Annotated in this window: 106 protein-coding genes, 1 tRNA gene and 2 pseudogenes (1 of these 109 cut by a window edge); 53 read left to right on the forward strand and 56 right to left on the reverse strand. The window is 72.2% G+C overall.

The features are described 5' to 3' along the window. The first annotated feature begins 109 nt into the window (after positions 1-109). The 3 genes and pseudogenes from ACFYYJ_RS18795 to ACFYYJ_RS18805 form a co-directional block, all read left to right on the forward strand. Positions 110-1,225: an NAD(P)/FAD-dependent oxidoreductase gene (locus ACFYYJ_RS18795; protein WP_385130456.1), complete on the forward strand. Its 1,116-nt coding sequence runs from the start codon at positions 110-112 to the stop codon at positions 1,223-1,225. Positions 1,226-1,246: 21 nt separating this feature from the next. Next, positions 1,247-3,046: a carbamoyltransferase gene (locus ACFYYJ_RS18800; RefSeq protein ID WP_389133759.1), complete on the forward strand. Its 1,800-nt coding sequence runs from the start codon at positions 1,247-1,249 to the stop codon at positions 3,044-3,046. Between the two features lie 152 nt (positions 3,047-3,198). Continuing rightward, positions 3,199-3,828: pseudogene (locus ACFYYJ_RS18805) on the forward strand (histidine phosphatase family protein); the annotation flags it as partial. Positions 3,829-3,948: 120 nt separating this feature from the next. Here ACFYYJ_RS18805 and ACFYYJ_RS18810 read toward each other — a convergent pair. Then, positions 3,949-4,452, reverse strand: a complete 504-nt coding sequence (locus ACFYYJ_RS18810) for a nucleoside deaminase (RefSeq protein WP_384591494.1) — start codon at positions 4,450-4,452, stop codon at positions 3,949-3,951. An 818-nt stretch (positions 4,453-5,270) separates the two neighbouring features. Here ACFYYJ_RS18810 and serS point away from each other — a divergent pair. Together serS and ACFYYJ_RS18820 are read left to right on the forward strand one after the other, a co-directional pair. Then, positions 5,271-6,563, forward strand: coding sequence for a serine--tRNA ligase (serS, locus tag ACFYYJ_RS18815; protein ID WP_385365865.1), 1,293 nt, complete (start codon positions 5,271-5,273; stop codon positions 6,561-6,563). Between the two features lie 172 nt (positions 6,564-6,735). Further along, positions 6,736-6,808, forward strand: a tRNA-Arg gene (locus tag ACFYYJ_RS18820). A 56-nt stretch (positions 6,809-6,864) separates the two neighbouring features. Here the strand turns inward: ACFYYJ_RS18820 and ACFYYJ_RS18825 are convergent. The 5 genes from ACFYYJ_RS18825 to ACFYYJ_RS18845 form a co-directional block, all read right to left on the reverse strand. Further along, entirely contained in the window at positions 6,865-8,103 is a 1,239-nt protein-coding gene (locus ACFYYJ_RS18825; protein ID WP_389133762.1) for an ATP-binding protein, read from the reverse strand. Positions 8,104-8,256: 153 nt separating this feature from the next. Then, a complete protein-coding gene (locus ACFYYJ_RS18830; RefSeq protein WP_385365863.1) occupies positions 8,257-8,874 on the reverse strand; it encodes a sortase domain-bontaining protein in 618 nt (205 codons plus the stop codon). Positions 8,875-9,062: 188 nt separating this feature from the next. Beyond that, entirely contained in the window at positions 9,063-9,269 is a 207-nt protein-coding gene (locus ACFYYJ_RS18835; RefSeq protein WP_384745964.1) for a hypothetical protein, read from the reverse strand. A gap of 162 nt (positions 9,270-9,431) precedes the next feature. Continuing rightward, positions 9,432-11,282, reverse strand: a complete 1,851-nt coding sequence (locus ACFYYJ_RS18840) for an MFS transporter (protein ID WP_389133766.1) — start codon at positions 11,280-11,282, stop codon at positions 9,432-9,434. A 126-nt stretch (positions 11,283-11,408) separates the two neighbouring features. Then, positions 11,409-14,294: a hypothetical protein gene (locus ACFYYJ_RS18845; RefSeq protein ID WP_389133769.1), complete on the reverse strand. Its 2,886-nt coding sequence runs from the start codon at positions 14,292-14,294 to the stop codon at positions 11,409-11,411. Between the two features lie 321 nt (positions 14,295-14,615). Between ACFYYJ_RS18845 and ACFYYJ_RS18850 the strand changes: the two genes are divergently transcribed. The 3 genes from ACFYYJ_RS18850 (at position 14,616) to ACFYYJ_RS18860 (ending at position 16,919) form a co-directional block, all read left to right on the forward strand. Continuing rightward, positions 14,616-15,353: a GPP34 family phosphoprotein gene (locus ACFYYJ_RS18850; RefSeq protein ID WP_384585933.1), complete on the forward strand. Its 738-nt coding sequence runs from the start codon at positions 14,616-14,618 to the stop codon at positions 15,351-15,353. A gap of 259 nt (positions 15,354-15,612) precedes the next feature. Beyond that, positions 15,613-16,497, forward strand: coding sequence for a helix-turn-helix domain-containing protein (locus tag ACFYYJ_RS18855; protein WP_385134261.1), 885 nt, complete (start codon positions 15,613-15,615; stop codon positions 16,495-16,497). A gap of 209 nt (positions 16,498-16,706) precedes the next feature. Then, positions 16,707-16,919, forward strand: coding sequence for a DUF397 domain-containing protein (locus ACFYYJ_RS18860; RefSeq protein WP_384737058.1), 213 nt, complete (start codon positions 16,707-16,709; stop codon positions 16,917-16,919). Positions 16,920-17,057: 138 nt separating this feature from the next. Here ACFYYJ_RS18860 and ACFYYJ_RS18865 read toward each other — a convergent pair whose 3' ends face one another. Beyond that, entirely contained in the window at positions 17,058-17,906 is an 849-nt protein-coding gene (locus tag ACFYYJ_RS18865) for a hypothetical protein (protein WP_389133774.1), read from the reverse strand. A 124-nt stretch (positions 17,907-18,030) separates the two neighbouring features. Here ACFYYJ_RS18865 and ACFYYJ_RS18870 point away from each other — a divergent pair, with 124 nt between their 5' ends. Continuing rightward, positions 18,031-19,266: a PLP-dependent aminotransferase family protein gene (locus tag ACFYYJ_RS18870; RefSeq protein WP_389133777.1), complete on the forward strand. Its 1,236-nt coding sequence runs from the start codon at positions 18,031-18,033 to the stop codon at positions 19,264-19,266. A 26-nt stretch (positions 19,267-19,292) separates the two neighbouring features. Here the strand turns inward: ACFYYJ_RS18870 and ACFYYJ_RS18875 are convergent, their stop codons facing one another. After that, positions 19,293-19,859, reverse strand: coding sequence for a hypothetical protein (locus ACFYYJ_RS18875; protein WP_385366234.1), 567 nt, complete (start codon positions 19,857-19,859; stop codon positions 19,293-19,295). Between the two features lie 413 nt (positions 19,860-20,272). Between ACFYYJ_RS18875 and ACFYYJ_RS18880 the strand changes: the two genes are divergently transcribed. Further along, the gene (locus tag ACFYYJ_RS18880; RefSeq protein WP_385129746.1) at positions 20,273-21,055 is read left to right on the forward strand and encodes an SDR family oxidoreductase; all 783 of its coding nucleotides are present in this window, start codon (positions 20,273-20,275) and stop codon (positions 21,053-21,055) included. A gap of 40 nt (positions 21,056-21,095) precedes the next feature. Continuing rightward, positions 21,096-23,672, forward strand: coding sequence for a bifunctional FO biosynthesis protein CofGH (locus tag ACFYYJ_RS18885; protein WP_385366235.1), 2,577 nt, complete (start codon positions 21,096-21,098; stop codon positions 23,670-23,672). 73 nt (positions 23,673-23,745) lie between these two features. Here ACFYYJ_RS18885 and ACFYYJ_RS18890 read toward each other — a convergent pair whose 3' ends face one another. Next, positions 23,746-24,834 (reverse strand): tyrosine-protein phosphatase, encoded by a 1,089-nt coding sequence (locus tag ACFYYJ_RS18890; RefSeq protein WP_389133782.1) that lies wholly within the window; start codon positions 24,832-24,834, stop codon positions 23,746-23,748. Positions 24,835-25,471: 637 nt separating this feature from the next. Here ACFYYJ_RS18890 and ACFYYJ_RS18895 point away from each other — a divergent pair. The 5 genes from ACFYYJ_RS18895 (at position 25,472) to ACFYYJ_RS18915 (ending at position 28,795) form a co-directional block, all read left to right on the forward strand. Then, positions 25,472-26,596, forward strand: a complete 1,125-nt coding sequence (locus ACFYYJ_RS18895) for an ADP-ribosylglycohydrolase family protein (RefSeq protein WP_389134011.1) — start codon at positions 25,472-25,474, stop codon at positions 26,594-26,596. 70 nt (positions 26,597-26,666) lie between these two features. Further along, positions 26,667-27,527, forward strand: coding sequence for a TIGR03619 family F420-dependent LLM class oxidoreductase (locus ACFYYJ_RS18900; RefSeq protein WP_385362529.1), 861 nt, complete (start codon positions 26,667-26,669; stop codon positions 27,525-27,527). Positions 27,528-27,663: 136 nt separating this feature from the next. Beyond that, the gene (locus tag ACFYYJ_RS18905; protein ID WP_385362531.1) at positions 27,664-28,137 is read left to right on the forward strand and encodes a hypothetical protein; all 474 of its coding nucleotides are present in this window, start codon (positions 27,664-27,666) and stop codon (positions 28,135-28,137) included. A gap of 97 nt (positions 28,138-28,234) precedes the next feature. Further along, complete coding sequence (locus ACFYYJ_RS18910; protein ID WP_385362533.1) at positions 28,235-28,513, forward strand: type II toxin-antitoxin system Phd/YefM family antitoxin; 279 nt, start codon at positions 28,235-28,237, stop codon at positions 28,511-28,513. 3 nt (positions 28,514-28,516) lie between these two features. Next, positions 28,517-28,795 carry a type II toxin-antitoxin system RelE/ParE family toxin gene (locus ACFYYJ_RS18915; RefSeq protein WP_385362535.1) on the forward strand — a complete coding sequence of 93 codons (279 nt, stop codon included), beginning with the start codon at positions 28,517-28,519 and terminating at the stop codon, positions 28,793-28,795. Here the strand turns inward: ACFYYJ_RS18915 and ACFYYJ_RS18920 are convergent. After that, on the reverse strand, positions 28,743-29,270 hold the full coding sequence (locus ACFYYJ_RS18920) for an ATP-binding protein (RefSeq protein ID WP_385362537.1): 528 nt from the start codon (positions 29,268-29,270) through the stop codon (positions 28,743-28,745). The two genes, ACFYYJ_RS18915 and ACFYYJ_RS18920, sit on opposite strands and share 53 nt — an antisense overlap. 105 nt (positions 29,271-29,375) lie before the next feature. Here ACFYYJ_RS18920 and ACFYYJ_RS18925 point away from each other — a divergent pair, with 105 nt between their 5' ends. Together ACFYYJ_RS18925 and ACFYYJ_RS18930 are read left to right on the forward strand one after the other, a co-directional pair. Continuing rightward, positions 29,376-30,260: a Scr1 family TA system antitoxin-like transcriptional regulator gene (locus ACFYYJ_RS18925; RefSeq protein ID WP_389133787.1), complete on the forward strand. Its 885-nt coding sequence runs from the start codon at positions 29,376-29,378 to the stop codon at positions 30,258-30,260. Next, complete coding sequence (locus tag ACFYYJ_RS18930) at positions 30,257-30,448, forward strand: DUF397 domain-containing protein (RefSeq protein ID WP_389133790.1); 192 nt, start codon at positions 30,257-30,259, stop codon at positions 30,446-30,448. The genes ACFYYJ_RS18925 and ACFYYJ_RS18930 overlap by 4 nt, the downstream gene beginning before the upstream one ends. Before the next feature lie 300 nt (positions 30,449-30,748). Here ACFYYJ_RS18930 and ACFYYJ_RS18935 read toward each other — a convergent pair whose 3' ends face one another. From ACFYYJ_RS18935 to ACFYYJ_RS18945, 3 genes are read right to left on the reverse strand one after another with little or no spacing between them, the layout of a single operon-like run. Further along, on the reverse strand, positions 30,749-31,204 hold the full coding sequence (locus tag ACFYYJ_RS18935; RefSeq protein ID WP_389133793.1) for a hypothetical protein: 456 nt from the start codon (positions 31,202-31,204) through the stop codon (positions 30,749-30,751). Between the two features lie 48 nt (positions 31,205-31,252). After that, complete coding sequence (locus ACFYYJ_RS18940; protein ID WP_385129732.1) at positions 31,253-31,648, reverse strand: hypothetical protein; 396 nt, start codon at positions 31,646-31,648, stop codon at positions 31,253-31,255. Continuing rightward, the gene (locus tag ACFYYJ_RS18945; RefSeq protein WP_385362547.1) at positions 31,638-32,267 is read right to left on the reverse strand and encodes a TetR/AcrR family transcriptional regulator; all 630 of its coding nucleotides are present in this window, start codon (positions 32,265-32,267) and stop codon (positions 31,638-31,640) included. The genes ACFYYJ_RS18940 and ACFYYJ_RS18945 overlap by 11 nt, the downstream gene beginning before the upstream one ends. 60 nt (positions 32,268-32,327) lie before the next feature. Between ACFYYJ_RS18945 and ACFYYJ_RS18950 the strand changes: the two genes are divergently transcribed. The 3 genes from ACFYYJ_RS18950 (at position 32,328) to ACFYYJ_RS18960 (ending at position 34,806) form a co-directional block, all read left to right on the forward strand. Then, a complete protein-coding gene (locus tag ACFYYJ_RS18950) occupies positions 32,328-33,284 on the forward strand; it encodes a hypothetical protein (RefSeq protein ID WP_389133797.1) in 957 nt (318 codons plus the stop codon). Positions 33,285-33,326: 42 nt separating this feature from the next. Then, complete coding sequence (locus ACFYYJ_RS18955; RefSeq protein ID WP_389133800.1) at positions 33,327-33,890, forward strand: DinB family protein; 564 nt, start codon at positions 33,327-33,329, stop codon at positions 33,888-33,890. A 517-nt stretch (positions 33,891-34,407) separates the two neighbouring features. Then, entirely contained in the window at positions 34,408-34,806 is a 399-nt protein-coding gene (locus ACFYYJ_RS18960; RefSeq protein WP_385129724.1) for a VOC family protein, read from the forward strand. A 10-nt stretch (positions 34,807-34,816) separates the two neighbouring features. On the opposite strand, the gene ACFYYJ_RS18965 is transcribed toward ACFYYJ_RS18960, so the two are convergent. The 3 genes from ACFYYJ_RS18965 to ACFYYJ_RS18975 are packed head-to-tail and all read right to left on the reverse strand — an operon-like array spanning position 34,817 to position 37,447. After that, the gene (locus ACFYYJ_RS18965) at positions 34,817-35,620 is read right to left on the reverse strand and encodes a DUF4239 domain-containing protein (RefSeq protein ID WP_389133803.1); all 804 of its coding nucleotides are present in this window, start codon (positions 35,618-35,620) and stop codon (positions 34,817-34,819) included. A gap of 7 nt (positions 35,621-35,627) precedes the next feature. Next, positions 35,628-37,019: an FAD-binding oxidoreductase gene (locus tag ACFYYJ_RS18970; RefSeq protein WP_385129750.1), complete on the reverse strand. Its 1,392-nt coding sequence runs from the start codon at positions 37,017-37,019 to the stop codon at positions 35,628-35,630. 11 nt (positions 37,020-37,030) lie between these two features. Continuing rightward, complete coding sequence (locus ACFYYJ_RS18975; protein ID WP_389133807.1) at positions 37,031-37,447, reverse strand: winged helix-turn-helix transcriptional regulator; 417 nt, start codon at positions 37,445-37,447, stop codon at positions 37,031-37,033. 59 nt (positions 37,448-37,506) lie between these two features. On the opposite strand from ACFYYJ_RS18975, the gene ACFYYJ_RS18980 reads away from it, so the two are divergent. Then, complete coding sequence (locus tag ACFYYJ_RS18980; protein ID WP_389133810.1) at positions 37,507-38,133, forward strand: NAD(P)-dependent oxidoreductase; 627 nt, start codon at positions 37,507-37,509, stop codon at positions 38,131-38,133. Between the two features lie 31 nt (positions 38,134-38,164). On the opposite strand, the gene ACFYYJ_RS18985 is transcribed toward ACFYYJ_RS18980, so the two are convergent. Next, positions 38,165-38,443, reverse strand: coding sequence for a hypothetical protein (locus tag ACFYYJ_RS18985; protein ID WP_385129717.1), 279 nt, complete (start codon positions 38,441-38,443; stop codon positions 38,165-38,167). Positions 38,444-38,779: 336 nt separating this feature from the next. After that, a complete protein-coding gene (locus ACFYYJ_RS18990) occupies positions 38,780-40,345 on the reverse strand; it encodes an APC family permease (RefSeq protein WP_389133813.1) in 1,566 nt (521 codons plus the stop codon). A 310-nt stretch (positions 40,346-40,655) separates the two neighbouring features. On the opposite strand from ACFYYJ_RS18990, the gene ACFYYJ_RS18995 reads away from it, so the two are divergent. Next, positions 40,656-41,744: a DNA alkylation repair protein gene (locus tag ACFYYJ_RS18995; RefSeq protein WP_389133816.1), complete on the forward strand. Its 1,089-nt coding sequence runs from the start codon at positions 40,656-40,658 to the stop codon at positions 41,742-41,744. A gap of 54 nt (positions 41,745-41,798) precedes the next feature. Beyond that, the gene (locus ACFYYJ_RS19000; protein ID WP_389133819.1) at positions 41,799-43,580 is read left to right on the forward strand and encodes a hypothetical protein; all 1,782 of its coding nucleotides are present in this window, start codon (positions 41,799-41,801) and stop codon (positions 43,578-43,580) included. Positions 43,581-43,631: 51 nt separating this feature from the next. Here the strand turns inward: ACFYYJ_RS19000 and ACFYYJ_RS19005 are convergent, their stop codons facing one another. From ACFYYJ_RS19005 to ACFYYJ_RS19025, 5 genes and pseudogenes are all read right to left on the reverse strand, one after another. Then, the gene (locus tag ACFYYJ_RS19005) at positions 43,632-45,110 is read right to left on the reverse strand and encodes an aldehyde dehydrogenase family protein (protein ID WP_389133822.1); all 1,479 of its coding nucleotides are present in this window, start codon (positions 45,108-45,110) and stop codon (positions 43,632-43,634) included. After that, positions 45,107-46,852: pseudogene (locus ACFYYJ_RS19010) on the reverse strand (amidohydrolase family protein); the annotation flags it as partial. The gene ACFYYJ_RS19005 and the pseudogene ACFYYJ_RS19010, both read right to left, overlap by 4 nt. Before the next feature lie 363 nt (positions 46,853-47,215). Beyond that, entirely contained in the window at positions 47,216-48,337 is a 1,122-nt protein-coding gene (locus ACFYYJ_RS19015; protein WP_385129704.1) for an LLM class flavin-dependent oxidoreductase, read from the reverse strand. 126 nt (positions 48,338-48,463) lie between these two features. Continuing rightward, positions 48,464-49,249, reverse strand: coding sequence for an SDR family NAD(P)-dependent oxidoreductase (locus ACFYYJ_RS19020; RefSeq protein WP_389133826.1), 786 nt, complete (start codon positions 49,247-49,249; stop codon positions 48,464-48,466). 16 nt (positions 49,250-49,265) lie between these two features. After that, complete coding sequence (locus ACFYYJ_RS19025) at positions 49,266-50,213, reverse strand: LLM class F420-dependent oxidoreductase (RefSeq protein WP_385129700.1); 948 nt, start codon at positions 50,211-50,213, stop codon at positions 49,266-49,268. A gap of 189 nt (positions 50,214-50,402) precedes the next feature. Here ACFYYJ_RS19025 and ACFYYJ_RS19030 point away from each other — a divergent pair, with 189 nt between their 5' ends. The 3 genes from ACFYYJ_RS19030 to ACFYYJ_RS19040 are packed head-to-tail and all read left to right on the forward strand — an operon-like array spanning position 50,403 to position 51,732. Further along, on the forward strand, positions 50,403-51,074 hold the full coding sequence (locus ACFYYJ_RS19030; RefSeq protein ID WP_389133828.1) for a hypothetical protein: 672 nt from the start codon (positions 50,403-50,405) through the stop codon (positions 51,072-51,074). Next, positions 51,071-51,343, forward strand: coding sequence for a hypothetical protein (locus ACFYYJ_RS19035; RefSeq protein WP_384590368.1), 273 nt, complete (start codon positions 51,071-51,073; stop codon positions 51,341-51,343). Before ACFYYJ_RS19030 ends, ACFYYJ_RS19035 begins: the two co-directional genes overlap by 4 nt. Next, positions 51,340-51,732 carry a type II toxin-antitoxin system VapC family toxin gene (locus ACFYYJ_RS19040; RefSeq protein WP_389133830.1) on the forward strand — a complete coding sequence of 131 codons (393 nt, stop codon included), beginning with the start codon at positions 51,340-51,342 and terminating at the stop codon, positions 51,730-51,732. The genes ACFYYJ_RS19035 and ACFYYJ_RS19040 overlap by 4 nt, the downstream gene beginning before the upstream one ends. A gap of 12 nt (positions 51,733-51,744) precedes the next feature. Here the strand turns inward: ACFYYJ_RS19040 and ACFYYJ_RS19045 are convergent, their stop codons facing one another. Together ACFYYJ_RS19045 and ACFYYJ_RS19050 are read right to left on the reverse strand one after the other, a co-directional pair. Continuing rightward, positions 51,745-52,539 (reverse strand): hypothetical protein, encoded by a 795-nt coding sequence (locus tag ACFYYJ_RS19045; RefSeq protein ID WP_389133832.1) that lies wholly within the window; start codon positions 52,537-52,539, stop codon positions 51,745-51,747. A 15-nt stretch (positions 52,540-52,554) separates the two neighbouring features. Next, entirely contained in the window at positions 52,555-53,286 is a 732-nt protein-coding gene (locus ACFYYJ_RS19050; protein ID WP_389133834.1) for a sensor histidine kinase, read from the reverse strand. On the opposite strand from ACFYYJ_RS19050, the gene ACFYYJ_RS19055 reads away from it, so the two are divergent. Next, positions 53,185-53,631 carry an NUDIX hydrolase gene (locus ACFYYJ_RS19055; protein ID WP_385129689.1) on the forward strand — a complete coding sequence of 149 codons (447 nt, stop codon included), beginning with the start codon at positions 53,185-53,187 and terminating at the stop codon, positions 53,629-53,631. The genes ACFYYJ_RS19050 and ACFYYJ_RS19055 overlap by 102 nt on opposite strands. 13 nt (positions 53,632-53,644) lie before the next feature. On the opposite strand, the gene ACFYYJ_RS19060 is transcribed toward ACFYYJ_RS19055, so the two are convergent. Continuing rightward, complete coding sequence (locus ACFYYJ_RS19060; RefSeq protein WP_389133836.1) at positions 53,645-54,487, reverse strand: trypsin-like serine peptidase; 843 nt, start codon at positions 54,485-54,487, stop codon at positions 53,645-53,647. Positions 54,488-54,583: 96 nt separating this feature from the next. Next, the gene (locus ACFYYJ_RS19065; RefSeq protein ID WP_389133839.1) at positions 54,584-55,075 is read right to left on the reverse strand and encodes a GNAT family N-acetyltransferase; all 492 of its coding nucleotides are present in this window, start codon (positions 55,073-55,075) and stop codon (positions 54,584-54,586) included. Positions 55,076-55,645: 570 nt separating this feature from the next. Between ACFYYJ_RS19065 and ACFYYJ_RS19070 the strand changes: the two genes are divergently transcribed. Together ACFYYJ_RS19070 and ACFYYJ_RS19075 are read left to right on the forward strand one after the other, a co-directional pair. Then, positions 55,646-56,734, forward strand: coding sequence for an alpha/beta fold hydrolase (locus tag ACFYYJ_RS19070; protein WP_389133842.1), 1,089 nt, complete (start codon positions 55,646-55,648; stop codon positions 56,732-56,734). Positions 56,735-56,766: 32 nt separating this feature from the next. After that, positions 56,767-56,943, forward strand: coding sequence for a hypothetical protein (locus ACFYYJ_RS19075; RefSeq protein ID WP_389133845.1), 177 nt, complete (start codon positions 56,767-56,769; stop codon positions 56,941-56,943). A gap of 62 nt (positions 56,944-57,005) precedes the next feature. Here the strand turns inward: ACFYYJ_RS19075 and ACFYYJ_RS19080 are convergent, their stop codons facing one another. Next, entirely contained in the window at positions 57,006-58,226 is a 1,221-nt protein-coding gene (locus ACFYYJ_RS19080) for an amidohydrolase family protein (RefSeq protein ID WP_385129748.1), read from the reverse strand. A 131-nt stretch (positions 58,227-58,357) separates the two neighbouring features. Here ACFYYJ_RS19080 and ACFYYJ_RS19085 point away from each other — a divergent pair, with 131 nt between their 5' ends. The 4 genes from ACFYYJ_RS19085 to ACFYYJ_RS19100 all read left to right on the forward strand — a co-directional run bounded on the left by ACFYYJ_RS19085 (position 58,358) and on the right by ACFYYJ_RS19100 (position 63,449). After that, a complete protein-coding gene (locus ACFYYJ_RS19085) occupies positions 58,358-61,498 on the forward strand; it encodes a BTAD domain-containing putative transcriptional regulator (protein WP_389133848.1) in 3,141 nt (1,046 codons plus the stop codon). A gap of 200 nt (positions 61,499-61,698) precedes the next feature. Further along, positions 61,699-61,878 (forward strand): hypothetical protein, encoded by a 180-nt coding sequence (locus tag ACFYYJ_RS19090; RefSeq protein WP_385129678.1) that lies wholly within the window; start codon positions 61,699-61,701, stop codon positions 61,876-61,878. 193 nt (positions 61,879-62,071) lie between these two features. Next, the gene (locus ACFYYJ_RS19095; RefSeq protein WP_389133851.1) at positions 62,072-62,839 is read left to right on the forward strand and encodes a methyltransferase domain-containing protein; all 768 of its coding nucleotides are present in this window, start codon (positions 62,072-62,074) and stop codon (positions 62,837-62,839) included. A gap of 28 nt (positions 62,840-62,867) precedes the next feature. Next, positions 62,868-63,449 carry a Uma2 family endonuclease gene (locus tag ACFYYJ_RS19100; protein WP_389133854.1) on the forward strand — a complete coding sequence of 194 codons (582 nt, stop codon included), beginning with the start codon at positions 62,868-62,870 and terminating at the stop codon, positions 63,447-63,449. Between the two features lies 1 nt (position 63,450). Here ACFYYJ_RS19100 and ACFYYJ_RS19105 read toward each other — a convergent pair whose 3' ends face one another. Then, a complete protein-coding gene (locus ACFYYJ_RS19105; RefSeq protein ID WP_389134015.1) occupies positions 63,451-65,049 on the reverse strand; it encodes a FadD3 family acyl-CoA ligase in 1,599 nt (532 codons plus the stop codon). Between the two features lie 189 nt (positions 65,050-65,238). On the opposite strand from ACFYYJ_RS19105, the gene ACFYYJ_RS19110 reads away from it, so the two are divergent. From ACFYYJ_RS19110 to ACFYYJ_RS19120, 3 genes are read left to right on the forward strand one after another with little or no spacing between them, the layout of a single operon-like run. Beyond that, complete coding sequence (locus tag ACFYYJ_RS19110) at positions 65,239-66,390, forward strand: lipid-transfer protein (RefSeq protein WP_389133857.1); 1,152 nt, start codon at positions 65,239-65,241, stop codon at positions 66,388-66,390. 7 nt (positions 66,391-66,397) lie between these two features. Further along, positions 66,398-66,874, forward strand: coding sequence for a Zn-ribbon domain-containing OB-fold protein (locus ACFYYJ_RS19115; protein WP_389133858.1), 477 nt, complete (start codon positions 66,398-66,400; stop codon positions 66,872-66,874). Further along, positions 66,871-67,647 carry an enoyl-CoA hydratase/isomerase family protein gene (locus ACFYYJ_RS19120; protein ID WP_385363290.1) on the forward strand — a complete coding sequence of 259 codons (777 nt, stop codon included), beginning with the start codon at positions 66,871-66,873 and terminating at the stop codon, positions 67,645-67,647. The genes ACFYYJ_RS19115 and ACFYYJ_RS19120 overlap by 4 nt, the downstream gene beginning before the upstream one ends. 13 nt (positions 67,648-67,660) lie before the next feature. Here the strand turns inward: ACFYYJ_RS19120 and ACFYYJ_RS19125 are convergent, their stop codons facing one another. Further along, a complete protein-coding gene (locus tag ACFYYJ_RS19125; RefSeq protein WP_389133861.1) occupies positions 67,661-68,293 on the reverse strand; it encodes a hypothetical protein in 633 nt (210 codons plus the stop codon). A gap of 155 nt (positions 68,294-68,448) precedes the next feature. Here ACFYYJ_RS19125 and ACFYYJ_RS19130 point away from each other — a divergent pair, with 155 nt between their 5' ends. Beyond that, positions 68,449-68,772: a putative quinol monooxygenase gene (locus tag ACFYYJ_RS19130; RefSeq protein WP_385133221.1), complete on the forward strand. Its 324-nt coding sequence runs from the start codon at positions 68,449-68,451 to the stop codon at positions 68,770-68,772. Here the strand turns inward: ACFYYJ_RS19130 and ACFYYJ_RS19135 are convergent. Beyond that, on the reverse strand, positions 68,762-69,553 hold the full coding sequence (locus tag ACFYYJ_RS19135; protein WP_385363288.1) for an alpha/beta fold hydrolase: 792 nt from the start codon (positions 69,551-69,553) through the stop codon (positions 68,762-68,764). The genes ACFYYJ_RS19130 and ACFYYJ_RS19135 overlap by 11 nt on opposite strands. Before the next feature lie 170 nt (positions 69,554-69,723). Here ACFYYJ_RS19135 and ACFYYJ_RS19140 point away from each other — a divergent pair, with 170 nt between their 5' ends. Beyond that, positions 69,724-70,575, forward strand: a complete 852-nt coding sequence (locus tag ACFYYJ_RS19140) for a helix-turn-helix transcriptional regulator (RefSeq protein WP_385133226.1) — start codon at positions 69,724-69,726, stop codon at positions 70,573-70,575. A gap of 87 nt (positions 70,576-70,662) precedes the next feature. Here ACFYYJ_RS19140 and ACFYYJ_RS19145 read toward each other — a convergent pair whose 3' ends face one another. The 3 genes from ACFYYJ_RS19145 to ACFYYJ_RS19155 all read right to left on the reverse strand — a co-directional run bounded on the left by ACFYYJ_RS19145 (position 70,663) and on the right by ACFYYJ_RS19155 (position 74,639). After that, positions 70,663-71,160, reverse strand: a complete 498-nt coding sequence (locus tag ACFYYJ_RS19145) for a peptidylprolyl isomerase (RefSeq protein WP_385363286.1) — start codon at positions 71,158-71,160, stop codon at positions 70,663-70,665. Positions 71,161-71,216: 56 nt separating this feature from the next. Next, complete coding sequence (locus ACFYYJ_RS19150) at positions 71,217-73,655, reverse strand: PQQ-binding-like beta-propeller repeat protein (protein WP_389133867.1); 2,439 nt, start codon at positions 73,653-73,655, stop codon at positions 71,217-71,219. A gap of 183 nt (positions 73,656-73,838) precedes the next feature. Further along, a complete protein-coding gene (locus ACFYYJ_RS19155) occupies positions 73,839-74,639 on the reverse strand; it encodes a VOC family protein (protein ID WP_385363284.1) in 801 nt (266 codons plus the stop codon). Between the two features lie 292 nt (positions 74,640-74,931). Between ACFYYJ_RS19155 and ACFYYJ_RS19160 the strand changes: the two genes are divergently transcribed. Further along, positions 74,932-75,579, forward strand: coding sequence for a TetR family transcriptional regulator (locus ACFYYJ_RS19160; RefSeq protein ID WP_376660656.1), 648 nt, complete (start codon positions 74,932-74,934; stop codon positions 75,577-75,579). Between the two features lie 96 nt (positions 75,580-75,675). On the opposite strand, the gene ACFYYJ_RS19165 is transcribed toward ACFYYJ_RS19160, so the two are convergent. Next, positions 75,676-76,149: a nitroreductase family deazaflavin-dependent oxidoreductase gene (locus tag ACFYYJ_RS19165; protein ID WP_389134017.1), complete on the reverse strand. Its 474-nt coding sequence runs from the start codon at positions 76,147-76,149 to the stop codon at positions 75,676-75,678. 5 nt (positions 76,150-76,154) lie between these two features. Then, entirely contained in the window at positions 76,155-77,387 is a 1,233-nt protein-coding gene (locus tag ACFYYJ_RS19170) for an acyl-CoA dehydrogenase family protein (RefSeq protein ID WP_389133872.1), read from the reverse strand. A gap of 123 nt (positions 77,388-77,510) precedes the next feature. On the opposite strand from ACFYYJ_RS19170, the gene ACFYYJ_RS19175 reads away from it, so the two are divergent. From ACFYYJ_RS19175 to ACFYYJ_RS19185, 3 genes are all read left to right on the forward strand, one after another. Continuing rightward, positions 77,511-78,746, forward strand: a complete 1,236-nt coding sequence (locus ACFYYJ_RS19175) for an acetyl-CoA acetyltransferase (protein WP_389133875.1) — start codon at positions 77,511-77,513, stop codon at positions 78,744-78,746. Positions 78,747-80,155: 1,409 nt separating this feature from the next. Continuing rightward, positions 80,156-80,869, forward strand: a complete 714-nt coding sequence (locus tag ACFYYJ_RS19180) for a pyridoxal 5'-phosphate synthase (protein ID WP_389133877.1) — start codon at positions 80,156-80,158, stop codon at positions 80,867-80,869. A gap of 9 nt (positions 80,870-80,878) precedes the next feature. Next, the gene (locus ACFYYJ_RS19185; protein ID WP_389133880.1) at positions 80,879-81,394 is read left to right on the forward strand and encodes a hypothetical protein; all 516 of its coding nucleotides are present in this window, start codon (positions 80,879-80,881) and stop codon (positions 81,392-81,394) included. 31 nt (positions 81,395-81,425) lie between these two features. Here ACFYYJ_RS19185 and ACFYYJ_RS19190 read toward each other — a convergent pair whose 3' ends face one another. The 3 genes from ACFYYJ_RS19190 to ACFYYJ_RS19200 form a co-directional block, all read right to left on the reverse strand. Further along, on the reverse strand, positions 81,426-81,842 hold the full coding sequence (locus ACFYYJ_RS19190; protein ID WP_385363279.1) for a Zn-ribbon domain-containing OB-fold protein: 417 nt from the start codon (positions 81,840-81,842) through the stop codon (positions 81,426-81,428). Next, the gene (locus tag ACFYYJ_RS19195; RefSeq protein WP_389133883.1) at positions 81,839-82,291 is read right to left on the reverse strand and encodes a DoxX family protein; all 453 of its coding nucleotides are present in this window, start codon (positions 82,289-82,291) and stop codon (positions 81,839-81,841) included. The genes ACFYYJ_RS19190 and ACFYYJ_RS19195 overlap by 4 nt, the downstream gene beginning before the upstream one ends. 81 nt (positions 82,292-82,372) lie before the next feature. Beyond that, positions 82,373-82,840, reverse strand: a complete 468-nt coding sequence (locus tag ACFYYJ_RS19200) for a hypothetical protein (RefSeq protein ID WP_385128738.1) — start codon at positions 82,838-82,840, stop codon at positions 82,373-82,375. Between the two features lie 248 nt (positions 82,841-83,088). Here ACFYYJ_RS19200 and ACFYYJ_RS19205 point away from each other — a divergent pair, with 248 nt between their 5' ends. The 3 genes from ACFYYJ_RS19205 (at position 83,089) to ACFYYJ_RS19215 (ending at position 87,693) form a co-directional block, all read left to right on the forward strand. After that, positions 83,089-84,246 (forward strand): flavin-containing monooxygenase, encoded by a 1,158-nt coding sequence (locus ACFYYJ_RS19205; RefSeq protein WP_389133886.1) that lies wholly within the window; start codon positions 83,089-83,091, stop codon positions 84,244-84,246. Between the two features lie 188 nt (positions 84,247-84,434). Beyond that, positions 84,435-86,669: an acetate--CoA ligase family protein gene (locus ACFYYJ_RS19210; protein WP_385363276.1), complete on the forward strand. Its 2,235-nt coding sequence runs from the start codon at positions 84,435-84,437 to the stop codon at positions 86,667-86,669. Positions 86,670-86,886: 217 nt separating this feature from the next. Then, positions 86,887-87,693 carry an enoyl-CoA hydratase/isomerase family protein gene (locus ACFYYJ_RS19215; RefSeq protein WP_389133888.1) on the forward strand — a complete coding sequence of 269 codons (807 nt, stop codon included), beginning with the start codon at positions 86,887-86,889 and terminating at the stop codon, positions 87,691-87,693. 24 nt (positions 87,694-87,717) lie between these two features. Here the strand turns inward: ACFYYJ_RS19215 and ACFYYJ_RS19220 are convergent, their stop codons facing one another. Further along, complete coding sequence (locus ACFYYJ_RS19220) at positions 87,718-88,512, reverse strand: VOC family protein (RefSeq protein ID WP_385128733.1); 795 nt, start codon at positions 88,510-88,512, stop codon at positions 87,718-87,720. Positions 88,513-88,628: 116 nt separating this feature from the next. Beyond that, positions 88,629-88,883: a hypothetical protein gene (locus ACFYYJ_RS19225; RefSeq protein WP_389133891.1), complete on the reverse strand. Its 255-nt coding sequence runs from the start codon at positions 88,881-88,883 to the stop codon at positions 88,629-88,631. 32 nt (positions 88,884-88,915) lie between these two features. Here ACFYYJ_RS19225 and ACFYYJ_RS19230 point away from each other — a divergent pair, with 32 nt between their 5' ends. Both ACFYYJ_RS19230 and ACFYYJ_RS19235 read left to right on the forward strand, forming a co-directional pair. Beyond that, positions 88,916-89,542, forward strand: coding sequence for a flavin reductase family protein (locus ACFYYJ_RS19230; protein ID WP_385128731.1), 627 nt, complete (start codon positions 88,916-88,918; stop codon positions 89,540-89,542). Between the two features lie 141 nt (positions 89,543-89,683). Next, positions 89,684-90,616: a D-alanyl-D-alanine carboxypeptidase family protein gene (locus ACFYYJ_RS19235; protein ID WP_385128746.1), complete on the forward strand. Its 933-nt coding sequence runs from the start codon at positions 89,684-89,686 to the stop codon at positions 90,614-90,616. Between the two features lie 138 nt (positions 90,617-90,754). Here the strand turns inward: ACFYYJ_RS19235 and ACFYYJ_RS19240 are convergent, their stop codons facing one another. The 3 genes from ACFYYJ_RS19240 to ACFYYJ_RS19250 are packed head-to-tail and all read right to left on the reverse strand — an operon-like array spanning position 90,755 to position 93,961. Beyond that, a complete protein-coding gene (locus tag ACFYYJ_RS19240) occupies positions 90,755-91,822 on the reverse strand; it encodes a Zn-dependent alcohol dehydrogenase (RefSeq protein WP_385363645.1) in 1,068 nt (355 codons plus the stop codon). Then, on the reverse strand, positions 91,819-93,036 hold the full coding sequence (locus ACFYYJ_RS19245) for an acyl-CoA dehydrogenase family protein (protein ID WP_389133895.1): 1,218 nt from the start codon (positions 93,034-93,036) through the stop codon (positions 91,819-91,821). Before ACFYYJ_RS19245 ends, ACFYYJ_RS19240 begins: the two co-directional genes overlap by 4 nt. 13 nt (positions 93,037-93,049) lie before the next feature. After that, on the reverse strand, positions 93,050-93,961 hold the full coding sequence (locus tag ACFYYJ_RS19250; RefSeq protein ID WP_385128728.1) for an SDR family oxidoreductase: 912 nt from the start codon (positions 93,959-93,961) through the stop codon (positions 93,050-93,052). 154 nt (positions 93,962-94,115) lie between these two features. Here ACFYYJ_RS19250 and ACFYYJ_RS19255 point away from each other — a divergent pair, with 154 nt between their 5' ends. Further along, a complete protein-coding gene (locus ACFYYJ_RS19255; RefSeq protein ID WP_385128727.1) occupies positions 94,116-95,042 on the forward strand; it encodes a cyclase family protein in 927 nt (308 codons plus the stop codon). A 615-nt stretch (positions 95,043-95,657) separates the two neighbouring features. After that, complete coding sequence (locus ACFYYJ_RS19260; protein ID WP_385128726.1) at positions 95,658-96,368, forward strand: hypothetical protein; 711 nt, start codon at positions 95,658-95,660, stop codon at positions 96,366-96,368. Between the two features lie 128 nt (positions 96,369-96,496). Here the strand turns inward: ACFYYJ_RS19260 and ACFYYJ_RS19265 are convergent, their stop codons facing one another. The 7 genes from ACFYYJ_RS19265 to ACFYYJ_RS19295 all read right to left on the reverse strand — a co-directional run bounded on the left by ACFYYJ_RS19265 (position 96,497) and on the right by ACFYYJ_RS19295 (position 102,173). Further along, entirely contained in the window at positions 96,497-96,823 is a 327-nt protein-coding gene (locus tag ACFYYJ_RS19265; protein ID WP_389133898.1) for a hypothetical protein, read from the reverse strand. A 26-nt stretch (positions 96,824-96,849) separates the two neighbouring features. Next, positions 96,850-97,272: a hypothetical protein gene (locus ACFYYJ_RS19270; protein ID WP_389133899.1), complete on the reverse strand. Its 423-nt coding sequence runs from the start codon at positions 97,270-97,272 to the stop codon at positions 96,850-96,852. A gap of 72 nt (positions 97,273-97,344) precedes the next feature. Beyond that, positions 97,345-97,752, reverse strand: a complete 408-nt coding sequence (locus tag ACFYYJ_RS19275; protein WP_389133902.1) for a VOC family protein — start codon at positions 97,750-97,752, stop codon at positions 97,345-97,347. Positions 97,753-98,056: 304 nt separating this feature from the next. After that, positions 98,057-98,539 carry an ATP-binding protein gene (locus ACFYYJ_RS19280; protein WP_389133905.1) on the reverse strand — a complete coding sequence of 161 codons (483 nt, stop codon included), beginning with the start codon at positions 98,537-98,539 and terminating at the stop codon, positions 98,057-98,059. Between the two features lie 348 nt (positions 98,540-98,887). Then, positions 98,888-99,799, reverse strand: a complete 912-nt coding sequence (locus tag ACFYYJ_RS19285; RefSeq protein WP_385363653.1) for an acyl-CoA dehydrogenase family protein — start codon at positions 99,797-99,799, stop codon at positions 98,888-98,890. 5 nt (positions 99,800-99,804) lie between these two features. Continuing rightward, positions 99,805-100,959: an acyl-CoA dehydrogenase gene (locus tag ACFYYJ_RS19290; RefSeq protein WP_385363654.1), complete on the reverse strand. Its 1,155-nt coding sequence runs from the start codon at positions 100,957-100,959 to the stop codon at positions 99,805-99,807. Then, positions 100,959-102,173: an amidohydrolase family protein gene (locus tag ACFYYJ_RS19295; RefSeq protein ID WP_385128719.1), complete on the reverse strand. Its 1,215-nt coding sequence runs from the start codon at positions 102,171-102,173 to the stop codon at positions 100,959-100,961. The genes ACFYYJ_RS19290 and ACFYYJ_RS19295 overlap by 1 nt, the downstream gene beginning before the upstream one ends. 155 nt (positions 102,174-102,328) lie before the next feature. On the opposite strand from ACFYYJ_RS19295, the gene ACFYYJ_RS19300 reads away from it, so the two are divergent. Further along, the gene (locus tag ACFYYJ_RS19300) at positions 102,329-103,924 is read left to right on the forward strand and encodes a class I adenylate-forming enzyme family protein (protein ID WP_389133910.1); all 1,596 of its coding nucleotides are present in this window, start codon (positions 102,329-102,331) and stop codon (positions 103,922-103,924) included. A gap of 261 nt (positions 103,925-104,185) precedes the next feature. On the opposite strand, the gene ACFYYJ_RS19305 is transcribed toward ACFYYJ_RS19300, so the two are convergent. Continuing rightward, entirely contained in the window at positions 104,186-105,496 is a 1,311-nt protein-coding gene (locus ACFYYJ_RS19305) for a maleylpyruvate isomerase N-terminal domain-containing protein (protein WP_389133913.1), read from the reverse strand. Next, positions 105,493-106,074, reverse strand: coding sequence for a sigma-70 family RNA polymerase sigma factor (locus ACFYYJ_RS19310; protein WP_385128716.1), 582 nt, complete (start codon positions 106,072-106,074; stop codon positions 105,493-105,495). The genes ACFYYJ_RS19305 and ACFYYJ_RS19310 overlap by 4 nt, the downstream gene beginning before the upstream one ends. A 341-nt stretch (positions 106,075-106,415) precedes the next feature. Here ACFYYJ_RS19310 and ACFYYJ_RS19315 point away from each other — a divergent pair, with 341 nt between their 5' ends. Further along, positions 106,416-106,934, forward strand: a complete 519-nt coding sequence (locus ACFYYJ_RS19315) for an EF-hand domain-containing protein (protein ID WP_385363657.1) — start codon at positions 106,416-106,418, stop codon at positions 106,932-106,934. Positions 106,935-107,102: 168 nt separating this feature from the next. Here the strand turns inward: ACFYYJ_RS19315 and purU are convergent, their stop codons facing one another. Both purU and ACFYYJ_RS19325 read right to left on the reverse strand, forming a co-directional pair. Beyond that, positions 107,103-107,993, reverse strand: a complete 891-nt coding sequence (purU, locus tag ACFYYJ_RS19320; protein ID WP_385128714.1) for a formyltetrahydrofolate deformylase — start codon at positions 107,991-107,993, stop codon at positions 107,103-107,105. Positions 107,994-108,058: 65 nt separating this feature from the next. Beyond that, entirely contained in the window at positions 108,059-108,505 is a 447-nt protein-coding gene (locus ACFYYJ_RS19325) for a hypothetical protein (protein ID WP_385128745.1), read from the reverse strand. A gap of 196 nt (positions 108,506-108,701) precedes the next feature. On the opposite strand from ACFYYJ_RS19325, the gene ACFYYJ_RS19330 reads away from it, so the two are divergent. Beyond that, entirely contained in the window at positions 108,702-109,991 is a 1,290-nt protein-coding gene (locus tag ACFYYJ_RS19330; protein ID WP_389133916.1) for an ABC transporter substrate-binding protein, read from the forward strand. Between the two features lie 9 nt (positions 109,992-110,000). On the opposite strand, the gene ACFYYJ_RS19335 is transcribed toward ACFYYJ_RS19330, so the two are convergent. Then, on the reverse strand, positions 110,001-110,424 hold the 3' portion of the coding sequence (locus ACFYYJ_RS19335) for a hypothetical protein (protein WP_389133918.1). The gene runs 1,082 nt beyond the window's last position; 424 of the gene's 1,506 nt are visible here — the last part of the coding sequence; its start codon lies beyond the right edge, outside the window; it ends in the stop codon at positions 110,001-110,003.

Below are 110,424 nucleotides of genomic sequence, written 5' to 3' on the forward strand. Positions count from 1 at the left end.
AACTCGCCCTCTACATCAACCTCCTCGGCGCCTGGAACCTCCACCTCTTCCCCTGGGACGCCACCGACCACCTCCGCCAACAACACCCCGCCGAGCAGGAGCAGCCCGCATGACCGAGCTCCCCGAACACACCGAAACCCTCGTCATCGGCGGAGGCGTCATCGGCACGTCGATCGCGTACCACCTCGCCGAGGCCGGCGTCGGCACCGTCCTGCTGGAGCGCGGCGCCCTCGGATCGGGGGCTTCCGGCAACACCGCGGGCGTCGTCCGTACGTTCTTCCCCGGCAGCCCCCTCACCAGCCGGCTGGCCACCCGCAGCATGGAGGCGTACCACTCCTTCCACGAGCGGACCGGGACCGACCTCGGCCTGGAGCGCTTCGGCTTCCTGGTGCTGTTCACCGAGGAAGAGCAGGTGGAGGAGTTCCGGCGGGAGCAGGCCGCCCATCAGGCCGCGGGAGTGGACGTCGAGCTCGTGACGCCCTCCGAGGCCGCGCGGCTCAACCCGCTGGTCGACGAGCAGCGCATCGTGGCGGCCGCCTGGGCGCCCGAGGCGTACTCCATCGACCCCGGCGCGATCGTGCGCGGCTACGCCGCGGCCGCGCGGCGGGCCGGTGCCGTGCTGCACACGGAGACCTCCGTCACCGGCATCGACCCGGACGGGCGGGTCCACACGCCCGTCGGCAGCATCCGCGCCGACACCGTCATCTGCGCGGCCGGCCCCTGGGCGGACACGGTCGCCGCCATGGCGGGCGTCGACCTTCCGGTGATCACGTACCCCGTCGACATGCTCCTCGCCGCCCCGCCCGCCGATGGCCCGCGCACCCCGCTGCCGATGACCCTGCACCCGTCCAGCCTGCGGATCAGGACCCTGGGGGACCGGATCCTCGTCGGGATGGGCCGCCCCGGACCGGACGAGTCCCGGGAGGACTGGCGGCGACGGGTGGCGGGCGGGCTCGGCACCACCTATCCCGCCCTCGCCGGGCAGGACCTCGATCTCGGGTGGACCGGAGACCTCGACGTCAGCCCGGACGGGTTGCCCTTCATCGGGCGCGTCCCCTCCCGCCCCGGATTCGTCTACGCGGCGGGGTTCTCCGGCCAGGGGCTGTGCCAGGCGCCCGCGGCGGGCGAGATCGTCCGCGACCTCGTGCTCGGCAAGCGGCCCTGGATCGACACGGCCGGCCTCACCACCGACCGGCTGTCCGGTGGCACGGCCACGGCCGCGTAGCAAAGACTAAGGAACCTTCACATGATCGTCTTGGGCTGTAACGGATTCACCCGGGTGTCGGAGTTCTTCGCCGAGAACCTCGGCGCGGTCGGCATAAACAAGCACTACCTCATGGGCCACGACGCGGGCGCCTCGCTGCTGATCGACGGCGAACTGGTCGCCGCCGTGGAGGAGGAGCGCCTCAACAGGGACAAGAAGACCACCGACTTCCCGTTCAACTCGGTGAAGTGGTGCCTCGACCAGGCCGGAATCGAGTTCTCGGACATCGACCTGATCGCCATTCCGTGGGACTGGTCGGCGGGCGTCCAGGAGCGGCTCCTGGCCGACATCACGGCGGCGCCCATGGACCCCGGGGCCCAGGCGTACGTCCTGGACAGCATGCGCAGGCTGTTCGCCGAGATCGTCAGCCCCGAGGCGATGATCGCGGACTTCGCCGCGCGGACCGGCTTCACCCCCGACCCGGAGAAGGTGGTGTTCGTACCGCACCACGTCGCCCACGCGATGACCGGCTACTACCTGGCCGGCATGAAGGACTCCGCGTTCCTCGTCAGCGACGGCCGCGCCGAGCGGTACTCGACGCTGATGGGCGAGATCCGCGAAGGACGGATCCGGGTCTTCGAGGAGACGACGATCGGCGCGGAGCACTCGATCGGCATCCTGTTCAGCGCGATCACCCGCTTCCTGGGCTTCGTTCCCAACAATGACGAGTACAAGGTCATGGGCCTGGCCGGCTACGCCAAGCCCCCGGTCCCGAACCCGTTCGTCGAGAACCTGATCGAACTGCGCGAGGACGGGCGGTACACCTTCTCCACGCCGCTCGCGACGGAGGACCCGCACAGCCTGGACCCGCTGTTCGAGGAGTACTTCGGTCCCCGTCAGGACACCCTGGAGTACCAGGGCACGGTGGCCGCGGCGGCGCAGGAGATGCTGGAGGTCGTCACCCGCCACCAGGTCCGCGCGCTGGAGGCGAAGTCCGATCTGGACCGCCTGCTGTTCGAAGGCGGCGTGGCGCTGAACTGCCTCAACAACACCCCGCTGTTCGAGGGGTCGCGGTTCGCGGACATGGAGGTGAGCTTCGGCGCCAGCGACACCGGCATCACCATCGGCGCCGCGGTCCAGGCCTGGATCGGCCACCCGGACGGCGCGGGGAAGGTCGAGCCCATCGCGCCGGTCACCCCGTACCTCGGTCCGGAGTACGACGAGGCGACGATCGAGCGGACCCTCGCGGACTTCGCCGACCGCGTGGAGTGGACGCGGCTGAGCGACGACGAGATCGTCGACCAGGTGTCGAAGCTGCTCACCGAGAAGGTCGTCATCGGCTACTACGAGGGCCGGATCGAGCACGGGCCGCGGGCCCTGGGGCACCGCAGCATCCTTGCGAACCCGAGCTTCCCGGACATCAAGGACATCATCAACACCAAGGTCAAGCACCGCGAGCCGTTCCGCCCGTTCGCACCGCTCGTCCTGGAGTCGGACGCATCGCGGGTCTTCGACATGGGCCGCAAGACCCGGTCGCCGTACATGACCTTCGTCTTCCCGGTGCGTCCCGAATTCGTGGACCGGATCCCGGGTGCGGTCCACGTGGACGGCACCTCCAGGGTCCAGACGCTCACCGACGAGGGCACGCCGAGGCTGGCGGCGCTGCTGCGGCGGTTCACCGCCCTGACCGACGTCCCCTGCCTGATCAACACCTCGTTCAACGTGGCCGGCGAGCCGATCGTGTGCACCCCGGCCGACGCGCTGAACTGCTTCCTCGGCACGGAGATCGACTACGTCGTGCTCGGGAACCACCTCGTCAGGAAGACCGCCCCGTCGGCCTGACCCGTCTTGCCCACCCGTCGCCGGGGCGTCGTACGCGGACGTCCCGGCGACGGCATTCCGTCCGTACGCCACCACACCCGGGAGCAGCAGGCTTGAACGCGCTGAAGGAGCACGACGAACACGAGGGACCCGAGCCGGCCCCGGCCGGGCTCGCCGACCAGGGCACGCCCACCACGTTCCTGCTCGTACGGCACGGGGAGACGGCCCTGACGCCCGAGAAGCGGTTCTCCGGGAGCGGGGGCAGCGACCCGGAGCTGTCGGCGACCGGGCGTCGGCAGGCCGAGGCGACCGCGGCGCTGCTCGCCGCGCGCGGGGACGTGCAGGCGGTCGTGACCTCGCCGCTGCGGCGCTGCCGGGAGACCGCCGAGGCGGCCGCCGGTCACCTGGGGCTGGACGTACAGGTCGACGGGGAGCTGCGAGAGGCCGATTTCGGCGCCTGGGAGGGGCTGACCTTCCCCGAGGTCCGCGAGCGCCACCCGGAGGAGCTGGCGGCCTGGCTGAGGTCCCCTGAGGCCGTGCCGCCGGGCGGCGAGTCCCTGGAGGTGGTGGCCGAGCGGGTGGCGGCGGCGCGGGAGAAGCTGCTGGCGCGCCATGCGGGACGGACCGTACTGGTCGTGTCACACGTGGTTCCGGTGAGGCAGCTGATCCGGTTGGCGCTCGGCGCGCCGCCGGAGTCGCTGTTCCGGATGGAGATCGCGGCGGCGTCGGTGTCGACGGTCGCGTACTACCCGACCGGGAACGCCTCCGTACGGTCGTTCAACGACACGTCGCACCTGCGGTAGCGGGGCGGCGGCAGCGCGGGGGCAGGGCAGGAAACGGGGAAGCGCCCCGGCCACGGGGGCCGGGGCGCTTTCCTGCGGTCTGCGGCTCCTGCCGCGCGAAGGAGCCGCAGACCGGGGTGCTCAGTAGTCGATGCGGTCGGTCTTGGCCAGCCACGCGTCGAACGGCGCCGTGCGGTTCGGGAGGTCGAGGCGCTCGATCGACATAGGCCAGTCGCCGGAAGCCTTCACCTCGAGCAGGTCGTAGAACTTGCGGTCGTCGAAACCGGCCACCGCGGCGTCGTCACGGTCGGCGGCGAAGATGATCCGGTCCACGCGCGCCCACAGGGCGGAGGACAGGCACATCGGACACGGCTCGCACGAGGTGACCAGGACGCAGCCCTCGAGGGAGAAGGTGCCCAGCTTCTGGCAGGCGTTGCGGATCGCGGTGACCTCGCCGTGCGCCGTCGGGTCCAGGTTGGAGGTGACCTGGTTGTTACCGGGCGCGATGATCTCGCCGTCCTTGGCGATCAGGGCGCCGAAGGGGCCGCCGCCGTTGGCGACGCTCTCGGTGGCCAGGCGGATGGCCTCGTCGAGCCAGGCGATCTCTACGGCCTGGACGCTCGCCTCGGTGGTGTGCGCGGTCATGGTCACTCCTTTGGAGAGGGTGGGGGATTCCCCGGATGGTGTGCTGCTGTGCCCGTGCGGTGCTCCGCACCCGGGGCTGAAAGGGGGCTCTGCGGGCGCCGCCCAGAGGTCAGGTCTGCTGGTGGCCCCTGCGGGAGATCAGCGCGACGGGGCGCCGACCAGGTGCTCCGGTGCGGCCGGGAGAAGGATCGAGCCCGACCCGGTCGCGTAGCGGATGGCGTGGATCAGGCCATGCGACGTCGACGCGCCGACCAGACAGCGTCACACTCAAGGCCCTCCCCCTTCGTTCGGCCAGGAAACGGGAGGGACCGGAATCCTGGCTTGTATTTCGGTCGCCGCAGGGACGCCCCAGGAGCGATGGCGACCCGGAGTCGGCAGGCGCATTCCGCCTGCTTCGCGGCAACTCGTCACGAGTAGACAGGCAACCGAGTGGTGTCAGCTAGCGGTCGAAAACATGAAAAGTGCCCTGGCTGAGAACCGCTCTTCGTAGACTTCTACGAGAGGCTGCCCGCTCGTCCTGTCATCCCTGGTTCATGCTCCGGCAATGATGCTTCTCGGCCAGGCCGAAAATCCGGAAGCGGACGAGAACCGGCCATGTCGGGCGGAGCCCGCAGGACATCCATCGGCTCGCCCCGCAAACGGACGGCGAAGTCGGGGGCGCGCGCCGCCCCCGGTTACCGACCGGTCGGTACAGCGGGCTCGACGAGGGCCTCGTCACGCTCGCGCGAAGCGGATCGGGCCGGGAGGGGGCGGTCCGCCGGTTGCTACCGTCGACCCCACAGGCCCGTCCCGCTCGCAGGATCAGAAGGATCTTCCCCATGCATGATGCCCGCGCCCTGATCGACATGGGTGCCGAAGCGATTCGTCGGCTCGCTCGTCGCGGTTACACCCTGGACCTGTCCGGGCTGGAGTCCCTCCACTCCCGGCGCAACCAGAACGTCCGCGCGGCCGACGAGCTGCGGGCGGAGTCCAAGCGCGTGGCCGGCGAGGTCCAGCAGACGGCCAGGGCGGGCGGCGACATCACCGGGCTCAAGGAGCGCGCCCGCGAGCTGAAGGAAGAGATCCGCGAGATCGAGGCCGGCCGGGAACAGATCGACGCGCAGCTCCGCGAACTGCTCCTGAGCATCCCGAACCTGCCGGACGACGCGGCCCCCGACGGCGACTCGGAGGAGTTCGCCGTGGAGGTCCGGCGCATCGGCACGCCTCCCTCGTTCCCCTTCGAGCCGAAGGACCACGTCGATCTCGGCGAGGCCACCGGCATCCTCGACTTCGCCCGCGCGACGAAGCTCTCGGGCCCGCGGTTCGCGGTCTCCCGCGGCGCCGGAGCGGCCCTGGAACGGGCCCTCGCCACGCTCTTCCTCGACCTCCACACCCGCCGCCACGGGTACACCGAGTACGCGGTCCCCTACCTGGTCACCCGCAAGACCATGACCGGTACCGGCCAGCTCCCGAAGTTCGAGGAAGACCTCTTCAAGACCGGTGTCGCCGACCGCGACCTGTTCCTCATCCCGACGGCCGAGGTCCCGCTGACCAACCTCTACGCCGACGAGATCATCCCCCGGGCCGAACTGCCCCTGGGGCTGACCGCGCACACCCCGTGCTTCCGCTCGGAGGCGGGTTCGTACGGGCGGGACACCCGCGGCCTGATCCGCCAGCACCAGTTCGCCAAGGTCGAGATCGTCAAGATCGTCGAAGCGGAGACCGCGGACGCCGAGTTGGAGACCATGGTCGGCCACGCCGAGGCCTGCCTGGAGGCACTCGGCCTCGCCTACCGCGTGGTCAGGCTGGCCGCCGGCGACACCGGCTTCTCCGCCCGACTCACGTACGACATCGAGGTCTGGATCCCGAGCCAGAAGACCTACCGCGAGATCTCCTCGGTCTCGAACTTCGGTACCTTCCAGGCCCGCAGGGCCAACATCCGGACCCGGGGCGAGGACGGCAAGCCCAAGCTCGTCGCCACCCTCAACGGCTCCGGACTGCCCGTCGGCCGCACCCTGGCCGCGCTCCTGGAACAGGGCCAGCAGGAGGACGGCTCGATCGTCCTGCCCGAGTCGCTCTTCCCGTACCTCGGCTTCCGCCGCATCGCGGCGGACGGGACACCGCAGACCTAGATCGTCGGCCCGGCCGCGCGGCCGGCCGGGGCCCCCTCGGCGGCTGCGGCCGGCGCGAGTTAACCAAGACCGCATGCGGACGCCCATCCGCTACCCTGTTCCCTGGTCGGCCGTTGGCGTGGCTCTGTCGGACAGCACTGCTGCCGGTCGGGCTCCGCACCGCGTCCGACGCGCCTTCGTAGCTCAGGGGATAGAGCACGGCTCTCCTAAAGCCGGTGTCGCAGGTTCGAATCCTGCCGAGGGCACAACAGCGAGGACCCCCGGTCGTTCAGGCCGGGGGTCCTCGTCGTGTGGCGGGGGGTCAGCGCGCGGGCAGCGGGAGGGTGACGCGGGCCTCGGCGCCGGTCGGGCGCCGGTTGTGGAAGGTCAGGGTGGCGCCGAGGGTGCGGGCCTGGCCCGCGACGATGGTGAGGCCCAGGCCGTGGCCCTTGTTCATGCCCTCCGTACGGAACCGCTGCGGGCCGCAGGTCAGGAGGTAGGGCGGGTAGCCGGGGCCCTCGTCGGTCACGGTCAGCGTCGGGCCGTCCACCGTGAGGGTGACCGGGCCCTCGCCGTGCTTGTGGGCGTTCGCGATCAGGTTGCCCAGGATGCGGTCCAGGCGCCGGCGGTCCGTCTCCACCCGGAGGGAGGCGATCACCTTCAGGGTGGTGTCGGTACCGGAGGCACGGATCGTGCGCGCCGCGAGCTCGGCCAGGTCGTACGAGTCCAGATCCACCCGCTCGCGGCGGGTGTCCAGCCGGGATATCTCCAGCAGGTCCTCCGTCAGCGCCCGCATCGCCCGCACCCGGTCCCGTACGAGTTCGGCGGGGCGGCCCGGGGGCAGGAGCTCGGCGGCCGCGTTCAGGCCCGTCAGCGGGGTGCGCAGTTCGTGCGCCACGTCCGCGGTGAAGCGCTGTTCGGCTTCGAGCTTGCCCTGGAGGGTGGAGGCCATCGTGTCCAGGGCGCGGGAGACGGCCGCCACCTCGTCGCGGGAGCGCGGGACGTCGTCGACCCGCGCGTCCAGGTCGCCCGCGGTGATCCGGCGGGCCACCTGCGCCGTCTGGTGCAGGCGCCGCGTGATCCGGGTGACGACGAAGGCGCCGGCGAGGAGGGTGCCCGCGATGGCGAGCCCCGCGGAGCCGAGGATGGCGCGGTCCAGTTCGGCGATGGTGCGCTCGCTGCCGGTGAAGTCCACGGAGACGGCTATCGCGGTCTCGTTCTCGGCGGGCGCCGCGGCCCACATGGCGGACCGGCCGCGGTGTTCGCCGACCGCCGTGCCGCGTTTGCCGCCGACGGCCAGTGCGCGCAGTTCGGGGGGCAGGCCGACGGGGTCGATGCCCTCGCCGCGCGCCATGCGGCCGCCGGTCTCGTACTCCTTGACGATCCGTTCCAGCTTGCCCAGTGCCTTCTCGCGGGCCGTGGAGACCGTCTGGCGGGTCATGGCGCCGTGGACGAGCCCGCCGAGGAGCGCGGCGAGGACGCAGCACATGAGGGTGATGAAGACCGCGGCCTTCCAGGTGAGGGTCGAGGTCCAGGCGGGCAGGCGGGGGCGCGGGGTCATCGCGGGTGGGCTCCGGCTCCGACGGCTGGTTCGTGATCGTGGTCGTGATCGTCGTGATGGTGATCGTGGTCGTGACGTGATCGTTCCCGGTCGGTTCACCGTAATACGCGTGCCCCGGCGGCCGTGCGGCGGCCTCGGGGGTGGGATCACCGGTCAGGCGACCAGGTCCGCGTAGAAGATGACGTTGTTGGTGCGGTGGCCGTCCTCGATCCCGCCGCCGCAGGTCAGCAGGCGCAGCTCGGGGTGGTCGGTGGCGCCGTAGACCTTGTCGGTGGGGAAGTCCTTCTTGTTCACGTCCTCGATCTCGCGGATCTTGAACCTGGCCGTCCTGCCGTCCTCGCGCGGCACCTCGACGAGATCGCCGAGCCCGATCTTCGCGACGTCCTTCATCAGCGCCGGGCCGTGGCGGGTGTCGAAGTGGGCGACGAGCACCGAGACGCCCTCCTCGCCCGGCGTGACGCCCTGGGTCCACCAGCCGGGGTTGTCCGCGTCGGTGTCGGCGTTCGGTACGCCGAGCTCGCCGGTGGCCTCGTCCACCTTGAGGTCGACCATCTTCTCGGCGTCCACGCCGGCCGCGTCGATCCTCATCCCGGTCGGCTTGGACGGGGGAAGGGCGGGGGCGCCTCCGGGCACGGCGTCGGGCGCGGGGGCCGGGGCCGAGGTGCTGCCGACCCGGGGATCGGGCACGGGCTTCACACCACCTCCGCCGCAGGCGGCGAGACCGCCGGAGACGGCGACGACGAGGGCCGCGGTGAGGAAGGTGGCGCGCATGGTGGTTCCCCTCGGGTCGGTCGGCCTGTCCGTGCCGTACGCCGGTACGGCACGCCGACTGACGCTACGAGGGTCGTGTGTTCGTATGCGGTAGGGGATGTAACGGTTGCCCGGACACCTCCCCGCGAGGCGATTGCGAAAGCCCTCCCGGGCCGGACACCGGGCCGGAAGGGCCTCGCCACCTCGAGTCAGCTCAGGCCGCTGGTGCGTTCGCCGATGCGGTCGCCCTGCGGAGTGCCGGCTCGCTTGAGCGCGGCCTTCGTGTGCAGTCCGCCCTTGACCTTGCTCCGCACCGGCCCCTCGAAACCGTGGCCCTGCGGGCGCGGCGGCACCCGGTCCTGCGCCTGCGCCCTCGCGATGGCTGCCCGGACATCCTGCTTCTGCTCTTTGGTCATCCCGTCGTCAACTCCCTCGGGGGACACGGCATCCAATCGGACTATTGGGATCGTATGCAGATATAGGGATGAACGCACCCGGGCCGACGGGCCGACGTCAAAAAATCACGGATCGGAATCGCTCATCGCGATCGCTCATCGCGATCGCGGATCGGCCCGGCGTCACGGGCCCGGCGGCGCCGGCCGCGGCGGCGCCCCCAGCGACTGGTGGATCAGCTCCTCGGGGCAGGGCGTCCCCCGCGGCAGCTGGTACTTCGCCGCCACCTGGTACTGCCCGGGCGCCGGGGCCAGCAGCTCCGTCCACACGTCCCCGGCGGCGTCCGGAGCGGCCTTGAAGAGGCATCCGGCCGTGTTCGCGTACTCCTTCGGGAGCGTGCCCCCGCCGCCGCCCCCGGCCCCGTTGCGGGCCCGCGAGGCGAAGGTCTCCTCGGGCGGCGCCACCGGCTTGCCCGCCTCGTCCACCAGCCCCAGCCAGGGCGAGTGCGGGATCCGCACGAGCACCCGACCGGCCTGCTTCACGTCGATGACCAGCCGGTCCGCGCCCGCCCGCACCACGGTCGCCCGCCCGACCACCAGGTCGGTCGGCTCGTCGACCTCGAAGAGCTGCCAGTTCGCGTCGCCCCACACCTGCCGGAGGTACGGGAGCCCCCCGCGCAGCAGCTTCGCCTCGTCCTCGCCGCCCGAGTCGGGTTTGTCGGCCGGCAGCACCACGTAGTGCACGGCCCAGCGCTCCAGCCAGGCCCGGTAGGTGTCGGCGTTCAGCGTGTCGTCGTAGAAGAGCGGGTTCCGCTCCAGGTCGGCCTGCCGGTTCCAGCCGCGGGCGAGGTTCACGTACGAGGGGAAGGCGGAGGACTCCCTGTGGCTGCTGGCCGGCACCACCTCGACGCGGCCGCGCTCGGCGCCCGCCTTCTGCAGCTGGTCGACGAGCGGGGCCAGCTCCCGGTTCCAGGCGGCCACCGGGGTGGTGCGGACCACGTCCATGACGCTGTTGACGGTGATCCAGACGGTGAGCCCGGCGAAGGCCGCCACCAGCGCGTACCAGCGCCGCGAGCGCCTGACCTCGTACGGGAGGGCGGCGAGCAGCACGGCCCCGCCGAACAGCATCACCAGCCGGGTGACGTTCGAACCGACCTGGGAGTCGATCGCCCAGGTCAGGAACACCCCGAAGGCATAGACGGCCGCGGCGATCCGGACCGTCTTCCACCGCTTCGGCACGAGGAACACGATCGCCAGCCCGAACACGAACGGCAGCCACGCCGAGCCGAACTTCATCGGCTGCGTCCCGGAGAAGGGGAACAGCCACGCCGACAGCCCGACCACGGCCACCGGAGCCAGCCCCAGCGCGTACGCGCCCGGGCGGCGTCCGCTCAGGAACAGCGCGGCCGCGATCACCCCGAGGAACAGCCCGGCGACGGGACTGGCCGCCGTCGCCAGCCCGGCGAGCGGGGCGGCGACCGCGGCCTTGGCCCAGCGGCGTCGCGACCACTTGCGCGGCCAGCAGAAGACCGCGGCGACCGCGCCGAGCGCGAACATCACGCCGAGCCCGAAGGTGACGCGGCCGGACAGGGCGTTGCACAGCAGCCCGTACACCCCGGCCAGGGCGGGCCACAGCGGCTCGCGCACGGCGCCCCGGCAGCGGGTCAGCACCAACGCGAGCAGGCCGGCGGAGACGGTGCCCGCGATCATCATCGTGGTCCGGACACCGAGCATGTGCATGAGGTACGGCGAGACCACGCTGTACGAGACGGGGTGCATGCCCCCATACCAGGCGAGGTTGTACGCCGAGTCGGGATGCCGGCCGACGAACTCGGCCCAGGCGTCCTGCGCGGCCAGGTCGCCGCCGCTGTTGGCGAAGCTGTAGAACCAGGCGACGTGCAGCACCCCGGCGAGCACGGCGGCGAAGACCACCGGATGCCGCCGGGCCCAGCCGGCCGCGGGCGCCCGGGAAACGTCGCCGGCCGGCGGCGCGACCACCGCGCCCTCACGCCGGTCCTGCCGCTCAGCGGTGGTCACAGCCGTACTCCCCACAGGTGAATCCCCACTCGCGCACGCGCAAGGTGCGCACGCCCCCGGCCCGATAGACGGGATCCGGCGCCCCGGGGTTGCCCGGGACGCCGGATGACGCGCGCCTCCCGGCCGTCAGCCGAGGCGCGTCAGCTTGCTGCCGACGGTCGGCGCGACGAGGTCGCCCTTCAGTGCCACCGGCACCTTGACCTGGCTCGCGCCCTCGCCCACGGTCAGCACGCCGACCTCGGTGCCGGCCTTCGCCGTCTGCGGGATCGCGCCGCCGCCGTCCGACAGCTTCACCTTGACGGTCAGCGCGGCCCAGCCGACCGCCTGCACGTCGGCCGTGGCCACGACCGGCGTCTGGCCGCCGAGGCCGTCGTCGACGTAGCCCACGACGTCACCCTTCTTGACGACGACCGCGCCGTCGAGGGACTTCTGGGTGGCGACCAGCAGCTGCTTGCTCGCGGCGATGACGGTGTCGATGATCGGTGCCTTGTGCTGGCCGAGGACGGCTCCGACGATCAGCTGGTTGGTGTTGCCGACCTTCTTCTGCGCGGCGAAGAGCAGGTTTCCGCCGGCCTTCGTCGTCGTACCGGTCTTGATGCCGAGCGAGTCGTTGCCCGGAACCAGGCGGTTCCAGTTGTCCCACTTCTTGCCCGAGGGATCGATCCAGCTGGGCTTCCGGGTGATGTCGATCATGGCGTCCATCTCGACGATCTTCAGGCCCAGCTTCACCTGGTCCTCGGCGGTGCTGACCGTGGTCGCGTCCAGACCCGAAGGGTCCGTGTACGTCGTGTTGGTCATGCCGAGTTCCTTGGCGGTGTCGTTCATCTTCTTGACGAACGCCTCCTGGGTGCCGGAGTCCCAGCGCGCGAGCAGCCGCGCGATGTTGTTGGCCGACGGGATCATGAGGGCGGCGATCGCGTCGTACTCGGAGATCTTGTCGCCCTCCTTGACCGTGTTGAGGGTGGACTCGTTGTCGGACTTGTCCTTCTGGCCCTCGGCCTCGGCGGTCTTGTCGACGTCGATCATCGCGCCCTTCTCCCCCTTCTTGAAGGGGTGGTCGCGCATGATGATGTACGCCGTCATCGACTTGGTGACGCTGGCGATCGGCACGGGCTTCTGCTCGCCGGACTGCCCGAGCGTGCCGAGGCCGGCGGCGGCCATGTAGGCCTGGCCCTCGCTGGGCCAGGGCAGCTGCGGGGCGGCTCCGTCGAAGGTGAACGAGGACTTCGCCGTCATCACGAGCGTCGGCTTGGGCAGGGGGCGCACCAGCTGGACGACGGCGAGGATGACCGCCAGCAGGACGACGATCGGCGTGTAGATCTTGAGCCGCCGGACCGCGGTGCGCATCGGGCTCGGCGGCGGGGGCGGGTTGTTCGTGAGGTCCGCGAGCAGGTCGAGCGGCGGCCTGGGCGGCAGCGGCTGCTGGGTGGTCCGCTCGCTGTGGTCCGCGGGGGGCCTCGGAGCGGCCGGCGGCGTGGTGGCCGTCGGCTTCGAGGCCGGCTTCGGCGCCTGCCTCGACTCCTGCTTCGACTCCTGTCCGGCTTCGGCGTCATCGGTGCGCAGCGGTACGAACGTACTGTCCTTCGGCGCCGCGCCCCCCGGCTTCACCGCCCGGAAGGCAGCGGGCCGGTCGCCTGAGGCGGGCGTGGCGGGCGCGGCGGAACCGGGCCGGTCGCCTGAGGCGGGCGCGGCGGAACCGGGCTTCGGGACCCGGAACACGGCGGTGCGCTCGCTGTCGGCGGACTCGCCCGCGGCGGGCTTGGCGGGAGCCGGGGCCGCACCGGACGCGGGCTTCGCGGCGTCGCCGGCGGCCCCACCCGAGGCGGAACCGGAACCGGAACCCGAACCGGGTCGCACGGCGCGGAACACCGCGGTGCGCTCGCTGTCGGCGGACTCGCCCGCGGCGGGCTTCGCAGCATCGACCGGCGCCCCACCCGGAGCGGAACCGGAACCCGGCCGCACGGCGCGGAACACGGCGGTGCGCTCGCTGTCGGCGGAGGCGTCACCGGACACGGGCTTCGCGGCGGGCGCGGACTTGCCCGCGTCGGCGGCCCCGTCCTTCGCGCGAGCGGAACCGGAACCGGACGTCGAGCCCTCACCGGTGGCGGCAGCCGCACCGGACGCGGGCCTGTCCTTGTCGGCGGCAGCCGAAGTCGCGGACTTCGCCGGGCCGCTCGCGGCCTCGTCCGACCCGGAACCGGAACCGGGCCGCACGGCTCGGAACACGGCAGTGCGCTCACTGTCGGCGGAGGCGTCACCGGATGCGGGGCGGCTCGGGCCGGCAGCGGAGTCGGGCCGCTCGTCGGCAGCGGGCTTCGCGGCAGCGGGCTTCGCGGCAGCGGGCTTCGCGGACTTGCCCGTGTCGGCGGCCGCGTCCTTGGCGGGAGCGGAACCGGAACCGGACGTCGAGCCCTCACCGGCAGCCGCGCCGGACGCGGGCTCGCCCGTGTCGGCGGCAGCCGAAGTCCCGGACTTCGCCGGGCCGCTCACGGCCCCGCCCGAGGCGGAACCGGAACCAGAACCGGAACCGGGGCGCGCGACCCGGAAGACCGCGGTGCGCTCACCGCCGGCCGACTCGTCGTCCGCGGACGCGGAACTCGCCTTGCCCGCGGTCGCAGCCGCACCGGACCCGCGCTCGGCGCCGTCGGCCACGGGCTCGCCCGCGTCGGACGCGTCCCCGGACGCGGACTTCGCGCCATCGGCCGCGGCCTCGTCCCGCGCGGGTGCGGAACCCGGCTTGCCGGCGGACGCGGCCGCAGCCGCACCGGCCCCGCGCTCCGCGCCATCGGTCGCGGCGTCAGCCTCCGCGGACGCGGAACCCGACCGGCCGGCGGAGGCGGCCGCATCGGCGCCCGCATCGGCCTCGGCGGCCGCCGAATCGGCATCGGCATCCGCATCCGCCCCGGAGGGCCCGCCCTCGGACGAGGCGACCCATGCCGCCACCGCCTCCCGCAACGGATCCCGTTCTGCGTCGTCTCCACCGGAACCGGCGCCGCCGGAAGCGGCGTCCACCTTGGCAGGGTCGCCTGACCCGCCCTCAGGTTCCCTCGGCCGGAACACCGACAGCCTCGGGTCCCGCGCCTCGGAGGACTCCGCCACCCCCGGCGTTCCTTCATCTACCGACTTGTCGGGGGACTCGCCCGCCACCGTTCCTCCTCCATCGACGCCACGACCGGTTGTCCGAATGTCTAACAGTGTCCCGTCTCGGGGGCATCGCCCCCGTGCTAGACGAGAACGACATAGCTGCGGGTTCCCCCACAAAGCAGGCAGGCGCTCTCGACAGATGAATGTGAGAGGCGTCACCCTGTCACTCATCCACGCGGGGAGGCATGGATGGGCAGGAGCCGCAGAACAATTCCGGAGGAGCTTCTGCTGCTCGCCTTGGACCCGACCACGGGCACCACGGCGCAGCCGCAGTCGCTCGACCTCGGCCTGGCCGGGGCACAGCTAGTGGAGCTGGCTCTGGCAGGACGGATAGCCCCTGACGGGGATCGTATCGCCGTGGTGATGCCACGGCCGACAGGAGATCCGACTCTGGACTCCGCACTGGAACTGCTGCGCAGGCGCGGCAGCCCGGTACGGGCCGTCCACTGGATCGGCGGACCCCGCCTGGGGCTCCGCCAGATTTACCTCGCGCACCTGGAGCGCTGCGGCATGGTCCATGCCGTCGCGGGACAGATGTGCGGGGTGTTGCCGACGACTCGCTACCAGGCGACCGACACGGCCATCAGCCGGGAGATCCGTACCCGGCTCGACACGGCGATCCGCACCGGCGTACCACCGGACCCGCGGACCGCGGCGCTCGCCGCACTGGCCCACGCGGTCGGACTCGGCAAGCACCTGTACCCCGGCAACGAGGGTCGGTCGTCCAGGTCCCGACTGCGGGACCTGATCCGGCACGACCCGATGGGCGGCCTCGTGGCGCACGCCGTCATGGACGTCCAGAACGGTGTGGCCGCACAGCCGCGCCGCGACCGCGCACCGGCCCAGCCGGCTGCCCGGGCCACCGCGAGCGGTGTTCCGATGCAGCCGCGCCGGACGGGTGCGATGGCCCGCGCGGCCGCGCACTGATCGAGTCCGACCGTTCGGCCCGTTCGATCCGTTCGACCAGCACCACCCGCTCCACCCGCTCCACCCGCTCCACCGCAATGCCATCGGCGCGCGGGGTGGCGGTACCGGTTCGCCGGTGCCGCCACCCCGCGCGTCTGTTTTCCCTGCCGTTCGCCAGCGGCGCGAACCGCTTCGGTGGCAGTCTGCTCAACATCAGGCACGCAGAGAGACAACTGCCTCACGGCAGAAGAAGACAGAAGAAGGCGGAGGTGCCGTTCACGTGGCGTCCAATGTCAATCCCACCGTCCGACGCCGCCGACTGGGCATGGAGTTGCGCAAGCTCCGCGAGGACAAGGGCATGACGGCCGAGCAGGTCGCCGAGCGCCTGCTGGTCTCCCAGTCGAAGATCAGCCGGCTGGAGAACGGCCGTCGTTCCATCAGCCAGCGCGACGTCCGCGACCTGTGCGACGTGTACGAGGTCGAGGACCGTCGGCTCGTCGACTCCCTGATGCAGATGGCGAAGGACTCCCGCCAGCAGGGCTGGTGGCACGCCTTCGGCGACATCCCGTACAGCGTCTACATCGGCCTGGAGACGGACGCCGCCAGCCTGCGCACCTACGAACCCCAGATGGTTCCGGGCCTGCTCCAGACCCCCGAGTACGCCCAGGCCCTCATCCGCGGCGCGCTGCCCGAGACCGCGCCGCTCGACGTGGAGAAGCGCGTCCAGGTCCGGATGCACCGCCAGAAGCGGCTCTCGGAGACCGACAACAACAACCCGGACGTGGGACCGCTGCGCCTGTGGGCCGTCATCGACGAGGCGGCGCTCCGCAGGCACGTCGGGGACGCGCAGCTGATGATCCGGCAGCTGGAGTACTTGATAGAGCAGTCCGAGCAGCCGTACATCACGGTGCAGGTGATGCCGTTCACGATGGGCGCGCACCCGGGCATGAACGGCCAGTACGCGATTCTGGAATTCCCGGACGCGTCGGACTCGACCGTGGTCTACATCGAGGGCGTCACGAGCGATCTGTACCTGGAGAAGGCCAACGACGTTCAGAAGTACAGCGTGATGTACGAACACCTGCGCGCTCAGGCGCTCAACGTCGAACAGACGCGGCAGTTCATCGGCGAGATCATCGACCACTATGCGGGCAAGGGCAGGTAAAAGGGCCGGAAAGGGGGCAGGTCGCGAGTGGGGCCCGTACGGTACACCGTCACTCCCCGGCCGCAGAAGGCCTGAATGGAATATGCCACCCGGTCGGGTGAACGTCCCCTTCGCCCGTCGGAAGGTGCGGGTAGCGTCGATCACGTCGGCCGGAAAGCACGAATTCGGCCGACGCCCCACCGGCACTACTCGCTGAACCGGAGAGAAACATGGCTATTCGTCAGGGCGCCACGGAAAACTGGGTCAAGTCCTCCTACTCCGGCGGGAACGGCGCCTGCGTCGAGGTCAAGTCCCCCGTCGTGGAGGCCATCGCGGTCCGTGACTCGAAGGTGCAGGACGGTCCGTCCCTCACCTTCGCGCCCGGGTCCTGGACCTCCTTCGTCGCCGACGTCACCGAGGGCCGGATGGGCCGCCTCGCCTGAACGTCACGGCATGCGTCCCAACCGCCTCGATTCGACTGACATCGACCAGCAGCACCGGTACCACCCAGTGAGCCCTCTCGACCGGCACGCCGTCCTGGCCGAGGGGGCTCGGCCATGCCCGGCCGTACGGGATCCCGGCTACCTGAGCCGGTCGACGTACCGGTCCGTCCCCGGCACCGTCGGGATGAACGGCGCCACCAGCTCCACCCGGCCCAGCCCCGACCCGGCGACCTCCGCGTCCAGCCCCTGGAAACGGTCCCAGCAGGTCCGCGGGTCGGCCTCCAGGAACCAGAGGAGCGTCAGGCGGGTGTCGACCCCCTCCACCTGCTTGACGTAGGTCATCCGGTCGCCGGGCAGCGGGGTCGGCCGGAAGGCCGTCACCATCGCGGCCGGCGAGCCGTGCAGCCGCTTCGGCAGGGCGCTCGACCGCAGCCACTCCAGCAGTTCCGCCCGCTGCTCCGGTCCTTCGGCGTCGACGACCTGGAGCACGAGCCCGGCGTACGGGTGGTCCAGGGCGTGGAAGTCGCGGGGGCCGGCGGCGCCGTCGCGGTAGACGGTGGCCTGGTGGTCCTGGAAGGACGTGAAGACGTGCGTCCGGTCCTGGTAGACGCGGCCGTCGCGGTTGAGGCGCTTGTTGATGCCGACGGTCCACTTCATGTGCTCGTCGTAGCGGCCCTCGGTGACCCAGTACGTCGAGATGTAGCAGCCCGCCGTGACGGGTTGGGCGACGGCCGACTTCTCCGGGTAGCGCAGCTCCTGGAGGTCGCGGGTGGCCACCCAGCGGCGGCCGGCGTACATCCACGGCATGGCCATGGCGCCGGCGTAGTAGTGGTCGTCCTCGTACCAGCGGTTGTACGCGAACTCGTGGCCCGGGTGCGGTTCCACCATCGTGATCAGAGCGTGGCCGGGGTGGACGCCGTAGGGGCCGACCGCCGCTAGCTCGGCGTAGTCCTCGACGCGGGTGTCCTGTTGCCTGTCTGTCGTCATGGCACCGGTCTAGCTGATGCGACGTCAGATCGGGAGGGGTCGGACGGAGCCGGCCCCGGCCGTTCGCCGCACGGTCGTTCGCCATGCGATACATAGGTGTCGCCTACACATTTCTCTGGCTACGATGCCCGCACCCGACTCCCGAGGAGCCACCGTGCCTGCCGCCGCCGCCACTTCCGCCGTCGCGCCGCCCTCGTTCGCCGCCCGCGCCACCTCCGTGGAGGGCTCCCCCGTGCGCGAGATCCTCGCGCTCACCGAACGCCCCGGGGTGATCTCCTTCGCCGGCGGCCTCCCCGCGCCCGAGCTCTTCGACACCGAGGGCCTGCGGGCCGCCTACGACTCCGCGTTCGCGGCCTCGGCGCGGCGCGCGCTCCAGTACTCCACCACCGAAGGCGCCCCGGAGCTGCGCGAGGCCGTCGCCGCCCGCGCCACCGCGCGCGGCCTGGCCACCGGCGCGGACGACGTCCTGATCACCTCGGGATCCCAGCAGGCCCTCACTCTCATCACCGGGGCCCTGGTCGAGCCGGGGGACGTGGTGCTGGTCGAGAACCCCACCTACCTCGCGGCGCTCCAGTGCTTCCGGCTGGCGGGGGCGCGGGTGGTGCCCGTGCCGTGCGACGAGGAGGGGATCGTCCCGGACGCGCTGGCCGAGCTCGTCATACGGGAGCGTCCGAAGCTGCTCTACACGATCCCCACCTTCCAGAACCCGACCGGCCGCACCCTGCCGGCCGCCCGCCGGGCGGCGGTCGCGCGGACCGCGGCGCGGCTCGGGCTGTGGCTGGTGGAGGACGATCCGTACGGAGAGCTCCGCTACGAGGGCGCGGACGTCCCCTGGATCGCCGCGCACCCGGGGGCCGAGGACCGCACCGCGCTGCTCGGCAGCTTCTCCAAGGTGATGGCGCCGGGGCTGCGACTGGGCTGGCTGCGGGCGCCGGCGGCGCTGCGCCGGGCCGCCGTCGTCGCCAAGCAGGCCGCCGACCTGCACACCTCGACGGTGGACCAGCTGGCCGCGGCCCACTACCTCGCGGCGGCCGACCTGGACGCCCACGTGGGCCGGGTCCGCGCGGCGTACCGGTCCCGCCGCGACGCCCTGCTGGCGCACCTCGGCGCGGCCCTCCCGGCGGGCTCCACGTGGAACCGGCCCGAGGGCGGCATGTTCGTCTGGGCTCGGCTGCCCGAGGGCCACGACGCGACGACCCTGCTGAAGGCGGCCATCGCCCACGACGTCGCGTTCGTCCCGGGAGCCCCCTTCTTCACGGCCGCTCCGGACCCGCGCACCCTGCGCCTGTCCTTCACGACGCACACCCCGCAGGAGATCGCGGAGGGAGCGCGCCGCCTGGCGGCGGCGGCCCGCCCCTGACCGTCGGCCGTCCGGGACCGCCGAGGTCAGTGCTGGAGCGCGACCTTCAGCAGCACGATGAGGCTCCCCAGCAGGAGGTTGACCGCTCCGGCGACCACCATCAGCCCGCGCGTGGCCCCGGCGCGGCTGGCGGCCACCGCCGACCAGCCCACCTGGCCGGCCAGGGCCACGAAGAGCGCCAGCCAGGCCATCCCGTTGGGGCCCAGCCCGAACAGGGGGCTGATGGCCGCGGCGAGGGCCGGCGGGACGGCCGCCTCGATGATCGGGCGTTCCTTCCTGGCCATGCGGCGGATTACGGGCCAGCTCAGGTGGCTGACGATGCGGGCTCCGAAGAGGCGCGCGAAGACGTGCGCGGCCCAGAACACCACGCCCGTGAAGAGCAGCAGCACGACCAGGTGCAGCCGGGGGAACGTGCCGGGGATTCCGGCGCCGACCACGACGGAGGCGGCGAGCAGCGAGCCGTAGACCGCGCCGGAGTAGTCGCCGCGCCCCGCGCCCGCCTCGTCGGGGCGGGCGGAGGGCTCGGCGGCGCGGCCGCGGCCGTCGCGATGGGCCACTTCGGCGATCTCCGTTCCGCGGGGCAGCAGGGACATCGGCTAGGCCTCATTGTGGGCGCCCCCGCGGGTTCGGGCATCCCGAGCCCACCGGGTGCCTCCCACCGGGTGCCTCCCGGCGGGGGCCGGGGCCGAGGCCGGCTGCGGCCGAGTAACGGGCCCCGCGGGGCTTCCCCCACCCCGCCCCTTCCCGAACCGGGGCTCCGCCCCAGACCCCGCGCCTCAAACGCCGGCGAGGCTGGATTTTCAGCCCGTCCGGCGTTCGAGGACCGGGGTCCGGGGCGGAGCCCCGGGGAACGGCGGAAGGGCGGGTAGGGGACCCGCTCCGCGCAGCGGCACCCGGACCCGCGCCCGCACCCGGCCCCCGTATCCGCACCCCTTCACATCGCCGCACCACCCCCGTACCCTGACGCCCCGTCAGATCACCACCCTGCCCGCCCAGGAGGCACGGCATGCTGCTGCAAGGGAAGACCGTCATCGTCTCCGGCGTCGGGGCCGGGCTCGGGCACCAGGTGGCCGCCACCGTGGTGCGGGACGGGGGCAACGCCGTGCTCGGGGCGCGGACCGAGGCGAACCTCGCCAAGTCCGCCGCCGAGATCGACCCCGACGGCGTGCACACCGCCTACCGGACCACCGACATCTCCGACGAGGCCCAGTGCCAGGCCCTGGTCGCGCTCGCGCAGGAGCGGTTCGGCGGGGTCGACGCCGTCGTGCACGTCGCCGCGTGGGACTCGTACTTCGGCGGGATCGAGGACGCCGACTTCGGCACCTGGCAGCAGATCATCGACGTGAACCTGCTCGGCACGCTGCGCATGACGCGCGCCTGCCTGCCCGCCCTCAAGGAGCGCGGCGGCTCCGTGGTCATCATCGGCACGCAGTCCGCCGTCGCCGCGCCCAACGAGGTGCAACAGGCCGCCTACGCCGCCTCCAAGGGGGCTCTGACCTCGGCCATGTACTCCATGGCACGCGAGCTCGGCCCGCACCGGATCCGCGTCAACACCGTGCTGCCCGGCTGGATGTGGGGGCCGCCCGTCCAGGCCTTCGTCACCTTCTCCGCCCACACCGAGGGCGTGCCCGAAGCGGAGGTGCACAAGCGCCTCACCGACCGCATGGCACTGCCCGATCTGGCCACCGACGGGGACGTGGCCGACGCCGCCGCGTTCCTCGCCTCCGACCGGGCACGGGCGATAACCGGCCAGTCGCTGCTGGTCAATGCCGGTGAGCTGATGCGATGACGCGCTCTGCCCGCGCTCGAGCGGATCGTATGCTCACCGCATGACCACTCCGAGTGACGCTCCGACCGACAACGCGATGCGCCGTGCGCTCCGTCGGGCCCGCGACGGCGTCGCGCTCGACGCGACCGAGGCGGCCGTACTCCTCCAGGCGCGCGGCGAGGCCCTGAAGGACCTCGCCGCCTCCGCCGCACGCGTAAGGGACGCCGGGCTCGCCGCCGCCGGGCGGCCCGGTGTCATCACGTACTCCCGCAAGGTGTTCATCCCGCTGACCCGCCTGTGCCGCGACAAGTGCCACTACTGCACCTTCGTGACCGTGCCCGGGAAGCTCCGCAAGGCCGGGCACGGGATGTACCTCTCCCCCGACGAGGTCCTCGACATCGCCCGCCAGGGCGCGGCGATGGGCTGCAAGGAAGCGCTCTTCACCCTCGGCGACCGCCCGGAGGACCGCTGGCCCGAGGCCCGCGAGTGGCTCGACGCGCACGGCTACGACGACACGCTCGCCTACGTGCGCGCCATGGCGATCCGCGTCCTGGAGGAGACCGGGCTGCTCCCGCACCTCAACCCGGGCGTGCTGTCCTGGTCGGACCTGCAGCGGCTCAAGCCCGTCGCGCCCTCCATGGGCATGATGCTGGAGACCACCGCCACCCGCCTGTGGTCCGAGCCCGGCGGCCCCCACCACGGCTCCCCCGACAAGGACCCGGCCGTCCGGCTGCGGGTGCTCGAGGACGCGGGCCGTTCCAACGTGCCCTTCACCACCGGCGTCCTGATCGGGATCGGGGAGACGTACGAGGAGCGCGCCGACGCCTTCTTCGAGCTGCGCCGCATCCAGCGCAGCTACCACGGCGTCCAGGAGGTCATCGTCCAGAACTTCCGCGCCAAGCCGGACACCGCCATGCGCGGCATGCCGGACGCGGAACTGGAGGAGCTGGCCGCCGCGATCGCCGTGGCCCGGCACATCCTGGGCCCGAGCGCCCGCATCCAGGCCCCGCCGAACCTGGTGGACTCCGAGTACGCCCTGCTCATCGGCGCGGGCATCGACGACTGGGGCGGGGTCTCGCCGCTGACCCCCGACCACGTCAACCCCGAGCGCCCCTGGCCGCACATCGAGGAACTGGCGGAACGCACCGCGGCCGCCGGCTTCGAGCTGCGCGAACGCCTGACCATCTACCCGGAGTTCCTGAAGCGCGGCGAGCCCTGGCTGGACCCCCGGCTGCTGCCGCACGTACGGGCGCTGGCCGACGCGGAGACGGGCCTGGCGGACGAGACGGCGGCGGTCGAGGGCCGCCCCTGGCAGGAGCCGGACGAGGGCTTCTCCTCTTACGGCCGCACGGACCTGCACAGCGCCATCGACACCGAGGGCCGCACGGGCGACCGCCGCGAGGACTTCGACGAGGTGTACGGCGACTGGGAGGCGCTGCGGGAGATCGCGGCCCCCGGGATGGTGCCCGAGCGCATCGACACGGACGTACGGGCCGCGCTCGCGCAGGCCGCCGACGATCCGACGCGCCTCACCGACGAGCAGGCCCTGGCGCTGCTCCACGCGGACGGGCCGGCGCTGGACGCGCTGTGTCGGATCGCGGACGACCTGCGCAAGTCGGTGGTGGGCGAGGACGTCACCTACGTCGTCACGCGGAACATCAACTTCACCAATGTCTGCTACACCGGCTGCCGGTTCTGCGCGTTCGCGCAGCGCCGTACGGACGCGGACGCGTACACGCTCTCCCTGGAACAGGTCGCCGACCGCGCCGCCCAGGCCTGGGACGTGGGCGCGGTCGAGGTGTGCATGCAGGGCGGCATCCACCCGGACCTGCCGGGGACGGCGTACTTCGACATCGCGCGCGCGGTGAAGGAGCGGGTGCCGGGCATGCACGTGCACGCCTTCTCGCCGATGGAGGTCGTGAACGGGGCGACGCGGACGGGGATGTCCGTACGGGACTGGCTGACGGCCGCCAAGGAGGCCGGGCTGGACTCGATCCCGGGCACGGCGGCGGAGATCCTGGACGACGAGGTCCGCTGGGTCCTCACCAAGGGCAAGCTGCCGACGGCGGACTGGATCGACGTCGTCACCACCGCGCACGAGCTGGGCATCCGCTCGTCCTCCACGATGATGTACGGGCACGTGGACCAGCCCAGGCACTGGCTGGGCCACTTCCGCACCCTCGCCCGCATCCAACAACAGACGGGCGGCTTCACGGAGTTCGTCACCCTCCCCTTCATCCACACCAACGCGCCGGTGTACCTGGCGGGGATCGCCCGGCCGGGCCCGACGGTGCGCGACAACCGGGCGGTGACGGCGATGGCCCGGATCCTGCTCCACCCGCACATCACCAACATCCAGACGAGCTGGGTGAAGCTGGGTGCGGAGGGCGCGGCGGAGATGCTGCGGTCGGGGGCGAACGACCTGGGCGGGACCCTGATGGAGGAGACCATCTCCCGCATGGCGGGGTCGAGTTACGGATCGTACAAGTCGGTCCAGGACCTGATCGCGGTGGCGGAGGCGGCGGGCCGGCCCGCGAAGCCGCGTACGACGCTGTACGGGGAGGTCCCGCGGGAACGGCAGGAGGCGGCGCGCGCCTCGGACGGGCACCTGCCGGAGCTGCTGCCGGTGCTCGACTGACCGAGTGGGTCGCGCGGGAAGGGCCCGGCCGGGGATCACTCCGGCCGGGCCCTTCCCGCCACCACTCGTCGTCTCAGCCGACGAGGAGGTCCTTCTTGAGCTGCTTCAGCTCACGGGCGTCGATGCCCAGGCCGTCCTTCAGGTAGCGGTCGAAGGAGCCGTACTTCGCCTTGACCTCGTCGTAGCCGGAGTTCAGGTACTCGGGGCGGACGTCGAGCATCGGCTTGTAGACGGCGGCCTGCGGGGCGGGCAGGTGGGAGAGGATCGCGTCGTTGGCGGCCTTGCGGTAGTCGTTGCTGGCCAGGTAGTCGGCCATCACGGTCTCGCCGGGCACGCCGAGCGCGGTCAGCAGGGCGGCGTTCGCCCAGCCGGTCCGGTCCTTGCCGGCGGTGCAGTGGAACAGGACGGTACGGGCGTCGTCGTTCGCGATGCCCTCGAACACCTGGGTGTAGGCCTTCTTGCCGCCCTCGCCTCCGACCATGGCCTTCTCGGCGTCGACCATGGCCTTGACGGCCTCGTCGGGGGTCTTGGGCATGGTCTGGAAGGAGCCGGAGCCGGCGAAGACGTCGGCGACGACGTAGGTGGCACCGGCCGGGACCTTGTCGGCGTCCTTCGTGCGCTCGTCCTGCATGCGCAGGTCGAAGACGGTCTTGACGCGCAGGCGCTGGAGCTTGGCCAGGTCGTTCGCGGTCAGCTTGTTCAGGGCGTCGGAGCGGTAGACCTCGCCCATCTTGACCCACTGGCCGGTGGTGGTGCGGTAGCCGCCCGCGTCGCGGAAGTTGACGGCGCCTTCCAGCTTGACGAGGCGGTCGGCGAGGCGCAGGCCCTCTCCGCGCTCGGGGTCGAAGTCGAACCACTGGCGGTCGGCGGCGGGCAGCCCGGTGACGACGGCCTCGCCCTTGGCGCCGCCCTTGGCGACGACCTTGCCGTTCGCCTTGATCTGGACGCGACGGGTGCCGTTGGCACTCCACTTGACGGTGTACGAACCGTCGGCTCCGGCGGTGACCGAGGCCTCGGTGAACGGGATGGAGGACCGGTCGTCGTGGTCGTGCCGGCCGGACCAGGGGAGGTCCCAGCCGGTGGCGGAGGCGGTGGGGACCGCGACCAGGGAGGCGGTGAGGGCGGAGGCGACGACGGTCGCGGCGAGGAGGGCCTTCTTCATGCCGCCGAGACTGGGCGGCCGCGGGAAACCGCCGATGAACGAGACATGGCCGGGACCGGCCCAGCCCACGACGAGTGGCAAAACGTGCCATCGGCCAGGTCGCGGCCGGAAGTATTCGCTTTCCGGCCGTTCTCCCCGCACTTCCGCGCCGCTTGGCACACTCGTTCCGAATTCGATCGGGCGTGTCCACTACAGTGCGGGTTCGCATGCGCGGCGGGAGGCCATTGAGCCGGGGGTGGATGAAGTGATCGGTACGAGCGACACGACGAACAACGACCCCGGCCCGGACCCGGCCGCCCTCGGTCCGATCCCCCTCCCCCTGACCCCGGCGACCCCGCCGGGCGCCACACCGACCGGCTCCGCGGCAGCGGGTGGCACGCCCGCCGGCGGGAGCGTCCCGCCGACCGGCACCCCGCACGGCGCCGCCCCTGCGGCCACGGTCCTGGCCGCGCCGACCCCGCCCGGCGGCACACCCCCCGCCGCAGCCAACCCGCCCGGGGGCCTGCCCGCCCCCACCCCGGCACAGGCAGCGCCCACACCTCCCGCCGGCACGGCGACCGGCTCCGCGGCAGCGGGCGGGGCTCCGGCCGCCCGTACCGCCCCCCGGGCCACCGGCGGCCCAGCGGCGGCGACCGGGCTGTGGGGCCGGGCCGAGCAGCAGGACTTCCGCAGTCGGGTCCGCGGCACGCTCCTCGGGGCCGCCATCGGCGACGCCCTCGGCGCGCCCCTCGCCGCGCTCGCCCTCCCGGCCATCCGCGAGGAACACGGTCCGCACGGCCTGACCGAGCCCGCCCCCGCGCACGGCCGCCGCGGCGCCGTCACCGCCGCCACCCAGCTCACCCTCTTCACCGTGGACGGACTCGTGCGGGCCCACGTACGCCGCGACACCGGCGCCTGGCACCCGCCCACCGACGTCCACCGCGCCCACCGCCGCTGGTGGGCCACCCAGAACGAATGGGGCCCCGACGAGCGCCGCGAGGACAACGGCTGGCTCGCGCAGCAGGAGTGGCTCTACGTCCGCCGCGACCCCGACCGCGCCTCCCTCACCGGATTCGCCGACGACACCCTCGGCACCCTCGGACGACCCAAGAACCCCACCGCCCAGGACTCCGCGGCCGCCACCCGCTCGGCCCCGTTCGGCCTGCTCGTCGGATGGGAACCGGCCCTCGTCCTCCAGCTCGGCGTCGAGTGCGCCGCACAGAGCCACGGCCACCCCACCGCCTACCTCTCCGCCGGCGCCTTCGCCGTCATCGTGCACGGCCTGACCCGCGGGGACTCCCTCGACTCCGCCGTCCAGCGCGCCCTCGGCCTGCTCGGGGCCCGCCCCGGCCACCAGCCCGTCACCGACGCCCTCCAGCGCGCCCTGTCCGCCGTCACCCGCGCGGCGCCCGGCCCCGACACGATCGAGGCGCTCTCCCCCGGCGACGGCCGCACCGCCGACGAGGTCCTCGCGATCGCGGTCTACTGCGCCCTGGTCGCCGAGGACATCCCGCACGGCCTGCGCCTCGCCGTCAACCACGGCGGCGACTCCCCCGCCACCGGCGCCCTGACCGGGGCCCTCCTCGGCGCCCAGCACGGCGAGACCGCACTCCCGGCCGCCTGGCTCGCCGAGCTCGAAGGCCGCGCCACCGTCCTCGAACTCGCCGACGACTTCGCCCTGGAAATGACCCAGGGCCCGAGCCTCCACGGCCCCACCGCCGCCGGCGCCGACACCGCCGCCGGCGGGCCCTGGCTGTCCCGCTACCCCGCACACGTGATCTGACGCCCCCTCAACATTCGCGCGCCCAGCCCGTACCGTTACGTCGATTCCCACGTCTCGGAGGTGCCAGCACATGCGGATCGCCACGACCGTCTTCCTGACCGACCGCACCGTCTCGCCCGTACGCCTGGCCCGCGCCCTCGAAGAGCGCGGCTTCTCCGGGCTCTACCTCCCCGAGCACACGCACATCCCCGTCAGCCGCGTCAGCCCCGCCCCCATGGGCGGGGAGCTCCCGGAGATGTACGGCCGCACGCTCGACCCCTTCGTCGCCCTCGGCCAGGCATCCGCCGTCACCGAGCGGCTGCACCTCGGCACCGGCATCACCCTCGTCGCCCAACACGACCCGATCGACCTCGCGAAGCAGGTCGCCACCCTCGACCACCTCTCAGGCGGCCGCGTCACCCTCGGCATCGGCTACGGCTGGAACGTCGAGGAAGCCGCCGACCACGGCGTCGAGTGGCGCACCCGCCGCGAACTGGTCCGCGACCGGATGGCCCTCATGCGCGCCCTGTGGGCGCCGGAGCCGACCGCGTACGTGGGCGAGTACTCCTCCGTGCAGGCGAGCGAGGCCCACCCCAAGCCGGTCCAGCCGGCCCGCGAACTCGCCCCCGGCACGCCCCTCCACGGCCCCCGCACCATGATCGGCGGCGCGGCGGGCCCGAAGCTGTTCGCCGCCATCGCCGACCACGCCGACGGCTGGCTCCCGATCGGCGGCCGCGGCCTCACGGAGTCCCTCCCGGTTCTGCGCCAGGTCTGGGAGACGGCCGGCCGCGACCCGAAGTCCCTCCAGGTCGTCCCGTACGCCGTCCAGCCGACCCCGGGCAAGCTGAGCCACTACGCCGACCTGGGCATCGAGGAGGTCGTCCTCCAGCTGCCGTCGGCCGGGGAGGCGGAGATCCTGCGGGCACTGGACGACTTCGCGCAGTACCTCTGACCCTCCGCGCCCCCTGAGTCACGGCGGGCGGAACCGCCACGGCCCCGCGAGCGTGTCCCCGAGTGCCTCTGATCACTCCGGCCGCCGCCGCTTCGGCGCGTTCGGCCGCTCACATCGCCTCCCTGGGGGACTACCCGTGCACAGCCACCTGCGTATCACCGCCCTCGCCGCCACCGGACTCGCGGCCGCCCTGGCCCTGACCGCCTGCGGCAGCGACACCTCCCCGAAGGCGGACCAGAAGCCCGCCCCGGCCGCCTCGGCCCCCGCCCCGGCCGCCACCGCGAGCACGGGTGCGGGCTCGGGTGCGGGTGCGGGTGCGGGCAGCCTGGAGGGCGGCTGGATCTCCATGCAGAACCCGGGCAAGGGCGTGGTGCTCACGGTCAAGGGCCAGAGGGCGTTCGTGGTCGAGGCGGCCACCGGCGCCACGTGCGAGGGCACCACGGACGGGAAGTCCTTCGACCTGAAGTGCCCGGCCGGCGCGACCCGCTCGAAGGGCAAGGTCGACTCGGTGGACGCCACCACCCTGAAGGTCACCTGGGAGGGCGCCGGCGCGGACACCTTCCAGAAGAGCGAACCGGGCAAGCTCCCGTCGCTCCCGACGAAGAAGTAGCGGGCCGCCGTACCGGGCACGCGGCTCGGCCCGCACCGGCACCCTGGGGTCCGGTGTGGGCCAATGGACGTTCATGTACATCTGGTACATTGATTGCATGAGCGAGCCCGTGATCGAATCCATGGCAGAGGTACGCAGCCACCTCGCGGACGCCATAGACCGCGCACGCCGCGAGGGCGTCCCCACGATCATCACGCGCCGCGGCAAGCAAGAAGCCGTCGTGATCGACATCGACGAGTACCAGCGCCTTCGCCGCCTTGCCGATGAGGCCGAGGACTCATGGCTGAACAGCCTCGCCGACGAAGCCGAGAGCGAAGGCCTCGAAGGGTCCGTGTCGCTTGAGGAAATGGCTGCCATCCTCCGCGACCAGGCCTGACCAATGGGCTACGTCACCCGGTTCACCTCACACGCACAACGCGACCTCCTGAAGGTCCCCCGCCCCGATGCCCTGCGGATCCTGTATCGGCTCGCCGAACTCCAGAAGGCCCTCACGGCCGGGGACACCTCGGCCTTCGACATCAAGGCCCTCCAGGGGCACGCATCCCGCTGGCGCCTCCGCGTCGGCGACTACCGCGTGGTCTACACCGTCGAGGACGGTCGACTCATCATTTGGGTCCTGGCGGCAGGCCACCGCCGCGAGGTGTACCGAGACCGCTGAAGTCGATTTCACCGTCCGCCACCATCTGCCGCATCCGCGCCACGGCCGCGGCCCGGTGGCTCAGCTCCGCCCAGACCGTCTTGCCGATCAGCCGGTCCACGACCCCCCAGTCGACGGCCACCGCCTCGACGACCCGCAGGCCGTAGCCGGACTCCGCCAAGGAGGCGTGCGGCTGGACGGCCGGGCGGCGGTCCCGGCGGGCGTCGGAGACCTCGATGCGGAGGAGGCCGTCCAGCAAGGTCATCCGCAGCTCGAAGTCCCGGCCGGGCACCCGCCCGTGGGTCACCGCGTTGGCGGCGAGCTCGGCCACGAGGAGGCCCGCGTCGACGGAGAGCGCGGTGGACTCCGGGATGCCCCAGTCGTGCAGCTCGACGAGCGCGAGCTGCCGGGCGAGGCGGGCCCCGCGGGGGGTGCTGCTGAAACGCTGCGTGAACGTGCGTACGAGGGCCGGGGTGGGTCCGGCGGGTGCGGTCATGGGATGAACGTCCCGCGTGAGCAGTGCAGTTCCCAGCAACCCGACTACTACTTTTGAAGAGTAGTAGTCGACTCTCTGGACAGTGTCAGTCACGGTGCGTGAACCTTGCTGCGGGGAGGTGACGCTGTGACGACTGCGACGGCCGGCGACGAGAGCGGCGAGATCGGCGAGATCGGCGACGGGGAGGTCGAGCCCGACGACGACCTGAGGAACTTCGGCGAAACCATCAAGGCGTTCCGGAAGCGGGCCGGGCTCACTCAGGAACAACTCCACCCATTGGTCGGCTACTCGGTCCAGTACGTGGCCTCGGTGGAACAGGGCCGCCGCCAGCCGTCCAGAAGGTTCGTGGAGAAGGCGGAGGAGGTCCTGGACGCCTTCGGCGTCATCCGCATCGCGGCAAAGCGGCTGACGAGGCAGCGGGGGCTGGCCAAGTGGTTCAGGCGGTGGGCGGACCTGGAGGAGACGGCCCTTGCCCTCAATACGTACGAGTGCAGGTCGATTCCGGGGTTGTTGCAGACGGAGGCGTATGCGCGGGCCCAGATCCGCGACGTCCCACCACTGCCGACCGAGGAACAGGCGGAGGCGCGCATCATCTTCCGGCTGGCGAGGCAGGCCCTGCTCCTGAAGACCCCGTACGTGGCCTTCAGCTTCATCATCGAGCAGTCGGTGATCGAGCGGCAGACGGGTGGGGGTGAGGTGACGCGGGAGCTGATCGACCACCTGTTGGAGGTGGCGAAGCTGCCGAATGTGGATCTGCAGATCATGCCTACCGTGAGCCCGGAGCATGCGGGGACGGATAGGCCCTTCTGCCTCCTCGAAACCGAGGAGCACGAGTGGCTGGGTTACACCGAGGGCCCACAGATGGGCCAAGTCATCTCCGACCCGAAAGCGGTCAGCAATCTCCATCGGCAATATGCCAAACTTCGCATCCAGGCCCTCAACCCGGCGGACAGCGCGGGCCTGTTGATGCGAATGCGAGGATCCCTGTGAACAGCTCTCAGTTGCGGTGGTTCAAGAGCAGCTACAGCAGCAGCCAGGGCGACAACTGCGTCGAGGTCGCCGCCTGTACGGACGCCATCCACATCCGGGACTCCAAGGTGACGGCGGGACCCGAGCTGGCCGTCACCCCCACGGCCTGGAGCGAGTTCCTGGTCGGGGTCGCGAGCAATCGGCGGTAAGGGGCCGCCACCCCTGACCGGAAGCCAGAGAGGGTTGGGGATTTCCCGTCGGCCCCACTGTCCTTCCGCGTCGGGCCGGGAAGAACGGCAATGTCCGACCCGACTCCGGCCCAGCGGCCGCACTCCCCCACATGTCGACCACAAGAGCCTGAGCGGGAGGACGGGCGCCCCAAATCGCTACGCGCTCCTCTTCGACGGCGTCCACGGTCGCCTTGGCCTGGACATAGGCCGCCCACGATCGCTACACAGCTGACGTCGCCTGGCGTCGATCAGGCCGTCACGGGTTGCTGGAACAGTCGGTCAGAAGGAGAAGTACTTGGCCACTGCCCAGCCACGCTCCGCCGACCTGGCGTAGAACGTCCGCAGGTTCTCGTGATATCGGACCAGGCGGTCGCACAGGTCCTCGTCCGGGGCAGGAGTCTGGCGTTGACGCCAGTCCTCCCAGAGGTCGGGGAACGACACGCGTTCCAGATACGCCGCCGCGCGGACGACGTCCGGTGGATCGACGGCCACATGACCGGGGCCGCCGGCAGCGTCCGGTACCTGTCGGCCACCGAAGACGGGAAGCTCTCCGTCGCCGCGTGACCAATAGATCTCGTCCAGCTGGAAGAACCCCGTCTCCAACCAGACCGCCTCACCGGCCCTGACCCGCCGCCGCAGCTCGTCGAACTCCACGTCGAACAGGGCCTCGAAGCCTGCCGGGTCTCCGGGCAGCACGGAGGGGTCGAGCCCCTGGAAGTAGATCCACATGCTCATGGCGGGCACGGTAACCGGCACCACCGACACCGGCTCGGAGACGGGCACTCACCACAACTCGGCTTTCACCGACAGGAAGAGCTCGACGATCTCCTCGTGGGTCAGCGCGGGAGCCACGTGGCCCCGCCGCACCACCCGCTGCTCGAACTCCGGTGGAACGACGAGATCGTGGACACGAACCAGGTGGCAGGCCATGCTCGGCCACACCCACTCCCCGTCGGTCCGGAGGCTGAAGCCGCCCATGACCTCCCGGGACTCGTCGAACGGATCGCGCTCCACCCCAGGCGCGACGCTGAGCCACTCGCAGGCCGCCATGTACGCGGCCAGGGCCGCCCGGTCCGACCCGATCGGACCTCTCGGGAGATCGTCCGGCCGGACACCAGAGCCGATCTTGCACGGCACCGCGTCATAGAAGCCGAAGTACTTCACCCGGTCACCCCTCATCGCCCTTCACCTCAGGCAGCCGCCCCGAGAGGGTGTGCAAGCCGGAGCAGAGGAGGCTGAAGGCCTCAAGGGCCACCGAGGCGACGGCATCGCGGGCGGGTGCGGGCGGTTGGCCGGACATGACGCGTCGTCGGAGTTCGCGCAGAGCGGCGCGGTGCGTTCCGGCGATGGCTCCTGCGATGAGCAGGGGTGTACCGCCGGGCGCGTCCGAGGCCAGGGCGGTCGCCAGAGCGGCCTCGATGCGTTCACCGATCTCGCGTTCGCGGGCGCGCAGGGCCGGGCTGTCATCGATGACCTGCCAGAACGAGGGCGCTCCGAGCATGGGGTCGTCATGCCTCAGAGCGGAGAGCAGGTCGTCCCGGACGGCCTCGACGGGGCAGGTCCCCGGGGTTCGGTCGCGCACCAGGGCGGCGAGGTGGTTCTCGACCTCGGCCTGGCGGTCGAAGAACAGGTCTTCCTTCGCAGGGAAGTAGTTGAACACGGTGTTGGTGGACACACCCGCGTGCCGTGCCACCTCGGCGACCGTGACCTGGTCGAAGCCGCGCTCCAGGAACAACGGCAGGGCCGCGTCGGCGATGGCCGTGCGGGTCTGCTGCTTCTTGATCTCTCGAAGGCCCATGAGCGACATGGTAGTGTCACCACAAATTTGGTGTGACACCAAGATTTTTTGGGGGATCTCATGGCCATGGCGTTCGGCATCTATCCCGGCGGCATCCTGGGCGACGACCAAGGCATCATCCATCCGGTCCGACCGGACGATCCGGACCGCATCAACGAGGCCCTCGACGAACTCCAGGGCGAGGCGGACACGCTGGCGGTCCGCGCCTACCGCTCGTTCGCCTCCACCGTGACACCCCCGCCGCCGACGCCGGCCGATCCGCGGGCCTGCCTCCGGCGCGGGCGCACCCTGGACCTCGTACTGCAGTTCCGCGAGCCGTCCGGCGATCTCGACGGCTGGCCGGAGTTCGTCCGCGAGGCCGTCCGGACCGGCGGACCCGAGCTGACGTCCGTCCAGATCTGCGAGGAGCCCAACCTCGACCTCCCCGCGGTCGACGGCAGTACCCCCAACGTCCTGAACGCGCTCGTCCACGGCGTCATCGCCGCCAAGCAGGAGGCGCGCCATGTCGCAGTCGGCTTCAACGCCGTACCGAGCTTCGACCCGTCCGACACCTTCTGGTCCGACCTCGGCGCCCTGTCGGACGGGCGCTTCCCGGAGAGCCTGGACTACGTCGGCCTGGACTTCTTCCCGGACGTGTTCCGCCGCGTCCCCGCCGACCGGTTGGCAGACGCGGTCACCGCGGTACTGACGGCGTTCCGCCACACCTGCCTGCCGCAGGCCGGCATCCCGGACACCGTCCCGATCCGCGTGTGCGAGAACGGCTGGCCCACCGGCCCCGGCCGCCCCGAACGGCAACAGGCGACCACTCTGGAGACCGTCATCCGGACCGTCGCCGACCTCGCCTCCAAGCTCAACATCGACGGCTACTCACTCTTCGCCCTGCGGGACGCCGACAGCAGCGCCGAAGGGCTGTTCCACCACTTCGGTCTGCTGCGCGACGACTACACCCGCAAGCCGGCCTTCGCGACCTACCGGCAGCTGATCGGGGAACTGCGCGGCCGGCCGATTCGGAGGTGATATTCGGTGGTGAACGAAGTCCCTGCGCCCGACGATTCGATCATGGACTCACGCAAGCGCGACGACGAAGCAGTGGCGAATCGGTGGACGCCTTCCACCATCCATCGCGACATGTGGGTCGACCCCGCCGACGACCCGCGCGAGACGGTCGACGAGCGCGGTGCGCTGCTGGAGAGCCTGCGCCACTTCCGTCTCACCGTCGAGATGAAGTGCGCGGACCTGGATGCCGAACAGATGGCCCGGCGCTCGGTGCCCCCGTCCACGATGTCCCTGCTCGGGCTGGTGCGGCACATGGCCGAGGACGAACGGCACTTCCGCCGAATGGCGGGCGAGGACTCCCCCCGGATCTACCGCACCCCTGAAGACCGCGACGGCGACTGGAACGGGGCGGTCGCCGATCCGGCGGTCGTGGAGGACGCCTGGCGGCAGTGGCGGGCCGAGAGCGAGGTGACCGACCGTTTCATCGCCGGCTTCGCCGACCTCGGCACGCGGACCGGTGAGGCACCGCTGCGCGAGATCCTGGTGGCGCAGATCGGCGAATACGCGCGGCACTGTGGACACGCCGACCTGCTTCGCGAGCGGATCGACGGCCGAGTGGGCCAGTGACGCAAACACCGGACGACGTCAGCCGTGCGGCCATCATGGGCGGCCCATGTCCAGCCCAAAGCAACCGTCGACGCCGTCAAAGAGGAGCGCGTGGCGATCTGGGGCGAGACCAGCCCCGGACGGTCGTCGGCCGCCGAGACGCGAGGAGCGCGTAGCGATCTGACGCGCCCTTCCCCTCGCCGGGGCTCTTGTGGTCGGCCTTTGGGGGAGCGGGCCGCCGGCCCGGAGCCGGGTCGGACAACCCTGTCCCGCCCGGTCGTTGCCGTTCCTCCCGGCCCGTTCTTTTGGGGGTTTCCCGTTGGTCCTTGTCTTTCCGTGGCGGGTCGGTCTGTCAAGGGTCGCCGAAGGCGATCGCGCAGCGACGCGACCGCAGGGAGCGCCCTTGACAGGCCGGCCCGACGCGGAAGGACCATGGGACCGACGGGAAACCCCCAACCCTTTCCACCGCCGACCGACCGGGGCCCCGCCAAACCCAAACCCCCGCCCCCGCACACCCCCCACCCCGTAACCTGCTCGCATGATCAGTCCCAGCGCCCACATCCGCGTCGCCCGGCCCTCCCTCGATCTCAAGGCCGCCGAGAGGTTCTACGTCGACGGGCTCGGGCTCGACGTCCAGTGGCGGACCACCTCCACCGCGCCCGGGGAGCACGATCTGCTGATGGTCGGGCCCGTCGGAGGCGGCTGGCACTTCGAGTTGACCTACGACGCCGCCAACCCGACCACCCCCGCCCCCACCGTCGAGGACCTCTTCGTGGTCTACCTCGGCGAAGCCCCCGACGAGGCCCTCGTACAGCGACTCGTCGAGCACGGCGGCACCCGGGTCGCCTCGCACAATCCCTACTGGGACGAGTGGGGCGTCACCATCGAGGACCCGGACGGCTACCGCCTCGTGCTGTCCTCCCGTACCTGGGGGTAGCCCCGCGTCGTCACGAACCCGCCCCCGCCGTCCAGAACCGTGACAGCGCCGCCTCCTGGTACGGCTGCGGCGTCACGCTCAGGTCCCCCGCGAAGGGGCGGTCCAGGGCGACGACCAGCAACAGGCTGAAGCCGATCAGCCCGGCCACCGCCGCCACGAACAGCAGCTGCATCTTCAGGCTGCGCAGTCCGAACAGGAACGTGAGCGGGATGATCACCAACGCGCCCCCGTACACCAGCACTTGCAGCAGGACCGGCAGTGAGGTCTCGGCCATGGAGATGCGGGCCCGGCGCTGCGCGGCGACGTCGTTGACGCGGCTGACGGCCTCGGCGTAGAAGGTCTCGGCGCGGGGCCCGCTCGGCTCGTACGCCTGGAGGGCCGCGTACAGGTCACGGGTCTGGACGGCAGTGGCGTCGTAGCTCGGCCGCCCGTCGCGCATCAGCGGCCACTGGACCTCGACGACGGCGTGCGCATAGGCGCCCACGGCCTGGTTGATGCGCGCGCGGTCGGCGGCAGGGAAGGTGTCGGCGCTGCGTACGACCAGCGCCAGGTCGGTCGCCTCGGTGGCGACGATGTTCTCGGTGTTCTCCAGCTGCGTCCACAGGGTGACGACGACGAACGCGAGGATGATGCCGTAGATCGCGCCGAACATGCCGAGCGCGATCCCGACCATCTCGTTGTGGTCGCCGCCCGCGAGGTGCGGGAAGCGGCGGCGGGCGGCCAGGCTGCCGAGGACGGCGAGGCCGGTGATGCCGCCGACGATGAGCACCGCGATGACGAGCGTGCTGAGGTTGTTCAGCAACCATAGGATCATGCGCTGCTCAACGACCGGCGTCGCCCCCAGGCAGCAGGGTGTCCGGGTTCAGTAGCCGGTCCGGGTCGAATGCCGCCTTGACGGAGCGCATCACGGCGATGTCCGTGGCCGACCGGGTCAGGTGCAGGTAGCGCGACTTGGCGCGGCCGATGCCGTGTTCGGCGCTGATGCTGCCGCCCGCCTCCGCGACCCGGCGCAGCACGGCCTCCGTCACCGACTCCTCCTCGTCGGGGGCGACGTCGAGGAGGTTGACGTGGACGTTGCCCTCGGCGAGGTGCCCGAAGACGTACGGCCGGGCCCGGCCGGCCAACAGCCCGGGCAGGTCCGCGACGAACCGCGGCAGGTCGGCGAGCGGGACGGTGACGTCGAGCTTGAGGGGGATCCCCTCGGCGTTGACCGACTCGGTGTGCCGCTCGCGGTAGGCGGCGAGGCGGCGGCGGTCGGAGGCCTGCCGCCCGACGGCCACATCGCGTACCTCCGCCTCCACTTCCGCCTCCTCCAGCAGCGCGGCGAGTTCCCCGGCCGGATCGTGCCGGGCCGCGCATTCCACCAGCAGGTAGACGGGGTACGCGGTGCGGAAGGGCGCCGGAAGGCCGCCGTGCTTCAGGACCAGGGCCAGGCCGTCGGCGGTGAAGAACTCGGCCAGTTCGAGGGATTCGAGCCGCCGCAGGGCGCTCAGGACACCGACGGCGGCCGCGAGCGAGTCGAGGGCGAGCAGGGCGGTGACCCGCTCGGGCAGCTCGGGGACCAGGCGCAGCCGTGCCCGGGTGATGACGGCCAGGGTGCCCTCGCTGCCGACGAGGAGGCCCGTCAGGTCGTAGCCGGTGTTGTCCTTGGGCAGCCCGGCGAGCCGGTCGAGGACGCTGCCGTCGGCGAGTACGGCTTCGATCCCGGCGACGTTGGCGCGGGTGGTGCCGTGGCGGACGACGCGTTCGCCGCCCGCGTTGGTCGCGATCATGCCGCCGAGGGTGGCGGAGTCCCGGGAGGCGAGGTCGACGCCGAAGTCCCAGCCGTGCGGGCGGACGTGGCGCTGGAGCTCCGCCAGTGCGGTCCCCGCACCCACGGTCACCTGGCGGGCGTCGGCGTCGACGGGTCCGATCACGCTCAGGCGGCGCAGGGACAGTACGACCTCGGTGCCGGCGCCGGTGGGGACCGAGCCGCCGACGAGGCCCGTATTGCCGCCCTGCGGGACGATCGGGGCCCCGGCTTCCCGGCAGAGGCGGACCGTCTCGGCGACCTGGGCGGTGTCGGCGGGCCGGACCACGAGCCGGGCCCGGCCGGTGTAGCGGCCGGTGAAGTCGGTCTCGTACGAGGCGCGGAGGGCGGGGTCGGTGAGCACGTGGGCGTCCCCGACGACGGCGGCGAGGTACCGGGCCAGCCGGTCGCGGTCGCGGTCCATGGGTTCCACGGCTAACCCCCGGCCTTCGCCGGCCGCGAGGCGGCCGCCCCCGCCCCCACCCCCGCCTCGTGGGCGTCGATCAGCTCGTCCCAGTGCTCCCGGGTCCACTCGCAGGCAACGTCCAGCGGGCCGAGGAGGCCCCTGCCGAGGGGGGTGAGGGCGTACTCGACGCGGCGCTCGGGGCGCTCGTACTCCTCCCGTACGACGAAACCGTCGCGCTCCAGGCCGCGCAGGGACTGCGTCAGGGACTTGGAGGTGATGCCGGGCAGCGGGACCTTGAGCTCCGAGAAGCGGCGGGGGCCGCCCTCCAGGCAGCGCAGGATCAGCGTGGCCCACTTGTCGCCGATCCGGAACGGGACCAGCGGCGAGGGGCAGACGGGGTCGAACATCTCCGGGTCCAGCGGCGGTGGGGGCTGCGGCTCGCTCATGATCCACACGTTAGGCCGGTATCCGATCGGTAACCAGCCCGACTCCTACGCTCCCCCGCATGACGAACCAGATGCACATCCAGAAGCAGATCATCGTGTTCGGGGCCCGGGGCCGGGTCGGCCGGGCCGTCGTCGCCGAGGCGCGGGCGCGCGGGCACCGGGTCACCGAGGCGGGCCGCGCCGAGGGGGACGTCACCTCGGCGGCGGACGTGGCGCGGCTGGCGGCCGGGCACGACGCGGCGGTGGTGGCGGTGTACGACCCTCAGGCTGCCCCGCAGGAGTTCTTCCCGGCGGTGGCGAGGGCCTTGGCGGCCGGGCTCCCTCGGGCCGGGGTGGGGCGACTGGTCGGGGTCGGGTTGGCGTCCGTACTGGCCACGGAGTCGGGGGTCGCGCTGATGGACACCCCGGGTTACCCGCAGGAGTGGCGGGCGTTCTACGCCGGCCACGGTGCCGGGACGGAAGCGCTGCGGGCGGCCGCGCCCGATGCCCTGGACTGGGCGGTGCTGAGCCCGGCCGGAGACTTCGCCGCCGACGACGCGGACCCCCCGGCCCCGGCCGGTGGCTACGCCCTCGCCCCCGCCGATGCCGCCGCCCGGATCACGCACGCGGACTTCGCGCGGGCCGTGGTGGACGAGGCCACCGCCCCGACCCTGCGCGCGGTGCACGCGGGGGTGGGCGCGGTGTGACTCCGGCCGGGGAGGGTGCGGGTACGAGCGGTCAGCGGACCTTCGGGGCGTTGGGCAGCCCGGCGGACAGTGCCCCACCGGCGCCGGAGAGGGAGGCGTCGGTGGCCTTGGTCGCGGTTCCGGCGGCCTGGGTGGTGACGCCCACGGCGGTCTTGGTGTCCTGGACGGCCTGTGCGGGGTGGTCGACGATGTCGCCGACGCGCTCGGTGAGGGGGACACCGTGGGGCATCCCGTCGGCGTGCGCGGCGACGGGGGTGAGTGCGAGGGCGGCGCCGCCGGAGAGGACCAGGGCGGCGAGTGTGCGCTTCATGGCATTCATGCCCGTCCCAACGACCCCGCCGCACTCGGGGTCACCGCCCGCCCCCACTTTGGAGTGAGCCCGCGGCTTCCCAACCCCACCCGAGTGCGTCGGGATCGAACGGAGTGAGGTCGAGATCCTCGCCGCGTACGTCCGCGCCCTGGGCGGCAAGCTGAAGATCGTCGCCGAGTTCGGGGACGAACAGTACGTCCTGGGCTGACTCCACGAGCGCGCCGCCGCCACCGGCCCCGGCCTCGGATCCACCGACGCCCGCGGCCCCGAACCGAAGGGATTCGATCCGGGGCCGCGGGGACGACTCTGCGGTGACGCGAGCGAACAGGCGGTGGGTCAGTCCTCGACGACCAGGGACGGGGTGGACTTCGTCAGGACCTGGCCGCGGAAGAAGGCCGGGCTGCGGCGTTCGGTGACGAACATGATGACCAGGCCGAGGGCCAGCAGGCCGACGCCGATGACGAAGACGCTGCCGACGCCGAAGACGTCGGAGCCGGAGCCGTAGGCCGGGTTCCACGCGTCGACGAGGGTCTTGCCGAAGACCCCGGCCAGCAGCAGGCCGCCCATGACCGGGAAGACGCCCTTGAAGAACAGGTCCCGGGCGGAGCGGCGCAGGTCGCCGCGGAAGTACCAGGCGCAGGCGAAGGCCGTCAGCGAGTAGTAGAAGCAGATCATCAGGCCGAGCGCGAAGATCGTGTCCGTGAGGACGTTCTCGCTGACCAGGGTCATGATCGTGTAGAACGCGCCGGTGGCGACGCCCGCCATGACGGTGGCGCGGCCCGGGGTCTTGAACTTCGGGTGGACCTTGGCGTAGGAGGCCGGCAGCGCCTCGTACGTCGACATGGCGAGGACGGTGCGGGCCACCGGGATGAAGGTGGTCTGCAGGGACGCGGTGGCGGAGGCCAGGACGGCGACGAAGAGCAGGATGCCGAGCACCGGGCCCATCACCGGGCCGGCGAGGGCCGCGAAGACGTTGTCGGAGGTGTCCGGGTTGCCGAGGCCGAGGCCCTTGTCGCCGGAGCCGACGACCATCTGGGCGGCGACGCCGGTGGCCAGGTACGAGCCGACCAGGACGACCATCGCGATGAGCGCGGCGCGGCCCGGGGTCTTGGCGGAGCCGGTGGTCTCCTCGTTGGTGGCCAGGCATGCGTCCCAGCCCCAGTACATGAAGATCGAGAGGGAGAGGCCGGCGGTGAAGGCCTGCATGGACTCGACCGCGAAGGGGTTCATCCAGGACCAGGAGAAGTCCAGGCCGGTGTCGAAGGTACCGGCGGAGGCCTTCTGGAGGGCCATGGCGACGAAGACGGCGAGCACGACGAGCTGGAGGCCTACGAGGGTGTACTGGACGCCCTTGGTGGCGGTCATGCCGCGGTAGCTGATCGCGGTGGCGGTGGCGATCAGGGTCAGGCAGGTGGCGATGTGGACGAGCTTGTTGTCGTCCAGGGCGGCGATCGACGGATTGCCCGTGATCTCGCCGGCCAGCAGCCAGAAGTACGAGGTGGCGACGCCGGCCAGGTTGGAGAGCACGATGATCGTGGCGATCACCAGGCCCCAGCCGCACATCCAGCCGATCCGCGGGCCGAAGGCCTTGACGGTCCAGGTGAAGGAGGTGCCGCAGTCCGGCATGGCCTTGTTGAGCTCGCGGTACGCGAAGGCGACCAGGAGCATCGGGAGGAAGCCGGCGAGGAAGACCGCGGGCATCTGGACGCCGACCTCGCCGGCCGTGGAGCCGAGGGTCGAGGTCAGGCAGTAGACGGGGGCGACGGTGGAGATGCCGATGACGGCGCTGCCCACCAGGCCGACGGAACCCTTGCCGAGGCCCTTGCCGCGCACGTCGCCCTCGCCTTGGGCGACGCCGCCTACCGTGTCTCCGGCCCGGGGCCGAACGTCCAGCTGAGTCATGAGTCAGGACGTTAGATGCTGCGCATTCCATATCTGGAGGACTTAAGTCCGGATCCGGGACGACCCAAATCCCTTTGAATCTTGAGATCAAGACACTTCACTGGCATGTAATACAAGGTTCACTCAGGCATCCATCCACAGATCAACAGGTGCCGGACAGCGGGTTCCGGTATGCGGAAACCGCACCTCTGCCCCTTTTGTGCGCTTTCAAACTTTCCCGTGTGACTGCGGTCACCCCGCCCTCGCGCGGAGGGAACGGCTCACGGTCCGGCGGCCCCCCGCCCCGCGCCCGGTCCGCCAGACTGGGCCCATGCCCACGGCCGATGAACTCCTCAGCGCGGCGACCGTCACCACCCTCGCCCGGCTGCTCGCCCGAGCGGGCGGACGCCGGTCCGCGCCCGCCCTGCTCGCCTGCGCCGACGCGCTCGACGGGCTGACCTACAGCGGTCGCGTCGCCGCCGTCCGCGACGCCGTACTCGCCGACCTCCCCGCGGACTGGCCCGGCTTCGAGGCCGTCGTGCGCACCGCCCTCGCCGAGCCCGCCTTCGACGGGTGGATGACCTTCCCCGTCGACGAAGCCGTGGCCGTCCGCGGGCTGGAGGTCTTCGAGCCCGGACTGGCCCTGCTGCACGACCTCACCCCCCGACTCACCGCCGAATCCGCGGTGCGTCCCTTCCTGCGCGCCGACCCGGCCCGCGCCCTGGCCGTCGTACGGGGGTGGACGGACGACCCGGACCCGCACGTGCGCCGCCTCGCGAGCGAGGGCACCCGGCCCCGGCTGCCGTGGGCCCCGCAGCTGCCCGCCTTCGTCGCCGACCCACGCCCGGCCGTGCCCGTACTGGACGCCCTGTACCTCGACGACTCCGAGTACGTCCGCCGCTCCGTCTCCAACCACCTCAACGACATCAGCCGCGACCACCCCGGCCTCGCCGTCGAGACCGCCGCCCGCTGGCTGGCGCGGCCCGGTGCCACGACGGACCGCGTCGTACGCCACGGACTGCGCACCCTGGTCAAGGCGGGGCGGCCCGAGGCCCTGACCCTGCTCGGCCACGCCCCGGACGTCCCGGTCGACGTGCGGGGGCCGGTGGTGACCACCCCGCGGGTCGCGGTCGGCGATTACCTCGTCTTCGACTACGCGGTCACCAACAGCGGCGCGCTCCCGGCCGAGCTGGTCGTCGACTACGTCGTCCACCACACGAAGGCGAACGGCACCCGCACCCCGAAGGTGTTCAAGCTCGTCACCCGCGCCCTCGCCCCCGGCGAGACCCTCGCCGGCACCAGGCGGCACTCCTTCAAGCCGATCACCACCCGCCGCTACCACTCGGGCGAGCACCTGGTGCAGCTCCAGGTCAACGGGCGGGTGCGCGGCGAAGCCGTATTTTCGGTGGACGCCGGGTGATCACTGCGGCATGCTCCCGCTCATGACCTACGGAATCGAGTCCCACCCCGCCCGGTGAGCGCCCGCGAGGAGCGCGCTGCGCTCACCCCCGGAACCTCCCTGTACGACTACGCCCTCTTCCGCCGCGGCATCGAGCCGGACGGCCGGATCCCGCGCAAGGGCTATCCCCTCCCCGACGGCCCACCGGAGCCCGGCCCCCGGGACCTGACCTGGCACCAGGCGCGGGCGGTCGTCACCGACGCCCTCACGCCCCTGCTCGCCGACCCCGACCCGGTACGGGCCGCCGAGGCGGTCCACCGGCGGGTCGCGGACCTGGCCATGTCCCCCCGCACCCTGCGCGCGCACACCGCGCGGCTCGCGCTCGCCGACGAGGACGCCGCCCGCCGGACCGCCCGGCAGCTGATCCGCACCGGTACGCACGTGACGGCCGTCGGTGTCGGCATGGCCCTGCTGATCCGCCTCGGCGAGCCCGAGGACGCGCCCTGTCTCAAGGCCCTCGGCATGCTGCACGGCCTGGCGGACACCGCGAGCGCCGCGCTCGACCCACTCGACCGGCAGGCGGCCGCCCTCCTGGTGCTGCGCAGCCGCGACCGGTCCCGGGAGCTGACACCGCTGACCGACGCGGTCGCCTCCGGCGACGCGGAGGCCACCCGGTCCGCGCTGCTCGCCGTGCCGCACGAGCAGCTCATGTGGCAGCCCCGGCGCCTCGCCGAGGCCGCCGACCTGCGCGGGCTGCTCCGGGCACGACCGCAGGACCCCGAGCTGCTCGCGCTGACCGGCCGGCTGCTGCACCGGATGGCCGACCAGCACGACAGCCGCCCCGCGATCCTCGACTACCTGCCCGCCCGGGCCGTGTACGAGGCCCTGGTGCGGCACGCCGACGAACTGTCCCCGACACCGGAGCACCGGTCGCTGCTGCTGTCGATCGCCCTCGACCTGCACAGCGGAGCACCCGTGCTGCTGAACTGGCGGCCCGGGCGGCGCCGGGCCCTGCTCGACGCCCTGGACCGGCTGTTGCCCGACGTGGTGCCGGAGCCCGTACCCGGCGACCGGCACGCGGACTGGTTCCGGCGCAACCGGCACCTCCCCTTCGCCCGCGCCGAGGACGGTGACCGGCCTCGCTGGGAGGTGGTCGTCGTCCACGGGTCCGCGGACTCCTCCGCCGTCGAGACCCGGATCCTGGCCGACGGGGTTCCGCTCGTCCCCGCGCTGTTCGGTAAGGGGCGGGGCAACCCGCCCGAGTACCTTCTCGACAGCGGCCGGCTGCGCGCCGGATCGGAGCCGCGGGAGGTGCAGCTCGCCGAGGCGTACTGCACCGAGGGCTGCTGCGGCGCGCTGTACGTGACGATCCGCCGGGACGGCGACGGGGTGGTGTGGGACGGCTGGCGCGGGGCGGTCGGCCCGACGCCGCCCCCGTACCGCTTCGACGCGGCCGCCTACGACGCCGAGCTCGCGCGCGCCGAACGGGACTTCTCCTGGTGCTGGCCGGCCCGCAGCACCGCGCGGCTGATCGCGGCGGGCCTGCGCGACCGGCCCGACCTGGCCTCCCGGTGGGAACTCGCGCCGAGCTGGGTCGGCACCGACTGGCGGAACCCGGACACGGCGGTGGTCCAGCTCGTGTTCACGCCGTCCGCGCCGCCTCCCGGCACCGGCGGGTCGCTCTACTTCATGTGGTGGCTGCCCAACGACGACGGCCCGCCCCGGGACCGGGCGGCCGCCGCCCTGCAACGACTGGAGACGCAGGACCCCAAGGCCTTCGCCGTCTTCGGCGGCGGCAACCACGAGCTGGCCGAGGCCCTCGGCTACCGCGAGCCCCCGCGCACGCCGCGGGCATGACACGGATGCGGCCGGGGGCCACCCGCCCCCGGCCGGATCCGCACCCGCGGGCTACGCCGTCCAGACGATCGACTGCATCTCGCTGTACGCGTGCAGCGCGTACGAGCCGACGTCGCGGCCCACGCCGCTGCGCTTGAAGCCGCCGAACGGGGCCTCCATGTTGCGGCCGATGGTGTTCACGCCCACCCCGCCCGCCCGCAGCCGCCGGGCCACGCGGAACGCACGGGCCGAGTCCCCGGACCACACGTAGCTCAGCAGCCCGAAGTCGCTGTCGTTGGCCAGGCGGATCGCCTCGTCCTCGTCGCCGTCGAAGGGGACGACCACGACGACCGGGCCGAAGATCTCCTCGCGGACCACCCGCATGTCGTTCGTGCAGTCGACGAGGAGGGTGGGGGCCACGTAGAAGCCCTTGCCGCCGTCACCGACCACCGGGCGCTCGCCGCCGTGCGCGACGCGCGCGCCCTCCTTCCTCCCCAGCTCGATGTACGACTCCACGCGGTCGCGGTGCGCCGCCGAGATCACCGGGCCCACGACCGTGCCGCGCTCGCGCGGGTCGCCGACCTTCATGAAGGCCAGGTAGCCGGTGAGCTTCTCGATCAGCCGGTCGTAGACCGCCCGGTGGGCGATCACCCGGGTCGGGGCCGTGCAGATCTGCCCGGAGTAGAAGGAGAAGGTCGTGCCGATGCCCATCACCGCGGCATCCAGGTCGGCGTCGTCGAAGACGATCGCCGCGCCCTTGCCGCCCAGTTCCATCAGCTGCCGCTTCATCGTGCGGCCGCAGACCTCGGCGATGCGCTGCCCGACGCCCGTGGAGCCGGTGAAGGACACCATGTCCACGTACGGCGAGTCGACCGCGGCCTCGCCGACCTCGACCGACTGCCCGTTCACCACGTTGACCACGCCCGCCGGGACCCCGGCCTCCGCGAGCGCCTCCGCCATCCTGAACACCGACAGCGGGTCCTGCGGGGCCGGCTTGACCACGACCGTGTTGCCCATGGCCAGGGCCGGGGCCACCTTGCCCGCCGGGTTCGCCCACGGGTTGTTGTACGAGGTGATGCAGGTGACCACGCCGACCGGCTGGCGCACCTCCAGCGCGCCCAGGACGGACGCCTTCCCCATCGGGCCGGCCTCCGTGACCTGCGGCGGCAGGCCGCGCTCGACCGGCTCCAAGGCGCCCTTCGCGTACCGCCGGAAGCGGGCGACGCCGACGCCGACCTGCATGCCGCGCGCGATCCCGGTCGGGGCGCCCGTCTCGGCCTGGGCGAGGGCCGCCCACGGTTCGAACTCGCGCTGCATGATGTCGGCGGCCTTGTCGAGGATCGCCGCGCGCGCCTCGGGCGTCGTACGGGACCAGCTCTCGAAGGCCTCGGCGGCGGCGCGGGCCGCCTCGGCGACCTGTCCGCGCGAGGCCTCGGGGGCCAGGCCGACGACGGATTCGTCCGCCGGGTTGACGACCTCGTAGTGGCCGCCGTCGGGCTCCACCCACTCGCCGCCGATGTAGAGCTTCTGCGGGTCCTGTGCCTGCGTCACCTCGTGCTCACCGTCCTCGTGTCCCGGCCCGACCGGAGCACGATGCCCGGCACGGCCCCCGTCACCTCGTCGTCGCGGATGGTCTCCACGCCGTTGACCCGGACCGAGACGATGCCGATGGCCCGGGAGTCCAGCCGCGGGCTGTCGCCGGGCAGGTCGTGGACGAGGGTCGCCGGGCCCGCCTCGATGCGCTCGGGGTCGAAGAGGACCAGGTCCGCGTGGTAGCCCTCGGCGATCCGGCCGCGTTCGCGCAGCCCGAACAGCTGCGCCGGGTCGTCGGTGAGCATCCGTACGGCCTGCTCCAGCGGCACCAGCTTGCGGCCGCGCAGGCAGTCGCCCAGGAAGCGGGTCGTGTACGGGGCGCCGCACATGCGGTCCAGGTGCGCGCCGGCGTCGGAGCCGCCGAGCATGACGTCCTCGTGCTGCCAGGTCTCGGCGCGCAGGGCCCAGGTCGCCGGGTCGTTGTCGGTGGGCATCGGCCACAGGACGGTGCGCAGCTCGTCGTTGGCGCAGATCTCGACGAGGCACTGGAAGGCGTCCTGGCCGCGTTCGGCGGCGATGTCGTTGACGACGCGGCCGGAGAGGCCCTCGTTCTCCTTGCTGTACGTGTCGCCGATGACGTAGCGCCCGAAGTTGGCGAGGCGGCGGAAGACGCCGGCCTCCTTGCTGTCGGCGCGGCGGAGCATCTCGGCCCGTACGTCGGGGTCGCGGAGCTTGGTGATCCGCTCGGGGACGGGGAGGTTCAGGACCTCGCCCCAGCCGGGGATGAGGTTGAGCGCGCAGAACGTGCCGAGCGACATGTTCATGGGGGTGAGGATCGGCATGGTGAGGGCGACGATCCGGCCGCCGGCCTTGCGGGCGCGCTCGCTGGGGATCAGCTGGCGCGGGACCCGTTCGGGGACGGAGGCGTCGATGGTGAGGACGTTCCAGTTCAGGGGTCGGCCGGCGGCGGCGCTCATCTCGACGAAGAGGTCGATCTCCTCGTCGGAGAACTGGTCGAGGCAGCCGGCGACGATCGCTTCGAGCTGGGTGCCCTCGTGCTCGGAGACGGCTTTCGACAGGGCGAGGAGTTCGGCCGGATCGGCGTGCCGGGAGGCGACGGGGGCGCCGTCGCCGTCGGAGTGCGTGGAGGACTGGGTGGTCGACAGGCCCCAGGCGCCGGCGTTCATGGCGTCGTGGAGCAGGTCGAGCATCTGCTGCAGCTGCTCGGGGGTGGGCTTGCCGCCGACGGCGTCCTCGCCCATGACGTGGCGGCGCAGGGCGCAGTGGCCGACCATGAAGCCGGCGTTGACGGCGATGCGGCCGTCGAGCGCGTCGAGGTACTCGCCGAACGTGGACCAGGTCCAGTCGACGCCCTCCTCCAGGGCGGCGAGGGCCATGCCCTCGACCTTGCTCATCATGCGGCGCGTGTAGTCGGCGTCCTCGGGGCGGGCCGGGTTGAGCGGGGCCAGGGTGAAGCCGCAGTTGCCGCCGGCGACGGTGGTGACGCCGTGGTTCATGGACGGGGTGGCGTAGGGGTCCCAGAAGAGCTGGGCGTCGTAGTGCGTGTGCGGGTCGATGAACCCGGGGGTGAGGACGAGGCCGGTGGCGTCCTCGGTGGTGCGGGCCTCTTCGGTGACGGTGCCGATGGCGACGATGCGGCCGTCGCGTATGCCGAGGTCTGCGACGCGGGCGGGGGCGCCGGTGCCGTCGACGACGGTCGCGCCCTTGATGACGTGGTCGAGCATGACGTCCCTTCTTTCGGGGCTCCGCCCCGCCCCCGCGCCGGGGACGCTGGCGGGGCCGGCTGTGGCTGCGGCCGTTGTTCACGCTGCGCGCCGTCTTCCGGGGCTCCGCCCCGGACCCCGCGCCTCAAACGCCGGCGGGGCTGGTTTCGCCCCCGTCGGCTTCCAAGTGCCGCCGGGCGGGCATTTCCAGCCCCTCCGGCGTTCGAGGAGCGGGTCTGGGCGGAGCCCATGGCGCCGCGCAGCGGCATCTCCGTGCCCCGGCCGGTGGCCGCCCGGTCGGGGCACGGCTGGAGGCGGCGGTCCGGGAAGACACCGCCCCCGTACTGGGGCCGGGGCGCGGGCCCCGCAGAGCCGGCCCGCCCCCGGTGAAGCCGAGCGCTACGCGCCCTGGCGGAAGCGGGTCGTGCGGTGGACCGGGTCCGTGTCGATCTCCGGGATCACGTGCTCGCCGATCAGCTTGATCGTGGTCATCGTGTCCTCGTACGAGACGCCGGTCGGCAGGCCGAAGGACAGCTGGTCCGCGCCCGCCTGCTCCCAGCGCTTGCACTGGGCCTTGACCTCGGACGGGTCACCGCAGATCAGGAGTTCCTCGGCGATCAGGAGCTCGATGATCTCCGCGTTGTACTCCGGGAGGGTCTCGGGCCACTCCGGGATGGCCTCCGGCCGCGGGAAGGTGTCGTGGTAGCGGAACACCAGCGACTGGAAGCGGTTCATGTTGGCGTTGACGGCGATCTCGACGGCCTTGTCGTGCGTCTCGGCGCAGATCGCGGTCGAGGTGACCATCACGTTGTCGTTGACGAAGGCGCCGATGGCCTTCGCCTCCCGGATGGCCGTCTTGTACTGGTCGAGGACCCACTCCATGTCGGAGACCTTCTGCACGCTGAAACCCAGCACGCCGAGGCCCTTCTTGGCGGCCATCGCGTACGAGGACGGGGAGCCCGCCGCGTACCACATGGCCGGGTGCGCCTTCCCGTACGGCTTGGGGAAGATCTTCCGCGGCGGGAGCGACCAGTGCTTGCCCTGGAACCCCTCGTACTCCTCCTGGAGGAACATCTTGGGGAACTCGGCGATGGTCTCCTCCCAGATCTCCTTGGTGCCGTTCATGTCCTCGATGCCCGGGAGGAAGCCGAGGATCTCGTGGCTGCCGGCGCCGCGGCCGGTGCCGAATTCGAAGCGGCCCTTGGAGAGGTGGTCGAGCATGGTGACCTTCTCGGCCACCTTCACCGGGTGGTTGACCGGGGCGAGCGGGTTGAAGATGCCGGAGCCGAGGTGGATGCGCTCGGTGGCGGCGGCGAGGTAGCCGAGGAAGACCTCGTTCGCCGACAGGTGCGAGTACTCCTCCAGGAAGTGGTGCTCGGAGGCCCAGGCGTACTTGAAGCCGGACTTGTCGGCCTGGATGACGTACTCGGTCTCCTCCAACAGCGCCTTGTGCTCTGCCTGGGGGTCGACCTTGGACCGCGCCTCAGGCACGTATCCCTGCACGAAGAGCCCGAATTCCAAGGGGGTTCACCGTCCTTTGGTTTCTGACGTTGCGTCAGATTTGATGTCCCGACTGTTCCACCGCGAGGGCGCGAGCGTCAATACCTGACGCTCCATCAGATATGGCCGAGGTTCGGCAGGGCGCGACTAGACGACGCTGACGCCCGCCATCCAGCCGCCGTCGATCACGAAGGGCTGGCCGGTGATGTACGAGGAGTCCTCGCTGGTCAGGAAGAGCGCCAGCTTGGCGATCTCCTCCGGCTGCCCCACCCGCCCCATCGGCACCACGCGCTGGTAGAGCTCCGCCATGGCGTCACGGGCCTCCTGGGGCAGGTCCGCCGGGTTCGTGTTGCCGGGGGTGGCCATCGCGGTGTCCACGGCGCCCGGGCACATCGCGTTGACCCGGATCCCCTTGGCGGCCAGCTCCAGCGCGGCCACGCGCGTCAGGCCGAGGATGGCCGCCTTGGTGGCCGCGTACGTGCCGACGTACGCCATGCCCGTCAGGCCCGTGTACGAGGAGGTGTTGACGATCGTGCCGCCGCCGGCCGCCTCGATCTCGGGGGCCACCGACTTGATGCCGAGGAAGGCTCCGACCTGGTTGACCTGCACCACCTGCTGGAACTCCTCCAGGGGGGTCGCGGTCAGCTCGTTGAAACGCAGGATGCCCGCGTTGTTGACCAGCCCGTCGATCGGGCCGAACGCCTCCTTCGCTGCGGCGACCGCGGCCGCCCAGTCCTCCTCGCGGCTCACGTCGAGGTGCGCGTAGCGGGCCCGGTCCTCGCCCAGCTCCTTGGCCACGGCCGCGCCCTGCTCGTCGAGCACGTCCCCGAGGAGCACCTTGGCTCCCTCGGCGGCGAAGAGGCGGGCCTCCTGTTCACCCTGGCCGCGCGCCGCGCCGGTGATGATCACGACTCGCCCGTCCAGCTTGCCCATGTCGTACTCCGGTCTTCTAGTCGTTGAGGTGCGGCGCGACGTCGGCGCCGAAAGCGGTGATCTGGTCGACGAGTTCGGCGCGGTCGCGGCAGCGGAAGCGGACCTGGATCTGGTCCACGCCGAGGGCCTTGTACTCCCGCAGGGACTCGGCGAGCACCTCCGCCTTGCCGGTCAGGGTGCGGCGGCCGGTGTCCCAGCCGGGCTCGCCGACGTACAGGGCCTCGGTGATCGCCCCGTACTCCATCGGGCCGCTCACCCCGGCCTCCTCGCGGAGTTCCTTGATGCGGGCGATCTGCGCGGGGAGCTTCTCGCGCGGGTCGCCCTGCGGGAGCCAGCCGTCTCCCCGGAGGGCGGCCCGGCGCACGGCGGCGGGCGAGGAGCCGCCGACCCAGACGGGGATCCGCTCCTGCGCGGGCCGGGGCAGCTGGCCGAGGTCCTTGAAGGAGAACCGCTCGCCCTCGAACTCGGGGTACTCCTCGGGCCCCAGGGCGGCGCGCAGCGCGTCGAGGGTCTCGTCGAGGACGGCGCCCCGGCGGGCGAAGTCCACGCCGAGGACCTCGAACTCCTCCTGGACGTGCCCGGCGCCGACGCCGAGGACCAGCCGGCCGCCGGACAGGTGGTCGAGGGTGGCGTACTGCTTGGCGCTGATCAGGGGGTGGCGCAGGCCGAGGATCGCGACGTGGCTGAGGAGCCGGACGTGCTCGGTGATCCCGGCCAGGAAGGAGAGGGTGGCCACCGGGTCGTACCAGATGGTGCTCATGGGGCCGGCGAGCCGGCGCGGGATGGCCACGTGGTCGCAGGTCGCCAGGTACCCGAAGCCGGCCCGGTCGGCGGCGCGGGCCACCTCGGCGAGGTCGGCGGCGCCCGCCGAGGCCTCCCAGGGTTCGGCGTAGATGGTGCTCTGCGACTGGACCGGGAGCTGCATCCCGTAGACCAGCCGACCTTCCGGAAATACGCGCGCCATGCCGGGCCCGCCTCGCCTTCGTCTGCCGATTCGTCATATCGGTGTGCCGGGCCATCGTCGTAGCTGACGATCCGTCAGGCAAGGGGGTGGACACAACGGGTGGCCGAACGCGACCGCGCGGCGACCCCCGCGCCGCGCCGTACGCCAATCCCCTGGCCCGATCTCGAACAGGCGGCCTAGGGTGCGCGCATGGAGCTGTTTCTCACCCTGGTCAGCGGACTGGCCTGGACGGTCGTGTACGTGGAGGCGATCCGCGTCGGGCTGCGCGACCGGACGTACGCGATGCCCGTTGCCGCACTCGCGCTGAACTTCGCCTGGGAGTCGATCTACGCCGTCCGCGACATCGCGACCGGCGTCTCCGCCCAGGGGGTGGTGAACGTGGTCTGGGCGGCCGCCGACGTGGTCATCGTCTGCACCTACCTGCGGTTCGGACGGGCCGACCTGCCGCGGTTCGTGACCCGCCCGATGTTCGCCGTCTGGTCGGTCCTGGTGTTCGGCACCGGATTCGCCGTACAGGGCCTGTTCCTGGCCCACTTCGGGGCGCACGACGCCACCCGCTACTCGGCGTTCCTGCAGAACCTGCTGATGTCGGGCCTGTTCATCGGCCTCTTCGCGGCCAGGTCGGGCCCGCGCGGGCAGTCCCTGACCATCGCCGTGGCCAAGTGGCTGGGCACCCTGGCCCCGACACTGCTGTTCGGCGTGATCGAGGACGCGCCGTTCATCCTCGCCCTGGGCATCCTGTGCAGCGTCTTCGACCTGACCTACATCGGGCTGCTCCTCCAGGCCCGGGCGAACGGCGACCGGGAGCGGCCGAGGAAGACCGAGGCGAATAACATTCCTTTTGTTGAACTGTCCCCATGACCGACCAGCCGGCGCCTGGGGAAGGCCCGACCCGCCCCGTGTCCGTCTCCCTCCATGAGGGGACGATCGCCGCCCTCAAAGCGCGCACCGGGAAACGCGGCATGTCCTCGTACATCGAAGCGCTCGTTCAGCGGCAGCTGGAGCGTGACCGTCTCCGCGAGCTGATCGAGGACTCCGAGGCCGTGAACGGACCCGCCGATCCGGCAGCCGTCGAGACGAAGCGGGCGATCCTGCGCGGCGAGGCATCGGCCTCGTCGGACGCCGCATGAGCGGAACGCTCGTTCTCGGTTGCGAGGGACTCTCCCGGCTCGTGCGCCGGGATCCCGGGCTGCTGGAGTGGCTCTCCGCGGCCGAATCCGAAGACATCCGGGTGGTGATCAGCTCCGTCACACTCGTCGAGGCCCGCGACCCCAGGGTGAACCAGGCCCAGTTCGACTACGCGGTCTCCCGCGTGAACGTCGTCGCGCCGAGCGAGGCGATCGCACGGCACGCGAGCAAACTGCTTGCGGCCGCGGGGCTGCACGGTCACAAGTACGCACTGGACGCCATCGTGGCGGCGACGGCCCTCGACCAGCCCGGCCCCGTCACCGTGCTGACTTCGGACCCCGAAGACCTGTCGGTACTGTGTGCAGGCCGGATCCGGATCGTTCGGATCTGACGGTTCAGGCCGTCAGAAGCCTTCCGGGCCCATCACGATGACCGGCTTCGCCGCCGGGTCGAGGGTCTCCAGGACCTTCTTCATGGCCTCCTTCGGGATGCCCACGCAGCCCTGCGAGGGGCCGTCGTGGTCCACGTGGAGCCAGATGTTGCCGCCCTTGCGCTCGCCCTCCGGCTTGGTGGGGTCCAGCGGGGACGTGCCCGGCTTGCGGTTGAAGTCGACCGCGACCACGTAGTCGAAGGAACCGGCCAGGGACTCGCCGTTCACCCCGCGGCCCGTCGCCACGAACGCGCCGTCCTTGCTGTACGGAAGCCTCGTGCCCGGCGGCTTCGCCAGCAGACCGCCCGCGTCGGTCAGCGCGAACACGCCCTGCGGGGAGGTCAGGTCCCCGTACGTGCGCTCCGTGGACCAGCCCTTGGCCCCGTTGCGCGCGGGCCAGCTGTCGGCCCGTACCCAGTCCGCGCCGGCCGCGGGCCGCGTGTACAGGGTGGCCGTGGACTCCGAGGAGTCCTTGGCCTTGCCGGTGACCAGGATGAGCTGGCGGGACTCGGCGGGGATCCGGGTCCGGGTCTGCTCGCTGACGCCCGGCAGGCCCTGGAGGGCCTCCCGGACGGCGTCGCGCGCCGCGCGGTCCTCGGCCGGCGGGCGGGAGTCCGCCCGGGCCCGGGGGCCGGCCTCCGACCTCTCCGGATCGTCGGCGGCGTACACCCAGCCCGCCCCGAGGGTCAGCAGGCCGAAGGCGGCCGCCAGCGCCACGCGGCGCGTCGGACGGGGCGTGCGGGAGCGGGCTCGGCGGTGCTTGCTCATTGGGCCGACCGTACATCAGCGGATCTTCGAACCCGGTGCACCCGGGGAGGCGTCCCGTCGGTCCGCGAGCGGGAAACGGACCCGCACCGTCAGCCCGCCCTCCGGCTCCGCGTTGGCCTCGACCGCGAGCGTCGCGCCGTGCGCCCGCGCGACGGCCGCCACGATCGAGAGCCCCAACCCGGCGCCCTCACCTGCGGTGTGCTGCCGTTCGGCGCGCCTGCGGAACGGCTCCAGGAGCCTCGTCACGTCCGCCGGATCGATCACCGGGCCGGTGTTGGAGACGGTCAGTTCCCCGTCGGCGGAGGTCTCGACGACGATCCGGCCGCCCGCACGGTTGTGACGTACGGCATTCGCCGGCAGGTTCCGCACCAGGTGCCCGAGGAGCGCCCGGTCCCCGGTGACCGTCAGCGGCGCGAGGGTCCGTACGACGGTGGCCGGCGCGGGCGGCGCATCGGCTGTGGGCCCGGCCGTCGGCCCGGCCGTCCGCTCGGCCGCGGTCAGCGCCGCCTGCTCCGCTGCCCCGCGGCCCGGCTCTCGCCGCCGCCGGCGGCGGCGGGTTAGACGGAGGCAGGGGCGCGTGGGGCGGGCTGAGACAGGGGGACAAAACGCATTCCCCGCCCCCTCCCCCCGGCGTACGCTGGATCGATGCGCACTCGAACTCCACGTCACGCGGCCCGCGTTGTCATCGTCTCCCCCGAAGGTTCGGTGTTCCTCTTCCGCGAGAACAACGTGGAGGTGGGCATCCACTGGCTGCCCCCGGGCGGCGGCATCGATCCCGGCGAGAGCCCCGAGGAGTGCGTACGGCGCGAGCTGCGCGAGGAGACCGGGTGGACCGACCTGGAGCCCGAGCGGCTGCTGTGCACCTGGGAGCACGACTTCACGCACCAGGGGATCCCGGTGCGCCAGCACGAGCACATCTACCTCGCCCGGGGCCCGCACCGGGAGCCGGTGCTGGAGTACCCCGGGATCCACTGGCAGTGGCTCTCCCCGGAACGGCTGGCCACCCTCGGCGAACCGCTGTGGCCGCCGCGCCTGGCGGAACTGCTGGCCGACGCCCCGACGGAGCCGGTCCACCTGGGCCTGCTGGCGTAAAGCCGAACCGACCTCAGCCCTTCCCGGTGGCCTTGGCGTACAGCGAGGCGGCGTACTCCCCGAGCACCGTGCTGGTCGACTCGTCGTCGGTGTCGCCGCCCGTGAGGATGCCGACGATCTTCCCGTCGCGGGCGATCCACGCGCTGCCGCTGGTGCCGCCGGGGAAGTCGGCGCAGTCGAAGCGCTGTTCGGTGTCACTGAGGCGGACCGCAACCGCCGTGCAGGTGCGGGGCACCTTGCGGTCGGCCGGATATCCGGTGACGGTCACCTCCTCGGCGGTGCGGCCGGTGGTGTCGAGAGCGGCCGCGCCGGTCACGTCCTCGATGTTGCGCCCCTTGTCGTCGGGGACGATGCGGGCGAAGGCGAGGTCGTAGTCGTCGTCCGTGCCCTCGGCCCAGCGCTCGTCCTCGAAGACCTTCTCTATCTTCCAAGTGCCGTACGGAGCGAAGCCGTTGGCGTACGCGGGTGCGAAGACGGCCCCGCCCTCGCCCTTGGTCTGGTCCCCGGCCAGCAGGCAGTGCCCGGCGGTGACGATCAGGTTCTTGCCCGGACTGCGCACGACGGTCGCGGTACAGAAGTGGTCCCCGTCCAGGCCGCCGGTGAACAGGGCCCCGGTGAAGGCCGCCGGGCCGCCGGGCTTGGGGGGCACCGGCGCGGGCAGCGGCGAGGCGAGCTGAGAGTTCGGCGAAGCTTGCGAACGCGACGACGCCGTCGGCGAAGCGGTCGGCGCGGCCTTCGCGCGCACGGGCGGAGCCCCCTCGGGCGGCGGCACCAACTCGGCGACCGCCGCGGACGCGCCCAGCGCCGCCAAGGCGCACAGCACCACCGTCACCACGTTGCGCCTGTCCACCGGCATGATGATCCTTCCGCTTTGCCCCGGCGAAGCATGCCTCGGCGGCGGCACGGTTGCAAGGGGCGGGGTGCGGCGTGGCGGGCTTCGTACCGGAGGGAATCAGCGGGTTGGGGGCTCGGACCGCACGAAGCCCATGCCCGGGCGCCCGTCGACGGAAATCTCACCGGTGGGGACGAAGCCCGTGCGGGTCAGGACGGTACGGGAGCCCGTGTTGTCGAGCGTGGTGACGGCCCGCAGCGTGGTCACCCCGTACCGGGTGGCGGCGAGCCGGCAGACCTCGCGCACGGCGGCCGTGGCCAACCCCCGGCCGGCGGCCCGCTCGGCGATCCGGTAGCCGAGCTCGGCCGCACCGTCCTCGACGTCGACGAGGTTGACCCTGCCCAGCACCTCCCCGTCGTCGCCGACGAGCAGGTGGAAGAAGCACAGCCCGTCGGCCTGCTCGGCCAGCAGGGCTCCGTGCCGATCGTCGAAGTACGCGAAGTAGGAGTCACCCCGGTCGGGGACCGAGGCGGCGAAGTAGGCCCGGTTCTCCCGCTCGAACGCGAGCAGGGCCGGGGCGTGGTCGACACGGAGCAATTCGAGTTCGGGCATGCGCCGATGCTAACGCTGCGGCCGCGGGGCACACCGAGCCCCGCCGGTACCCCCGCGCCGCCGAGGCCGGGTGCGCGGGGCGCCCCCGCAGGGCCCCGAACGCCGGCGCTCGCCGGCGTTCGGGGCGCGGACAATCCCAGCCTCGCCGGCGCTTGAGGCCCGGGGTCACCATCCAGCCTCGCCGGCGTTCGAGGCGCGGGGTCCGGGGCGGAGCCCCAGGGAACGGTGGAAGGGCGGGTAGGGGACGGCTCCGCGCAGCGGCACCGCCCTGGCCGGGCCGGGCCGCGGTGCCGTCGGGGCCGGGCGCGCGCCGGGGCACCTCCTCGGGCGTCGAACCCGATGCGGCACCGGCAAGCGGAACGGGTTTCGTTCGACGCCCTGCGGGGGCGCCCCACCGCACACCCGACCCCGACGGTGCGGGGGTGCGGGCACGGGCCGGGCCGGGCCGCCGAGCACCGGTGCGGCGCTCACCCGAACCGGCTTCGCCCCAACGGAATTGACGCCTTGCCAGATCGCAGATCTCGCGTACTCTTCCCCTCGAAGCCAAAACAGTGTCTGGGGGAAACAGTAATGATCGGTGTCATCCTCACCGCCACCACAGCCGCGCTCGCCGCGCCCGTCGCCGCCCTCTTCGGCCACCGCGCCGTGCGCCGGTCGGCGAACGCCGCGCTCATGCGGATCGACTCGCCCACCGGCATCGACGAGCAGCGCTTCGTCCGCATCGGCGGGATCGAGCAGTGGATCTCGATCCGCGGCGAGGACCGCGCCAACCCCGTGCTCCTTGAGATCCACGGCGGGCCCGGCGCCGCGAGCTCCCCCTACGGGGCCCGCACCCGGGAGTGGGAGAGGCACTTCACCCTCGTCCGCTGGGACATGCGCGGCGCCGGCCTGACCTTCGCCCGCGGTGGCGCCGCCGCCCAGGGCGGGCCCGTCACCTTCGACCGGCTCTACGAGGACGCCCTGGAGGTCACCCGGTACGTCCTGGACCGGATGCGGGTGGACCGGGTGGTGCTCGTACCGAGCTCCTTCGGCACCGTCCTCGGGCTGCGCCTGGCCCGCAACCACCCCGAGCTCTACTCCGCGTACGTCGGCACCGACCAGAACGTCCCCGAGGCCGGCCGGGACACCTCCGCCTACCGGGCCACGCTGGAGCGGCTGCGGGCGGCCGGGAAGACGAAGCGGGTGGCGGAGATCGAGGCCATGGGGTCCGACCCCGCGCGGTGGACCCGGGCGCAGCGGACCTCGTACGCGAAGCTCTGCGCCGGCAGCGACCCGCTGACCCTGGACACGATGAAGAAGGTGGTCCTGGGCTCGATGTGGCTGTCGCCGCTCTACACCCTCGGCCGGATCAAGGCGTACTTCCAGGCCCAGGCCTTCTCGGAGACCGTCACGGACGGGGCGGCGGGGTTCGACGGGTGGGCCGACGGGACGTGCTTCGAGATCCCCTTCTTCGTCTTCCAGGGCGCACTGGACGTGATCACCCCGGCGGCGCGCGCCAAGGCGTACTTCGACGCGGTCGAGGCGCCGGTGAAGGGCTTCGAACTGATCGAGGACGCGAGCCACTTCGCCTGGATCCGGCGCCCGGACCGGTTCCTGGAGCTCCTCCTGACCCATGTCCGCCCGCTGGTCACGACCACCCCGACCCCCGCGGTCCCTTAGCGGGTAGGGCAGTTGCCCGATCCTCGCCCTCGGTGGGCGCGGGGCCGGTGGCGTTCATGGACGTACGGGTCCTGCTGCCGCTGCTCGCCGCGGCGGGCCTGGCCGTGGCGACGCTGCTGCTCGTGTCCCGACGGCCCCAAGCGGGCGGGTGCGACCTACGGATCGGGGCTCCGCCCCGGATCCCGCGCCTCAAACGCCGGCGGGGTTGATTCTCCCCGCCCGGCCCGCGCCCCCGGCCGGGGGCGCGGGCCGGGCGAAGCCGAGCCCGGGGCTACGCGCCCGCCCACAGCCCGTCCGGCGTCAGACCGAGCAGGTCGATCGCGTTGCCGCGCACGATGCGGTCCACTACGTCCGGGGCCAGGTGGCCCATCTGCGCCTCGCCGACCTCGCGGGACTTCGGCCAGGTGGAGTCCGAGTGCGGGTAGTCGGTCTCGTACAGGACATTGGCGACGCCGATGGAATCGAGGTTCTTGAGTCCGAAGGCGTCGTCGAAGAAGCAGCCGAAGACGTGCTCGGCGAAGAGCTCCGACGGCGGTCGGTGGACCTTGTCCGCGACCCCGCCCCAGCCGCGGTTCTCCTCCCACACCACGTTCGCGCGCTCCAGGATGTACGGGATCCAGCCGATCTGGCCCTCGGCGTACATGATCTTCAGGTTCGGGAAGCGTTCGAACTTGCCGCTCATCAGCCAGTCGACCATCGAGAAGCAGCAGTTGGCGAAGGTGATGGTGGAGCCGACCGCCGGCGGGGCGTCCGCGGAGGTCGACGGCATCCGCGAGGACGAACCGATGTGCATGGCGATGACCGTGCCGGTCTCGTCGCAGGCCTCCAGGAAGGGATCCCACTCGTCGGTGTGGATCGACGGGAGCCCGAGGTGCGGGGGTATCTCGGAGAAGGCGACCGCGCGCACGCCGCGGGCGGCGTTGCGGCGGACCTCGGCGGCGGCGAGGCGCGCGTCCCACAGGGGGATCAGGGTGAGGGGGATCAGGCGGCCTTGGGCCTCGGGGCCGCACCACTCCTCCACCATCCAGTCGTTGTACGCGCGGACGCCGAGCAGCCCGAGCTCGCGGTCCTTGGCCTCGGTGAAGGTCTGGCCGCAGAAGCGCGGGAAGGTCGGGAAGCAGAGCGCCGACTGGACGTGGTTGACGTCCATGTCCGCGAGGCGGTCGGGAACCGAGAAGGAGCCCGGGCGCATCTGCTCGTAGGTGATGACTTCCAGTTTGATCTCGTCGCGGTCGTATCCGACGGCCGTGTCGAGGCGGGTGAGCGGCCGGTGCAGGTCCTCGTACACCCACCAGTCGCCGATCGGGCCGTCGTCCCCCTTGGCTCCCATCACGGGGGCGAACTTGCCGCCGAGGAAGGTCATTTCCTTCAGGGGGGCGCGGACGACGCGGGGGCCGATGTCCTTGTACTTGGACGGGAGCCGGTCCCGCCAGACGTGGGGGGGCTCAACCGTGTGGTCGTCCACCGAGATGATCTTCGGGAAGGTCTCCATGACCCATACGGTAGCGCTCATCTGACGAACCGTCAGCTAGTTGGGAGCCGATCGCTCCGGGACGGGCTGACGTGTACGCGCAAGACAGGGCAGACTGACCCTTACACCGACGGAAGGCAGGGGGAGGACAGATGGACGGCGTACCGGCCATCCCGAGCCCACGGCGGCACCCCGGTACGACCCGGCGCGCCCCTGCGGCCACAGCCGCACCCGCAGCGGATCCGGGAAGCCCTCCCGGGGCGGCCCCTGCGGCCACCACCGCGGCCGGACCGGGAACCTCTCCGTCGGCCGCCGCCATCCCCTCCGGCCCCGCGGCCACCCCCGGCACCTCGCGCCCCGGCCCCGCCGAAGCCCCCGGCCCCGCCGGGGACTCGCGGTTCTCCGTCCTCGGACCCATCCGCGCCTGGCGGGGCGACGACGCACTGCCCTCCGGGACGCCCCAGCAGCGGGCCCTGCTCGCCGCGCTGCTGCTGCGCGGCGGCCGTACGGCCACCGCCCCCGAACTCATCGACGCCATCTGGGGCGACGACCCGCCCCAGCAGGCCCTCGCCACCATCCGTACGTACGCCTCCCGGCTGCGCAAGGTCCTCGACCCCGGGCTGCTCGTGTCCGAGTCCGGCGGCTACGCCATCCGGCTGCGCTCCGCCGCCACCCTCGACCTCGGCGTGGCCCGCGGCCTCGCCGACGACGCCGAGGCGGCCCGCGAGGCCGGCGACCGCGCCCGCGCCCGTACGCTCCTGACCCGCGCCCTGAACCTGTGGGACGGCGAACCCCTCGCCGGGGTCCCCGGCCCGCACGCCGAAACCGAACGCACCCGGTTGGAGGAGTGGCGGCTCCAGCTCCTGGAGACCCGCCTCGACCTGGACCTGGAGGTGGGCCACCACGCGGAGGCCGTCTCCGAGCTCACCGCCCTCACCGCCGCCCACCCGCTGCGCGAACGCCTGCGCGAGCTGCTGATGCTCGCCCTCTACCGCAGCGGCCGGCAGGCCGAGGCCCTCGCCGTCTACGCGGACACCCGCCGGCTCCTGGCCGGCGAGCTCGGCGTCGACCCGCGGCCCGAACTGGCCGCCCTCCAGCAGCGCATCCTCAACGCCGACGCCGACCTGGCCCGCGCCGAGGACTCGGCGCGGGCCGCCGCCGCCGTCCACGTACGACCCGCCCAACTGCCTGCCACCGTGCCCGACTTCACCGGCCGCACCGGCTTCGTCGAGGAGCTCGGCGCCATCCTGGGCGGCGGCGCCCGCGGCCAGGTCATGGCCGTCTCCGCGCTCGCCGGCATCGGCGGCGTCGGCAAGACCACCCTCGCCGTGCACGTCGCCCACACCGCCCGCGCCCACTTCCCCGACGGCCAGCTCTACGTCGACCTCCAGGGCACCGAGCCGCGGCCCGCCGAGCCCGTCGCCGTCCTCGGCGCCTTCCTGCGCGCCCTCGGCACCCCCGACACCTCCATCCCGGACACCGCCGACGAACGGGCCGCGCTCTACCGCTCCACCCTCGACGGCCGCCGCGTCCTGGTCCTGCTCGACAACGCCCGCGACGCCGCCCAGGTGCGGCCGCTGCTGCCCGGCACAGCCGGCTGCGCCGCCCTGGTCACCAGCCGGGTCCGCATGGCGGGCCTCGCCGGGGCCCACCTCGTCGACCTCGACGTGATGAGCCCCGAGGAGGCCCTCCAGCTCTTCACCCGGATCGTGGGTGCGGAGCGGGTCGGGGCCGAGCGCCAGGCCGCCCTCGACGTGGTCGGCGCCTGCGGCTTCCTGCCGCTCGCCATCCGCATCGCCGCCTCCCGCCTCGCGGCCCGCCGCACCTGGACGGTGTCCGTCCTCGCCGCGAAGCTCGCCGACGAACGCCGCCGCCTCGACGAACTCCAGGCCGGCGACCTCGCCGTCAAGGCCACCTTCGAGCTGGGCTACGGCCAGCTGGAGCCCGCCCAGCAGCGCGCCTTCCGGCTGCTGGGCCTCGCCGACGGGCCCGACATCTCCCTCTCGGCCGCGGCCGCCGTACTGGACCTGCCCGTGTACGACACCGAGGACCTCCTGGAGGCGTTGGTCGACTGCTCCCTCCTGGAATCCGCCGCCGCGGGCCGCTACCGCTTCCACGACCTCGTACGCCTCTACGCGCGTGCGTGCGCCGAACGCGACGAGCAGCCGCCGAGCAGCCGGGACGCCGCCCTGGACCGTCTGCTGGACTTCTACCTGGCCACCGCCTCCGGGGTCTACGCCCTGGAACGCCCCGGGGACCGGCTCCCCGCGCACCTCTCCGACACCCACTACCCCGGCCTGGTGTTCCCCGACTCCCGCGCCGCCATGGACTGGCTGTACCAGGAGGCCGACCCGCTGCTGGGATGCGTACGGCAGGCCTCCGTACGGGGCGGCGACTCGACGGTGCTGCGGCGGGCCGTGGACCTGCTGTGGGCCGCGAAGGACCTGGCCGAATCCGGTGCCAACTCCAAGCAGTACGAATCGGCCTCCCTCGCCCTGCGCGACGCCGCCCGGGCCACGAAGGACCCGTACGCCGAGGGCCGCGCCCGCACCACCCTCACCAACGTCCACCTCGTCGCGGGCCGCTTCGCGGATGCCGACGACGAGGCCCGCCAGGCCATGGCCCTGGCCCGCGAGGCCGGCGACCCGCTGCCCAGCTGCTGGGCACCCAACGACCGCGGGATCATCGCCCTCCACCAGGGCCGGCACGCGGACGGCGAGCGCTACCTGCTGGAGGCCATCTCCAACTTCCGCGCCGACGCCAACTACGTCGGCGAGGCCAGCGCCCTGTGCAACCTCTCGCGGATCCACGTGGAGCTCGGCAGGCTGCCCAGCGCCATAGACCTCGCCCAGCAGGGCATCGCCATCTACGACCAGATGGGCCTCACCCTGCGCCTGGCAAACGGCCGCTACGCGCTGGGCATCGCCCTCACCCAGGCGGGGCGGCACGGCGAGGCGCTGGCGCAGCTCACCGAGGCGCTCGGGCTGTTCCACGACAACCGCCAGCCGCTGTGGGAGGGGATCACCCACTACAGGCTGGCGGAGGTCCACCTGTCGGCCGGCAGGGCGACGCAGGCGGCCGCGCACGCCGAACAGGCCGTCGCGTTACGGGTGATGGGCGGCGAGTGGCGGCGGGCCTGCGTGCTGATGGTGCTCGGACGGGCGCTGCGGCGGCTGGGTCAGCGGGACCGGGCGCGGGCGTGCTGGCGGGACGCGGAGGCGGTGTTCGCCCAACTCGGCTCGTTCGAACTAGCCGAAGTGCGTGCGCTGTTGGCGTCCGAGATCGCGGCCTGAACCGGACCGGGCTGTCCGGAACTGTTCCGACCTGCGCGATCGGGCGCTGAATGAGACGTTCATCGTTCGTTTATCGCCGCGCGTCATCGTAAGTGCATCGACTCGTCGCGTCGGGGGGCACGCGGGTCGGCTGGACGACCCGCTCGGCGGTCCGCGGGGGAATCGCCGAGCGGGTCCCGACCCACCATCAGGAGTGCGTGATGACGACGAACGAGAACATCCTTCCGGTCGACGGCGACATCAAGCCGCTGGACAACCACGCCACGGGCATCGAGATCAAGCCGCTCGACAACCACGCCACCGGCGAACCGATCACGACGGCCCCGGCCGACGAGGAGATCGTGACGCTCGACAACCACGCGACCGGCACCCTGCCGTAACGGCGGCGCCGCACCACTGGGGACCCACGGGGGTACGGGGGTACCGGGGACCCAGAGGTACGGGGGAACGGGGGAACGGCGGCCGCGGTGGCCCGGAGGGGGAGCCACCGCGGCCGCCGCGTTCGCATGTCCGGGAAAGGCCGAAGGTCCCGCGATCCCCGCCGAGGGGCTCGCGATCACTACCCTGGGGACGGTGTTCACCTCCCACGGGCCGAGCGTCCGCGAACTCGCCGCACAGGCCCTCACCTCGGTCGAGCGGGGCTACGACCTGCTCGCGCCGAAGTTCGACCACACCCCCTTCCGCACCCCGGACCGGATGCTGGACGCGGTGGAGGAGGCCCTCGCCCAGCGGGAGGGCTCCTTCGGCGCCGGGCTGGACGTCTGCTGCGGCACGGGCGCGGCGATCGGCATGCTGCGGCGGCTGTGTCGGGGGCGGGTGACCGGGGTGGACGTCAGCGCGGGCATGCTCGCCGAGGCCTCCCGCGCGCACGCGGACGAGCGCGTGGACTTCGTACGGGCCGACGCGCGGGCGCTGCCGCCCGCGCTCGGGGACTCGTACGACCTGGCCGTGAGCTTCGGCGCCTTCGGCCACTTCCTGCCGGCCGAGCGGCCCGCCCTGTTCTCCGGGGTCCACCGGGCACTGCGGCCCGGCGGGGTCTTCGCCTTCCCGATCGGCGCGCCGATCCCACCCACCTCCCCCGTGTGGTGGGCGGTGGCGGGCTTCGACGCGGCGATGCGGGTGCGCAACGCGGTGTGGCGGCCGCCCTTCGTCATGTACTACCGGACCTTCCCGCTGAGCGGGGTCCGGGAGGACCTGCGGGCGGCCGGTTTCACGGTGGAGACCGTGCCGCTGGAGCACTTCGGGCGGCAGCCGGGCGGCGCCCCGCGGTGGAGGCTGGTCCTGGCCCGGCGCGGGGAGGGGCCGGGCCGAACGCCGGTACCGAGGGTCATGTCTGAGTAGGCTGGCCCAGGACCCCCTGGAGGAAACCATGGCAGCCGAGCTTCCCGAACTCCCCGAATGGATGTACCCGCCCCGTCCGAGCGGCTGGGAAGCGGACGACCTCGATCACCTGCCCCAGGCCCCCCGGCACACCGAGCTCATCGATGGAGCGCTGATCTTCATGATGTCCCCGCAGCGGTCCTGGCATGCCCGGCTCGTGGAGAACCTGACCTTCACCCTGCGGCAAGCCGCACCCGAGGGCACCGAGGTCGAACGGGAGATGACCGTCCGGCTCGACAAGAAGAGCCGCCCCGAGCCGGACATCCTGGCCGCGACGGCCGCCTACGATCCCGACCGCACCCGCTACCTCCCGAACGAGGTCGTCCTGGTGATCGAAGTGGTGTCCGAGGAATCGGCCGACCGTGACCGCTCCATCAAGCCCTTCAAGTACGCCCAGGCCGGGATCCCCCACTTCTGGCGCGTCGAGGACGAGGCGGGCGAGCCCGCCGTCCACGTCTACGAGCTGGACACGGTCACCCGGTCCTACGTCCCCACCGGGATCCACCGCGAGTGGCTGAAGGTGTCGGTGCCGTTCCCCGCGGCCATCGACCTGGGCAAGCTCGTCCCCTGACTCAGCCCGTGCGCAGTTCCCGCTTGAGGACCTTGCCGCTCGCGTTGCGCGGCAGTTCGGCGACGAACTCCACCTCGCGCGGCACCTTGTAGTTGGCCATCTCCCGCCGGGACCAGGCGATCAGGTCGTCGGCGGTGAGGGTGGATCCCGGGCGGCGCACGGCGTACGCCTTGCCGACCTCGCCGAGGCGGGGGTCGGGGATGCCGACGACGGCGACGTCCGCGATGTCCGGGTGCAGGCCGAGGAGCTGCTCTATCTCGGCGGGGTAGGCGTTGAAGCCGCCGACGATGAACATGTCCTTGATCCGGTCGGTGATGCGCAGGTTGCCGTGCGCGTCCTTGAACCCGACGTCGCCGGTGTGCAGCCAGCCCTCCGCGTCGATCGTGTTCGCGGTCTCCTCGGGGTCCTCGAAGTACCCCTGCATGACGTTGTACCCGCGCACCAGGATCTCGCCGACCCGTCCGGTCGGCTGCGGCCGCCCGTCGGAGTCCGCGATCGTCACCTCGGTGTCGGGGATGGCCCGTCCCGAGGTCTCCGCGATGACCTGCGCGGGATCCCCCTGCCGGCACATCGTGACGATGCCGCTCGCCTCGGAGAGCCCGTAGGCGGTCAGGACGGTGGCGATGCGCAGCTCGCTGCGGAGCCGCTCGACGAGCTGGAGCGGGACCACGGCCGCGCCGGTGACGACCAGGCGCAGGGCGGAGAGGTCGTGGTGGTCGCGCTGGGGGTGGTCGAGGAGCGACTGGTGGAGGGTGGGCGGCCCGGGGAGGACGGAGATCCGCTCGGCGGCGACGTTGGCGAGGACGGTGTCCACGTTGAATACGGGCTGCGGGACCATCGTGGCGCCGCGCATCAGGCAGGCGATGATCCCCGCCTTGTAGCCGAAGGTGTGGAAGAAGGGGTTCACGATCAGGTAGCGGTCGCCCTCGCGCAGCCCGGCGAGCTCGCTCCACACCTCGTAGCAGCGCAGGGACTGGCCGTGGGTGATGACGGCGCCCTTGGGGCTGCCGGTGGTGCCGGAGGTGAAGATGATGTCGGAGGGCGCGTCGGGGCCGATGGACCGCGCGCGCTCGCGGACGGCCTCGACCGGGACGGAGTCCCCGCCGGCGAGGAAGTCCTTCCAGGTGCGGAAGGACTCGGGCGCGTCCTCGGCGAGGACGACGACCTGCTCCAGGTGCGGCAGCCCGGGCAGCGGACCCGTGCCGGGGCCCTCGGCGGCGGCGCGGCGCAGCGAGGCGACGTAGGAGGTGCCGAGGAAGGTCCCGGTGACGAACAGCAGCTTCGCGCGGCTGCGCTCCAGGACGTACGCCGCTTCCGCGCCCTTGAAGCGGGTGTTGAGCGGGACGAGCACGGCGCCGGCCGAGACGGCGCCGAGTGCGGAGACGATCCAGTCGAGGGTGTTGGGGGCCCAGACGGCGACCCGGTCGCCGGGTTCGACGCCGGCGGCCAGGCAGGCGGCCGCCGCGCGCTCGACGCGCTCGCCGAGTTGCGCGTAGTCGATCCTGACGCGGCCGTCGACGACGGCCTCGCGGTCGGCGTACCGTACGGCTGCCTCCCGGACGAGCCCGGCGATGCTTCGCCGGCGCAGGTCCGCGCGCACGTCCGCCCGCACCTCTTCTCGTACGCCCTCGCGCCGGTCGCCGTGCGGCTCGCCGAGCCCGCCTTCGCGCCCTTCGTCGCCCATCCGTGCCACCCCTCCGCGAACCCAGTAGCTGACTATCCGTCAGATTAGCGGTAGCCTTCGCGGCTGTCAGCAGTACCGGTGCACCCCTCACCCACGGAGGTGGCGATGGCGGCAACGCTCAAGGACGCTACGGCGATAGTCGGCATCGGCCAGACGCCCTTTGCCAAACGACTGCCGCAGTCCGAGAAGGAACTGGCCTGCCGGGCCATCCTGGCGGCCCTCGACGACGCGGGCATCGACCCGTCCGAGGTCGACGCCTTCTCCTCGTACACCATGGAGGAGACCGACGAGGTCGAGGTCGCCAAGGCCATCGGCGCCGGCGACGTCACCTTCTTCTCCAAGATCGGCTACGGCGGCGGCGGTTCCTGCGCCACCGTCGGACACCTCGCCGCGGCCGTCGCCACCGGACAGGCCACCGTCGGCGTCGCCTGGCGCTCCCGCAAACGCGGCTCGGGCCCCCGGCCCTGGAAGAACACCGCCGTCCAGCTGCCCACCCCCGGCCAGTGGACCCGCCCCTTCGGGCTGCTGCGGCCGGCCGACGAGATCGGCATGCTGGCCCGCCGCTACATGCACGAGTACGGCGCCACCCGCGACCACCTCTTCAACGTGGCGATGGCCTGCCGCAACCGGGCCAACGAGAACCCGGCCGCGATGATGTACGAGCGCCCGCTGACCCGCGAGATGTACATGACCTCCCGCATGATCAGCGACCCGCTCTGCCTCTTCGACAACTGCCTGGAGACCGACGGCGCGCTCGCCTGCGTGATCGTCTCCGCCGAACGCGCCCGGGACTGCCGCCAGAAGCCCGTCTACGTGCACTCCGCCGCCCAGGGCCTGCCCTCGCAGCACCACGGCATGGTCAACTACTGGAACGAGGACCCGCTGAGCGGCCCCGCCTGGACGGCCGCCCGCCACCTGTGGAAGCAGGCCGACTTCGGGCCCCAGGACGTGGACGTCGCCCAGATCTACGACGCCTTCACGCCGCTGATCCCGCTCTCCCTGGAGGGCTACGGCTTCTGCGGACGCGGCGAGGGCGCCGCCTTCACCGAGGGCGGGGCCCTGGAGATGGGCGGCCGGCTGCCCATCAACACGGGGGGCGGCGGCCTGTCCGAGGCCTACGTGCACGGCTTCAACCTGATCAACGAGGGCGTCAAGCAGCTGCGCGGCATCTCCACCGCCCAGGTGCCGGACGCCGCGACCTGCCTGGTGACGGCGGGCGAGGGTGTCCCGACGTCCGCGCTCCTGCTGAGGAGCTGAGCCGGCCATGACCGCATCCGTACCCACGCACGCACCCACTCCCTCCTCGACGGAGGGCCTGCTGCTGCCCGTCCCCGACGAGGACGGCGCGCCCTTCTGGGAGTACGCCGCCCGGGGCGAGCTCCGCGTCCAGGCCTGCACGGCCTGCGGCGAACTCCGCTTCCCGCCCCGCCCCTGCTGCCCGCACTGCCGGTCCTTCGACAGCGAGTGGCGCCTGATGAGCGGCCGGGGCCGGATCTGGTCCTACGTACTGCCTCACCCGCCGCTGCTGCCCGCGTACGCGGCGCAGGCCCCGTACAACGTGATCCTCGTGGAGCTCGCCGACGCGCCCCGCATCCGGCTCGCCGGGAACCTGGTGACCTCCGCCGACGCCCCGCTCGACTCCGTGGACCCGGCCAGACTGCGCATCGGGGCGCGGGTCCAGGTGACCTTCACGAGCGTCGACGGGATGGCCGTGCCGCGCTGGATCCTGGAGAAGTCTTGACGCTGCGGGTGGAGCGGGACAAGGCGACCGGGGTCGCGGTCGTCACCCTGGACCGGGAGCACCGGCACAACGCGATCGACCTGGAGACGGCCTCCGAACTGATCGAGACCTGGCGGGAGTTCCGCTTCGACGAGGACGTGCGGGCGGTGGTGCTGACGGGCGCGGGGACGGCCGCCTTCTGCACGGGCATCGACCGGGGCGTCGAGGTGCCGCAGCCCGGCTCCCCGTACTCGGTCGACGATCCGCTGGCCGGGATCGGGCCGAAGGCGGGCGACCTGTGGAAGCCGGTGGTCGCCGCCGTCAACGGCATGGCCTGTGGCGGGGCGTTCTACCTGCTCGGCGAGTCGGAGTTCCTCGTCGCGTCCTCCTCGGCGAGCTTCTTCGACCCGCACACCACCTACGGGATGGTCAGCGCCTACGAGGCCGTGTACATGGCGCAGCGCATGCCCTTCGGCGAGGCGGCCCGGATGTCCCTGATGGGCACGGCCGAGCGGCTCTCGGCGCGGCGCGCGTACGAGATCGGGCTCGTCTCGGAACTGACCGAGCCGGGGGAACTCCTCCCGGCGGCCCTGCGGGCGGCGGAAACCCTGGCCGGCCACCCGCCGGGGGCCGTGCAGGGCACCGTACGGGCCCTGTGGTCGGCTAAGCAGGCCGCACTCCAACAGGCCCTGTCCCAGGCGCCGGCCCTGATCTCGCTGGGCAACCTGACGCCGGACGACCAGGCGGAACTCTTCGCGTCCCGCCGACCCGGGAAGGAGTTCCGACTGCGCTGAGCCGGTGCGGCCGTCAGCGGGAGGGGCTCGCCTTGGGCCCGGCCTTGCCCGTGACCCTGGGCGTCGCCTTCGGCGCGGCCGGGGCCGTGGCCGTCGCCTTGTCCGTGGCCTTGGGCGTGACCTTGGGCGTCCCCGGGCCCCCGCCCGTGGTGTCCGCACCCCTGACGGGCGCGTCGATGCGGCACTTGGCGACCTGTGGGGCGTGCGAGGCGTCCGTGAGGGCGACGTCGACGGTGCGGGTCTCGCGGGCCTCCAGGGTCACGCGGACGACGCTCTGCTCGACGACGGCGCCGGTGGCGCTCTCGCGGTAGAGGGTCACGGAGAAGGCCGCCCGGACGTCGAGCGTCGAGGTGAAGCCGATCGTGGTGACCGACGCGGTGGCGCCGACGCAGGTGACCACCTCGGCCGTGGCCGGGGTGGTGCTCGCACGGGGAGACGCGCCGGCGGTCGCGGCGCCGCCGTTGCCGCCGCCGTACGACTTCTTCTTGCCGCTCTTCGAGCTGGAACAGCCCCCGCCGCCACTGCTCTTGCTCTTGCCCTTGCCGCTGCCGCCGCTGCCGCCGGCCCCGTTCGAGGAGAAGCCGGACAACGCGAGCACGACCCCCACCAGTACGGCCGTGAACCTGATGCGCCGTCCAACCACCACCGGCCCGACCCCTTCCCCCCGTTGTCGGCGCGCCACGGTACCAGAACGCACCCACACCAATGAACAGATCCGTACAGTTGCAAGACTGAACCGTTCTGTTTAGTCTCTGGGTGTCGAGGTCACCACGACCGCGCCATTCGCCGAGGGGGAGCGTCATGTCCGAATCCGACCCCGTTCCGGGGCCCGCCCCGCAGCCCCCCGTGACGGCGATCGCCCGTCTCCGGGCCCTCCCCGGCCGGGAGGCGGAAGTCCGCGCCCAGGCCCTCGCCCTCGTCGCCCCCACCCGGGCCGAGGCCGGCAACCTCTCGTACCGCCCGTACGAGGACCCGGTCGCCCCCGGCGCCTGGGTGGTCCTGGAGGAGTGGGCCGACGACGCCTCATGGCAGGCCCATCTCGCCTCCCCCCACCTGGCCGCCGCCCTGGCCCGCACGGCGACGCTCCTGGCGGAGCCTCCTGTACTGCGGGTGTTCACGCGATGAAGTCGCTCACGAGCTTGACGAAGGTGTCCTCCTGCTCGAAGAGCATGACGTGGCCCGCGTCGATCTCGGCGTAGGAGCTGTTCGCGATGGCGGCGTTCAGGTCGCGGCTGTGCTGGACCGGGACCGTGATGTCCTGGGTGCCGCCGATCACCAGGGTGGGGGCCTCGATGCGGGGCAGCAGCGGACGGATGTCCACCCGCAGGTCGTAGTCGATGTGGCGCAGGGTGCCCTCGGTGGGCGGCATGTTGGGGATCAGGGCCTCGAACGCCTCGCGGCCGATGGCGTTGAGGAACCCGCGGCTGAAGCCGGTCATCGCCACGGCGCGGCCGAAGGAGGCGGGATCGGAGGCGCCGAGGTCCCGCCAGAGGGTGAAGAGGCTGCGCAGGTACTCGTCGCTGTCGGTGTGGGCCCACCCGGCGACCAGGATCAGCTTCCGCACCAGGTCGGGGCGGAGCGCGGCGACGGTGGCGGCGACGGTGGAGCCCATCGAGAAGCCCAGCAGGTCGACCGGCCCGTCCGCCGCCTCCACCGCGTCCTCGATGACGGCGATGACCTGGGCGGCGAGACCCTCGGCGGTGAGCGGGGCACCGTCGTCCACGGTCGCCTCGGTGCCGGACAGGTCGGGGGTGATCACGGTGTGGTGCGGGGCGAACCGGGGCGCGGTCTGGCCCCAGTTGAGGGCCGCGCCGGCCGATCCGGTGCCGTGGACCAGCACCAGGGCGGGGCCCGAGCCGGTCTTCTCGTAGTGGACCTGCGCGCCGTTGACGTCGACGATGGCCATGGTGTGCTCCCGTGTCTGTGCGGTGCCGACCGTGTCGGCGGTGTCGGCCGGGGCGTTCTCGCTCCGGCCAGACCAACAGTGCCGCCGCCCGTAAGGGGCCGGGAGAGCCCTCCTTACCCTGGGATCGGCAGTCCCTGGTTGGGCATCCGGCCGTCCGGCAGGATGACCGTATGAAGATCGACCGTGAGGCACTCGCCGATTTCCTGCGCCGCTCCCGCGAGCGGGTAAGGCCCCAGGACGCCGGCCTGCCGGTCGGCCCCCGACGGCGCACGCCGGGCCTGCGCCGCGAGGAGGTCGCCCAGCTGGCCGGCATGTCGGCCGACTACTACATCCGCCTCGAACAGGCCCGAGGCCCGCAGCCCTCGCCGGAGATGCTCGCCGCCCTGGCACGGGCCCTGCGCCTGTCCGACGACGAACGCGACCACCTCCACCTCCTCGCCGGCCGCCGCCCGCCCGCCGCGCGGACCTCGGGCGACCACGTCGGCCCCGGGCTGCTGCACCTGATGGACCGGCTCCCCGACACACCCGTCCAGGTCCTCGGCGACCTCGGTGACGTCCTGGCCCAGAACCCGATGGCCGAGGCCCTGCTGGGCGGCGTGTGCACGGTCTCCGAGCACGGCCGCAACGTGGCCTGGCGCTGGTTCGCCGACCCGGCCCAGCGCGTCGCCTACCCCGCGGAGGAGCACGAGTACTACAGCCGGCTGCACGTGGCCGACCTGCGGGCGGCCGTGGGCCGGCGCGCGGGCGACCCGGCCGCGGCGCGCCTGGTGGAGCGGCTGAAGGGGACCGGTGAGGAGTTCACCGCCCTGTGGGACCTCCACGAGGTCTCCGTGCGCCGGGCCTCGCGCATGCGGGTCCTGCACCCGCTGATCGGGCCGGTCGAGCTGGACTGCCAGGTCCTGCTCGCCCCGGAGGGCGACCAGCGCGTGGTCCTGTACACGCCGCCCGTCGGCAGTGACACCGCCGAGCGCCTCGCCCTCCTCAAGGTGGTCGGCACGGGCCAGTTCACCGCGGCGGGCTGACCGGCCGCCGACGCCCGCGAGGGCCCGCGAAAACGGCTGCGGCCCCGTCCCCCGGTGTGGGGGCGGGGCCGGCAGGCCTGGTGTGGATCAGGCGGCGTCGACGACGCCGGAGGCCGCGATCTCGATCTTCGCGCGGGTGGCGCCCGAGGGGGAGCCCAGCTTCTCGATCTGGTCCACGATCTCGGAGCCCTCGACGACCTCGCCGAAGACGACGTGCTTGCCGTCCAGCCACGGGGTCAGGACGGTGGTGATGAAGAACTGCGAGCCGTTGGTGTTGCGGCCGGCGTTCGCCATCGACAGCAGGTACTTGCGGTCGTGCTTCAGGTCGAAGTTCTCGTCCTCGAACTTCTCGCCGTAGATGGACTTGCCGCCGGTGCCGTTGTGGTTGGTGAAGTCACCGCCCTGCAGCATGAACTGCGGGATGACGCGGTGGAAGCCGGAGCCGGCGTAGCCGTAGCCGTTCTGGCCGGTGGCCAGCTCGCGGAAGTTGCGCGCCGTCTTCGGGACGACCTCGTCGAAGAGGTTGAAGACGATGCGGCCGGCGGCCTCGCCGTTGATGTTGATGTCGAAGTAAACGTTGCTCATGGGGTCCATCCTGTCACTCCCGGTGCCGTGCGCTACCCGGCGGGGCCGGAAGCCCGTCATGCGGACGTACGCGTACCCGTCCCCTTCGCGGCGTCCAGGGCGTACACGCAGCGGTCCTTGCTGCACGCGTAGACCACGCCCGCCTCGGCCACCGGGGCGCCCGTGATCTCGCCCCCCGTGGCCAGCTTCCAGCGCAGCTGGCCACCCGCCGCGTCCAGCGTGTACAGGCAGTGGTCGGCGGAGCCGAAGTGCACCCGGCCGTCCGCGACCGCCGGCATGCCGGTGATCTCGCCGCCCGCCGCGAACCGCCACTTCGGGGTGCCGGTGACCGCGTCGAGCGTGTACAGCGCACTGCCCGCGCCCAGGTGGATGTTGCCCGCCTCGACCACGACCGGATCGACGGACGAGCGCGCCTCCGTCGCGATGCGCCAGCGGTCCTGACCGGTGGCCGCGTCCAGGGCGTACACCGTGCCGAGGTAGTCGACGAGGTACACCCCGCCGCCCGTGACCGCCGCGCCCGGCGCGAAGGCCGGGGGCGCCAGGAAGACCGCGGGGGCCTCGAAGTGCCAGCGGACCCGGCCCGAGGCCCGGTCGACGGAGAGCACGCGGGTGCCGGCGGCCACGTAGACGTTGCCGTCGGGGCCGGGCGTGACCCGCACCGGAACGTTGCCGCAGGAGCCCGCGTCGCCGACCGGGTACGACCACGACTCGCGGCCGCTGCGGGCGTCCAGCGCGCGCAGCCGGGCGTCCTGCCACACGTACACGGTGCCGTCGTGCAGGACGGGCGCCGCCTCCGGGGTCTCGAAGTCGGTCTGGGCCCCGCTCAGCTGCCACAGCTGCTGACCGTTGGAGGCCTCCCAGCCCTGCACGCCGCCGCCGCGCGTCGCGGTGACGACCGTGCCCCGCTCGGCGCGCACGGCGTAAGCCCAGGACTCGGTCGACAGCCGCCACCGCTCCGAGCCGTCCTTGGCGTCGAGCGCGTAGAGCGAGGGGCCGTCGGAGGCGTGGATGCGGCCGTCGGCGACGGCCATGGACCAGGCCACGTCCCGGGTCTTGAACTGGCGCCGCCCGCTCGCCACGTCCAGGGCGTGCACCTCGAAGGACGTGACGTACAGCAGGTCGCCCGCGACGGTCGGGGTGCCCCACACCTCGTTCGACATGCGGAAGCGCCACGGCCGCCAGCGCCCGCTGTCCGGGGCCGCGCTCGGGGTCGGTACGACGACGCCGGAGGGCGCCGCCACCACCGAGCCGCCCGGCGGGCGGACCCAGCCGGTCGCGGAGTCCGCGGCGGAGGCGTGCGCGGCCGGGGCCGCGGCCGTCGCCCGCGGACCGGGCCCGATCGGCACCGGGGAACCGCCGAGGCGGACGGGCTCGCCCGAGGAGACCGGGTTCATCGGCGGGCGGTCCGGGCGCTGCGGCAGGGCCTGCCCGGTGCGCGGGTCCAGCCACGAGTCGGTGCCGCGCGGGCGGCGGTGCGTGGCGTCGTCCGAGCGCGCCCCGGAGCCCGCACCGGGACGCGGGTCCGTACCCGGGCGCGGGTCGGCGCCGGGCCTGCGGTCCGAGCCCGGGCGCGGCGGGTTCAGGGAGGTGGTCGGAGCCGTACGGTTCCCCGCCCGCCGGGCCTCGATCATCGCGACCGCGCGCCCGGGCAGCCACGCCGAGGCGGTGCCGCTCTCGTCGTCGCCCTCGAAGAGGTGCGGGGCGAGCTGCGCCTGGAGGTCGGCGGGGGTCGGGCGCTGCGTGGCGTCCATCTGCATGCAGGAGTCGATCAGCGGCCGCAGCTCGTCGGGGAGCCCCTCCAGGTTCGGCCCCTCGCGCAGCAGCATGAACACCGTCTCGACCGGGTTCGCCCCGTGGTACGGCGGGTGCCCGGTCGCGGCGAACACCAGCGTCGAGCCGAGGGAGAAGACGTCGCTGGCGCCCTTGACGCTGCGCGAGTCCTTCGCCTGCTCCGGCGACATGTAGGCGGGGGTGCCGACGGCCACGTTCGTCATCGTCAGACGGGTGTTGGAGACACCACTGGCGATACCGAAGTCGATCACGCGCGGGCCGTCCTCGACGACGAGCACGTTGGACGGCTTCAGGTCGCGGTGGACCAGGCCCGCCCCGTGGATGGACTGCAACGCCTCGGCGATGCCGGCCGCGAGCCACCGCACGGCCTGGGCGGGCATGGGCCCGCACTCGTTGACGATCTCCTCCAGGGAGGGCGCCGGCACGTACGCGGTCGCCAGCCACGGCACCGCCGCCCGCGGGTCGGCGTCGACCACGGCCGCGGTGTAGAAGCCGGACACGGCGCGCGCCGCCTCGACCTCGCGGGTGAACCGCACGCGGAAGAGCTGGTCCTCGGCGAGTTCGGTGCGCACCGTCTTGATCGCGACCCGTCGTCCGGACGCGGACCGCGCGAGATAGACCAGCCCCATGCCGCCGGCGCCGAGCCGTCCCAGCACCTCGAAGGGGCCGATCCGTCTCGGGTCGTGCTGCGTCAGCTGCTCCACCACTCGCCCCTTCACATCCCCGTACGGACCCACGCTCCGGGCCCGCTTCCACCGGTACGGGGTCGTGCCCCGTGCAGCGTCTCACTCCGGGCGCCGCCCGGGTCGCGCAACCCCGATTCTGTCAGGCCCGCGCCTGGTCCGGCCCCGGCACGGCCCGCCGGGTGGGGTGGGATGGCCCACTCGTCACCGGCCCAGGCGCGTCCGGGGTTCCGAGAGGAGTCCGAAGACCGCCCCCTGATTGTCGGCGACGACGGCGATGCGGCCGTACGGGGTGTCGACGGGATCGGCGGTGACCCGGCCGCCGAGCCGCCGGACCGTCGCGACGGACTGGTCGCAGTCCGGGACGGCGAAGTACGCGAGGAAGTGCGCGGGCATGATGTCGGGGAACGCGTCGGTGATCAGGCTGCGGCCCAGTACGGCGGTGTCGCTGCCGGGCGCCTTGCCGGGCGGGGACCAGACGCGGTACTCGATGCCGGCCTCGTCGTCGTTCTGGTCCTCCGGCACGTAGCCGAAGACCTTGGCGTAGAAGACGTCCACGGCGTCGCGGGCCCGCGTGTAGACCTCGCTCCAGCAGTACGTGTACGGCTCGTTCTGGGCCTCGAAGCCGTGATGGGTGCCGGGCTGCCACAGGCCGAAGACGGCGCCGCCGGGGTCGGCGGCCATCGCGGCGGCCCCGTACGGGCCCACGGGCATCGGGTCCATCACCATGTGGCCGCCGGCGGCCCGGATGCGCTGGGCGCAGGCGTGGGCGTCGGTGGTGTAGAGGTAGATCCCCCACACGGTGGGCATCCGGCCGTCGGGCTTGGGGGCGAGGGCGGCGACGTTGCGGCCGCGGCTGTAGGCCTGGGTGTAGTGGCCGTACTCGGCTCCCGCGCTGTCCCCGAAAGTCCACCCGAAGAGCTCACCGTAGAAGCGCTTGCCCGCCTCGACGTCCGGCAGCGAGGCGTCGACCCAGCAGGGCGCGCCTTCCGCGAATGCGGCCATGAGCCCGGTTCCTTCCGTCGTGCGGGGGTGCGTACCGTCCCACCTCTCCCACCTGTCCCATTCCACGGCCATGATCTGCCCGAAAACTTGTCCACAGCCTGTTGATAAGACTATTCGGGGGAAACGCTGAGCAACCGGGCGACCCGCCGCAGGACCCGGCACCGGGTTCACCCCAGGCCGGAATCCACCGCCAAAGCCTCTCAAATCCGCTTTCCGGCCAGGCCGGGGGCCCCATAACCCCATTTGCAGGCGGCCGAATAGCGCCCCGATCACCCCTCGGTAAGCTGACGGCATGACAGGACAAGTACGCACCGTCGACGGGCGTGTCGCCGGCCGGCGCGGCCAAGCGACGCGGCAGAAGCTGCTCGACTGCCTCAGCGAGATGCTCAGCTCCTCGCCGTACCGCGACGTCAAAGTGATCGACGTCGCCCGCAAGGCCGGTACCTCCCCCGCGACCTTCTACCAGTACTTCCCGGACGTCGAAGGCGCCGTCCTGGAGATCGCCGAGCAAATGGCGACCGAAGGCGCGCAGTTGACCTCACTGGTCGAGGGCCGCACCTGGGTCGGGAAATCCGGGTGGGCCGCCGCCGAGGAGCTCGTCGAGGGCTTCCTCGACTTCTGGCGGCGCAATGACGCGATCCTGCGTGTAGTCGACCTCGGCGCGGCCGAGGGAGACAAGCGCTTCTACAAGATCCGCATGAAGATCCTCAATTCCGTCACCAACTCCCTGACGGAGTCGGTCAAGGAGCTCCAGGCCAAGGGCAAGGTCGACAAGGACGTCAGCCCGGCCGCGATGGCCGGCTCACTGGTCGCGATGCTGGCCGCGGTCGCCTCGCACCAGAAGGGCTTCCAGACCTGGGGCGTCAAGCAGGCCGAACTCAAGCCGAACCTGGCCCTCCTGGTCCACCTCGGCATCACCGGCAAGAAGCCGACCAAGTGACGGCGGGCCCTGCGAGAGGGTCCGCCGCCCCGGCCGCGCCCTGACCGTGCTCCGGCCGCGCTCCGACCGTGTTCGGACCGCGCCGCCCGCCTGCGATCAGCGACGCTCCAGGCGGAACAGCCGGATCTCGCGCTCGATGCGCGCCTGGTACGTCGCGTACGGCGGCCAGAACTTCAGGACCGCCTGCCACGCCGCCGCGCGTTCCTCCCCCTCCAGCAGCCGGGCCCGTACGGCGATGTCCTGGCCGCGCCAGCTCACGTCCGCGTTCGGGTGCTTGAGCAGGTTCCCGGTCCACGCCGGGTGGCCGGGCCGGCCGAAGTTGGACCCGATCAGCAGCCAGCTGACCCCGTCGGCCTCCGGCATGCAGGCGAGGGGGGTCGTGCGGGGTTCGCCGGTCTTGGCGCCCTTCGCGGTGAGGATCACGCCCGGCAGCATCTGGGCGCTGAGCATCACCTTGCCGCGGGTGAGCTTGTGCACGGCCTTGTCCATGGCCGGGATGAAGTGCGGTGCGATCTTGGCGAACAGCATGGTCGAGGAGACCTTCTGCATCACCTTGACTCCGAGGGCCATGGCCATCAGACGGCCACCTTCCGCGACTGGGGGGTGAACAGGTCCGCACGGTCCGCGGCGTGCGCCCGCAGCCGGTGGACGGGGCCGAACAGCAGCTCGTCGGCCGCCGCCCGCTTGAAGTACAGGTGCGCGTCGTGCTCCCAGGTGAAGCCGATGCCGCCGTGGAGCTGGATGGCCTCACCGGCGGTCACCCGCAGGGTCTCCAGCGCCTGGGCGAGGGCGAGGCCGCCCTGCTCCGGGTCCCAGGCCGCGTAGTAGGCCGCCGACCGGGCCGCCTGCACGCGTACGTACAGGTCGGCGAGCCGGTGCTTGACCGCCTGGAAGGATCCGACGGCACGGCCGAACTGCTCGCGCTGCTGCACGTAGTCCACGGTGCGGGCGAGCGCCTGCGCCGCCGCGCCGACCGCCTCGGCGGCGAGCACGGCGGAGGCGGTACGACCGGTGGCGGCGAGGGCGGCGAGCACCTCGGAACCGTCCGCTTCGCCGCCGTCGAGATCGCCGTGGTCGCCGTGGTCGCCGCGGTCGCCGAGCAATTCGGCCGACACGTCCCGCAGTTCGATCCGGGCCTGCGGGCGGGTCTCGTCCAGGGTGGTCTGGCGCGAGGCCACCAGCCCGGGCGCGTCCTGCCGTACGAGGAAGAGCAGCGTGCGACTGCGGGCGAAACCGCCGGTGTGCGCGGCGACCAGCAGCAGGCCCGCGCTGTGCCCGTCGAGCACCTGGGGCACTTCCCCGTACAGCCGCCAACCGGCCCCGTCCTCCGCGGCCCGGGCCTGGACCCCGCCCGCCCGGCCACCGCCGGACCACGGCCCGGCGGCGTTGTCGCCGGTCAGCCCGAGCGCGGTGGCCAGGGCCGGGCCGGGTACGGCGAGCGCGGCGGTGAGGGTGCCGGCCGCCAGCGGCGGGAGCAGCGCGGAACGCTGGGCGGGCGTGCCGAGGGCGGTGATCAGCGGCGCGCACAGCGCGGCCGTGGCCAGCAGCGGGGAGGGCAGCAGGGCCCGCCCGGTCTCCTCGCAGGCCAGGGCCAGGTCGGCGGGGGTGCAGCCGACCCCGCCGTACTCCTCGGCGACGGCGATGCCGGGCAGCCCGAGCTGCTGGGCGAGCTGCTGCCACAGCTCACGGTCGTACCCCTCGGCGGTGCGGACGGCGGCCTTGACCTCGTCGGGACCGCAGCGTTTGCCCAGGACCTCGCGCAGGGTACGGCGCATCTCGTCCTGCTCCGCGGTGAAGGCGGCATCCATCGTCGGGCTCCCTCCCGTATCTGACGGTCCGTCATATTAGGGCGGGCGGTGATGGATGCACAGGGGGCGGGAGCCGCGGGTTGACTCTAGAAACTGACGCGACGTCAGATGTACCTTCCCTCCATGCCTGGACTCACACCTGGACCCACGCCCGGACCCGGCCCCGGACCCGAACCGCGCCCCCACTCCCACTCCCGCCCCCGCCGCCGCGTCGCCGTCGTCGGCGTCGCCCTCTCGGACTGCGGCCGGGTGGACGGCCCGACCCCGTACGCCCTGCACGCGCAGGCGGCCCGCAGCGCCCTGGCCGACTCGGGGCTCGACCGCTCCGTCATCGACGGCTTCGCCTCGGCCGGCCTCGGCACGCTCGCCCCGGTGGAGGTCGCCGAGTACCTGGGCCTGCGCCCCACCTGGGTCGACTCCACCTCCGTGGGCGGCTCCACCTGGGAGGTCATGGCGGCCCACGCGGCGGACGCGATCGCCGCCGGCCGTGCCAACGCCGTGCTGCTGGTCTACGGATCCACGGCCCGGGCCGACATCAAGGCGCGCCGCCGGACCTCGAACCTCTCCTTCGGCGCCCGGGGACCGCTCCAGTTCGAGGTCCCTTACGGGCACACGCTGATCTCCAAGTACGCCATGGCCGCCCGCCGCCACATGCACGAGTACGGGACCACGCTGGAGCAGCTCGCCTCGGTGGCCGTACAGGCCCGCGCGAACGCGGCCACGAACCCCGACGCGATGTTCCGCGAGCCCCTGACCGTCGACGAGGTCCTGTCCTCCGAGATGATCGCGGACCCCTTCACGAAGCTGAACTGCTGCATCCGCTCGGACGGCGGCTGCGCGGTGCTCCTGGCCGCGGAGGACTACGTACCGGACACCGCCAAGACGCCCGTCTGGATCCTGGGCTCGGGCACCTCCGTCTCCCACACCACCATGTCGGAGTGGGAGGACTTCACGGTCTCCCCGGCGGCCGTCTCCGGCCGAATCGCCTTCGAGCAGGCGGGCCTGACACCCGCCGACGTGGACCTGGCCGAGATCTACGACGCCTTCACGTACATGACGCTGGTGACCCTGGAGGACCTCGGCTTCTGCGCCAAGGGCGAAGGCGGCGCCTTCGTGGAGAAGGGCCGCCTCCTGCGGGACGGCGAACTCCCGGTCAACACGGACGGCGGCGGCCTCTCCGCCTGCCACCCGGGCATGCGCGGCCTCTTCCTCCTGGTCGAAGCGGTCCGCCAACTCCGCGGCGAGGCGGGCGCGGGCCAGGTCACCAAACCGGGCGGCCGTCTCCCGGAAGTCGCGGTCGCCTCGGGCACGGGCGGCTGGTTCTGCTCGTCGGGGACGGTGGTTCTGGGGCGGGGGTGAGGTGGGGGCACACGCCACGCACGGACTGGCGGGCGGTGGGCGGTGGCCGGTGGCCGGCGGGCCGCCTCAGCGCGTCGGGGCCTGAACCCTGCGGGGTGGGGGCGGGGGCGGGGGTCACGCGGGCCTTGCCGATGGGTGGGGCGGGGGTGGGGTTTGTCGGCGCCCCGGCCGGTCGGCGCCGAAAAGGGTTGGGGCTTTCCCGTCGGTCCCATAGTCCTTCCGCGTCGGGCCGGCCTGTCAAGGGCGCTCCCTGCGGTCGCGTCGCTGCGCGATCGCCTCCGGCGACCCTTGACAGACCGACCCGCCACGGAAAGACAAGGACCAACGGGAAACCCCCAAAAGAACGGGCCGGGAGGAACAGCGACAACCAGGCGGAGCAGAAACGTCCGACCCGGCTCCGGCCCAGCCACCACCGCCCCCCAAAGGCCGACCACAAGAGCCCCGGCGACACAAAGGGCGCGTCAAATCGCTACGCGCTCCTCATTTCTCGGCGTCTGCGGCCCGCCTGGGGCTGGTCACGCGGCAGATCGCTACGCGCTTCTCGACGACGGCGTCCGACGACCGCCTGGGGCTGGACACAAGCCGCCCAAGGCCTCGATTCCTCCCCCTGACCGCGTCCGACGGCCGTCGAGAGCGGAAGACGGAGCCAAACAGCGACCATTTCAACCTGTAGTGCAGTCAGAGCCGATAGGCAGCCAAAATGCCTACCGTTATGCCCTAATTGATGCGGTATGAGTGTGGGTTTTTGGTGTCATCCGCGCTCTGCCGCTGATGAACCTCGGTCGGGGCGGATGTCGGCCCCGAATTCGGGTCCATCAGCCCCAAACCGGGGTCGGTCGCGGTCATCGAGAAGCGCGTAGCGATCGTGGGCGGCCTATGTCCAACCCAAAACGACCGGCGACGCCGGCAAAGCGAAGCGCGTAGCGATCTGGGGCGAGATCAGCCCCAGACGGGGGCCGGACGCCGTCGGCGAGGAGCGCGTAGCGATTTGGGGCGCCCTTCCCCCCGCCGGGCCTCTTGTGGTCGGCATTTGGAGGGCGGCCGCCGGGCCGAAGCCGGGTCGGACATGGCTGTCCCGGCTGGTTGTCGCTGTTCCTCCCGGCCCGTTCTTTTGGGGGTTTCCCGTTGGTCCTTGTCTTTCCGTGGCGGGTCGGTCTGTCAAGGGTCGCCGTAGGCGATCGCGCAGCGACGCGACCGCAGGGAGCGCCCTTGACAGGCCGGCCCGACGCGGAAGGACAGTGGGACCGACGGGAAAGCCCCAACCCTTTTCACTGCCGACCGGCCGGGGCACCGACAAACCCCACCCCCGACCCACCCATCGGCAAGGCCCCGCGAACACCACCCTCTCCCCCCTCCCCCCTCCCCACCAATCGATCAAGATCCCAACGGACCCGACGTAGCCTGGCCGCATGACGAACGAGAGCGAAGAGAGCAGCCAGACCGGCGAGACCGGTGGAACGACGAGCGTCGACGAGTTCCGGGAGACCCTGCACTCCCTGCGCGTATGGGACTCCCCGCTCCCCGCTTTCGACACCTCCGCCGCGCCCACCGAGCCGCTGGCGTTGTTCCGGGAGTGGTTCGTGGCAGCGGCCAAGGCGGGTCAGCCCGAGCCGCACACCATGAGCCTGGCGACCGTGGACGGGCAGGGACGGCCCGACGTGCGGATGCTGATGCTGCACGACGCCGACGCGCGGGGCTGGCACTTCGCCTCGCACGCCACCAGCGCCAAGGGTCGGCAGCTGGCCGGGCAGCCGGAGGCCGCGCTCGGGTTCTACTGGCCGGCCGTGGCGCGGCAGGTGCGGATCCGGGGCCGGGTGACGGCGTGCGGGCCGCAGGAGAGCCGGGCGGACCTGGCGGTGCGCTCGCGCGGCGCGCTCGCCGCCGCGCTCACGGGGCGGCAGAGCGAGGTGCTCGGGTCGGTGGAGGAGCTGGCCCGGGTGGCGCAGGCCGCCTGGGAGCGGGCGGGTGCCGAGCCGGACGCGCCGGCTCCGACGTGGACGCGGTACGTACTCGACCCGGCCGAGGTGGAGTTCTTCCAGGGCGACCCGTCGCGCAGGCACGTCCGACTGCGGTACCGGCGTACGGCCGAGGGCATCTGGGAGCGCGAACTGCTCTGGCCGTAAGGTGACTTGGTGGAAATCGGATCGGTGGTCATTGCGGTCGTGGGCGTGGCGGGAACCCTGGGGGGCGCGATCCTCACCCAGCGCGGCTCCGAGCGCGTCAAGCGCAGGGAGATAGAGCTCCTGCGCGGTCATGAGGAGATACGCGAGCATCTCGCACTGCGGCGTACCTGCTACATCGAACTCAACAGGGACGCGCGGCAGTTCACCACCGCGCTCAACAAGCACCTGCACATCATGCGGGAGCGCACCGTGGAGGACGCCGACCGCCGCGCGCTCGACGAGGCCCGCGACGCCCAGCGCGACCGGTACTCCGAGGCGCAGATGATCGCTCCGGACGCGGTACTCGCCGCGGCGAGGAACGTCAACCATGCCCTGACCCTGCTCTACGGCCAGGTCAAGCGCCTTGAGCGCGGCGAGCCCGAGCCGGACGAGACGATGGAGAGCGCGGCCCAGGCCAAGGACGACGTGTGGGTCTCCCTCCGGGCCATGCGGCACGCCATGCGCGAGGACCTCGGCGTGGAATGAGGGCCGGTGCGGCCGTCAGGTGGTCAGACCGTCAGGCCGACGGCCGGAACACCGGAACCACCAGCCCCTCCGCCGCCTCGCGGAAGGTGACGGTCAGGGGCATCCCGATGCGGAGGTCCGCCGCCTCGCAGTCCACCACCTCGGTCATCATCCGGGGGCCTTCCGCCAGGTCGACCACCGCGGCCGTGTACGGGACGCGGGTGCCGAAGGGCGGGAGGTCGTTGCGGTGGATCACCGACCAGGTGTAGAGGGTCGCGCCGCCGCTCGCCGGCTCCCAGGAGACGCGGTCCTCGCCGGCCCAGCAGAACGGGCAGAACTCGCGCGGGTAGTGGTGGGCCCGCCCGCAGTCGGCGCATCGCCGCAGCATGAGGCGGCCTTCCGCGGCCGCGTCCCAGTAGGGCCGGGTGAAATCGTCCGCCTCGGGGAGGTCGTACCGCACGGTGTTCACAGGAAGAGTCCGATCGCGGAGTCGAGGGACCAGGTCTGCCAGGCCATGGCGAAGAGGGCGACGAGCGAGATGAGCGCCATCATCGCGTTCTGCCCCTGCTCGGCCCAGTCGTGGATCATCAGCACCAGATAGAGCAGGTTGAGCAGCAGGCCGCCGACCAGTGCGATCGGGGTGAGGAAGCCGAGCACGAGGCCGAGCCCGAGGGCCAGCTCCGCGTAGACGACGATGTGCGCCATCAGCTTCGGGCGGGGCGCGACGACCGTCTCGAAGCCGCCCTTCACGAAGGCCCAGCGATGCTTGCCCGCGACGTCGGCGGCCCAGGCGATGCCGGTGCCGCGTTCGAACCAGCCCTTCTTGTCCTTGTGCCGCCAGCTCTCCAGCCACCACAGGCCGAGGCCTATCCGGAGCACGGCGAGCCATTCGGCGCCGCTGAGCCAGATGGTCTGCATCGCAGCTCCCACCCTCGATCCCTCGATTGATCTGACGGTACGTCAGTTCAGCGGATCCGGGGCGATCACGCAAGGGTCCGGTCAGGTCGAGGCCGCGCCGACATCGCGCACCCAGACGGGGAACGGGTCGAACTCCGGCTCGGCCGGCGCCTCCCCCTCCTCCAGATCCGCCCAGGCCACGACGCCCCGCTCCTCGTCGGAGAGGAAGGCCTCCACCACGCCCGCGAGGCCGGCGACGGGCACGTACGCGCCCCCGAACGGCAGCTCGTGCGCCGCCACCGAGGCGGTGGAACAGCGCAGCTGACCGGCCTGCTCGTCGTGCCAGACGTAGAACGTCGCCGACCCCGCGAAGCCCCGGTCGAGGAGGCGGAGCCGGATGGCCTCGGCCACCCGCTCGAACGCGCGGACCACCTCGGAAACCGACAGGGACCGGCGGTCCTCGCCCTCCGCCCCCAACCACCAGGTGTTGGCCTCCCACTCGGAACGCCTGTCGGCCGGATCCAGCACGAGGGGCCCGTCAGCGATTTCCGCGATCCATGTCAGCAGCACGGCAGAAGTATCCCGACGCCCCCGCCCCCACCCCCGGCCCGCCGGTGCCCCGACGCCCAGACGCCCCGGCGGCCCGGCGCCCCGGCACCCACCCACGGTCCGCCGCACGGCCGCACGGCGGCCCGGCGGCACCCCGCGTCAAACGGCCCGTAACCGATCCGCAATCGATTCACTCCCTGCCCGCGACCCATCAACGCTGCGTGGCGATACGCTCACACCTCATGCCCGGAGTCCCCACAGCACCCGACATGACCACCCAGCCCCGCCCCGTGTACGTCATCGGGGGCGGTCCCGGCGGCCTCGCCGCGGCCGCCGCGTTGCGGGCCCGCGGGGTGCGCGCCGTGGTCGTCGAGAAGTCCGACGAGGTCGGCGCCTCGTGGCGCCGCCACTACGAGCGGCTCCACCTGCACACCACGCGCCGGCTCTCCGCCCTCCCGGGCCTGGCCATGCCGCGCCGTTTCGGACGCTGGGTCTCCCGGGACGACGTGGTGCGGTACCTGGAGAAGTACGTCGAGTTCCATGAGCTGGAGGTCGTCACCGGCGTCGAGGTCACCCGCATCGAGCGCGCGGTCGACGGCAAGGGCAACGACGACGGATTCACCCTGCACGCCACCGGCGGCCGCGTGCTGGCGGCCTCGGCCGTGGTCGTCGCCACCGGGTTCAACCACACGCCCGCGCTGCCCGACTGGCCGGGCCGGGACGCGTACACCGGCGAGCTGGTGCACGCCGCCGACTACCGCAACGCAAAGCCGTACGCGGGCCGGGACGTGCTGGTCGTCGGCGTGGGCAACACCGGCGCCGAGATAGCCGTGGACCTCGTCGAGGGCGGCGCCGCGCGGGTGCGGCTCGCCGTGCGCACCGCCCCGCACATCGTGCGCCGCTCCACCGCCGGCTGGCCGGCCCAGCGCACGGGGATCCTCGTACGACGCCTGCCCGTGCGGCTCGTGGACCGGCTCGGCCGGCTCGTCGCCAAGGCCTCCGTCCCCGACCTGTCGGCGTACGGGCTTCCGCGCCCCGACACCGGCCTGTACAGCAGGGTCAAGGAAGGGGCGATCCCCGTCCAGGACGTCGGCCTCATCGACGCGGTCCGGGCCGGCCGGGTCGAGCCGGTGGCCGCCGTCGACTCCTTCGACGGCGATGCCGTGGTCCTCGCGGACGGCACGCGGATCGCCCCGGACGCGGTGATCGCGGCCACCGGGTACCGGCGCGCCCTGGAGGGTCTGGTCGGGCACCTCGACGTCCTGGACGGGCGCGGACGCCCCCTCGTGCACGGCGCCCGCACCCCCGCCCAGGCACCCGGCCTGTACTTCACGGGCTTCTCCAACCCCATCAGCGGGATGTTCCGGGAGATGGCCCTGGACGCGGAGCGGATCGCGAAGGCGGTGGCGCGGCTCGTCGGCGACTAGGTCGGACGACCTGCTCCGACCGAAAGGAGTCTGGACCTTCCCCGAAGCGTCTGCGACCGTTCCACACATCACCTCCACCACCTTTCCTGCGCAGCCCTGTTCCTGACGGCGCGTCAGTTCAGTAATCTGACTACGCGTCAGTTATTTGAGGTTCCATCGATGTTCATCGAGCAGGAGCGGGCGGAACGATGCTTGGATCTACTCACGGCACCCTCACCACCGACTTCCGCGCACGTGTCGAGGCCTGCGGGGAGTCCCCCAGAACGGCCGTCCACTCGACGGCCGCGCCGTCCGCCGAGGACACGGTCGCGGTGGACGTCAGCGGACGGCCACTCCATGCCGACGTGCCCGACCTGGACCGGTTCTTCCGGCCCGAGTCCGTGGCCGTCGTCGGCGCCTCCGACGCCGAGGGCAAACCGAACACCGGAATCACCCGCCAGCTGATCGCGTGGGCGGAGCGCGTGGGTGCCCGGATCCATCCCGTGCACCCCACCCGCGCCACCGTCTTCGGACTGCCCTGCCACGCCTCCGTGGCCGACCTGCCCGAACAGGTGGACCTCGCCGTCCTCCTCGTCGGCGACCCCCTCCCCGTCATCGAGGAACTCGCCGAGACGAAGGTGAAGTTCGCCGTCGCCTTCGCCTCCGGCTTCGCCGAGACCGGCGACGCGGGCGCGGCCGCCCAGGCCCGCCTCGCCGCCGCCGTCCAGCGCTCGGGCCTGCGCCTGCTCGGCCCCAACACCAACCTCAACGCCTTCGAGAAGTTCCGCGACGACCTCGACGGACCGGCGATCGCGCTGATCACCCAGTCCGGCCACCAGGGCCGGCCCGTCTACACCCTCCAGGAGCTCGGCATCCGCCTCTCCCACTGGGCGCCGACGGGCAACGAGGCGGACCTCGAAACCTCCGACTTCATCTCCTACTTCGCCGAGCAGCCCGAGGTCGGCGCCATCGCCTGTTACGTCGAGGGGCTCAAGGACGGCCGCTCCTTCCTCCTCGCCGCCGACCGGGCCGCCCGCAACGGGGTCCCCGTCGTCGCCGTCAAGGTCGGCCGCACCGAGACCGGCGCCCGCATGGCCGCCTCCCACACCGGGAAGCTGACCGGCGCGGACACCGTCGTGGACGCCGCCATGCGCCAGTTCGGCGTCATCCGCGTCGACGGCCTGGACGAGCTCCAGGACACCGCCGCCCTCCTCGCCCGTGCCCGCAAGCCGAAGGCCGACGGGGTCGTCGTGTACTCGATCTCCGGTGGCACCGGCGCCCACTTCTCCGACCTGGCCACGGAGGCGGGCCTCACCCTCCCCACCCTCTCGGACGCCAAGCAGGCCGAACTCCACCAGTGGATCCCGGAGTACCTGAACGTCGCCAATCCCGTCGACAACGGCGGCCACCCGGTCGGCGACTGGCGCGGCCGCAAGATCATCGACGCGATCCTGGCCGACCCGTCCGTCGGCGTCCTGATCTGCCCGATCACCGGCCCCTTCCCCCCGATGAGCGACAAGCTCGCCCAGGACCTGGTGGACGCCGCCGAGGCCACGGACAAGCTGATCTGCGTGATCTGGGGCTCCCCCGTCGGCACCGAGGAGGCCTACCGCACCACCCTCCTCGGCTCCTCCCGCGTGGCCACCTTCCGTACGTTCGGCAACTGCATCACCGCCGTACGGGCCTACCTCGGCCACCACCGCTTCACCGCCGGGTACCGCTCCCCCTTCGAGGACGCGCCCCGCACGCCCTCGCCCTCGTACCGCAAGGCGCAGGCCCTGATGCGGCCGGGCCAGCAGCTCAGCGAGCACGCGGCGAAGCAGCTGCTGCGGGCGTACGGGATACGGGTCCCGCGCGAGCAGCTCGTGACGAGCGCGGCGGCGGCCGTCAGGGCGGCGGGCCTGGTCGGCTACCCGGTCGTCATGAAGGCGTCGGGGCCGCAGCTGGCCCACAAGACGGAACTGGGCCTGGTCAAGATCGGCCTGACCTCGGCGAGCCAGATCCGCGACGCGTACCGCGAGCTCACGGACATCGCGCGCTACGAGAACGTCCCGCTGGACGGCATCCTGGTCTGCCAGATGGTGGAGCGGGGGGTGGAAATGGTCGTGGGCGTCACCCAGGACGACCTCTTCGGCCCCACCGTCACCGTCGGGCTCGGCGGGGTCCTCGTCGAGGTCCTCCGGGACGCGGCGGTCCGCGTGCCGCCGTTCGGCGAGGACCAGGCGCGGGCGATGCTCGGCGAACTGCGCGGGCACGCGCTGCTGGAGGGGGTCCGGGGGGCTCCGCCGGCAGACGTGGACGCGCTGGTGGAGGTCATCCTCCGAATCCAGCGGATGGCCCTGGAACTGGGCGACGAACTCTCCGAGCTGGACATCAACCCCCTGATGGTCCTGCCCCGGGGACAGGGGGCGGTCGCCTTGGACGCCTTGGCCGTCTGCCGCTGACGCTGCGCGGCCCCGCTTGACCGACCCCCGCCGCCTCGGCGCCGCCGTCGGGGCTCTTTCAGCCCCGCCGGCGTTTGAGGCGCGGGGTCCGGGGCGGAGCCCGGGGAACGGTGGAAGGGCGGGTAGGGGACCGGCGCTCCGCGCAGCGGCAACCCACCCGCACCCGCAGCACGGATCCCCCACACCAACCCACGTCACCCGAACGGGAGTCCAAAGAATGACCGAGGCACCGACCCAGGACACGACCATCCTGCACCGCACGGAGAACAACGTCTCCTGGATCACCCTCAACCGCCCCGACGCCATGAACGCCCTCACCTGGGACCAACGCGACCGCGTCATCGCCCTGCTCGCGGACGCCTCCGCCGACCCCGCCATCCGCGCCGTGGTCGTCACCGCCACCGGCAAGGGCTTCTGCGCCGGCGCCGACCTCCGCGGCGGGGCCGCCGCCACCGACCGCGTCGCCGGCGACGTCGCCCGCATGATCCGCCTCGGCGCGCAGCGCCTGATCACCGCGGTCCTCGACTGCGAGAAGCCGGTCCTCGCCGCGGTCAACGGCACGGCCGCCGGCATCGGCGCCCACCTCGCCCTCGCCTGCGACCTCGTGATCGCCGCCGACACCGCCCGCTTCATCGAGGTGTTCGTACGCCGCGGCCTCGTCCCCGACGGTGGCGGCGCGTACCTCCTCCCCCGCCTCGTCGGCCCGCAGAAGGCCAAGGAGTTGATGTTCTTCGGCGACGCGCTCCCGGCCGCGGACGCGGAGCGCCTCGGCCTGGTCAACAAGGTCGTGGCGGCCCAGGAGCTGGAGGCCACCGCCCGCGAGTGGGCCGAGCGCCTCGCCCAGGGCCCGACCCGGGCCATCGCCATGACGAAGCAGCTCGTGAACGCCTCCCTGGACAGCGACCGGGCGACCGCACTGGCCGCCGAGGCCACCGCTCAGGAGATCAACATGACCACCGCCGACGCGAACGAGGGCGTGGCGAGCTTCGTGGAACGCCGCACGCCCAAGTACCTCGGCCGCTGAACCGGACGACGACGCCCGCACCCACTACATCCGCGGGTCCGGCCTCAGCAGCGCGAACACCGCCCCCGCCGGGTCCGATCCCCAGGCGATGCGTCCGACGCCCGGCACGTCCACGGCGGGCATCAGCACCTCACCGCCGTTGCCCTCGATCGCCACGGCGGCGGCGTCGACATCGGCCGCGTTGAAGTACGGCACCCAGCGCGGCAGCATGTTCGACGCGCCGCCCGCGCCCTCGCCCAGCGGCGCGATCCCCCCGAAGGACGTCATCTGCTTGTCGCCCTCCGCCGTGCTCAGTACCCGGTACGTCATGCCGGGCGTCTGCATCTCCTCGTGCCGCCAGCCGAAGAGCCCGTAGTAGAAGGCGATGGCCGAATCGGGGTCGGGGACGTGCAGTTCGACCCACACCAGGCTGTTCACCGCGGACGTCAGCTCCAGCCCGCCCGTCTTCCCCGGCTGCCAGCACGCGAACTGCGCGCCCTGCGGGTCGGTGAACTGCGCCAGCCATCCCTCGCCCATCACGTCCATGGGCTCCGCGCGCACCGTCCCGCCCACGTCCTTGACGGCCTTGGCCGTGGCCCGGATGTCGGGGGTGTCGAAGTACGTCATCCACGCGGAGGCCGCGCCGGCCTCCGTCAGGGGTCCGACCGCGGCCACGGTCTTCCCCGCCACCTGGAAGAACCCGTACCCGCCCGCCTCGGGACCGGCGGATACGAACTCCCAGCCGAAGACGGACCGGTAGAACGCGGCGGAGGCGTCGACGTCGGGGCTGCCGAGGTCGAGCCAGTTGGGTGATCCGGTACGGAAGTCGGTGCCGAGCATGGGCGACTCTCCCAAGGTGGTGAGGATTCGGGTGCGCCCGACACGATGCCGAACCCCGCGCGCCCGAGGACGTACCCGCCGCCCACCGGCCGGGGGCTTCACCCGAGTGGAGGCACCTACCCGGCCGTGGAGGGGGACGGGGCGGAGGCCGGGGCAGGGGCGGAGGCCGGGGCCGGGACGTCCCGCAGGGAGGGCAGGTCGCGGAACTGGTCGTGGAAGGCGGCCTTCAGCTCCGGGGAACGTTCCTCCGCCTCCCTGAACGCGTCGTCCCCCGCCCCGCCCGCGAGCAGCTCGCCGAGCCGCCTCGCCGGCCGGTCCGGGTGGGTCGTGGACAGCAGGCGGCGCAGCCGCGGGGTCCCACACCTTCCCATCTGACGCTCCGTCAGGTTCAATCGTGGATGTGATGGGACACGCAGGGATGGCGGCCACCGTCGTCCGATACCTCAGGTCAGTAGGCTCCCCCACCTCCACCGCGGCGGAAGCGGAGTCCGTGGACGTTCTGCCGCGCCCCGACCTGCGGGCCGTCGGGGAGGACGAACGCGCCCCCGTGAGCCCCGCCGAGTTCCGCGCCGTGCTCGGGAACTTCGCCAGCGGGGTCACCGTCATCACCGCCCCGCCCGGCGAGGGGGAGGACGGGCCGGCCGGCTTCGCCTGCCAGTCGTTCGCCTCGCTCTCCCTCGACCCGCCGCTGGTCACCTTCATGGTGGCCCGTACGTCGACCACCTGGCCCCGCATCGCGCGCGCCGGGGTGTTCTGCGTGAACATCCTCGGCGCCGAACAGGGCGAGCTGTGCCGGGCCTTCGCCGTCAGCGGTGCCGACAAGTTCGCCGGGGTGGGCCACAGCCCCGCCCCCGCCACCGGGTCGCCGCAACTCGACGACGTGCCCGCCTGGATCGACTGCCGGATCCACGCCGTCCACACCGGCGGCGACCACCTCATCGTCGTGGGCCGGGTCGAGGCCATGGGCGCGGCCGGCGAGGACGGCCCGCTGCTGTTCCACAAGGGCAGGTTCGGGCGGTTCAGCTCCTGAACGCCCCCGCCCGGCGAACACCCGTCTGCAAAGCAGGCTACCGATGCGTAAGCTCCCCCCGAGGGGCCGAGGGACCCAGCTGTCGTCCCGGCCTCTCGATTTCCACTATTCCAGGGGGGATTTGGCTTGATTTTGAATATGATGCGCCGCGCGCGCGGCGCAGTCGCCGTCGGCGTCGCCACCGGAGCCCTGCTCGTCGCCGCCGTACCGGCCGCGTCGGCCGCGCCGACCGCCGCGCCTCCGAACACGGCCGCCGGCTCGATCCTGATCGACGGCACCACGGGGGCCACGCTCAACGCCAAGAACGCCGACACCAAGCGGCAGGGCGCGAGCACCACGAAGATCATGACGGCCGCTCTGGTCATCCGCATGCCCGGTGTGGACCTCAACAAGAAGGTCACCATCAAGCAGGAGTACCTGGACTACGTCGTCCGGGAGGGCGCGAGCACCGCCCACCTCAAGGCCGGCGCCACGCCGACCGTCCGTCAGCTCCTCTACGGCCTGATGCTGCCGTCGGGCTGCGACGCGGCCTACGCGCTCGCCGACACCTTCGGCAAGGGCGCGACCACGGCGGACCGCACCAAGGACTTCATCGCGCAGATGAACGCGAAGGCGAAGGCCCTGGGCATGACCCGGACCACCTACGACTCCTTCGACGGCATCTCGCCGACGGGCAACAACCTCACGACCCCGCGCGACATGGCGAAGCTGACCAAGTACGCGATGATGGGCACCACGTTCCCGGCGATCGTGAAGTCCACGTCGTACAGCAGCGGTGGCACCTCCACCGACGCCACCTGGTACAACACCAACCTGCTCATCCGCGAGCGTCCCACCGGCTACGCGTACCCGGGTGCCATCGGCGTCAAGACCGGTACCGGCACCGCCGCGGGCAAGTGCCTCGTCTTCTCCGCGACCCGCAACGGCAAGACCGTCATCGGCGTCATGCTGAACGACGAGGAGCGCTACGCGGACGCCATGAAGCTCATGGACTGGGCGCTCGGCGCGAGCGCCGGCTCCGGGGCGGCGCTGCAGCGCAGCAACACCGAGCCGATCCCCGACGTCCTCGACTGACGTTGACGTCGGCCTTGATCGGGTCGCTCTGATCGACAGCTCCTCCACCGGCGGGTACGACCACCCGCCGGCGGGGGAGCTCCGTCGTTCCCGGGCCCGTCCGTACCGGACCCGGACCCGGACCCGGACCGGGGCCCGTCAGAAGGTGAGCACGCCCCGCGCCACCCGCCCGTGGTGGGCGTCGTCGACGGCCTTCGCGAAGTCCTCGACCGGGTAGACCTCCGTGACCAGCTCGTCCAGCAGCAGCCGGCCCTGCCGGTAGAGCTCTGCGTAGAGCGCGATGTCGCGCTGCGGGCGCGAGGAGCCGTACCGGCAGCCCATGATGGTCTTGTCCAGGTACATCGAGGAGACCTGGAAGGACGCCTCCTCCTTGAAGCCGGGCACGCCGAGCAGGATCGCCTGCCCGTGCCGGTCCAGGAGGTCGATGGCCTGGCGGATCAGCTTGACGTTGCCCACGCACTCGAAGGCGTGGTCCGCGCCCGTCGGGAGGACCTCCTTCACCGCGGCCGAGGAGTCCGCCACCGCGGACGCGTCGATGAAGTGCGTGGCCCCGAACTGCCGGGCCACCGCCTCCTTCGCCGGGTTCGCGTCGACCGCCACGATGGTGGTGGCGCCCGCGATCCGCGCGCCCTGGAGCACGTTCAGCCCGATCCCGCCGGTGCCGATGACGACCACCGACTCGCCCCGGTCCACCCGGGCCCGGTTCAGGACCGCGCCCACGCCCGTCAGCACCCCGCAGCCGATCAGCGCCGCCGAGGTCAGCGGGATGTCCGCCGGGATCTTCACCGCCTGCACGGCCTTGACGATCGTGCGCTCCGCGAACGCCGAGTTCGACGCGAACTGGTACAGCGGCTTCCCGCCCCGCGAGAAGGGCTGCCCCGGCATCCCGATCGCCTTGCGGCACATCGTGGGCCGCCCCCGGTCGCAGTCCGCGCACGCCCCGCAGTTGGCCAGCGTGGACAGCGCCACGTGGTCCCCGGGCGCCACGTGCGTGACCCCGGAGCCGACCGCCTCCACGACCCCCGCGCCCTCGTGGCCGAGGACGACCGGCGGCGGGAAGGGGATCGTCCCGTCGATCACCGAGAGGTCGCTGTGGCACAACCCGGCCGCCGCTATCGCGACCAGCACCTCCCCCGGCCCCGGGTCCCGGATCTCCAGGTCGTCGACCACCTGCGCCTGCTTGCCGTCGAATACGACGCCTCTCACCGCGACTCCTTAGGCAGGCCGAGCACGCGCTCGGCGATGATGTTCCGCTGGATCTCGTCCGAACCGCCGTAGATCGTGTCGGCACGGGTGAACAGGAACAGCCGCTGCTCCTCGTCGAGTCCGAGCTCGTACGGGAGCCCGGGCGCCCAGGGCGCCCTGGCCGGCCCGGCCGTCGCCGCCGCGCCCCTGACCTCGACCGCGAGCTCGCCGAGCCGCTTGTGCCAGCCGCCCCACAGCAGCTTGGCCACGCTCGGGGCCCCCGGATCCCCCTCGGCGCCCAGGGTGCGCAGGGCGTTCCACCGCATCGTGCGCAGCTCCGCCCACTGGCGCACGAGCCGGTCCCGCAGTACGGGATCGTCCCCGCCCGCCGCCGCGCCGGAAGCGGCGTACGAGGCAAGTACGCGCTCCAGTTCCGCCGCGAAGCCGATCTGCTGGACCAGCGTCGAGACGCCCCGTTCCAGCGCGAGCAGCCCCATGGCCACGCCCCAGCCCTCGCCCTCCGCGCCGACGACCTCGGCGGCGACCGCCCCGTCGAAGAAGACCTCGTTGAACTCCGAGGTCCCCGACATCTGGCGGATGGGCCGGACCTCGACCCGCCCCGGCTGGTCCATCCGCACGAGCAGGAACGACAGCCCCCGGTGGCGGCGCGAGCCCGGCTCGGTACGGGCCAGGACGAAGCACCAGTCGGCGTCCTGGGCGAGCGAGGTCCAGATCTTCTGGCCGGTGACCCGGTACAGCCCGTCGGCCGGGTCGCAGACCGCCGCCGTGCGGATCGCGGCGAGGTCGGAGCCGGCGCCGGGCTCGCTGTAGCCCTGGCACCACAGTTCCTCACCCGCCGCGATGCCGGGGAGGAAGCGGCCCTGCTGCTCCCGGGAGCCGTAGGCGATGAGCGTCGGCGCGAGGAGGTTCTCCCCGATGTGGCCGACCCGGCCGGGCGCGCGCAGCGCCGCGTACTCCTCGGCCCACACCACCTGCCCGGTCAGTGAGAGCCGCCGCTGCCCGTACGCCCCCTCGGGCGCGTCCCAGCCCTGCCCGATCCAGCCCCCGCGGCCCAACTCGCGCTCCCACGCGCGCCGGGCGCCGACCTCCTCGTGCTCGCTGCCCGGTCCGCCGAGGCCGACCGCCTGCGCGTACGGGCCGACGAGGTGCTCCGTCAGCCACGCCCGGGCGTGGCCGCGCAGTTCCTCGTCCTCGGCCCCGAAGCCGAAATCCACGGCGCTCCCCCCGTCAGGCGTTGGGGCGGTCCTTGGCGGCCGCCGCCTTGGCCATGGCCTCCAGCTGGGCCAGCATCGGCATCGGGTCCTTGCCGACCGTTCCGGGGAGGAAGTCGGCGATCTTCTCCGGGGTCCAGGTGCCCTCGGCGTACCCGGCGCGCAGTTCGCGCGGCTGCGCCCAGACCGCGATCTTGGGGCCGGCGATCGTGTAGACCTGCCCGGTGATGTCCTCGGCCCTGGCGCGGTCGCTGAGCAGGTAGGTGACGAGCGCGGCCACGTCCTCGGGCTCGCCGATCTCCTTGAGCTCCATGGGGACGTTGGCCGACATGCGGGTACGGGCGACGGGTGCGACGGCGTTGGCGGTGACCCCGTACTTGGCGAGCCCGAGGGCGGCGCTGCGTACGAGCGAGATGATCCCGCCCTTGGCGGCGCTGTAGTTGGCCTGGGCGACGGAGCCCTGGTGGTTGCCGCTGGTGAAGCCGATGAGCGTGCCGGTGCCCTGCTTGCGCATCACGGCGGAGGCGGCGCGGAACACGGTGAAGGTGCCCTTGAGGTGGGTGGCGACGACCGGGTCCCACTCCTCCTCGGACATGTTGAAGAGCATCCGCTCGCGCAGGATGCCGGCGACGCACACGACCCCGTCGATGCGTCCGTACCGCGCGAGCGCGGTGTCGACGATGCGCTGCCCGCCGGCCATGGTGGAGATGTCGTCCGCGACGGCGACGGCCTCGCCGCCCGCGGCGAGGATCTCCTTCACCACGCCTTCGGCGATCTCGCTGGTCGGCTCTCCGCCCTCGATGCCGACCCCGTAGTCGTTGACGACGACCTTGGCCCCCTCGGCGGCCGCGGCGAGTGCCACGGCCCGCCCGATGCCCCGGCCGGCGCCGGTGACGGCGACGACTTTGCCTGCCAAGAAGTTCCCCACGTCCGGCCCCTTCCCACGTTTTCTGACGGACCGTTAGATTCTATGGGCACGCCGACGCCGGAGCACAAGCCCCCGTTGCCTTCTCTCCACTCACCGCTCTCCGCTCTCCCCTCTCCGCCCGCCACGTTCTCCACGCAAGGAGCCGACGCCGCCCATGACCATGCCCGCCGAGTTCCACGACATCGCCAAGCGCGTCAACAACTGGGGCCGCTGGGGGGCCGAAGACGAGATCGGAACCCTCAACCTCATCACCGACGAGGTCGTCCGCGCCGCCGCGGCGGAGATCCGCAGCGGCCGCCGGATACCGCTCGCCCTGCCGCTCAAGGAGGACGGGGTCCAGGCCGGCATGATCCCCGGCCGGATCAACCCGCTGCACACGATGGTGCAGATCAACCAGGAACTCTTCGGCCCGGGCACGGTGGCGTGCAGCGACGACGCCGTGACCATGGGCCTCCAGTCCGCCACCCACTGGGACGCCCTGACCCACGTCTCCCACTCGGGCCGGATCTACAACGGCCGCCCGGCGTCCACGATCACGGCGCACGGTCGCGCCGAGTTCAGCGGCATCGACAAGGCCGGCCACATCGTCTCGCGCGGGGTCCTGCTCGACGTGGCCCGCGCGAAGGGCCTCGACCGCCTCCCGGGCGGGCACGCCGTCACCCCCGAAGACCTGGCCGAGGCGGAGGAGTTCGGCGGGGTCACGGTCCGCGCCGGCGACATCGTCCTGGTCCGCACCGGTCAGATCCAGGTCTACCTGGCGGGCGACAAGCACGGCTACGGCTTCCCGTCACCCGGCCTGTCCGTGCGCACCCCGGAGTGGTTCCACGCCCGGGACGTGGCGGCGGTCGCGAACGACACCCTGACCTTCGAGATCTTCCCGCCGGAGATCGAGAACCTCTGGCTCCCGGTGCACGCCCTCGACCTCGTCGAGATGGGCATGCACCAGGGCCAGAACTGGAACCTCGAAAAGTTGTCCACAGCCTGTGCAGAAGAAAGTCGGTACGCGTTCCTCCTCTCGGCGATGCCGGAGCCCTTCGTAGGCGCGGTGGGCACCCCGGTGGCCCCGGTGGCCATCCTCTGAACACCGGGGATCACGACAGCCGGAGCCCCGGAAGCCGGAATCACGGCGGCCGGGGCACACCGGTGGGGGTCACATCACCCAGGACCATCAGCCGGAGCCACACCGGTCGAAGCCGAACCGGTCGGAACCACATCCGCCGGAACCAGGTCCGTCGGGGTCACAACAGCCGGAGTCACGACAGCCGGGGTCACGACCGCGGGCACCTGCGGTGCGGCGGGCCCCTCCCCCGCACCCCCCACACCCTCAGACGCCCCGCACCCGGCGGCGATCAGTCCCAGTACGGTCGCCGTACCCGCCGTCACGGCCTTGATCGAGATGCGCTTGAACAACGTCCACCTCTACTGCCGCGAGTCCCTACGGGCCGTGCGCCCACGGTGTGGCGGCAGGCTGCCGAACGTATCGACGCGGCCGCAGCCGCGGCCAGGACCGGGGCCCGGAGCGGCCGGAACCGGCAGGGGCGGGACCGATTCCGGGTGCATCGGCCCGACGGGCGGGCATCCGTTCACGAGCCACCGATCCGACGCCCACGCCTTCCTGGAACCATGAGGTGTCCATGACGCGTCACTGATCGGAAGCGCACACCCCCGGTCGCCGGCGCCGCACCCAGGAGAAACGATGTCGAACCCGTACCAGGCCTTTCCACCCCCGCCATCACCCCCGCCACGCCGCAAGAACAACACCGCCGCCATCCTCGTGGTCGTCTTCGTGGTCATCGCGGCCCTCTACGGCGTCTCCCGGGCGCTCCTCGCGGACGGCTCCAAGAGCAACGGCAAGCCCTCCTCGTCCCCGACCCTGGGCGCCCCCTCGTTCAAGCCCTCCGACCCCGGCAACCCGGAGTCCTCCTCCGACACCTCCAGCGCCTGGAAGGTCGGCGACTGCGGCGGCCCGGACCCGAACGACCAGCCCGACGGCTACCGGCGCCAGAAGTGCGACGCCGCCGGCGCCACCTTCAAGGCCATCGACATCAAGGACGCCGGCATCCTCCCCGGCTCGATCCAGTGCCCGGCCGGCACCGACCTGATGATCAAGGTGAGCATCTCCTACAACGGCGGCAAGAGCAGCGGCATCCCCACCAACACCGTGTGCGGCCGCAACCTCTCCGCCGACCACCCCGGCGACGCGGGCGCCGGCGGCGGCCAGCTGGTCAAGGGCGACTGCATCACCGACCAGGCCAAGGAAATCCCCTGCGCGGGCGCCCCCAAGGGCTCATACAAGGTCCTCGGCCTCGTCAAGACGAAGGAAGAATGCCCGTCGGGCACCACGGAGCCGATGCAACTCACGATCTCGGTCGGCCGCCCGTACGACGTCATCTGCGCGGAGGGCTAGGTCTCTTTCGGATCTTGCCGGGCGGCGCGAGCCGGGCAAGATCCGGAAGAGGTGGCCTAAGCCCCCGTCGCCGACGGCGACCCCGCCGCCCGCGCGGCGGCGGGGCACGGCGCCGCAGGAGGCGGGATCTACGAGTCCTTCGAGGAGGACCGCTCACCCGCCACGAACGCCCGCGCCTCCCGCAGGTACGCCAGGCACCCGTCCACGTCCTCCGGCACGACCCGCACCCACTCCCGCATCGGATGCCCGGGCCGCGTCTCGCACGGGGCGCCGACCCCCGCCCCGACGAGCTCGGTGACGCGCCCGGCGGGCAGCTTGACCACGACGTCCTCCTCGGTGGAGAACGCGTAGAACTTCCCCCCGGTCTTCACCCCGAGCGACCGCAACATGCGCCCCCGCTCGTCGTCCGGATACTCGACGGACAGAGCCGCCACGGCCGCCTCAAAAAACTCCACGCCCGCCATTGTCCCCGCCCCGGCCGTCAATCCCAGGCATTGAACAGCGCGGCCCCCAGGGTCCTGGGCCCCCAGTACGCGATCTGCTTCGACTCGGAGGGCGACAGCGCGGAGGTGTCCCACTCCCCGAGCGGGGACAGCAGCTGCGCCGCGCTCAGCACCACGAACCCGGCGTCCCCGAACGCGGCGACGCCCCAGGCCGGCGGCTCCAGGAACTCATCGTCATACCCGTGCTTCCGTTCCTCGACGAAGGCGACCAGCGGCTGGTGCGCGTGGAACAGCACCACATGCCGCCCGCCGGCCCCGTCGACGACGGTCGCACTGTGGAAGTTGCACGGGTACATCCGCTCCGCGAAGTCCCCGGGCTGCCCGCCGGCGGCGAGGGCGGCGGCGTACCAGGCGGCCCGGCACCTGCCGACCTCGACCTCGCGCAGCGGCGCCTCGCTCACGTGCCGGACCCCCGTGGCCCCCTTCTCAAGGCGGAAGCCACCGCGCGAACCGTCCACACCCACCACCCGCCCCTAGGCGTCCGCCGCCCCGGTCTCACCGAGCACTTCCAGATAGTGCGCGTTGTACATGACCCCCAACACATTCCCAAACGGATCGACGACGGAAGCCGTCACGAACCCCGGCCCGCGCTCCACGGGGCCCTCGTACTCCGTCGCCCCCATGGCCAGCAGCCTCTCGAAGACGGCCTGCACCTCGTCGACGTGCCAGTAGACAACGGCCCCACCGACCCCGGCCACTGCCCCCTTCGGCGCGTACCGCCGGTCGATCAGCCCGAGTTCGTGCTGGTAGTCCCCCAGCCGGAACTCGGCATATCCGGGCCGCTCGAAGTACGGCTCGACCCCGAGCAGTTCGGAGTACCAGCGCTTGGCCGCGTCCAGATCGTCGGCCCAGAAACTGACCGTGGTGAGCCCTCGCAACATCCCCGTCCACTCCTCCGTCGCCACGAAACCCGGATCCCCGCCAAGGGGCCGGCCGGTCAAACACCGGCCGGCTACCTGTACCTCAGCGGCAACGCGCACGTGCGGGCACTGCTCGCCGATCGCGCCTGACCGCGCGCCCCCGCAGAGGCACTGCGGGTGGCGGCGGCGCGCATGCACGCCCCGAGCGCGGCACGGCGGCCGCCACCCCGCGACCCGCACTCGTCAAGGCAGGCCCTTGGCGTCCCCTCGCGTCGAATCGCTCCACACCAGGGTGATCAAGATGTGACGGATCGTCAATATCTCGTTAGAGGTACACGTGTGGTTCCCGACCGGAAGGGTGAATTTTCGACGGACCCGACGGACCCGACGGACCGCTCGTGGCCCCGTCCGACGCCGCCTTCTCCGCCCGGTCGACCTCGCACCAGATCCGCTTGCCCGCGCCCTCGCGCTGCCAGCCCCAGCGGTCCGCCAGGCCGTCCACCAGCTCCAGGCCCCGGCCGTTCGTGTCATCGCCGCCCGCCTGCCGCCTGGCCGGCCCCCGGTCGCTCGCGTCCGCGACCTCGACCCGTACGCCCGGCCCCCGGAACAGCATCCGCAGCACGGCCGGACAGCCCGTGTGCACGACCGCGTTCGTGACCAGTTCGGAGATCAGCAGGATCAGCGTCTCGGCGAGCGGCTCGTCATCGCCTATGCCCGACCCGGCCAGCCGCGAACGCGCCCACCGGCGGGCCCGGCCGACCTCGGCTGGGTCCGGTCCTACCTCCAGCTGAACCTGAAGCACCTGCACCGCTCACACCATCCGAACCGGCGGACACTTCGCCTCGCGACAGGATGGGATCACCCAGCGTGATCCCCGTGTCGAGCAGCATGGTTGACATACAGTCACCACAACAAGCGCTTCGGGCATATTCCCGCGCGATGCAGTGGATGTGGTGCATACTGTGCGGCTCCCGCGCCGCTCAACCGCCCGCATCGTGGGAGCGTACCGTGACGGGCCCGCCACTCCGGGCCGTTAGCGGGCGGGCGAAGGACACAAACCGATATCAACTCTCTGTAATCGGACATGCGTCCCCCGCCGTCCCGCCCGTGCCTTCCACGCCCTCCGTGCCAGTGGGCCACACAGGGCCACACGGCGCTACACGGCAGCGGACAGCAGGAGTTCGGCCGCCAGCAGCTCCTCCGCCTCCCCCGCCGTCCGCCACTGCTCCGCCCGCACCCACGCCCGCTTCAGGTGCAGGTGCACGTCCGCCTCCCACGTGAAGCCCATCCCGCCGTGCACCTGCAGGCAGTCCCGGGCGCCCCGCACCGCCGCCTCGTCCGCCAGCAGTTTCGCCGCCGCGATCTCACCGTCGTCGGACGTCACCGCCGCCGCGTAGACCGCCGTACGGGCCACCTCCGCCCGCACCAGCATCTGCGCGCACAGGTGCTTCACCGCCTGGAACGCCCCGATCGGCTGCCCGAACTGCTCGCGCTCCCCCGCGTACCGCACCGCCAGCTCCACCGTCCGCAGCGCGCTGCCGACCTGCAGCGCCGCCGTCAGCAGCGCCCCCTCGGAGCGGTACGACGACACGTCCGCGTACGAGGAGACCCGGTGCAGCGGGGTCAGCGGGTCCGCGGAGCGCACCGGAGAACCGGCGGGGACGCCCTCGGCCCCCAGCACCGCGTCCGCCTCCCCCGCGTACGCCACCAGGCCCCCGCCCAGGTCGCACGCCGTCACCACCGCCGTGCCCTCGGCCGCCCCCGGGACCACTCCGGCGGCCAGGTGCGTGGCCACCAGCGGCCCCGGCAGCAGCACCCGCCCGGCCTCCTCGAAGACCAGCACGGCCTCCGCGAGCCCGAGGCCCACACCCCCCTCGGACTCCGGCAGGCGCAGCGCGAAGAACCCCGCCTCGCCCAGCTCCCGCCACAGCGCACGGTCGACCACGGGAACACCCGCGTCCGCACCCTCCACCGACGCCCGCAGCGCCTCGCGCCCGTACCGGCCCTGCAGCAGGTCCCGTACGCCCGCCCGCAGGTCCGCCTGCTCCTCCGTCGGCTGGAAGTCCACGCCCCTCACCGGCCCTTCGGGAGGCCGAGGATCCGCTCGGCCACGATGTTCTGCTGGATCTGCGAGGTGCCGGCCGCGATCGTGTACGAGAGCGAGGAGAGCCGGTCCAGCGTCCACTCCTCCTCCAGCACCAGGGACGACGCCCCCAGCACCTCCGCCGCCACCTCGTACAGCTCCTGCCGCGCGTGCGAGTACGCCAGCTTGAAGACCGAGCCGCCGATGCCGGGGACCCCGCCCGCCCGCTGCGCCTCGCTCACGTTCCACTGCGTGAGCCGCCACAGCGCGCCGAACTCCCCGTACAGCCGCCCCAGCCTGCGCCGCAGCACCGGATCGTCCCAACGGCCGTTCGCCCGGGCCGCCACGGCCAGCTCGCCCAGGGTGCGGCGACAGGCCACGACCTCGCCGACGAAGGCGGTGCCCCGCTCGAAGGACAGCGTCACCATGGTGACCCGCCAGCCGTCGTTCTCCGCGCCGACGCGGTTCACGACCGGGACCCGGACCTCGTCGAGGAACACCTCCGCGAACTCCGTCGACCCGGCGAGCGTCCGCAGCGGCCGCACCGTCACCCCCGGTGCGTCCATCGGCATGGCCAGCCAGGAGATCCCCCGGTGCTTCGGGGCCGCCGGATCGGTCCGCACCAGCAGCTCGCACCAGTCGGCGACCTCCGCGTGCGAGGTCCAGATCTTCGACCCCGTGATCACGTACTCGTCGCCGTCGCGGACCGCGCGCGTACGCAGCGAGGCCAGGTCGGAGCCCGCGTCCGGCTCGCTGAAGCCCTGGCACCACACCTCGTCCCCGCGCAGCACGGGCGGCAGCCAGCGCGCCCGCTGCTCCGCCGTGCCCTCGGCCGCGATGGTCGGTCCGGCGTGCAGCAGCCCGACGAAGTTCGCGCCGACGTACGGGGCTCCCGCGCGCTCGGTCTCCTCCAGGTAGATCAGGTGCTGCGTCGGCGTGGCCCCGCGGCCGCCCGCGTCCACCGGCCAGTGCAGGCCCGCGTACCCGGCCTCGTACAGCCTGCGCTGCCAGCCCATGTCGTACGCCCGCCGACCCGGCCAGTCGTCGGGGGACGGCTTGGGGGGAAGCTCGGGCAGCACCTTCGCGAGCCATTCGCGCAGCCGCGCCCGGAACTCCCGCTCCTCCTCGGTGTAGGTCAGGTCCACTACTTGACCCGCCCCCGGTCCTTGTCGAGGTCCAGGCCGAGCATGCGGATGGCGTTGCCGCGCATCAGCTTGTAGATCGTCTCGTCGTCCAGCCCCTTCACGTGGTCGAGGGCGACGTCCTTGGTGTGCGGGAAGGTCGAGTCCACGTGCGGGTAGTCGGTCTCGAAGGTGGCGTTGTCGCGGCCCACCACGTCCAGCGAGGCGATGCCGTGCTTGTCGCGGAAGAAGCAGCAGAACATCTGCCGGTAGTAGTACGTGGACGGCGGCTCGGGGATCAGATCGCGCACCCCGCCCCACGCCCGGTGCTCCTGCCAGACGTCGTCCGCGCGCTCCAGGGCGTACGGGATCCAGCCCATCTGGCCCTCGCTGTACGCCAGCTTCAGCGTCGGGAACTTCACCAGCACCCCGCTGAAGAGGAAGTCCATCATCGAGGCCATGGCGTTGTTGAAGCTGAGCGAGGCCTGCACGGCGGGCGGCGCGTCCGGGGAGGCGGCGGGCATCTGGGAGCTGGACCCGATGTGCATGTTGATCACCGTGCCGGTCTCCTGGCAGACGGCGAAGAAGGGGTCCCAGTAGCCGGAGTGGATGGACGGCAGTCCGAGGTACGTCGGAATCTCCGAGAAGGTCACGGCGCGCACACCGCGGGCGGCGTTGCGCCGGATCTCCGCGACCGCGAGGTCGATGTCCCAGAGCGGGATGATGCAGAGCGGGATCAGCCGGCCGCCGCTGTCACCGCACCACTCCTCGACCATCCAGTCGTTGTACGCGCGCACGCAGGCGAGCGCGACCTCCTTGTCGTGGGCCTCGGCGAAGGTCTGCCCGCAGAAGCGCGGGAAGGTCGGGAAGCACAGCGAGGCCTCCACGTGGTTGAGGTCCATGTCGGCGAGCCGCGCCTTGGGGTCCCAGCAGCCGCGCCGCATCTCCTCGCGGGTGATCCCCTCCAACGTCATGTCGTCGCGGTCGAAGCCGACGGCGGCGATGTTGCGCTTGTACGGGAACTTCAGGTCCTCGTAGATCCACCAGTCGGTCGGCGGGCCGTCGGGGTCCATGGTGATCACGTACTTGCCGCCGGTGTACTCCAGCTCGCCGATGCCGGCGGTGAGCGCCTTGGGGCCTCGGTCGCGGTACTTGGCCGGCAGCCAGACGTCGAAGAGGTGGGCGGGTTCGATCACGTGGTCGTCGACGCTGACGATCCGAGGCAGTTCCAGTCCCATTGGCCGTCTCCCCATTCCCGTACACGCATCCGTCGATCCATCAATCTGATGGATCGTCAGAAACAAGCTAGCCCCGCCACCCCTGGACCGACAAGCGCCGGCGCTCTACGCTCTCCGCTTGATCTGACTATCCGTCAGCTATGGGGAGGTCTGGGATGACGGAGACGCCGGGCACGGCCACCGACACCGGCAGGAGCACGGGCGACACGGCCACCGCCACCGAACTGGGCCGCAGCGCCACCCTCTGGGAACTCGTCGCCCGCCGGGCAGCGCTCAGCCCCCGCACCACCGCCCTCATCGAGGCCGCCGAGGACCCCGCTGCCGACCGCACGCTCACCTTCGGCGAGCTCCGCGACCGCGCCGAGCGCGTCGCCGCCGGCCTCTACGACATGGGCGTACGCCGCGGCACCGTCGTCGCCTGGCAGCTGCCCACCCGCATCGAGACGGTGCTCCTCTCGATCGCCCTCGCCCGCATCGGCGCCGTCCAGTCCCCCGTCATCCCCTTCTACCGCGACCGGGAGGTCGGCTTCGCGCTGCGCGAGTCCAAGGCCGAGTTCTTCGCCGTCCCCGGCACCTGGCGGGGGTACGACCACACCGCGATGGCCTCCCGGCTCGGCGCGCGCGGCGTCTTCGAGGCGTACGAGACCCTCCCCGACGGCGACCCGGACCTGCTCCCCCCGCCGCCCGCCACCGGCACCGACGTCCGGTGGATCTACTGGACCTCCGGCACCACCTCCGACCCCAAGGGCGTACTGCACACGGACCGCTCCCTGATCGCCGGCGGCTCCTGCCTCGCGCACGCCCTGCACCTGACCCCGTCGGACGTCGGCTCGATGGCCTTCCCGTTCGCGCACATAGCCGGGCCCGACTACACCGTGATGCTGCTCCTCTACGGCTTCCCGGCCGTCCTCTTCGAGAAGTTCGCGATGCCGGACGCCCTCGACGGCTACCGCCGCCACGGCGTCACCGTCGCCGGCGGCTCCACCGCCTTCTACTCGATGTTCCTCACGGAACAACGCAAGGCCCCCACCACCCCCCTCATCCCCACCCTCCGCCTCCTCGCGGGCGGCGGCGCCCCCAAACCGCCGGAGGTCTACCACGCCGTCGTACGCGAGCTCGGCTGCCAGTTGACCCACGGCTACGGCATGACCGAAGTCCCGATGATCACCATGGGCGCCCCGGACGACACCCCCGAAAACCTCGCCACCACCGAGGGCCGCCCTCCGGAGGGCATGTCGATCCGCATCACCACCCCCGACGGCACCCCGCTCCCCCCGAACACGGACGGCGAGGTCCGCCTCCGCGGTGAAGCGGTCTGCCAGGGCTACCTCAACACCGACCAGTCATCCGAGGTCTTCGACCAGGACGGCTACCTGATCACGGGCGACCTCGGCCACCTCACCCCGGACGGCTACCTGGTCCTCACGGGCCGCAGCAAGGACGTCATCATCCGCAAGGGCGAGAACATCTCGGCGAAGGAGATCGAGGACCTCCTCCACCAACTCCCGGCCGTGGCGGACGTGGCCGTCATCGGCCTCCCCGATCCCATCCGGGGCGAACGCGTCTGCGCGGTCGTCGAACAACCCCCGGGAGCCACCCCCCTGACCCTCCCCCAACTCACGTCCTACCTCCGCACCCAGGGCCTGTCCCCCCACAAACTCCCCGAACAACTGGAACTCCTGGACTCCCTCCCCCGCAACGACGCCTTGCGCAAGGTCCTCAAATACAAACTGCGGGAGCGGTACGCCTGAGGGGGCGGGGGCGGAGGCGGGGGCGAGGGTCCTTTACGGCGCCGACCGACCGGGGCACCGACCACCCCCACCCCCGACCGCCCTTGCGGCGAGGCTCCGGGTGACCGCCGCAAACAGACACCCCGGCCCGAACAGCCAAAGCCCCCTCCCGGAACGACGCCCGCCACGGCCCCACCCGCACCCGGAGGCGGGTGGGCAGCCGCCGAGCCGGAGGGGCGGGCCCAAAAAGAGAAGGTCCCGACCGCGCGTCGACCCGTACCCCTACAGCCGGCTCAGCGAAGCCGCCGCGAAGAGGACGTCCCTGATTGCCTCGCGGTCGCCGTGTTGGCCTACCGCCGCCTCCTCCGGGGAGATGTGGCCCGCGGCCAGCTGGCAGAACTCCATACCGTCCAGGGCGATCTCCGCCACCGTGCGCTCCGCCGACGGCTTCGCTCCCGGCGAGTCCAGGGCGATGTCCCAGCCGCCTCCGCCCGCGCCCTCGATCTCCAGGTGGAGCGTGCGGCCCGGGGCGCCCGCCGCGACCAGGCCGCGGGCCGGGGCCGCCAGGCCCGCGCGGCGGCGCTGGGCCAGGGCGGACGGGAGCAGGCGGGCCGCCAGGTCGATCATGCGGTGCAGGTGGGGGCCGGACGGCGGCTCGTACGGGTAGTCCACCGCCTCCGCGATGTCCCACGCGTGCACCCAGCACTCGAAGGCCCGCTCCAGGAACGCGTCCCCGAGGGGCAGCACGAAGGGGCCGTAGTCCACGGACAGTTCCGCGGCTCCCCTCCCGGCGAAGGACACCGTGCGCACCAGGGTGTGCCCCTGGTCCCGCCACGGCTCGCGGACCTGGCGCGTCGTCGGGTACGACGAGACGCTCCAGAAGTGCTCGGTGCGGGCGGACGGGTCGCCCTTCGGCGCGTCGGGGCCGAGCGGATCGTCCAGGCCGAGGGCGCCCGCGACCAGCCCGTCGTCCGTGAGCAGGTGTCCGATGACCCCGGCCACGGTGGTCCGCCGGGTGCGGCTGCGCTCGTCCTCGAACCACTTCAGGCGTACCGGGGTGTGCCATTCCGAGTCGCCGAAGTCCTGGAGCAGGGCGTCGAGCCGCGCGGTCTCGGTGTCGTACGGGCTCGCCCACACGGGCACCGGGATGCGGGCCGGCCGTTTGCCCAGGCAGTCCTCCAGCACCCGCGAGCGCAGCAGCGGCTTGAGGTCGAGGCTCTCCTCGGGGTGCAGCAGCCCGACGGCGTCGCGCAGTCGCAGCGCCTCGTCCGCGCAGGCCGCGCACTCGGTGAGGTGGTCCTCGACGGCTTGGGTCTCTTCGGAGGAGCACGCGGCCAGTGCCCACGCTCCGAGCAGGGACTTCAGCACGGAGTGCGAGGGCGGCGGCTGCGGCAGCGGCTCGGGGGCGTGCCGCGGGTCGAGGTCGTCGGCGGCTCCGCGGGGACCCGGTATCCGTGAACCGCCGCCGGGGTGGGGACGGGATCCGGGGGCTGCGCCGTCGCCACCGCCACCGTGGCCGTCGTATCCCTTGTATCCGTCGCTTCCGTCGTATCCGTCGTATCCGTCGTCGGGCGATTCGGCGGGGCCGCTCATCGGGACGTTCCATATTCGCTCGGGCCGTATCCGGGCGGCCGGGCCATGTCCTCCTGCGGGAGGGCGTTGGCGGTCGACAGCAGCTGGAGGCCGAGCCGCAACCGACGGCGCGCCTCGTCCTCGCTGATCTGGAGGTCGGCGGCGGCCTGCCGGTAGTCGCGCCGCTTGAAGTAGGCGAGTTCGAGCGCGGCGCGCAGTGGTGCGGGCATGGAGGTCACGATGTAGTCCGCGCGGGCGGCCGCGTTGGCACTGCGCACTTTCTGCTCCAGCTCTTCACGCGATCCCCGACCCAGTTCGGCCTGGCGCAGCCGTGCCACGGCCTGCCCCTGGGTGATCCGGGCGACCCAGGAACGCATCGAGCCCTGCTTGGGGTCGTAGGCGTCCGGGTTCTCCCAGATGTAGCCGAACACCTCGCGGGTGATCCGGTCCGCCGCCTTCTCGTCGCCCAGCACCCGGTGCGCGAGGCTGTGCACGAGCGAGGCGAAACGGTCGTAGAGCTCACCGAGCGCGGCCGCCTCGCCGCGCGCGAGGCGCTGTTGCATGCGGCGGTCCCAGCGCGGTGGTACGTCCTTCGCCATAAGTGCCCCCAGCCGTGGGCCGTGTGTCGACTCATCGAATGTAATGGGCACGGAGCGTCCCGCGCCCGTTTTGGGCGAACCTCGCCTCGGAAGGATGCCCTCCGTGATAGAGCCGTGGCCGGTTGTGAGCACGTGTGAGCAGTGGTGCGGATGGTGTGCGAACGGTGTTGCGGGCGGCGGCACATGGCACTGGTGTACGCGCCCCACCGCGCTCCCCGTGCGCGGGTTCGATGCGGCCACCTGCTTGACCGCTTCGCTTAACGCGCAGGCCACATAGGCCTTACGCTCCTGTCCTGTCTTGATCTGTACCCCACCGCACACGTGAAGGCGGAACGCCGAATATGGACAGCGCAGAATACGAGCGCAAGATCGCCGCCCGATTCGCCACCTTCGACCAGGATGGGTCCGGCTATATCGACCGGGAGGACTTCAGCACTGCCGCGAAGGCCGTCCTGGCCGAATTCGGCACCACCGCCCGGTCGGACAAGGGCCAGGCCGTCTTCGCGGGCGCGGAGGCGTTCTGGCAGGGAATGGCCGGGATCGCCGATGTCGACGGGGACCAGCGGGTCTCCCGCGAGGAGTTCATCACCGGTGCGGCGAAGCGGCTGCGGGACAACCCGCAGAGGTTCGCGGAGATCGCCCGGCCGTTCCTGCGGGCCGTGATCGCGGTGGCGGACGAGGACGGCGCGGGCGCGACGCCGGCCGCGGCGGCCCGTGTCCTGCGCGTGCTGGGCACCGCTCCGGAGCTGGCCGGCCAGGTGGCCGCGGCCCTCGACCCCGACGAGGACGGGCGCCTCGCGGAGGACGACGTGCTGGCGGCGTTCGCGGGGTACTGCGGTGTGGAGGCACCCGACGCCTGACGCCTCGCGGCGGGTTGGGGACGGGGGCCGGAGATGACGCTGCGCGGCATCCTGGGCTCTGCGCCCGGACCCGCGCCTCGAACGCCGGCGAGGCTGGTCTTCCAGCCCCTTCGGCGTTTGAGGAGCGGGGGTCCGGGGGCGGCGCCCCCGGCAACGGCGCCGTGACCGCTACGCGAAGACCACCGTGCGGGAGCCGTTCAGGAGGACGCGGTGTTCGCTGTGCCACTTCACCGCACGCGCGAGCGCCTGGCATTCCACGTCCCGACCCACCGCAACCAGCTGGTCCGGGGTCACCTCGTGGCCCACCCGTTCGACCTCCTGCTCGATGATCGGCCCCTCGTCGAGGTCGGCCGTCACGTAGTGGGCGGTCGCTCCGATCAGCTTCACGCCCCGCGCGTGCGCCTGGTGGTACGGCTTCGCGCCCTTGAAGCTCGGCAGGAACGAGTGGTGGATGTTGATGATCCGCCCGCTCAGCTCCTTGCACAGGGTGTCCGACAGCACCTGCATGTACCGGGCGAGCACCACGAGCTGCACGTTCTCGGCACGGACGAGTTCCAGCAGCTCCGCTTCGGCCGCCGCCTTCGTGTCCTTGGTCACCGGGATGTGCACGAACGGCACGTCGTACGAGCCCACCAGCTCCGCGAAGTCGGTGTGGTTGGAGACCACGGCCGCGATCTCGACCGGCAGCGCCCCGATCCGCGCACGGAACAGCAGGTCGTTGAGGCAGTGGCCGAACTTGGACACCATCAGGATGATCCGCATGCGCTCGTCGGCGAGGTGGATCTGCCAGTCCATCCTGAACGAGTCGCCGATCGCGGCGAAGCTCGCGCGCAGCTTCTCGACCGTCACCTCGGGCTCGGCCTCGAAGTGCACCCGCATGAAGAAGAGCCCGGTCTCCCGGTCTCCGAACTGCTGACTGTCCACGATGTTGCAGCCGGTCATGAACAGGTAGCTCGACACGGCGTGCACGATGCCCTGCTTGTCGGGGCAGGACACGGTCAGAACGTACTGGGGCAGGGGCTGGGGCTGGGCCGGGGCCTCGTTGTGCGGGTCGCTCATGACCGCACAGCCTTTCACACCGCGCCGTCACACCGCGCAGTCAGACCACGCAGCAGACCGCACCGTCACACCGCGCGCGTGAGGATCCGCAGCACTTCCAGCGAGGTCGGCCGCATGTCCGGGTCGTCCCCGTCGGCCGTGGCCATGCGTACGTGGGCCTCGCGCGCGGCGCGTACCGCCTCGGGCCAGGCGTGGTGTTCCAGGTAGGCGGAGACGGGGGCGTCGGGGCCGACCTGGTGCATGATCCGGAGCACGCGCAGGACGGCGAGGTCGACCAGGGTCGCCTCCTGCGGGTCGCGGAAGATCGTGCCGACGTACTTCTCGGCGGACCAGCTGTCGAGCCAGGTGTCCTCGACGAGCCGGTACACGGCGTCGGTGACGTCCCCGTACCCTTCGGCGCCGGCCAGCCAGGTGTCCTCGTGGAAGGCCGGATCGGAGAGCATGTGCAGCGCCGAGCGCACGTTGCCGCGCCAGCGCCACCACGGCATGTCGTTGAGGGGCATGCCGCCCATGGTGAAGGAGCGGCTGCCCCGGCGGGAAGGGTTCTTCGGGTCTTGGGCGAATGTCACGCTTTCGATCGTACGTTCCCGTTGGGCACGATCTTGAAGCGCCCGTGGAGGACGACACTCCTGTAATTCACCTTGACGTCACCCGATGTTGCGTCCATCTCACTCGTGAGTTACCTGCGGAGCGGAATGGTGCATGGACATGACCATCTCTCGACGCTCGGCATCCTTCTCCCGCACCCTGGTGGCCACGGCGATGGGTGCGTGTCTCCTGGTGGGATGCGGGGCGCTCCCAGGGGGCTCGGGGGGTTCCGGGGACACCCTCACCGTCATGACCTTCGCACCTGAAGGCACCAACGCGACCAACATGCCGGGAATGATCGGCATGGCCAAGGCGTACGAACGCTGGGTGAATTCCAAGGGCGGCATCAACGGCCGCAAGCTCCGCGTCCTGACCTGCAACGAGAAGAACACCGCCACCGGCGCCGCCGACTGCGCCCGCAAGGCCATCTCGGAGAAGGCCGTGGCCGTCGTCGGCTCATACAGCCAGCACGGACGCGCCTTCATGGCCCCGCTGGAGGTGGAGGGCATCCCCTTCATCGGCGGATACGGGGTCTCCTCCGAGGAATTCCAGTCCACCCTCTCCTACCCCGTCAACGGCGGCCAGCCCGTCCTCATCACCGGGGCCGGCCACCAGCTGGGCCACGCCTGCGAGAAGGTCGCCCTGGTCCGGCCCGACACCCTCGTCGGCGACAGCCTGCCGGTGCTGCTCAACGCCGGTCTGCGGGCCAACCAGATGCCCGACGCCTCCGACATCCGGGCCGCCGAGGACTCCGCCGACTTCACGGCGCAGGCCCGCGAGGCCCTCTCCCACACCAGCGGTGGCGGCGGCGCCAAGGACAAGAACAACGGATGCGTGACCGCGGTCCTCGGCGAGCGCACCGAGACCTTCTTCGACGCCTTCCGCCGTACCGAACCCCAGCGCAAGAAGCCCCAGATCGCCTCGGTCCTGGGCAGTGTCAGCCAGTCCCTCGTCGACCGCACCGGCGGCAAGGACAGCCCCTTCGAGGGCGCGTACGTCACCAGTTGGTACCCGGTGGCCACCGATCCGCTCTGGCAGCCGATGAAGGAGGTCATCGCCGACTTCGCCTTCGGCGACGACACCGTCGACGCCGACGACAGCGGCACGCAGACGACGTGGATCGCGTACACGGTCCTGGAGCAGATCCTCAAGGGCTTCAAGAAGGACGACGACGTCAACGCCCGCAAGGTCGCACGCGCCCTGAACCAGGTGCACGGCGTCAAGACCGGCGGCCTCACCCCCGATCTGAGCTGGCGCTACCAGGACATGCGCGCCGTCGCCGGCTTCCCCCGCATCGTCAACGGCCGGGTCACGTTCCAGGTCGTCCAGTCCGGCCGCCTCGTGGCGCAGCCGGGCGAGCAGTCCCTGGACATGACCCCGACCCTGGAACAGACGCCCCGGAGCGCGTAGCGCACGGGCCTAGAGCTGGGACTTGTCCCGCTTGGTGAGTCCGTACTTGGCCGCGATGTTGTTCCACAGCGTCGCGGCCTGTTCCTTGGCCTTCGTCGCCTCGCCGCTCGACTTGTTGCCGTCGGCGGCGTTGGACGAGTTCTTGGCCTTGCCGTCCTTGCACTTGTCGTCGTCGACGTCGTCGGCCCAGGCGGCGTAGCTGTTGTCGGCGTCCGCGGAGGCCTGCCAGGCCTTGGTGAGGGCGGCGGTCAGGCGGGCGTTCTCCGGGAGCTGGTCCACCTTCAGCTCCTGGAGGCGGGTGATCAGTTCCTCGCGCTGGCGGGCCGCGTCACGCAGGTCCTGGGCGGCCTGGTCGAGGTTCTTGCAGCCCTTGATGTCGTCCACGGCCTTGATCACCGAGGCCCGGCTGTCGTTGCTGTCCGCGAGGAGCTTG

Origin of the sequence: Streptomyces sp. NPDC002467, from assembly GCF_042889825.1 — a bacterium.
Classification (GTDB): Bacteria; Actinomycetota; Actinomycetes; order Streptomycetales; family Streptomycetaceae; genus Streptomyces.

Coding starts and splice junctions, on each gene's coding strand:
- ACFYYJ_RS18875 (WP_385366234.1), bottom strand. CDS start 19,859: ATGTCCCTGCTGCCCCGCGGAACGGAGATCGCCGAAGTGGCCCATCGC.
- ACFYYJ_RS18850 (WP_384585933.1), top strand. CDS start 14,616: ATGGGCAGGAGCCGCAGAACAATTCCGGAGGAGCTTCTGCTGCTCGCC.
- ACFYYJ_RS19055 (WP_385129689.1), top strand. CDS start 53,185: ATGCGCACTCGAACTCCACGTCACGCGGCCCGCGTTGTCATCGTCTCC.
- ACFYYJ_RS18885 (WP_385366235.1), top strand. CDS start 21,096: ATGACCACTCCGAGTGACGCTCCGACCGACAACGCGATGCGCCGTGCG.
- ACFYYJ_RS19045 (WP_389133832.1), bottom strand. CDS start 52,539: ATGAGCAAGCACCGCCGAGCCCGCTCCCGCACGCCCCGTCCGACGCGC.
- ACFYYJ_RS18975 (WP_389133807.1), bottom strand. CDS start 37,447: ATGAGCGAGCCGCAGCCCCCACCGCCGCTGGACCCGGAGATGTTCGAC.
- ACFYYJ_RS19170 (WP_389133872.1), bottom strand. CDS start 77,387: ATGGATGCCGCCTTCACCGCGGAGCAGGACGAGATGCGCCGTACCCTG.
- ACFYYJ_RS18940 (WP_385129732.1), bottom strand. CDS start 31,648: ATGAGGGGTGACCGGGTGAAGTACTTCGGCTTCTATGACGCGGTGCCG.
- purU (WP_385128714.1), bottom strand. CDS start 107,993: ATGAGCGACCCGCACAACGAGGCCCCGGCCCAGCCCCAGCCCCTGCCC.
- ACFYYJ_RS19040 (WP_389133830.1), top strand. CDS start 51,340: ATGAGCGGAACGCTCGTTCTCGGTTGCGAGGGACTCTCCCGGCTCGTG.
- ACFYYJ_RS18890 (WP_389133782.1), bottom strand. CDS start 24,834: ATGAAGAAGGCCCTCCTCGCCGCGACCGTCGTCGCCTCCGCCCTCACC.
- ACFYYJ_RS19210 (WP_385363276.1), top strand. CDS start 84,435: ATGCTTGGATCTACTCACGGCACCCTCACCACCGACTTCCGCGCACGT.
- ACFYYJ_RS19060 (WP_389133836.1), bottom strand. CDS start 54,487: ATGCCGGTGGACAGGCGCAACGTGGTGACGGTGGTGCTGTGCGCCTTG.
- ACFYYJ_RS18870 (WP_389133777.1), top strand. CDS start 18,031: ATGCCCGCACCCGACTCCCGAGGAGCCACCGTGCCTGCCGCCGCCGCC.
- ACFYYJ_RS19205 (WP_389133886.1), top strand. CDS start 83,089: ATGACCACCCAGCCCCGCCCCGTGTACGTCATCGGGGGCGGTCCCGGC.
- ACFYYJ_RS18995 (WP_389133816.1), top strand. CDS start 40,656: ATGCCCACGGCCGATGAACTCCTCAGCGCGGCGACCGTCACCACCCTC.
- ACFYYJ_RS18915 (WP_385362535.1), top strand. CDS start 28,517: ATGGGCTACGTCACCCGGTTCACCTCACACGCACAACGCGACCTCCTG.
- ACFYYJ_RS18825 (WP_389133762.1), bottom strand. CDS start 8,103: ATGACCCCGCGCCCCCGCCTGCCCGCCTGGACCTCGACCCTCACCTGG.
- ACFYYJ_RS19275 (WP_389133902.1), bottom strand. CDS start 97,752: ATGTTGCGAGGGCTCACCACGGTCAGTTTCTGGGCCGACGATCTGGAC.
- serS (WP_385365865.1), top strand. CDS start 5,271: ATGCATGATGCCCGCGCCCTGATCGACATGGGTGCCGAAGCGATTCGT.
- ACFYYJ_RS19305 (WP_389133913.1), bottom strand. CDS start 105,496: ATGAGCGGCCCCGCCGAATCGCCCGACGACGGATACGACGGATACGAC.
- ACFYYJ_RS19090 (WP_385129678.1), top strand. CDS start 61,699: ATGACGACGAACGAGAACATCCTTCCGGTCGACGGCGACATCAAGCCG.
- ACFYYJ_RS18900 (WP_385362529.1), top strand. CDS start 26,667: ATGCGGATCGCCACGACCGTCTTCCTGACCGACCGCACCGTCTCGCCC.
- ACFYYJ_RS19155 (WP_385363284.1), bottom strand. CDS start 74,639: ATGGCCGCATTCGCGGAAGGCGCGCCCTGCTGGGTCGACGCCTCGCTG.
- ACFYYJ_RS18910 (WP_385362533.1), top strand. CDS start 28,235: ATGAGCGAGCCCGTGATCGAATCCATGGCAGAGGTACGCAGCCACCTC.
- ACFYYJ_RS19115 (WP_389133858.1), top strand. CDS start 66,398: ATGACCGCATCCGTACCCACGCACGCACCCACTCCCTCCTCGACGGAG.
- ACFYYJ_RS19180 (WP_389133877.1), top strand. CDS start 80,156: ATGACGAACGAGAGCGAAGAGAGCAGCCAGACCGGCGAGACCGGTGGA.
- ACFYYJ_RS19230 (WP_385128731.1), top strand. CDS start 88,916: ATGGGACACGCAGGGATGGCGGCCACCGTCGTCCGATACCTCAGGTCA.
- ACFYYJ_RS18955 (WP_389133800.1), top strand. CDS start 33,327: ATGGACTCACGCAAGCGCGACGACGAAGCAGTGGCGAATCGGTGGACG.
- ACFYYJ_RS18970 (WP_385129750.1), bottom strand. CDS start 37,019: ATGGACCGCGACCGCGACCGGCTGGCCCGGTACCTCGCCGCCGTCGTC.
- ACFYYJ_RS18990 (WP_389133813.1), bottom strand. CDS start 40,345: ATGACTCAGCTGGACGTTCGGCCCCGGGCCGGAGACACGGTAGGCGGC.
- ACFYYJ_RS18800 (WP_389133759.1), top strand. CDS start 1,247: ATGATCGTCTTGGGCTGTAACGGATTCACCCGGGTGTCGGAGTTCTTC.
- ACFYYJ_RS18960 (WP_385129724.1), top strand. CDS start 34,408: ATGATCAGTCCCAGCGCCCACATCCGCGTCGCCCGGCCCTCCCTCGAT.
- ACFYYJ_RS18935 (WP_389133793.1), bottom strand. CDS start 31,204: ATGAGCATGTGGATCTACTTCCAGGGGCTCGACCCCTCCGTGCTGCCC.
- ACFYYJ_RS19160 (WP_376660656.1), top strand. CDS start 74,932: ATGACAGGACAAGTACGCACCGTCGACGGGCGTGTCGCCGGCCGGCGC.
- ACFYYJ_RS19145 (WP_385363286.1), bottom strand. CDS start 71,160: ATGAGCAACGTTTACTTCGACATCAACATCAACGGCGAGGCCGCCGGC.
- ACFYYJ_RS19310 (WP_385128716.1), bottom strand. CDS start 106,074: ATGGCGAAGGACGTACCACCGCGCTGGGACCGCCGCATGCAACAGCGC.
- ACFYYJ_RS19215 (WP_389133888.1), top strand. CDS start 86,887: ATGACCGAGGCACCGACCCAGGACACGACCATCCTGCACCGCACGGAG.
- ACFYYJ_RS19065 (WP_389133839.1), bottom strand. CDS start 55,075: ATGCCCGAACTCGAATTGCTCCGTGTCGACCACGCCCCGGCCCTGCTC.
- ACFYYJ_RS19220 (WP_385128733.1), bottom strand. CDS start 88,512: ATGCTCGGCACCGACTTCCGTACCGGATCACCCAACTGGCTCGACCTC.
- ACFYYJ_RS19110 (WP_389133857.1), top strand. CDS start 65,239: ATGGCGGCAACGCTCAAGGACGCTACGGCGATAGTCGGCATCGGCCAG.
- ACFYYJ_RS19255 (WP_385128727.1), top strand. CDS start 94,116: ATGACCATGCCCGCCGAGTTCCACGACATCGCCAAGCGCGTCAACAAC.
- ACFYYJ_RS19225 (WP_389133891.1), bottom strand. CDS start 88,883: ATGGGAAGGTGTGGGACCCCGCGGCTGCGCCGCCTGCTGTCCACGACC.
- ACFYYJ_RS19330 (WP_389133916.1), top strand. CDS start 108,702: ATGACCATCTCTCGACGCTCGGCATCCTTCTCCCGCACCCTGGTGGCC.
- ACFYYJ_RS19165 (WP_389134017.1), bottom strand. CDS start 76,149: ATGGCCCTCGGAGTCAAGGTGATGCAGAAGGTCTCCTCGACCATGCTG.
- ACFYYJ_RS18920 (WP_385362537.1), bottom strand. CDS start 29,270: ATGACCGCACCCGCCGGACCCACCCCGGCCCTCGTACGCACGTTCACG.
- ACFYYJ_RS18810 (WP_384591494.1), bottom strand. CDS start 4,452: ATGACCGCGCACACCACCGAGGCGAGCGTCCAGGCCGTAGAGATCGCC.
- ACFYYJ_RS18980 (WP_389133810.1), top strand. CDS start 37,507: ATGACGAACCAGATGCACATCCAGAAGCAGATCATCGTGTTCGGGGCC.
- ACFYYJ_RS19080 (WP_385129748.1), bottom strand. CDS start 58,226: ATGGAGACCTTCCCGAAGATCATCTCGGTGGACGACCACACGGTTGAG.
- ACFYYJ_RS19325 (WP_385128745.1), bottom strand. CDS start 108,505: ATGGGCGGCATGCCCCTCAACGACATGCCGTGGTGGCGCTGGCGCGGC.
- ACFYYJ_RS19130 (WP_385133221.1), top strand. CDS start 68,449: ATGTCCGAATCCGACCCCGTTCCGGGGCCCGCCCCGCAGCCCCCCGTG.
- ACFYYJ_RS18835 (WP_384745964.1), bottom strand. CDS start 9,269: ATGACCAAAGAGCAGAAGCAGGATGTCCGGGCAGCCATCGCGAGGGCG.
- ACFYYJ_RS18965 (WP_389133803.1), bottom strand. CDS start 35,620: ATGATCCTATGGTTGCTGAACAACCTCAGCACGCTCGTCATCGCGGTG.
- ACFYYJ_RS19235 (WP_385128746.1), top strand. CDS start 89,684: ATGCGCCGCGCGCGCGGCGCAGTCGCCGTCGGCGTCGCCACCGGAGCC.
- ACFYYJ_RS19260 (WP_385128726.1), top strand. CDS start 95,658: ATGTCGAACCCGTACCAGGCCTTTCCACCCCCGCCATCACCCCCGCCA.
- ACFYYJ_RS18945 (WP_385362547.1), bottom strand. CDS start 32,267: ATGGGCCTTCGAGAGATCAAGAAGCAGCAGACCCGCACGGCCATCGCC.
- ACFYYJ_RS18795 (WP_385130456.1), top strand. CDS start 110: ATGACCGAGCTCCCCGAACACACCGAAACCCTCGTCATCGGCGGAGGC.
- ACFYYJ_RS19315 (WP_385363657.1), top strand. CDS start 106,416: ATGGACAGCGCAGAATACGAGCGCAAGATCGCCGCCCGATTCGCCACC.
- ACFYYJ_RS19100 (WP_389133854.1), top strand. CDS start 62,868: ATGGCAGCCGAGCTTCCCGAACTCCCCGAATGGATGTACCCGCCCCGT.
- ACFYYJ_RS19175 (WP_389133875.1), top strand. CDS start 77,511: ATGCCTGGACTCACACCTGGACCCACGCCCGGACCCGGCCCCGGACCC.
- ACFYYJ_RS19195 (WP_389133883.1), bottom strand. CDS start 82,291: ATGCAGACCATCTGGCTCAGCGGCGCCGAATGGCTCGCCGTGCTCCGG.
- ACFYYJ_RS19140 (WP_385133226.1), top strand. CDS start 69,724: ATGAAGATCGACCGTGAGGCACTCGCCGATTTCCTGCGCCGCTCCCGC.
- ACFYYJ_RS19035 (WP_384590368.1), top strand. CDS start 51,071: ATGACCGACCAGCCGGCGCCTGGGGAAGGCCCGACCCGCCCCGTGTCC.
- ACFYYJ_RS19135 (WP_385363288.1), bottom strand. CDS start 69,553: ATGGCCATCGTCGACGTCAACGGCGCGCAGGTCCACTACGAGAAGACC.
- ACFYYJ_RS19295 (WP_385128719.1), bottom strand. CDS start 102,173: ATGGGACTGGAACTGCCTCGGATCGTCAGCGTCGACGACCACGTGATC.
- ACFYYJ_RS19025 (WP_385129700.1), bottom strand. CDS start 50,213: ATGGCGCGCGTATTTCCGGAAGGTCGGCTGGTCTACGGGATGCAGCTC.
- ACFYYJ_RS19085 (WP_389133848.1), top strand. CDS start 58,358: ATGGACGGCGTACCGGCCATCCCGAGCCCACGGCGGCACCCCGGTACG.
- ACFYYJ_RS19030 (WP_389133828.1), top strand. CDS start 50,403: ATGGAGCTGTTTCTCACCCTGGTCAGCGGACTGGCCTGGACGGTCGTG.
- ACFYYJ_RS18880 (WP_385129746.1), top strand. CDS start 20,273: ATGCTGCTGCAAGGGAAGACCGTCATCGTCTCCGGCGTCGGGGCCGGG.
- ACFYYJ_RS18985 (WP_385129717.1), bottom strand. CDS start 38,443: ATGAAGCGCACACTCGCCGCCCTGGTCCTCTCCGGCGGCGCCGCCCTC.
- ACFYYJ_RS19300 (WP_389133910.1), top strand. CDS start 102,329: ATGACGGAGACGCCGGGCACGGCCACCGACACCGGCAGGAGCACGGGC.
- ACFYYJ_RS18950 (WP_389133797.1), top strand. CDS start 32,328: ATGGCCATGGCGTTCGGCATCTATCCCGGCGGCATCCTGGGCGACGAC.
- ACFYYJ_RS18860 (WP_384737058.1), top strand. CDS start 16,707: ATGGCTATTCGTCAGGGCGCCACGGAAAACTGGGTCAAGTCCTCCTAC.
- ACFYYJ_RS19070 (WP_389133842.1), top strand. CDS start 55,646: ATGATCGGTGTCATCCTCACCGCCACCACAGCCGCGCTCGCCGCGCCC.
- ACFYYJ_RS18830 (WP_385365863.1), bottom strand. CDS start 8,874: ATGCGCGCCACCTTCCTCACCGCGGCCCTCGTCGTCGCCGTCTCCGGC.
- ACFYYJ_RS19020 (WP_389133826.1), bottom strand. CDS start 49,249: ATGGGCAAGCTGGACGGGCGAGTCGTGATCATCACCGGCGCGGCGCGC.
- ACFYYJ_RS18865 (WP_389133774.1), bottom strand. CDS start 17,906: ATGACGACAGACAGGCAACAGGACACCCGCGTCGAGGACTACGCCGAG.